A 115,343-nucleotide genomic window follows, 5' to 3' on the forward strand; every position below is an offset into this window, starting at 1 on the left:
GGACGAACCTCTGGTATGTCAGTTGTACCGCCAGGTGCATGGCTGATTGGCTACGTTCGGGAGGGATAACCGCTGAAAGCATCTAAGCGGGAAGCCTGTTTCGAGATGAGATTTCCTGGTGGCCTTTGGGTCACGTGAGGATCCCTATAGATGATGGGGTTGATAGGCCAGGTATGGACGCGGGGAATGCCCGTGGAGTTGACTGGTACTAATAGTCCGAAGGCTTACACTTTTATAACTGAGTTTTTGTTTGCGTCCACTGTATGGTTTTGAGATAACAACCCTTTGGGTTTGTTATTGCTGCCCCGTGTGTGGGGTGGTGCATCGTAGGTTTACGGTGGTTATAGCGAGAGGGAAACACCCGGTTCCATCCCGAACCCGGAAGTTAAGGCTCTTTGCGCCGATGGTACTGCACTGGTGACGGTGTGGGAGAGTAGGTCACCGCCGGTTTTTTGATTGGGATACAGGAAGAGCCTGAGTTTTATAGCTCGGGCTCTTTTTGTTTGTGGCTCGGAGCTATCGCTCCGAGCCCTTTTTTGTTTTAAAGCGACGGCCAAGAGTGAAGCTGTGTGCCTGAAAACGCACCGGTAAGACCAGGCAGCCCCTACGCAAGGTACCTCAAGCCAGATAAACTAGAACCTAGCATTAAAAACAGGGCAAAAAGAGCCCAACCCCCACCACAAACACCATAGAGGAGCTCACTTGGCTGAATACTCACGTAACCACTCAGATAAAAACCGCGGTGGCTACAAGAAGAACAACGACCGTAACTCCTCACGCCCCTACCGCAGCGACCGCTCCGACCGTAACGACAGCGGCTACACCAAGCGCGACGGCGACCGCCCCTACGGCGACAAGAAGAAGCCCTTCGATAAGAACCGCGGCGGTGGCAAGCGCTTCGACGAGCGTAAAAACAACGGTAACGGCCGCGGCGAACGCTCCTTCGACCGTAAGGGTAATGGCCCCCGCAAGAACTTCGACCGCGACCAGAATAAGCGCGGCTTCCAGGGGGAGCTCAAAGACCGTAACTTTACTGCTGAGGCAAAGAACCCCAGCGGTGACTACCGTCCGTCAAAGAATGCACCCGAGATCGACACCGACGTCACCGGCAAGGAACTCGAAAACTGGACCCTGCGTGCCCTGCGCCAGCTAGAAGCCCAGAACGCAGATACCGTAGCTAAGCACCTGGTCATGGTCGGCCGTTACCTCGACATCGACCCCGACTTCGCCCTAGAACACGCTGTTGCTGCCTCAAAGCGCGCAGGCCGAATCGGCGTCGTCCGCGAGGTCGTCGGTATCGCAGCCTACGCTGCAGAGGACTTTGAACTGGCCCTGCGTGAACTGCGCACCCACCGCCGTATCTCGGGCTCCAACGAGCACCTAGCGCTGCTCGTAGACTGCGAGCGTGCCCTGGGGCGTATCGAAAAGGCCCTGACCCTGGCTGAAGAAGCGAAGAACGAAGAGGTACCTGCCGCCGTCCGCTCTGAGGTCGCTATCGTTGTCTCCGGTATCTACAGCGACCAGGGCGAGCTGAAGAAGGCTCTGAAGGCCCTTGAGATTCCCGAGCTGAACCCCAAGCGCGGCTTTGACTACTCACCCCGTCTCTTCAACACCTATGCAGAACTCCTTGAGCAGGATGGCCGTGCAAAAGAAGCAGCCCGCTGGGCCCGCCTTGCCCTGATGACCGAGGCCGCTCTAGGCCAGGGTGACTTCGTCGAACCTGAAATCTTCGATATCTTCACTGAGCAGGACCTGCTTGAACCCGAAGAACCCTCCGTTGACCTTGAAGCTGCTGAAGCCCAGGCACCGGCTGCTGAAGCTGTAGAGGCCGACGCGGAAGCAGACGCTGCTGAAGCCACCGAAACCGAGGCTGCCGATGTAGTAGTCGCCGAAGAGTCTGAAGCCAGCGAAGACGGCGCTCTTTTTGAGGTCGGCGAAACCCTGACGACCACTGAAACCGTAGTTAGCGAAGACCAGGCAGAGGAAGAAGCCCTCTTCGAGCTGTCTGCTGAAGCTGCTGAGGAGGACCGCGACTAATGCTGCTGGCAGCCCACGACGCTATTCTCTCTGACCTTGATGGTGTAGTGTATGCCGGACCCTTCGCTATTGAAGGTGCCCCTGAGGCTCTGAACAGGGCACAGGATGCCGGGGTACCGGTAGCCTTCGTGACCAACAATGCCTCGCGCAGCGTCCAGGCCGTTGCTGATCACCTGGTGGAACTCGGCGTCAACACCGATGCCGACCATGTGATTAGCTCAGCCCAGGCTGCTGCTGAGCTGCTGAAGGCCCAGCTCCCTGCGGGGGCTAAGGTGCTGATTACCGGGGCGCAGGCTCTCGCCGATTGCGTAGCGGCTGCCGGGCTAACCCCCGTCAATAGCCAGGCTGATGAGCCGGTAGCTGTGGCCCAGGGCTTCAATCCCAAGATCGTGTGGGAAGATCTCGCTGAAGCCGCCTACACACTGGCCGATGAGAAGGTGCTGTGGGTTGCCTCGAACACCGATTTCACTATCCCGAAGGAACGTGGCATCGCCCCCGGTAACGGCACCCTGGTGGGGGCTGTAGCGACGGCTACCGGGCGCACCCCGCAGGTAGCTGGTAAGCCGGAGTCACCTATTTTTGTCACCGCCGCCCAGAAACTGAACTCTCAGCGTCCTGTGGTGGTGGGCGACCGCCTGGATACCGATATCCAGGGCGGTAACCGGGCAGCGATGGCGACGGCCGTGGTCATGACCGGGGTGGAGACCTACCAGAGCATTCTGGCGGCTATTCCGGTGGAGCGTCCCACCTATATTCTGGAAGACCTCGCCGGTTTCTTCGAGGACTACCCCCAGATCCAGGTGCAGGCAACAGCAACCGGTATGGGCGCTCGGGGCGCAGGCTGGTCCGCTGAGGCAACCGATACCGAACTCACCATCACCGGTGAGGGTAGCGAGATTGATAGTTGGCGTGTGGCCTGCGCAGCCTGGTGGGCTGCCCACCCCGATGCGTCCGCCCCGGTGTCTCCTAGCCAGGTGCACCGTGGCTAAGGGCGCGGACGAAACCGCCCAGAGTCTCGAAGAAAAGGCAGGTTCGGGGCTACCGACTGAAGAAGCCGAGGCTCTCGACCCCGAGTTCGAGGCGGCGCTGACAGCTGCCCTGGCCCTGGATGCCACCGAACGCATCGAGAGGCTGGGCCAGCTGGCGTCTGCCCTCAAAGAAGACCTAGATTCAAGCCGCTAGAGCCGAGTGCGGAGCGGGAAGGAAGAACATGCGACTGGACCAGTACATGGTGCAGGCAAAGATTGCCCGCTCCCGCACGCTGGCGGCCAAGATGGTTGAGGGCGGGCACATCAGCGTGAACGGCCGTACCGTGACGAAGCCAGCCCAAAAGCTGAAGGAGGGGGACCGCGTCCGCGTCCGCCGTAGCGAGCTGACCGAGTATGTGAGCCGCGCCGGGCATAAGCTGGCCGGGGCGCTGGACGCCTTCCCCGAGATCACCGTTGCCGGTAAATTCTGCCTGGACGCAGGTGCCTCTACCGGCGGTTTTACCGACGTGCTCCTGCGTCGGGGTGCCAGCCAGGTTGCGGCGGTTGATGTGGGGCACGATCAGCTGGTCGAGCAGATCCGGAATCACCCGTCCGTTGACGTTTATGAGGGCATGAACGTGCGGCACATGGGCCCCGACGATATCGGCGGGCAGGTAGCCCTTACGGTCTCAGACCTGAGCTTTATCTCCCTAACCAAGGTCGTTGAGCCGCTGGCCCGGGCAACGGCCGCAGGTGGGGACCTGCTGCTCATGGTCAAACCCCAGTTTGAGGTGGGCCCGGCCCGCATCGGCAAGGGCGGGGTGGTAACTGACCCTGAGGTGAGAGCGGACGCCGTGGCGTCCGTCCGCGCAGCAGCGCAGGACGCCGGCCTGCTCGTGCTGGGGGAGAAGGAAAGCCCCCTGCCGGGGCAGGACGGCAACGTAGAATTCTTCCTCTGGTGCCGCAAGCCTGACGAAGCAACCCCCGCTTCATAGGGCACCCAAAGTCGAATAAATATTCGAAAAAATCCGGTGTGTTGGGCCCAGAAAAACAGCAAAACTGCCTACGGTCAGCTAGCCTAAAAGTGTGAACGAAACACCTGACACCGCCCTCACACCCCAGCAGACCAAGACACCGGGGGAGCGCAATATTCTTGTCTTCGCCCATACCGGCCGTCTTGAGGCCCGCAACGCTGCTCGTGCTACCTGCACGCAGCTGCACCGGGCTGGCCTGGTGCCCGTGATGAACCGCGCTGACCTGGAAGCCCTGACCGAAAAGTGGGAGAACCCCGTGCCCGTGGCGGTGGCCCACGAGTCTGTGGCGCTCAAAGACATCGAGCTGGGTATGGTGCTGGGCGGTGACGGGTCGATTCTGCGCGCTGCCGAGATGATTCGCCACACCCAGATACCCCTCATCGGCGTCAACCTTGGCCACGTAGGGTTTCTTGCAGAGGCCGAAGAATTCGACCTAACCGAAACCGTTGAGCGAGTGGTCTCGGGCGACTACACGGTCGAAGAGCGCATGGCGATCGACGTGAAGGTCTGGGACGGCAGCCAGAAAATTCTTGAAACCTGGGCCCTTAACGAGGCCAGCGTTGAAAAGGGCAACCGCGAAAAAATGATCGAGGTGGTCATTGAGGTAGACCGGCGCCCGCTCTCGTCCTTTGGCTGTGACGGCGTGGTGTTGGCAACCCCGACCGGATCAACCGCCTACGCCTTTTCTGGCGGTGGCCCGATTGTCTGGCCCAGCGTTGAGGCTATGCTGATGGTGCCCCTCTCGGCCCACGCTCTTTTTGCCCGCCCCCTGGTGACCGCACCGACCTCGATGATGGCGGTAGAGCTGATCTCCACCAACGGGGCAGAAGGTGTGCTCTGGTGCGATGGACGGCGTACCCGCGACCTGCCTCCCGGGGCCCGCGTCGAGGTGACCCGCTCGTCCAAGCCCGTCCGCCTGGCCCGTATGCACCCGGCCCCCTTCTCAGAACGCCTGGTCAAGAAGTTCGAGCTACCCATTGCGGGCTGGCGCGGCCCGCACACCCCCGGGCCTGCGACCAGTGCCCTGACCGTCATCCGTAACGACTAACCTCGTCAAGAAAGTTTTCCCACGTGATTGAAGAAATTCACCTGCGCGATTTGGGCGTCATTACCGATGCCCGCCTGCCTCTTGAACCCGGCTTCTCGGTGCTGACCGGTGAGACGGGGGCCGGTAAAACCATGGTCGTGACGGCTCTGGGCATGCTGTTGGGCGCTCGCTCCGATGCCTCTAGCGTGCGCAACGGCGCTAAAAACGCCCTGGCTGAGGCCGTTATCCGCCTGCCTCAGGGGCACCGCGCCCTAGCCCTGGCCGAGGACGCCGGTGGTTCGGTTGAAGAACTCGACGGCGGTTCTGCCGAGCTGCTTCTGGCCCGCACCGTCAGCGCCGCAGGTCGCTCTCGCGCCCACGTGGGTGGTGTCTCTGCCCCTATCGGCACGTTGGCAGATATCGGCCATACCCTGGTTGCGGTCCACGGCCAGTCCGACCAGCTGCGTCTCAAGGACGCCGCCGAACAGCGTCACGCTTTGGACTCCTACGCCGGAAAAAAACTTGAAAAGCTTTTAGCGGCCTACACCGTCAACTACGAGCGCTACCGTCAGGCCGCCGGGGAACTTCGCGACGTCCGTGAAAATACCCGCGCCCGCGCACTGGAAGCCCAGACCCTGCAAGGGGCTCTAGCAGAAATCGATTCGGTGCAGCCTGCTGAGGGCGAAGATGAGGCCCTGCGGGCAGAAAGCCAAAAACTGGCCAACGTTGAGTCCCTGCGTCTAGCTGCGGCGACGGCGTCCGCCGCTCTGTCGGGCACCGAATACGGGGACGCGGACGAGCCCAACGTGCTGGGGCTGCTCGATGCCGCCCGCACCGCCCTGGCCGCAGAAGCAGATGCGGACGCCGACCTGGCAGCTCTCGCTGGACGGCTGAACGAGGCCCTGATTCATGTGACCGACATTGCCGAAGAAATCTCGGCTTATACCTCTGGGCTAGATACCGAGGGGCCAGAACGCCTTGCTGAGGTCGAGCACCGCCGGGCCCAGCTCAAGAGCCTGACCCGCAAGTACGGGGCTGATATTGCCGAGGTGCTGGCCTGGGCAGAAGAATCTCGGGCCCGCCTGGAAACCCTCTCAGATGACCCGGCCCGCCAGGAGGCCCTGGAAGCCGAGCTGCGCCAGCTGCGCGAGACCCTGGGGGAGCAGGCTGCGGAGCTCACCGACCTGCGCACCAAGGCAGCCCGCAAACTGGCAGCGGCGGTCAGCGAAGAACTCTCAGCCCTGGCCATGCCGAACGCTTCGCTGGTGGTTGAGGTAGAAGAAACCGAAAAGTTCCACCGCTACGGTAAGGACGCGGTGACCTTCATGCTGGCTCCCCACGCCCAGGCCGTCCCCCGCCCCCTAGGCAAGGGTGCCTCGGGTGGTGAGCTTTCCCGCGTGATGCTGGCCCTCGAAGTGGTGCTCTCAGAAGTAGACCCCGTGCCCACCTTCATCTTTGACGAGGTGGACTCCGGCGTCGGCGGTAAGGCAGCCATTGAAATCGGTCGCCGCCTGGCTATGCTCGCTAAGAACGTGCAGGTACTGGTGGTCACCCACCTGCCCCAGGTAGCTGCCTTTGCCGACCAGCATATCCTGGTACGCAAAAACGATGACGGCTCCCTCTCACGTGTGCAGGTTCTCACACCCGAGGAACGAGTCGTAGAGCTTGCCCGCATGCTCTCTGGCCACGACCAGTCAGCAGCAGCCCAGGAACACGCCCGAGAACTCCTGGCCGACGCCGGTCAGATCTAGCCCCCGGGCAGGTGCCCTACCTGCTCAGCAGAAGCCGGGGCAGGCGTCCGCCCACCGGGCCCTGCCCCGCAGTGTTTACACGCGCGAAACAGAAACGGTGATAGGCTGGAATTCCGTGGTAGATACAAACGCATCAAACAACGGTAAAGTCACCCGCCAGATTTTCGTCACCGGCGGCGTAGCATCATCTCTCGGCAAAGGCCTCTCAGCCTCATCTCTCGGCCGACTTCTTCGCTCCCGCGGTCTCTCAGTGACCATGCAGAAGCTCGACCCCTATCTCAACGTCGACCCCGGCACCATGAACCCCTTCCAGCACGGTGAAGTATTCGTCACCGACGACGGGGCAGAAACCGACCTCGACATCGGCCACTACGAACGCTTCCTCGACGAGAACCTCTCCCAGGCAGCAAACGTCACCACCGGCCAGGTCTACTCCCACGTCATCGCCAAGGAACGCCGCGGTGAATACCTGGGCGATACCGTACAGGTCATTCCCCATATCACCGACGAAATCAAGCGCCGTATGCGCCTGCCTGCCGAAGGCGAGAACGCCCCCGACATCATCATCACCGAAATCGGTGGCACCGTGGGCGACATCGAATCCCTGCCCTTCCTCGAAGCAGCCCGCCAGGTCCGCCGCGATGTAGGCCGCCGGAATGTCTTCTTCCTGCACGTGTCTCTGGTACCCTTCATCGGGCCGTCCGGCGAGCTGAAGACCAAGCCCACCCAGCACTCCGTTGCCGCCCTGCGCGGCCTGGGTATTATTCCCGACGGCCTGATCCTGCGCTGTGAACGCGAAGTGCCCGAGTCACACAAGATCAAGATCGGTCATGCCTGTGACGTAGAGCCCGAGGCCGTTATCTCCTGCGCTGACGCCCCCAGCATCTACGACATCCCCAAGACCCTGCACAGCCAGAACCTCGACGCCTACATCCTGGACTACCTGGGCATCGACGCTAACCCCGTTGACTTCACCCAGTGGGATAAGCTGCTGAGCGCCGTCCACACCCCCAAGACCGAGGTCAACGTTGCTCTGGTCGGTAAGTACATCGACCTGCCCGATGCCTACCTGTCGGTCACAGAGGCCCTGCGCGCCGGCGGCTTTGCCAACGACGCTAAGGTCAACATCAAGTGGGTTGCCGCCGACCTCTGCGCGAGCCGCGAGGACGCCGCCCACCAGCTGCGCGGCATGGACGCCATTCTCGTACCTGGCGGCTTCGGCATCCGCGGCCTTGACGGCAAGATTGGCGCCCTGCGCCACGCCCGCGAAAACAAGATTCCCACCCTGGGGATCTGCCTAGGGTTGCAGTCTATGGTGCTCGAATACGCCCGCAACGTGCTTGGCATCAAGGACGCCTCATCGACCGAGTTCGACCCCGAGACCGCATCCCCGCTGATCGCCACCATCGAAGAGCAGAAGGCCTTTGTGGACGGCGCGGGCGACCTGGGCGGCACTATGCGCCTGGGCCTTTACCCGGCAACCCTGGCAGCAGGTTCACTGGCTGAAAGCGTGTACGGGGCAACCGAGGTAGCAGAACGTCACCGCCACCGCTACGAGGTCAACAACGACTACCGTCAGCAGCTGGAAGAAGCCGGTCTGGTGATCTCCGGTACCTCACCCGACTCGTCCCTGGTGGAGTTCGTCGAGCTGCCCGTGAGCGAGCACCCCTACTACATCGCCACCCAGGCCCACCCGGAATACCGCTCCCGCCCAACCCGCCCCCACCCCCTCTTTGCGGGGCTGATCAAGGCGGCACTTGAGACCCGCAAGAACGGCTAGTACTGTTCTAAGGTATGCAACAGAATCTCTCGTATGAGGTGGGGGACGCCCCCCGCCTCGACGCCCCGGCGCTCGCCGCGACCCAAGATACAATCGCTGACATCGCCAACCCCCGCTACGTCACCAGCCGCACCACCAAATTTGAGGGCTACGTCTGGGACGTTATCCGCGAGGGCATAGCACTGGAAGAAGGCGCTGAACCCTTCGAACGAGATTTTCTGTTGCATCCCGGGGCGGTAGCCGTCCTCGCTCTCAACGAGAAGAACGAGGTGCTGCTCATCAACCAGTACCGCCACCCAGTGCGCGCCAACCTCTGGGAAATCCCAGCTGGCCTGCTCGATATTGACGGGGAAGACCCCGTCCATGCAGCTGCCCGCGAACTGGCAGAAGAAACCGACCTCCAAGCCGCTCGGTGGGATACCCTCATGGAGTTCTACAACTCACCCGGCGGCATGGGAGAGACCTGCCGAATCTACCTGGCCCGCGATCTCAGCGAAATTCCTGCCGAAGACCGCGAAGAGCGAGTCCACGAAGAAGCAGAAATCGTACAGCGCTGGGTGCCCCTCGACGAGGCAGTGCGCGCAGTGTTGGCAGGGCGTATCCACAACGCAGCCTCCACCAACGCGATCCTCGCCGCCGACGCAGCTGCCCGCCGTAACTTCGAAACCCTCTACCCGGCGTCCGCCCCCTTCACCGCTCACCCTGCCCTGCGTGAAGCCAACTACCGGGGAGAAATCCGCCCCGCCGAAGGGCTCTAAGGTGGCCCCCAGCGCCCCGGCTGCACCCACCCCGCTCGACAGGGCCATCGAGGCCTACCTCAACCACCTGGCCATCGAACGGGGCCTTGCCGCCAACACCCAGGCAGCCTACCGCCGCGACCTCACCCGCTACAGCACCTACCTGGCAGGCCAGGGCGTGATCGACCCGGGTACGATTACCAAAAAACACGTGCGCGACTTCGCTGCCCACTGCTCTGCCCCGGGCAAGGATGGGGGAGCAGGCCTCGCAGCGAAATCGGCCGCCCGCATCATCAGCGGCGTTCGCGGGGCCCATTCCTTCTGGTACCGCGAAGGCACCACGCCCACAGACCCCGCGGCGACCGTCCGTCCGCCCACTCCCGCCGCCCGTCTGCCCAAGGCCCTGCCCCTGGCCGACATCACCCGCCTGCTTGAAAGCCCCGACCCCGCCACCCCCGCGGGGCTGCGCGATAGGGCCCTGCTCGAATTCCTCTACTCCACGGGTGCCCGCATCAGCGAAGCCATCACGGTTGATATCGATGACCTGGTCATCGACCGGAACCCCACGGAAGAAAACCCCCAGTTGCCCGCCGTCGTAAGACTCTTCGGTAAAGGCAACAAGGAGAGGGTAGTGCCCGTTGGCTCCTACGCTGCCCGGGCTATCGACGACTACCTGGTGCGCGGACGCCCGGCGCTCGCCTCCCGCGGCAGGGGAAGCGCTGCCCTCTTTCTCAATGCAAGGGGCGGGCGTATCACCCGGCAGGGGGCCTACCTCATCCTTAAAAACCACGCTGAACGGGCGAAAATTCGGGCTGAGATTTCTCCGCATACCCTGCGCCACTCCTTCGCAACCCACCTACTTGAGGGCGGGGCCGACATTCGCGTGGTGCAGGAACTTCTGGGGCATGCTTCGGTGACAACAACCCAGGTCTATACCAAAGTCACCGCCGATACCCTGCGCGAGGTCTTTGCAGCTAGCCACCCCCGCGCCCGCTAGATATACGAGAGACAACGATGAATACTACCCCGCAGACAGACCAAGCCCGCTTAGATACCACTACCTTCGATGTGCTGGTCATCGGCGCTGGCCCGGTGGGAGAGAACCTTGCCGACTACGCCACCCAGGGCGGGCTGAACGTTGCCCTGATTGAGCACGAACTTCTGGGCGGGGAGTGCTCCTACTACGCCTGTATGCCGTCAAAGGCCCTACTGCGCCCCTTGCAGGTAGCTCAGCTTGCCCAGCACCTGCCCGGCCTCACCGGAACCACTGTGAATGCAGATGACCTGCTGAAACGGCGTGATGCCTGGGTCTCTCGCTACCGAGATGAGGGGCAGGTACGCTGGGCTGAATCGGCCGGTATCACCGTGGTGCGCGGCCACGGAGAACTGACAGGTGATAAAACCGTCACGGTAACCTCCGCTGACGGAGCCACCCGGATTCTCAAGGCCCGCCGGGCCGTTGTGCTGGCAACGGGATCGCAGGCCCGCGTGCCTCATCTCTATGCGGGGTTAGAGGCATGGGATAACAGGGACGCTACCGGCGTAGTTGAGATACCGCGGCGACTTACCATCGTTGGTGGCGGTGTAGTTGCGGTAGAAGCTGCCACCTGGATGGCCGCCCTGGGTAGCGAAGTGACCCTGCTGGTACGCGGGCAGCACCTCTTGGGCAGGCTAGGTGCAGAGGTCGAGGGGCTCAGCGATATGATTGCTGCGGCCCTGACCGACTTGGGCATTACTCTCCGCTACAGTGCCCGGGTTACGGACGCCCGCCGCGAGGCCCCCAGCGCCACAGGGCTCGGTAGGGTACACGGTGGGGAAGTTACCCTCACCCTAGATGACGGGCAGACCCTGGTCAGCGATGAACTGCTGCTAGCGACCGGGCGCACCCCTGCCCTAGAAGCGGTAGGGTTCCACACTATTGGTCTCAGCCCGGAGGCGGCCCTGGCCGGTGAGGGGCCCGACTGGCTCCACCTGATTGGGGACGCCGCTGGGCAGGTACTACTCACACACCAGGGTAAATACCGGGCACGGGTTCTAGGGGCCGCCCTCGCCGGGCAGGAAGAGTACGCCCCTGAACAAGAAGCTCCAGTACCCCAGGTGATCTTTAGCCAGCCCCAGGTAGCCCAGGTCGGACTCACCGCTCCTCAGGCCGCCCAGCAGGGCCATAGCGTGGTCACCAGCCGGGCCGCCATGAACGAGGCTGCAGGTACCTCCTTGCTGTCTGACCTCAACCGGGGCTTTGCTGAACTGACCGTTGATGCTGACACCGGCGTCCTACTGGGTGCCGTCTTTGTGGGGGAGGAAGCTGCCGAGCTCCTGCACGCAGCTACGATTGCCGTCACCGCCCAGCTACCCGTTAAGCTGCTGCGGCACGCGGTACCTGCCTATCCAACGTCCTCAGAAATCTGGCTGCGTTTGCTCGAAAAACTCCCCAGGGAGCTGCGCTAGTACTGCCAGATAGGTAAATAGCACAAAGTCGGATGGCTGAGAAACAAGACGCTTCTCAGCCAGCCGACTCAGCGAGTCGCTGCTAAGGGTGGAGACTTAGCTCAGGTGGCGCTCGTCCACACCGTTGTAGGCAGAGAGCGGGCGGATCAGTGAATTCGCTGCGCGCTGCTCCAGGATGTGGGCGGTCCAGCCGGTGATGCGGGAAGCCACGAAGATGGGGGTGAAAGTGGGGGTATCAAAGCCCATCAGGTGGTAGGTGGGGCCAGCAGGGTAATCCAGGTTGGGCTTGATTCCCTTAGCCTCGTCCATTGCTTCAGCCAGACCCTGGTAGAGACCGATGATGTCGTGGCGGCCGTAGTATTCGACCATGTCGAAGAAGGACTTCTGCATGGTGGGCACACGGGAATCGCCATTCTTGTAGACCCGGTGACCGAAGCCCATAATCTTCTTCTTCTCTGCTAGGGCGGCCTCCATCCATGCCTTTGCACGAGCCTTAGCGTCTGCCTGGGACTCACCCTCAATCACACCGATTTCATCGAAGGTGTGCTGCACGGCCTCGTTGGCGCCACCGTGCAGGGGTCCCTTGAGGGCACCGATAGCGCCGGTGACGGCTGAGTGCAGGTCTGAGAGGGAGGAGGTAATGACGCGGGCAGTGAAGGTAGAGGCGTTGAAGGAGTGCTCGGCGTACATGACCATGGAGACGTTGAAGGCGGTCTTGACCTCGGGGGCCGGAACTTCGCCGAAGGCCATGTAGAGGAAGTTGTCGCAGTAGTCCAGGTCTTCGCGCGGGGCAATGATGCTCTGGCCCCGGCGGCGACGCTGGTCGTAGCAGACGACAGCCGGCATGACCGCGAACAGTTCCTTGGCCTTGAGCAGTTCGGTCTCGGGGGAGAGATCCTCGCTCTTGGGGTCGGCTGCGCCCAGGAAGGAGGTCGCTGTGCGGCAGACATCCATGGGGTGGCAGTCGGTGGGCAGGGCGTCGATCACTGCCTTGAGGGCGTCGGGCAGAGCCCGGTGGGCTCGCTCGAAAGCGGTGAACTCTGCCAGCTCTTCGTCGGTGGGTAGCTCCCCGTTCCAGAGCAGCAGGGCTACCTTCTCAAAAGGAACGGTCGCCAGTTCCTGTACCGGGTAGCCCCGGTAGAGCAGGGAGTTGGTTTCTGCGTTGACCTTTGAGATGGCGGTATAGTCAGCAACTACACCGGCCAGACCTTTTTTGACCTCGTTGTCGCTCATGTCTGTTTCTCCTTGTGCGTTTAGGCTTCGAACTTACCGGGAACCTCGAAGTTGAAGATGCCGGTGTCGAACTGGTTGTAGGCCTCGTAGTCGACCAGGTCGTAGAGGCGGGAGCGGGTGAACATCTGGTCCACGTAGGCCTCCTGGGTACCGTCACGCTCGATGGTTTCCAGGACGCGTTCCATGGCTCCCAGCGAGGAGCGCAGCAGGGTGACAGGGTAGATAATCATTGAGATACCCGCTTCAGCCAACTGTTCCTTGGTGTAAAGCTCGCTCTTGCCGAACTCGGTCATGTTGGCAAGAACCGGCACGTCCACAGCGTCGCAGACAGCCTTGAACTCGTCGAGATTCTTCATGGCCTCGGGGAAAATCGCATCGGCGCCGGCATCGACCAGAGCCTTGATACGGTTGATGGTTTCCTCAAGGGAAGAAGTGCCGCGCAGGTCGGTGCGGGCCATAATCAGGAAGTTCTCGTCCCGGCGGGCCTCGGCTGCTGCCTTGATTCGCTTGGTCGCGGTTTCAAGGTCAACCATGTTCTTGTTGTCGAGGTGGCCGCAGCGCTTGGGGTTGAACTGGTCCTCAATGTGGCAGCCTGCCAGGCCGTATTCTTCGAACTCCTGGATGGTGCGGGCCACGTTCATGGGCTCACCAAAGCCGGTGTCGGCGTCCACGATAGCGGGCAGATTGGTGATGCGGGCAATCTGCCCTGCGCGCTGGGCTACCTCGGAGAGGGTGGTGAGGCCGACGTCCGGAAATCCCAGCTCGTTGGCCAGCACTGCACCCGAGATGTAGATACCGTCAAAGCCCTTTTCTTCAATCAGGCGGGCTGAGATGGGGGTGTAGGTGCCGGGGAACTGGCGAATCTGGCCGCTGGCCAGCATCTCGCGCAGATCCTTGCGCTTTTGGGCGGCAGTTTTTGAGGCGTACAGCATTAGAAGATACCCTTCTTGCCGGTTTCAAGGTCGATGGAGGCGGTGATGTTGAGGGCGTCCAGCTCACCTGCACCCAGATTAGCCAGGTTTTCAGCGGCCTCGATGAAGCGATCCTGTTCGGCCTCTGCAACCTTGCCCTCGGCCAGCTTGCGGAACTTGCCGATGTAGTCCTCGCGGGCGAAAGGACGGGCGCCGAGCGGGTGGGCGTCCGCCACAGCGATTTCTTCGCTGAAGGTCTCGCCGTTAGCCAGCTTGATTTCAACGCGGCCACCGAAGGCCTTTTCTGCGGGGTCGTTGGAGTGGTAGCGGCGGGTCCACTCGGCATCCTCAGCGGTGGTGACTTTGTGCCAGAGGGCTACGGTGTCTTCGCGCTGGGCACGCTCGGGGGCGTAGGAGCCGACGTGGTCCCACTCGCCGTCCTGCAGCATAACGGTGAAGATGTAGGGGATGGAGTGGTCCAGGGTCTCGCGGGTGGCGGTGGGGTCGTACTTCTGGGGGTCGTTGGCGCCAGAGCCGATGACGTAGTGGGTGTGGTGGGAGGTGTGCAGAACAATCGACTCGATGTTCTCGGGGTTGGCGAACTCTGGGTGCTCGCGGTGCAGCTTGCGGGCCAGGTCAATCCATGCCTGGGCCTGGTACTCAGCGGAGTGTTCCTTGGTGTAGGTGTCGAGGATCGCTCGCTTGGGCTCGCCAATTTCGGGCAGGGGCACTTCGTAGTGGGCGTCGGGGCCGTCCAGCATCCAGGCGATGACGCCGTCCTCACCCTCGTAGATCGGCACGGGGGAGGTCTGGCCGCGCATAGCGCGGTCAACCGCTTCAACTGCCATCTTGCCTGCAAAGGCGGGGGCGTGGGCCTTCCAGGTGGAGATTTCGCCCTTGCGGGACTGACGGGTGGCGGTGGTGGTGTGCAGGCCCTGACCGATGGCCTGGAAGATGGTTTCGGTGTCCAGGCCCAGTAGGGTTCCGATACCGGCGGAAGCGGACGGGCCGATGTGGGCTACGTGGTCAATCTTATGCTTGTGCAGGCAGATGGCCTTGACCAGGTCGACCTGGACTTCGTAGCCGGTAGCGATACCGCGAATCAGGTCACGGCCGGTGGAGCCCACGTGCTGGGCCACTGCCAGAATCGGGGGAATGTTGTCGCCGGGGTGGGAGTATTCTGCGGCCAGGAAGGTGTCGTGGTAGTCGAGCTCGCGCACTGCCACGCCGTTGGCCCAGGCTGCCCATTCGGGGGAGACCTTGGTGCTGGTGGGGACGCCGAAGATGGCTGCGCCCTTGCCGTTGGGGGAGTGGGCGTGGGTCAGGGCCTGGTCACGGGCGGAGATGATGGGGCCGCGGTTGAGAGAAGCGATAGCGACAGAGGCGTTGTCGATGATGCGGTTGATAACCATCTCTTCGACCTCGGGGAGTACCTCAACGGGGTCGGTAGCTACCTGGGCGAGCTTGTAGGCGAGCTGGTCTTCGCGGGGCAGGTTTTCTTCGGACTTATAAACTCGAACGGAGTGCAGCTTGGTCACTGATGTTTCCTTTCAGGTTGTTCCTCCCGGCAGCGGCGCCGGTGAGGGGTTTCTTAGGCTGTTGGTTCTGGATGGTTGAAAAGACTGTGCTGGCTCTGGGAGGCTGCGGCCTCTTCGATGGCGTAGAGCGCATTGGCTAGGTGCAGGCGGGTAGCGGCTTCAGCAAGCTGCGGGTCGCCGGAGGCGATGCAGCGGGCAATCTGGGCGTGCTCTTCAGCCGCCTGCTCTAGCCGGACGGGGTTGGCTTTAGAAAGCTTGCGGATGCGGGTGAGCTGGGTGCGCAAGGACGTCTGTGCTTGGTGCAGGTAGCGGTTGTTGGCTGCTGCGTCGATCGCGGTGTCGAGCTCATCTACCAGGGAGTAGTACTCCGCCAGCGAGGCTTCTCCGCGGTGCAGGGCAAATGATGCCTCTTCAAAGGCCTGTGCCAGCTCTTTGAAGACCTTGGAATCGCCTCGACGTGCCGCAAGTGCTGCCGCTGTGCTGTCGAGCGAGGTGCGTAGCTCAAAGAGGGCGTACACATTCGCTAGAGAAATCGGTGCAACGATGACGCCGCGGCCCGGCGCCGGTTCGGCAAGACCCTCAGCGAGGAGACGGGATATAGCTTCGCGGACGGGAGTACGAGAGACCCCCAATCGCTCTGACTGTTCTACCTCTGCAATCACAGAACCGGGAGCGAGCATTCCCTCCATGATGTCGCTGCGCAGGCTCTGATAGGCCAGTTCACCAGCTCTCATTCGCTCTCTCCTTTCACAGTTTTGTGATGTGTTGCACTGAAATTGGCGGTTGTGACCACTCTAAAACACCGACCCGAGTTTTGTATACAAAAGGGGGAAATTTTTCGGACTATGCGTGAAATAATGTGTCATTTTCATCAGTTTCACAAATTTCTGTATACAAAACCTTGCCAAATGTGACCCCTCGCACTAGGTTGGAGTCACTCCCTCATGACAACCCACCACCGGCGTCCGTAAAGGAGCACCCCACATGGCAACATACGCTGACACCTACACCCGCAGCATCGAAAACCAGGAAGAGTTCTGGCTAGAGCAGGCACAGGCCATTAGCTGGTCAACCGAACCAACCCGCGCCCTCGATAGCGATGCTGCCCCGCTGTACCGCTGGTTCCCCGACGGCACCCTCAACACCTGCTACAACGCCGTTGACCGCCACGTAGAAGCCGGCCACGGCGATCGCACCGCCATCACCTACGACTCAGCCATGCTCGGCACCCGCCAGAACATCACCTACTCAGAACTCAAAGGCGAGGTAGAAAAAATTGCCGGGGCGCTCGCGTCCGCCGGGGTCGAAAAAGGCGACCGCGTACTCATCTATATGCCCATGATTCCCCAGGCTGCTATGGCCATGCTGGCGGTTGCCCGCCTGGGCGCCGTGCATTCGGTGGTCTTTGGTGGCTTTGCCCCCAACGAACTGGCTAGCCGTATCAACGACTGCTCGCCCACCGTCGTCCTGACCGCTTCTGGCGGTGTGGAACCCAAGCGCCGTATCGAGTACATTCCCGCCGTCGAAAAGGCTATTGAGCTATCGCAGACCAAGCCTGCGACCGTGCTGGTCTTCGAGCGTGAGGGCTTTGAGAACTCGGTATCTGATGCGGTGCGCCGAGCTGAAGAGAACTCCACCGGCGTGACCTGGCTCGATTGGGGTCAGGCCGTAGAGGCAGCCCAGCCGCACGCACCTGTCGACGTGAAGGCCACCGACCCCCTCTACATTCTGTACACCTCTGGCACGACTGGCTCTCCCAAGGGTGTAGTGCGCGATAACGGTGGTCACGCCGTGGCTCTGACCTGGACCATGAAAAATATTTACAATGTGGGCCTCGGTGAAGTGATGTGGTGTGCCTCGGATGTGGGCTGGGTTGTAGGCCACTCCTACATTGTCTACGGTCCCCTGCTGGCCGGGGCAACCACTGTTCTGTACGAAGGTAAGCCTGTTGGAACTCCGGACGCCGGCGCCTTCTGGCGGGTTATCCAGGAATCCGGTGCCAAGTCCCTCTTCACCGCTCCCACCGCCCTGCGAGCCATCCGCAAGGCTGACCCCGAAGCTGAGCTACTCGGCGGCTACGATATTTCCTCCCTACAGCTGCTCTTCGTTGCCGGTGAGCGCCTGGACCCCGAAACCTACCACTGGGCCACCGAGAAACTGGGCGTGCCCGTCATTGATAACTGGTGGCAGACCGAAACCGGCTGGGCCATTGCGGCTAATCCCCGGGGGCTGGAAGCTCTGCCTCTGAAGCCTGGCTCCCCCTCTGTTCCTTCACCCGGTTACAACCTGCAGGTGCTCGACCCCTTCGGTGAGCCCGTTGGCCCCGGCGAAGAGGGCAACCTTGCCATCAAACTACCCATGCCCCCGGGTACCCTGCCCACCCTCTGGGGCAACGACGACCGCTACATTTCCTCCTACCTCGATGCCTTCCCCGGCTACTACACCACCGGCGACTCAGGCTACATTGATGAAGACGGCTACGTCTTCGTCATGGGGCGCACGGACGACGTCATCAACGTATCGGGTCACCGCCTCTCAACCGGTGCTATGGAACAGGTACTCGCCGGCCACCCGGCTGTCGCTGAGTGCGCAGTGATCGGTGTGGCTGACCAGCTCAAAGGTCAGCGGCCCGCCGGCTATGTGGTACTCAAAGCCGGTGCCGACATCACCGAAGAGCAGCTGGCTGCCGAACTCATCGCCAGCGTGCGCAATGACATCGGTGCGGTGGCCGACTTCAAGGACGTCAAGATTGTGGACGGTCTGCCCAAGACCCGCTCCGGCAAGATCCTGCGCAAGACCATGCGCCAGATTGCCGACGGCGAGCAGTACACCGTGCCCTCCACTATTGAAGATATGAGCGTGCTGGACGATATCGCTAAGGTGCTGCGTAGCTAACTCATAAGGGGCTTCGCAGGCTCACAGCGAGCGTGAGCCTGCGGAGCCTCCTATGAATAAGCCTCTTGGTTAGCCTGGTAGGGGTTAGAGGCGCGATCTGGGTAGGGCTGGTTGCCCGTGCCATACTGGTAGCCATGACAACCCTTCTCACCGCTGCGCCTGCCCTGCTCGGGCTGGGGCTCATGATGGGCTTTAGCCCCTCGCTCTACAGCATCACCTTTCTGGCGCTCATCAACGACCCCAGCAAAATGCATATTGTCCGCTGGATTAGTGGCGGAATTGTCATGGGGGCTACCGTCCTCGTCCTGCTCTTCCGCTTCGTTGACCCAGAGAACCTAATACAGCTGGTTCACAGCGATGCGAGCAAAGTCCTCGTGCGAAAAAGCATTGATGCCGGTGCCGCCCTGCTGCTTGCACTATCGGCAGTCCTGCTCTGGACGCGCAGAAACCGCCCCAAGAGGGCACATAAGGTTAAAAACTTACACCTCTCACCCCGGAAAGCTGTGCTAGAAGGCTTTTTGAATTCGGCTATCGGATTGAGCTCGATGGCAACGATGTATATGGTGGGTCGCCTGCTCACAACGGTGAGCCACAACGCGGTTGAATGGGTGCTGGCCTATCTCATCTTTACAGTCGGTATGGTTGGGCCCTACCTGCTACTCGAAGCAAGCTGGGACCGCTTCCCGGGCTTTGCTCACGCTGTCACAGGTGTGCTTGCAAGGATTAAGAATGCCAACCTAACCGCTCTCTATAGCCTGATGTTGCTAGTAGGGGCAGTCTTCTTTGGGGTGCTGGCTGTTCGTTAGCTGGGGAAGATTTGATTTGTGTCGGTTCGTGCCCTATATTTGTATCTGTTGCTGAAACAAATACAAAAAGGATGTTCTGTGGATACAAAATTCTCGGTCGCCGTACACACCCTGGTCATGCTCTCGGAAGCCGACGATAAACTCACCTCTGAGGCCATAGCAACCAGCGCGGGCACCAACGCCAGCTACATTCGCAAAATCATCTCCCTGCTCAAAAAAGCAGACCTGCTTGACCGCATCCCCGGTAGCTTTGACTACCAGCTCGGTAAGCCGAAAACCGAAATGACCCTGCTCGATATCTACCGGGCCGTTAACCCCAACATCCACATTGATACCCACCAAAACGCCAACCCGGAATGCCCGGTAGGGGGCCATATCAATGCGGTGCTCGACCCCATCGCCGCCCGTGCCGAACAGGCCATGACCGACCAGCTAGCAGGAATCACCCTGGATACAGTCATCGAAGATATCAGGGCCAGCTACCTAGCAGCCCACCCCGACGCTCAAATTTAACATCGCCTCCACTATCACCCACCCGAAAGAGAAAACCATGAAAGCCTTTACCCTCACCTCCTACGCCAACGGCGGTGCCACTCAGTGGGCGGACGTCCCCGCCCCCGTCGCCGGGCCCGGCCAGGTGGTTATTGGCGTCCGCGCCGCAGGCCTCAACCCGCTTGATGCCATGATTGCCCGCGGTGATTTCAAGCAGCTCCTGCCCTACAAGCTCCCCCTCATCCTGGGGCAGGAAGTCGCCGGGGACGTCCTCGCCGTCGGTAGCGGCGTCACCGACTACTCGGTAGGGGATAAGGTCTTTACCCGCCTGCCTATCGACGTTACCGGCGGATTTGCCGAACAGGTCGCTGTAGACGCTGCCCAGATTGCGCCCCTGCCTGCCAACCTGACCTACGCTGAAGCCGCTGGCCTGCCCCTGGTCCTACTCACCGCTATTCAGGCCTTCACCGAAAAGGCCCCCATCAAGCCCGGTGATAAGGTCTTCATCCAGGGCGGTACCGGCGGGTTGGGCTCTATCGCTATCCAGGTCGCCAAGCGCCTGGGCGCAACCGTTGCCACCACCGTCAGCACCAAGAACGTCGAGCTGGCTAAGACCCTGGGGGCTGACGTGGTTATCGACTACCGCACCCAGAACTACGAGGAGCACATCTCGGGCTACGACATCGTGCTCGATACCTTGGGCAAGGGGGAAACCACTCGTTCCATGAAGGTGCTGGCACCCGGCGGCATCCTGGTGACCGTGGTCGGGGCGCCCGATACCGACTTCGCCGCCCAGCTCGGTAAGAAGGCCCTGACCCCGGTCATGTGGTTCCTCAGCCGAAAAGAGCGGGCTGCTGCCAAGAAGCTCGGCGTGACCTACAAGTTCCTCTTCATGCGGGCTGAGGCAGACCAGCTCAAGAACTACACACCCGCCATCGAATCTGGCGCTATTAAGCCCCTGGTCGCCCAGACCCTACCCTTTGACCGCCTGGAAGAAGCCCTCGACCTACTCGCAGCAGGCAAGGGTGGCCCCGGCAAAATCGTCGTTGAAACGAATTAGAGGTAATCGAATTTTGAGTGAAACCACCGAACTCTCGAGAGTTCGGTGGTTTCACTTAATAATCTTACTTCAACAATTGAATTTAGCTTTTCTTTCTATTTTTTAGAGAAAGGGGAAGCTTTCCTTTTGCTGAACCGATAATTTGTTTAGCTTGCTCTTTTTTGTTGGTCTTGGACTCATCTTCATCGAGGATAAACTCTTCGGGCACCTTGCCATCGGGCCATGCTAGTGGGAGTCCCTTTAGGTGCTTCTGAAGCTGGCCTGATTGGGATTTAAGGGACGCGTAGGTTAGGCTTCCGGAAATTATCCCGCCAGCCAGGGGGACAGCCTTTGCTACACCTTTTGCAAAGCTGTCTTTGGTAACCTTAACCCCGATAAATCTCAGTGTCTTTTTGATTGGGCCGTAATAAAAGGTTTTCGTTAGAGCCTTTTTAGCGATATTTCGTTGAACAGCAGGGCGAGCTATATCGTTCGCAAATTTCATGAGATTATTTGCCGCACCCCCTACTCCAAGCATTACTCCAAGAAACATCGCAAATTTTGCAACTGTTTCATCATCTTTTTCGTTCAAATCAGAGATGAACGACTGCCATCCATACAAATATGCTAATTTCTGCATCACGCGGAATGCATGTACATAGTATTGCGTAACATCAGCGGGAATGGTTGCAATCATTCCAAACCCGCCAGGAAGGCCGGCAGCAAAAGAGATTGCTGAGGATTTACGAGTCTCAAATTCGATAGCAGATTTTGCAAGTTTATCGATAAGACGCGAGTCTATACCGGCCTGAGCGGGAGTAGAATTGATTACCTCATCAATTTTGTCTTCAGGAATGAATGCCTTTTCAAGTTCACTCCTAATGAACGCCTCTCTGTCAATTTTGACACCCTTAAGGCGAGTGATGGTAGTGATAAATTTTCTACCTATTTCTTCTGCCTCGTCGTCAGTAACTTCGTCTGTAACGGGTTGAAGGGCCTCAGACGGGGGTAACGCTGAATCTAGATTTAGTTCAGTGCTTTTAGAGTCTTCATCTACTGTTGGCTTAGCGGCAGGAACTGTGGAATCCATGGGCAACCTTTACTTATAAAATCAAGAGATTTGGAGTTCTGATGAGTTGTTAACGATTGTAGTGGCATGTAGTCACCGCACAGAAGGTTTTGAGATTCCAAATCTGGTAAATCTGTAACTTCAGTGACTGCTGAGGTCGCTCATACTGATAACTCACTCAAGGTGTTCCCTAACAACGATCATTGGTTTAATCCTTTGGAGCTGTGGTAACAGCTACCTGGCATAACCTCCTGGTTCCTAGCGTTTGGAAGAAGCCCTCGACCTGCTCGCAGCAGGCAAGGCGGCCCCGGCAAAATCGTCGTTGAAATGAACTAGAAGGTGATGACTTGCACCCACCAGCTAAACTGGTAGGTAAAAGTCTTGAACCCAACCAAAGGTGAAACACAGTGACTGAAACCGGCGCTGAGCAGCTCGGCCCCACCGGCCGCCCCCTGCGCATCTACCCCGACCCCGCCCCCCTCTCCACTCACGGGCCCGCCCGCATCATCTCCATGGTCAACCAAAAGGGCGGCGTCGGAAAAACCACCTCCACCATCAACCTCGGTGCCGCGCTCGCAGAAGCCGGACGCCGCGTCCTACTCGTCGACTTCGATCCTCAGGGCGCGCTGTCCGCCGGTTTCGGCGCCAACCCCCACGAACTCGACCTCACCGTCTACAACGTCATGATGGACCGCAAGGTCGATATCCGCGAGGTTATCCAGAGCACCGAATTCGAGAACATCGACCTGCTCCCCGCCAACATCGACCTCTCCGCAGCCGAAGTGCAGCTGGTCAACGAGGTCGCCCGCGAGCAGGTTCTCGCCAGCGCCCTGCGCAAGGTCGAAAACGACTACGACGTTATCCTGATTGACTGCCAGCCCTCCCTGGGCCTACTCACCGTCAACGCCCTGACCGCCAGCCACGGCGTCATCATCCCGCTCATCTGCGAGTTCTTCGCCCTGCGCGCGGTAGCCCTGCTGGTGGACTCCATCGAAAAGGTGCAGGACCGCCTGAACCCCAAGCTCGAAATCGACGGCGTGCTCGCCACCATGTTCGACTCCCGCACCCTGCACTCAAAAGAGGTACTGGCCCGTATCGTTGACGCCTTTGGAGACAAGGTCTTCGACACCGTCATTAAGCGCACCGTTAAGTTCCCCGATGCCTCCGTATCGGCAGAACCTATCCTGTCGTACGCCTCGAACCACCCCGGTGCCGAGGCCTACCGCCAGCTAGCCCGCGAGCTGATCTCCCGCGGCGGCGCCCCCTAAACGCACCTGCCCCTATGCTCTAGGCTACTTTTGCCCGTCTGCCCTTGAAGAACCTCGGGGCAGGCGGGCACAATGGTTAAAACACAGAAAAAGAACGGCTCATGAGAAGCCGCCGAATCCTGGCTCAAAGACCCACAGGAGACTCGCTGCCGTGACGGTACCGAACACACTTACCCAGAGCGCCCCTGCGCCCTTTACGCTCACCCTAAGCAACTTCGAAGGACCCTTCGACCTGCTGCTCACCCTGATTTCCCGCCGTAAACTCGATATCACCGATATCGCCCTGGCCGAAGTCACCGACGAATTTCTCACCTACATCCGCCCCCTGCTTGAAGACGGCAGCGATGCCGCCCTCAACACCGCAAGCGACTTTCTCGTCACCGCTTCCACCCTGCTCGAACTCAAAACAGCGCGACTGCTCCCGCGCAGCGACAAAGCTCTAGCCGCCAACCCCGACCTGCTTGAAGCCCGCGACCTGCTCTTTGCCCGCCTGCTTCAGTACCGGGCCTACCGCGAGGTTGCAAGCGTGCTCGAAGAGCGATTCACCGCAGAAAACCAGCGCTTTTCCCGCACCGTCGCCCTCGAACCGGCCTTCACCAAGGTACTACCCGAGCTGGTCTTCGACCTGACCCCGCAGGCCTTTGCTGAGATTGCCGCCCGCGCCCTGCGCCTGCACGAAGACCCCGACATCGAGCCGGAACCCGAGCACATCGACACCGGCCACATCTACACCCCGGCCACCACCATCGCAGCCGAAGAAGCGACGCTGTTGGCCAAGCTGGGGGAGAGCGGCGGGCAGTTGAGTTTCGCCGAGGCCTGTGCGGACGCCTCCAGCCGCGAAGTCGTGGCCGTCCGCTTTCTTGCGGTGCTAGAACTCTATAAAGAGGGCAAACTCGCCGTAGAACAGGGCCAGGCTCTGGGCCCCATCACCCTGCGCCTTGAAAGCCCAGCAACCGCCCACCGGGAAGGAGAGACAGAATGAGCGGGAACCCCGACTACACCGACGATGACCTCAAGATTCTGCTCTCCGGCAGCTGGGACGCTGAACCGGAGCAGGAGCCCGAACCTGAGCCAGCACCGCAGCCCGAGCCAGTACCAGAAGAAACCTCCCCGGTGGCACCCCAACCCGCTGCTAAGCCAACGAAAGCCGCTCCGCAGGTGGCGGCGTCCGCCCACGAACTCAACCGAGTTGAGCTCCAACCCGGCGGCGTGAAAGCCGCTATCGAGGCGATTTTGGCGGTAGCCGATGTGCCGGTGAGCGTTCGTGAGTTCGCGGCGGCCCTGATCGTCTCAGAACGAGCCATCGAAACCGCCCTCGACGAGCTGATGCGCGACTACGACGGCTACGACGATGCCACCGGCACCCACGAGCCCCGCGGCTTTGAACTCCGCCAAGTGGCAGGTGGCTGGCGGCTCTACTCCCGGGCTGATTTTTCACCCTGGGTCAGCCGGTTCGTGGTGGGCGCCCAGACCGTCAAACTCACCAAGGCAGCCCTCGAAACCCTGGCCGTTATTGCCTATCAGCAACCGGCCACCAGGGCCTATATTGCCCAGGTGCGCGGGGTTTCGGCAGACGCGGCGGTGCGCAACCTCCTACAGCGCGGCCTCATCACTGAGACCGTGCCCGATGAAACCGGGGCCACCCAGTACATCACCACCGACACCCTGCTTGAAAAGCTGGGGCTGAACTCCCTTGACGAGCTTCCCGCCCTGGCCCCCTACCTACCCGACCCCCACGAGGTGGGCAGCAGCACCACCACCCTAGACTTGGATGACCCCAGCTAGCGCTAGCTAGCTGCGGCATCACCAGAAACTACGACACAGAGGAAAGAGATAAAAGAAATGGCATACGGAAACAACTCATCACGAGGTAACTCAAACCGCGGCGGCCGCCCCGGTGCAGGCAAAGCAGGAGCCGGACGCGGCGGCAAGGGTTTTGCCGGCGCTGGCAAGGGCGGAGCCGGTAAGGGCGGTTCAGGCCGCTCAGGTTTCGCCGGTAACAAGGGTGCTAAGCCCGGTACCCCCGGCGGCCCCCGCAAGGCAGGCACCGGCAAGGGACCTAAGTTCCGCTCAGGCCAGCCCTTCGCTAAGGAAATGGGCGAGTTCCGCCCCGCTAACCGCGGCTCCAAGAACTTTGGCCCCCACCGTCCGCGCCGCCCCAAGAATGCGCCCGTTGACCACTACCCCTTCTACGACCATGAGGGCGTCCGCCTGCAGAAGGTCATGGCGTCCGCAGGTGTGGCCTCCCGCCGCGTCTGCGAAGAAATGATTGAAGAGGGCCGCGTGACCGTCAACGACGTCCTTGTAACCGAACTTGGCGTACGCGTTAACCCCGACCAGGTCACTATCCAGGTTGACGGCATGACTATTCAGACCAACGACAAGCTGGTCTACATGGTGCTCAACAAGCCCGCCGGTGTCGTCTCAGCCATGGGCGACCCCGACGGCCGCCCCAACATCTCCAACTTCCTGCGCTCCTCCATGACCGAACGGGTCTTCCACGTGGGCCGCCTGGATGTTGAAACCGAAGGTCTGCTCCTGCTGACCAACGACGGTGAGCTGGCCAACCGCCTGACTCACCCCTCCTACGAGGTGCCCAAGACCTACCTGGTGCAGGTACCCGGCCCCATGGAACCCGGTATCGGTGCAGCCATGAAGAAGGGCCTGCGCCTGGAGGACGGCGTCACTCGCGTTGACGAGTTTAAGCTGGTCGACTCAACCCCCGGCCATGTGCTCGTTGAGGTCACCATCCACTCCGGCAAGAACCGCATCATCCGCCGCATGTTCGAGCACGTCGGCTACCCCGTCGAGAAGCTCGTGCGTGTTGAGATGGGCCCCATCCACATCGGCTCCCAGAAGCAGGGCACCGTACGCAACCTGTCCAAGGTCGAAATCGGTAAGCTGCTGGCCTCGGTAGGCATGTAATGAGCGGTTCACCCACCGTCTTCGACTCCCACCTGCACGGCCCCGTCCTGGTGATTGGCGCGGGCCTGCTGGGTGCCTCCATCGGGCTGGGCCTGAGCCACCGCGGCTACACGGTCTACATCTCCGATATCTCACCCACCACCGAATCCGTCGCCGAAGACATCGGCGCCGGAACCTCCCTGCGAGCCCTAGCCACCGAGTGGCAAAGGAAAACAGGGCAGGAAGCCCCCGACCAGCTGGAACTTACCCCTCAGCTGGTCGTCGTGGCGGCACCCCCGGACGTCACCGCCGACCTGGTGGCGCGCGCGCTCGCTGACTACCCGGCGTCCTTTGTCATCGACATAGCCTCGGTGAAGTCGGGTATCTTGAGCGCGGTGCAGGAAGCAGGGGCTGATGTGAGCCGCTACCTGGGCACCCACCCCATGGCCGGGCGTGAAAAATCCGGCCCCGTGGCTGCCCGCGGTGAGCTCTTCTCAGCCCGCCCCTGGGTGCTCTGCGACCACGAGACGGTGCGCCCCGAACTGGTGAAGGTAGCCCAGCAGCTGGCAACCGAACTGGGCTCAACCATCACCCATATGGATGTGGAAGAGCACGACCGCACCGTCGCCCTGATTTCCCATGTGCCCCAGGTAATGAGCTCTCTGCTGGCCTCTCGTCTGCAGGATACCCCCCTCTATGCGCTCGGCCTGGCCGGGCAGGGCCTGCGTGATACTACCCGTATCGCAGCCTCAGACCCCGGGCTGTGGGTGCAGATCCTTTCGGCCAATGCCGAGCCCGTGGTGCAGACCCTTTACGGGGTGCGTGAGGACCTAGAGCGCCTCATCAGCACCCTGGAAGCCCCCACCGCTGCCGGGGCTAGGCTCGATATCGCCCAGCTGATGAGCGAGGGTAACTCGGGCGTGGCCCGCATACCCGGCAAGCACGGCGGTTCACCGTCCGCTTTTGCCCAGCTCACCGTGCTGGTGGACGACACCCCCGGCACCCTAGCCCGCCTGCTCGTTGAAATCGGTGAACTGGGAGTCAACCTGGAGGACCTGCGCCTAGAGCATTCCCCCGGTGCCCAGGTGGGCATGGCTGAACTATCGGTGAACCCCAACGAACACGAAAAACTGATCGAAGACCTCACCAGCCGCGGCTGGAAGGTCGTCAAGTAAGGAAGAAAACTATGTCTGACAAGCTCGTGATCGCCATTGACGGCCCTTCAGGTTCTGGCAAGTCCTCGGTATCTAAAGCTGTAGCCCGCCACTACGGGCTCGAATACCTGGACACCGGCGCCATGTACCGCGCCCTGACCTGGTACTGCCTCGATACCCGGGTCGATACCGAGGACGCCGCAGCCCTGGTTGCTGCCGCCCGCAGCTTCCCCTACGTGCAGGGCACCAGCCCCCACGAAGAAATCATCGAGGTCGGGGGAGTAGACGTGCGCGAGGCTATCCGCGAACCCCGCATCTCAGAGGCTGTTTCTGCTGTTGCCTCGAACATGGACGTGCGCCAGATCCTAATCGACCTGCAGCGGGACTTCATCGCCCGTTCTAAGACCGGCATGGTGGCAGAAGGTCGCGACATCACCACCGTCGTTGCCCCCGACGCCGACGCCCGCGTCCTACTCACCGCCAGCGAAGAAGTGCGCCTTGCCCGCCGCGGCCTGCAGCTGGGCGGCACCCAGAACTCCGAGCAGCTCGCAGCCCAGGTCTCAGCCCGCGACGCCAAAGACTCCAAGGTCACCAGCTTCACCGAAGCCGCCGAAGGCGTAGCTCTCGTTGATTCATCAGAGCTCAACTTCGAAGAAACCATCGCAGCGGTCATCGAAGCCGTCGAAGGTCAACTCAAGCGCTAACGACCGGGCGGCGTGCAGGCGTCCGCCCCACCGTCAACTAAACTTATCTACCAACGCACCGGCACCCGCCGGAAACCACCACAGGAGGTATCGCCCATGAGCGACGAACTCACCCCCCACGACGACTACGAGGTCAAGTTCCTCGGTGGCGGCGACGATGACGTATCGGACCGCCTAGCCGACATCGATGACGAAACCGCCAACCAGCGCGCAGAAGCCCTGCTGGCCGGCCTCGAAGACTACGACCTGGACGAAGAAGACCGTGCCCTGCTCGGTTCCTGGGGCTTCGACATCGACGAGGACGACAACCAGGAAGCTGACCCCGTCGTCGCCATCGTCGGCCGCCCCAACGTCGGTAAGTCCACCATCATTAACCGAATCCTTGGCCGCCGCGAAGCCGTGGTTGAAGACAAGCCCGGCGTGACCCGTGACCGTGTCTCCTACAAGGCCGAACACAACGGCAAGGACTTCACCCTGGTCGATACCGGCGGTTGGGAAGCCGACGCCAAGGGTATCGACGCGCAGGTCGCGGCTCAGGCAGAAATCGCTGTTGCCCACGCCGACGTCGTCCTGCTCGTGGTAGATGCCATGGTCGGTATTTCAGCCACCGACGAAGCGATTGTGCGTATGCTCCGCCGTGTCGACAAGCCGATTCTGCTGGTTGCCAACAAGGTCGATACCGAGCACCAGGAAGCAGAAATCCACGCCCTGTGGTCCCTCGGCATGGGCCAGCCCCACCCCGTCTCCGGCGTTCACGGCCGCGGTCTGGCCGACATGCTCGACGCCATGATGGAGGTGCTGCCCGAGCACTCCCAGTACGCCGAGCCCGAGGCCCTGGGTGGCCCCCGCCGTATCGCCCTGATCGGTCGCCCCAACGTGGGCAAGTCCTCCCTGCTCAACAAGCTGGCTGGTGAAGAGCGCGCCGTGGTCAACGACCTGGCTGGCACCACCCGCGACCCCGTGGACGAAATCGTCGAACTGGGCGGCCGCCCCTGGCGCTTCGTTGATACCGCAGGTATCCGCCGCCGCCAGCACATGGCCAAGGGCGCAGACTTCTACGCCTCCCTGCGCACCCAGACCGCTATTGAGCGTGCTGAGGTTGCCGTGGTGCTCCTGGACGTTTCAGAACCCCTGAGCGAGCAGGACGTCCGCATCGTGCAGATGGCTGTTGACTCCGGCCGCGCCATGGTCCTGGCCTTCAACAAGTGGGACACCCTTGATGAAGACCGTCGCGAAATGCTCGAACGCGAGATTGAGCGCGACCTGGCCCATGTGAAGTGGGCACCTCGCGTCAACATCTCAGCCAAGACCGGCTGGCACAAGGACAAGCTGGTTCCCGCCCTGGAACACTCCCTGGAATCTTGGGACTCCCGCATCCCCACTGGCCGTCTGAACGCCTTCCTCGGCGAAATCGTGGCAGCCCACCCCCACCCCCTGCGTGGCGGTAAGCAGCCCCGTATCCTCTTCGGTACCCAGGTTTCCTCCCGCCCGCCCAAGTTCGTTCTCTTCACCACCGGCTTCCTGGACCCCGGCTACCGCCGCTTCATCGCTCGCCGTCTGCGTGAAACCTTCGACTTCACCGGCACCCCCATCGACATCACCATGCGCGTGCGTGAGCGCCGCAGCCTGGGGGAGCGCCAGAGCGGTAAGTCAGGTAAGGGCGGACGCCGCTAACACCGGCCTGATTGAAGTGTGACCTAAAACGCTCCAAAAAAGCTCCAAAAACCCGGTTTTCGATTTTGCACTCTCTCAAAGAGGTGTGTATAGTTATACGAGTGCTCAAGGGAACAGTAAAGTTCACGAGAGACAATCGGGTTGTGGCGCAGCTTGGTAGCGCACTTGACTGGGGGTCAAGGGGTCGCAGGTTCAAATCCTGTCAACCCGACAGATAAAGCTCCGGCCACTAGGGTAAAACCTAGTGGCCGGAGTTTTTTTGTTACCTAAAGAGTGGGGCTAGCTGGTGAAGCTGCCCTGTGGATATCGCTTACCGGGCGTCATCGTCGCGTCACGGCTCCACCGTTTTCGGGGAGGTGCGGACGCCCGCGCCCCGGGTTTTCCTGGAAAATACGGGGTAGGTGCGGTTACAGGGTTATCCACAGGCTGCCCCTGCCTGTACTGGTCAGCCCTGGTTTTTCTAGCCTAGTGGCATGACTCAGCTAGAAGAACTCAACCAGAAACTGCTCACCTGCCAGCAGCTCACCGCCCGTTACCCTAACCGTTACCAGCTTGAGGCCGCAATAGCGCGGGGGCTCTACCGGCGGGTAGCACGCGGTTTTTACCTGCACCGCACCGACTGGGATAGTCTCACGCCGGAAGAAGTCTATCTTGCCCGGGTACTGGCCCTGGCGGCGTCCTACCCCGGAATTATCTTCTCCCACCAGACAGCCGCCCTGCTCCACGGGTTGCCCCTAGAAAACCTGCCCGAGACTGTACATGTCTACTGCTACCACCGTACCCGCGCCAAAGACTACACCGTGCACCACGGGGAGCTGCACCTGCCTACCGATACCACCGTGCTCGCCCCGGGCATCCGCATCACCAGCCTGGAGAGAACCCTCACCGATTTGGCAGAGAAGCCGAGCACACAGCGCTACCGCATCAAACTATAAAGAACCGCCTGCCCCGAAGTAGCCGGAGCAGGCGGTCGTACTGCTATCTAGTAGCACTCACAGGCAGGTGTAAGGCAACGGCTACTTGTTGTGAGCGTAGCGGTAGATAAACGCGGCCATGGCATCGCGCTTAATAGGCTCGTAGGGGCGGAAGGTGCCGTCGCCCCACCCCGTGGTGATACCGCGAGAACGCAGCCACATAATTTCACGGTAGAAAATGGTGCTCTCGGGAACATCCACAAACTGTGACCCCTTAGGTGCTACATAGTAGGGCTTACCCGCGTAGCGGTAGAAGAAGGCCGCCATGGCATCGCGCTTAATGGGTTCGAAGGGGCGGAAGGTGCCGTCGCCCCAGCCAGTGGTAATACCCTCAGCCTTGAGCCACTCAATTTCCTTGTAGAAGGGGTGGGTCTGGTCTACGTCCTTGAAAGAGGGGGTCTCGGGGGCCTCGAAGGTGGGGGAGCCCGCTAGACGGTAGAAGAAAGCGGCTGTAGCTCCGCGGTCAATATGGTCGTAGGGGCGGAAGGTGCCGTCTGCCCAGCCGGTTGTGATGCGCTGCTGAGCCAGCCACATAATTTCACGGTAGAAAATATCGGCTTCGGTAACATCAACAAAAGAAATCGGCTCGGGAGTCAGGTTCATACCGACCAGCAGGGGGTCGTGGTCTGATGAACGGAACTCGTTAGCCTCGTAGAAATCGGTGATGTTGCTGTTGTAGCGGCTGTATTCGAGCGCCACGGACTCAACAGAGTTGATGTTCCAGACCTGGGCGCTCTCTACCTTCTCAGCCAGGGCAGGGGAAGCCAGAATATGATCGAGCGAGCCAACGCGACCGCCGTACAGGTAGGTATGGCCAGCGTCGTACTTCTCACCCAGGTTGGTGTAACCGGCAGAGTAGAGTACCTGCATGGGGTCCTCCTGGGTGTAGGAGTTGAAGTCACCCAGCAGCATGATGTTCTGGGTGCCGTGCCGTTCACCCTGGGTCGCAGCGAAGTTCACCAGAGCCTGGGCCTGGGCGACGCGAGAAGCGTTGGAGCTACCCTGGCCGTCATTCTGGTCAGCATCGGCGCCGCTACCGGAGCCCTTGGACTTGAAGTGGTTAACAACAGCTACAAAGACATCGTCACCGCTGGTTGCTGCTGAACCTGCGGGTACAAAAGCTTGGGCTAGGGGCTGGCGGGCATTAGAGAAAGCTGCATCATCGAGAATTGCGGACTCACCGACCGGTTTGACCTCAGCGGGCTGGTAGATGAAGGCGGTGCGAATGACGTCCTCGCTGGCAGGCAGAGCACTGGGGGAAGCAACAGCCGCCCACTTTTCGTAACCGGCGTCCTTATTGAGCTCTTCAACCAGCTTGTTGAGGGCGATATCGCGGTTATCGTGACCGGTGGCTAGTGTGTTCTCGATTTCTTCTAGGGAGAGCACAGAAGTATCAATCTTGTTGATAGCCTGAACAATCTTTGACTGCTGGCGTTCGAAGCTAGCTAGGGTAGCTGCCCCTCGTACCGCGCAGCTGCCGCTGACGGTGATGGGGTTTTTCTCGCGGTCGGTGTAGAACTTGCAGCCTGCGACGGTGTCGCCCACGGTGGTGAAGTAGTTGAGGACGTTGAAGCTAGAGATGCTGTGCTCGCTTGCTACCTCAGGGGCCGCTGTGCGGGTGTTGGACCAGGACGCCGGCAACGCAGCGGGGTCAGTTGCGCCGTTGACCGGAGCGGTGGGCTGCAGACGCCAGGCGTTGAAAGAGTAGCCCAGAACAACCGGGTTGTTGAAGCTGACGGCAGCTCCGACGCGCAGCGGGTTGCTGGTGGAGACATAGGGCAGCGGGGTGCCGGTGCCTGCTCGGCTGTAATCCACGGTTGCACCGTCATCGAGCAGAAGAACCTTAGCCGCATTATCTGCTTCGTAGGCGAGGGCTGCTGTGCCGGGGGCTACAACGTCGGTTGCGGTGCGCAGGGCCTGGGTGCCGTTGACAAGGCCAACTTCACCGTAGCGGTTGGTGTTGTAGTTATCGGTGACGGTGATATCGCCGGTGGGCTGTAGGAGCATGCCTTCGAGGGCTTCACGGGCCTCTTCACCCTCAGGTAGCTGGCCGGTCACCGGGGCGACAGGGGCAAAGGGGACAGCAAGGACGGTGAGGTCAGCCGCGCGGGACACCGTAATCTGGGTTTGCCCATTATATTCAGAAACTGCGCCGGTTACTTCAACGAGGTCGCCCTGAGAAACCTGCGCTACGGTGGAGGGGGAGTAAACGAAGATGCCGTCAGAAGCACCCGGAGTGCGGTTCTCTGCACCTGTTCCCTCGGTCTGAATAAAGTAGCCGCGTAGGCCGCCCTCGGCATAGACGGCTGTGACGACACCGCGGGTAGTGACGCTTTGACCGGCGAGCGGGCTGGTAGCTCCGGTGCCCTGGATGGTAGCAATCGAGGTGAGCTCGGCAGCTTGGGCCGGAAGGGCCGTGAGTAGGGGAGTCAGTGTGGCGGTGGAGGCAAGAAGAGCAAGCGCCGTACGGTGGTGTGATAGGCGTCGGAAATCAGGCATGAGAATCCTTGGGGAATGTTAACAGTAGATGTGTGGTGATGTGACTCATGGAGCCACCTCACACCATTCTAGGGTCTTGCCTGTACAAAATTTAAAGCCGCGATTCAAAAATTAAGTAGCGGGACGGTTAATTTTTGCCACTTTGTCGGTGGGCATGTGTGGGTCTGTGGGTTTTGCTTAAGCGGTGTGGTTATTGGGGTGGAAACTGTTGCCGGTGTAAGCAAGTCCACGGTGTTAGGGTGGGGGTGTTTTTAAGTGGGGTAACACATGTTGAGTGGAAGGGTGAGTTGCTTTTGACTAGGCCTGATGTGAAAATGAACCCTCCGATGCAGGTATGCATCTTAGACAGGCTCACTTAGGTCTTTTTTGACCTTTACAGATACCCTCGCGCGGGGTTGGTTTTTGTAAGTTTTGTGTGTGAATTGGTGGTAATTTAGGAGGTAGAAAAGTGCAAACAGCACACAAAACCAATCGCGGAACGTACCTCCGCAGCGAAGGAACCCATACTCATGTGGCAGCAGGTCTATGACCCACTGAACAACCAGGCGCTCTCAGCCCTCGTGGCGGCAGTGCCGATCCTCGTCTTCCTCCTAGGGCTCACCGTCCTGAAAATGAAGGGCCTGCACGCAGCCCTCGTCTCCCTGGCTTCGGCCGTGGCACTGGCCGTCCTCGTCTTCGGCATGCCCTTTGCCTCCTCCCTCTCAGCCATCGGCTACGGCTTCCTCTCTGGCATGTGGCCCATCGGCTGGATTGTGCTCATGGCCGTCTGGCTCTACCGCATCACCGTCCGCGCCGGTAACTTCGAAGTGATCCGCGGTTCGGTCTCAGCGATTTCTGCTGACCAGCGCATCCAGGTTCTTCTGATTGCCTTCTGTTTCGGCGGCTTCCTTGAAGGTGCCGCGGGCTTCGGTATTCCGATTGCTATCTGTGCTGCCCTGCTGGTAACCCTCGGTTTTGAACCCGTCAAGGCATGTCTTCTGGCCCTGGTCTCCAACGTTGCCTCCGGTGCCTACGGCGCTATCGGCATCCCCGTCCTCACCGGCTCCACTGTCTCCGGTGTGCCCCAGGCTGAACTGAACTCCATGATGGTCTGGGTGCTGCAGATTATCACCATCTTCATCCCCGTTCTGCTGGTCATGATGCTGGACGGCATCCGCGGCCTCAAAGAAACCGGCCTGGTCGCCCTGGGTCTGGGCGTGGTTGTCTCCGCTGCCCAGGCAGGCGTTCTGCTGGCTATCGGCCCCGAACTCGTAGACATCATCCCCTTCCTGCTTGGCCTGATTCTGCTGGCCGTCACCATGATGAAGTGGCAGCCCGCCCACATCTACCGCGAACCCGGCGCTCCCTCCCTCGAAGAACTTAAGAAGAGCCCCAGCGCCTTCACCTTCTCCGGCGTCGTCAAGGCTTGGAGCCCCTTCATCATTCTGTCCATCATGATTCTGCTCTGGTCGACTCCCCTCATTAAGGCCCTGGTTAAGGCTGAGACCGAAACCAGTGCAGCGGGTGCCCTTAACTGGACCACCATCCCCGTCCAGATGCCCGCCCTGCACGGCCAGATTTCCCAGGTCGCTCCCATCGTGGCAGAAGAAACCGCCATGAAGGCAGTCTGGAACTGGACCCTCTTCGGCGCATCAGGTACCGCTATCCTCTTCGCTGCCCTGATTACCATCGCCATCTCTAACATCAGCTGGAAGGCAGCCTTCGAAGAACTCGGCGGCGCCTGGAAGCAGCTCTGGCAGCCCATTCTGCTCATCTGCCTGGTCATGGCTGTTGCTAACGTGATGAACTTCGGTGGTATGTCCTCCGCCCTGGCTCTGGCCCTGGCAGCTGTCGGTTCCATCTTCCCGCTCTTCTCGCCCATCATCGGCTGGATCGGCGTCTTCGTCACCGGCTCCGTGGTCAACAACAACACCCTCTTCGCCGGCCTGCAGGCTACCACCGCAAGCCAGATTGGCGCCAACTCCGGCCTGCTGGTTGCAGCTAACACCGCCGGTGGTGTGATGGCTAAGGTTGTTTCACCCCAGTCCATCGCGATTGCGGCGGCGTCGGTGAACATGTCTGGCCAGGAATCAAAGATCACCAACGCAGCCATCAAGTACTCGCTGGCCCTGCTGGTTATCCTCTGTGTCTGGGTCTTCGTACTCTCGCTGATCATGCCCGCCTAAGGCTGACGACAGCACCCGGCGCTGATATATCAGGACGCCCGCCCCACCACCCTGCCACCGGGCAGGGGAGCTGGGGCGGGCGTCCTTTTCTTGCTCCAGCAAAGTGAAGGCCAACTCGCCTGACTAGCTGGTCTAAATACCCGCTGAAAGAAAGTAAACTGTTGGTATGAGCATCACACCCGTAAAAAACCTATTGAATGACCAGCTGCCCAGCTTCATCAAGCAGGGCTACCTCTTTATGTCGCACCAGCGCCGCAAGGCCGGGGTCTCCGCAGAGTCGCACTGCCCCATCACCTTCTCCGCTCTGGGTGGCACCGCAACCCTGATTCGTGGCGAAGAAGCCGTGGATTTCTTCTACGACGAGTCCAAGATTAGCCGCGGAGGCGCCATGCCCGCAGCAATCCAGGGGCCCCTCTTCGGTGAAGGCGCCGTTCACACCCTCGACGGTGAAGCCCACAAGGTTCGTAAGGCTAAGATGGCTGAAATGGCCTACGCCGACGAGCGCGTTGAGGCTTTCAAGGGCTTCGTTGAAGAAGAAATGAAGGCCCTTATTGAACGGTGGAAGACCAACCCCGGTAACATCTACGACGATGTTGCTGTAGCCTACGGCCGCGCCGCCTTCCGCTGGGCCGGGGTGCCCGCGTCCGACCGCGAGCTCAACAAGCGTGCTACCCAGATGAGCCATCTGCTCGACACCTTCGGTGAGCTCAAGCAGAACGTACTCTCCTGGATTGACCGCAAGAAGCTGGACGCCTGGGCCGAAGAGCTCATCGAAAAGGTCCGCTCCGGCGAACTGACCGTCGAACCCGACTCGGTAGTACGTCACATGGCTGACCTGCGCGACGAAAAGGGCGAGCTGGTCACTGCCAAGCTGGCCGGTATCGAGCTGCAGAACCTTACCCGCCCCACCGTGGCTGTCTCCCGCTTCGCCGCTTTCGCAGCCGTCGCTATGGTCGAGAACCCCGAGTGGGCTGCTAAGGTCAAGAAGGCAGTGGAGGACGCCGATGGCCGCCTGGTCAACATCCCTGAAGCCGTTGCATTCGCCCAGGAAACCCGCCGCAAGTACCCCTTCGTTCCCATGCTCCCCGCCATGGTCAAAGAAGATACAGAACTTTCGGGCTGCCCGATTCAGAAGGGCCAGCGCGTGCTGCTGGACATTCTGGGCACCAACACCTCACCCCAGCTCTGGAAGAACGCCACCAGCTTCGACCCCCAGCGCTTCCTCGACCAGCCCGACTACGAAGCTATCAAGGGCTTCATCCCCCAGGGCGGCGGCGATGTGCTCACCGGTCACCGTTGCCCCGGCGAGAAAATCGCGGTGGCTGCGCTGTCTTCTACCATCGCAGCGCTCTCAGCAGATAATGTCACCATCTCTGAAGATACCGAGGACACCACCTTCAGCATGACCCAGCTGCTGACCCGCCCCAAGACCGGCGTGCGCGTCACCGTCAGCTAGGGCAGGCGTCCGCTCCTCTCGGAAGATAGCAAACTGGCTAGGTCCCGGCTCCCCACCCGTACGGTGGCAAGAGCCCGGGGCCGAGCTTTTTTAAGGACGCCCCCGCCAGCCTTGCGCTGTTCACTGCGGGTTTGCCGCCACAGGGCAAGAAAATCGTCGAGGGCACTCTGCACGAGCTGGTAGGTATCGGGGTCGAGCTCCTGGGCCTTGGCGCGCATGAGCTGAATGAAGGGAACGATATTTTGGCTAATAGCTAGCAGGCTGGTGTAGCCCTCGTCCATGGCCAAGCTGAAACAGATATCAACTACCTGTTGAACCTCTTCGGGGGAATGGCGCTCCAGCCAGGCTCTGGTCACCATTTCAACCCGGTCGCTGGCGGGCGTGGGGTGCTCGGCCAGCATAAAGTGCCCCCGAGTATCGGTATGCCAGTTAAAAACAGAATGTTGAACCAGGCCGAAGAAGCTGCTGGCCACCACCTGCGGGCTGCCCTGCTTGAACATCAGACGGCCCACGATGCTGTCGACCGGGATGTACTCCACCGTTTTATCCAGGGTGCGCCGGTAGCCGGGGTGGTCGAGAAAGTCAGGTACAAAGCCGGGGGAGTCAAAGGTAATCAGTTCGTCAATACGATTCTGGGCCTGCTCGCTCTGCATGCTGGCTGCGTGTACCGCCAGATGCCCGCCCTTAGAATGGCCGGTGACATACAGGGGCGTCTTCGGCGCCCGGGCCAGAGCGCGCGAGAGGTAATCAACCGCCAGCGCCTGAGCCGGAATCTGCTGCCGGGCAGCCAGATGAAAATCCTCTTTCCAGCCGGTCAGCGTATCGTCGGTGCCGCGAAAAATAACCTGTTTGAGCACCCCGGGGAGCACTAAGGTGAGAGCCGCAAACTGAACCTGCTCGGCGTCGTCCTGCCGTACCTCATAGCGGTAGAACTTGAGCCCGGCAAAGCGGGCGGACGCCGCCACCAGCTTAAGCAGCTGCAGCCGCTGGGCGGTAGCCAAGAACCAGTTGGCGCGCAGCTCGCTGTCGCTGTAGAACTCCTGGTAAATCTGCGCCGCACCTAGCCCATAGGTAAGCCCGGCATGGTGCTCTGCAATCACATCAAGGGGAAGGTAGGCCAGCTCATTGAGCAGACAGAGGTCAACGTGGGTGAGCGGACGCTCCTGCGGAGTATCGTGCAGGTGCTTCTGAGCGTAAGCGAGCAGGTTCATAGGCTCTCTACAGTTGGTTCAAATCTATCTTGCCCATGCTCAGCAGCTTGGCGCAGGCGTCCGTATCTGTCATGAGCTGGCCGATGTTCTGAGGGAGAACCTGCCACGAGACCCCGTAGGCATCAACGCACCAGCCGCAGCGCTCGGCGTCCGCAACCTGCGAAAGTACCGACCAAGCCCCATCGATCCCTACCTGATTCTGATAGAGCAGGGCCATAGAAACACCCGGGTCAAAGGTGAAGTCGTGGAAGGTGCCCGCATCAATAGCGGTGAAGGTTCCGCCGCCCATCGTAAAGGTGGTCATCTGCACCGCCTCGGGATCGAGATAGGAGCCCTCACCGTGGCGGGTCAGGCTCAGGCGCTCGCCGCCGAGTAGCTCCATCCAGGTGTTGGTGGCTTCTTCGCACTTGCCGTGAGCTACGTTGCCAAACATGAAGCAGGGCGTGAAGAAAGGTAGGTCGCTGGGTGTTTCTTCAAGGAAGAGCTGCCAGGTGAAGCCGTAGCGGTCGCGCACCCAGGCAAAAAGCGGTGCGAAGGGGTAGGCCTGCAGGGGCATGAGCTCCCCGCCCTCACCGATAGCGGTATGGGCGTGGCGCAGGGCTTGCTCAGCCTGCTCTAGGCTACCGAACCGGTCGGGGCTAAACCGCAGGAAGCCCGAAATGGACGGATTGGGGGAGTAGGTGGCGTCCGCTCCCAGCAGGAGTAGGTCGGCGCCGTCGATGTTGAGGGTGCCCATGTCGGGAGCCGGGGCGGACGCGGTCAGCGGCAGGGCTTGTGCATAGTAGGTGGCAGCCTCGGCGGCATCACCGTTAATCCAGACGCAGGCGGTGGGAGCTGAGATGGGACGGAAAGTGGAAGTCATAGCTCCTATCTTCGCACAGGGATGTGAATAGATGCCTGCGGAGATGAAGCGCCAGTGACTCATCATAAATAGGTTATAAAAATATAACTTAATTGCCCTGTTGACCTTGTCTTGTTTTGATCTACCTCATTATTATGTTTAGGCACCCAAACTTATTTGTAAGGTAGCCCTAAGTAATATGTAAGGGGCTGCCGGTGCTCTCCCTACACACCACCTCATCAAGGACGACTGACGTGAAGCCACTACTCGCTACAACCGCTCTCACTACGGCGCTCATCATGGGCGGAGCTGCAGCTCCCACCGCCAGTGCCACACCCACTGCTACTGACCTACCCGCCACCCTTGCTAGCGTTGATAGCCTGCCAGCCTCGGAAGAAAACCGCCTGGTAGCAGGTAGCGCCAACTGGAACTACGTCAATAGCTGGCGGAGCTATCTGGGGGCTAGCTCAGAAAAATTCCTCGACGGTGCAGGTCTAGTAGCCGGTACTAAAGACATCGAATGGCAAGCAAAACCCGGCCAAACCTTTGACCCCGAGAACCCCGGCAAACTCCATTTCACCGGCCACGTGCACTGGAGCAAATACGACGGCTACCTCGATGTACATTTCAAAAACCTGACTATTGATTTCGCCACAAAACAACTTCTTGTCGATGCCTCAACCGCTAACACCATGGCAGGCACAGGCCCCGCAAACGCAACCCAAGAAGCCATCGCAGACCTCCCCGATTTAGCCTGGGAAGTTCGCGGCAATACTCTGCTGGTCTACTCACATACCCCGGTGATTACCCAGCTCTCAGAACGCATCGTCGGCTTCTACTCCGGCGATAAAGGTGCACCTTTTGTCGCCACCTTTGAAATCTATACCGGTGACCCCCCAGGCACCTGAGCGTCCTCTCCCTATCTTCTGGAAGCTGTTTCCCGACCGCTACGAGGACCCCTTCTACCGCCCGCCCCTGATTGATCCTGATGAAGAAACCTTCGAAGTTAATGTTCCTGACCCCACCTTGCGAAGCTGCATCTTCTCAACCCTGGGTATCCCCGAAGAAACGGCTATCGTCAACAAGGTACTGCAGCAGCTCCAGACGGTACCCTGCATCGGCTACAACGTACCTGAAGACCAAAAAATCAAAGATCTGACCGGCCTTGAGCATGCCCGTAATCTCAGCTGGCTGCGCATTCCCTACCACGCGGTAGAAGACCTTTCCCCTCTGTCCGGTCTTACCAAGCTGCACAGCATCGATATTTCGCATAATCAGGTAAGGTCTTTGGCCCCTTTAGCCAAGGTGACCTCTTTACAAAGCATCACCGCTGACAACAACAAAATCAGGACTATTGACTCTCTCACAGAGCTAACTGATTTGCAGACTCTCTCGGTGAATAATAACCGTCTCACCAGTCTGAAAGGCCTGCCTTACCATATCTACACCGTGCGGGCAGACAACAACCGCGTGAGCGATATGAGCGGAACCTCTTTCTCAACTACTCCTTATCTGCGCATGCTGTCCCTGCGCCATAACCGAATTACGTCGGTCGGCCCCCTCACTACCCTAGAAACCATTGAAAGCGTTGATCTTCGCAACAACTTCATTAGCGATCCCTGCCCTATGAAAGTCTGGGAAGAAAATACCAGCCTGACCAGCCTGCGGCTCCAGTACAACCTCTTTGACGACTGGAGCTGCCTGAGCGGAATTAGTCGAACCGATGTGGCAGACCCCGCCTGGGGTGAAATCAATGAGACTAACCCCGAAAAGCTAGAAGACCTTCTTGCCCAGGACGCAGCCGAGGACGCCCTAGACGCTGAAGAGCCTCTACCCGAAGAGTCTCCAAATCCCAGCGACGAGATTGACGAAACACCCATTGCTCAACCGGTTCCTGACCCCGTAACAACACCAGAGCCAGCTCCCGAAACGACCGAAACCCCTGCGCCCGAAGCAACCCAGGAGCCCAGCCCTGAGGTGGCGCGCGACCCTGAGCCATCAGCCTCAGCTACTCTTGCTGCTCCGGCACCTGCCCCTAGCACTTCGGCTAGCTCTAGGTCTGAACAGCAGGCTGCCCTGCCTCGACCCTCCTCCGGGGGCACAGGGGCTACGGCGAATACCACTGCCGCACCTCAGATTGTAGGTTCTGCAGAACAAGCTACAAGCAGTGCAAAGACACAGGCGCTCCAAGAACAATCAAAGCCTTCAACAGGTCAGCTTGCCTCAACCGGCGTCGCCCCGGGCCTGGTAGCTGTAGGCCTGTGTGCCCTGCTACTGGTGATTGGAGGCGGAACCACCGTCGTACGTTCTCGTCGCTCCTCATAAAATTCAGCTTGATAAGCTATGAGCCCCGTAGCCTATGTGCGGGGCTCATAGGTTCTAGCTGGACACGGGGTGAAGCCTACGCAGGTTAGCTCTCGGCAGCTCCTATACAGATAAAGAAGCAGTTCAGTAGACTTTAAGAACGGTCACCAGAACTATCTCAGCTTGACCTACTGCACCAACTAGAGGGCCTGATACATGAATACACTGCTTCAACGTACAGAAAATGTACGCACCTCAACGCTTCAGCGCATAGGTCTAGAAAATCTGAGTGAATTTGAGCAGTTCTTCACGCCCATTGCGGTAGCGGAAATTATGGCAGACCTGGTAGACGTCTCACCATTAGCAGAGAAAAAAGAAATCAGAATTCTTGATCCCGGTGCAGGTATTGGCGTATTGGCCATTGCAGCAGGTCAACGTATCCGAGAAGCTTTACCCCAGATGCCTATCCACGTTGTAGCTATCGAAAAAGACCCTTCGCTGTTAGCAACTCTTGAAGCCGCTCTTGCTGATGCTGAGGCTCACCTGGGAGATTTCACCTACACCGTCCAGCAGCAAGATTTTGTGTATTGGGCGTACCAGGATCTTATGAGCTCGGGAGACCCACAGGAGCAGGACTTTGACGTGGTCATCATGAATCCCCCTTATGCGAAGATAGCTGCGTCAAGCGCTGAAGCAAAGCATCTGAGAGTGCATGATGTAAATGTTCCTAACTTGTATGCTGCATTTGTTGCCCTTGGCGCACAGATGCTTTCACCTGATGGGCAGCTTATCGCTATTACTCCCCGCTCATGGATGAACGGTCCCTATTTTCAACAGTATCGAGAGCTTCTGCATCGTACCTGTTCACTTACCCATATCCATACCTTTAAATCCCGGAAAGAAGTATTTAAAGACACCGGAGTACTTCAAGAATCGGTCATCACTAAGTTTGAGAATAAGCTGCCAACCGAACACGTGCTGATTAGCAGCTCAGTAGCGCAAGGGCAGGAAACCAAGACCCGAACCGTTGCTAGAGAAGCAGTTGAGTCGCAGGGAGTAATCTTCGTTCCTGCCCATCAAGAAGATGAAGAGATTATCGCTTGGATGGCACGGGCTACTCATCACCTCAGCGATATTGGACTGCAAGTGTCAACTGGAAAAGTTGTTGACTTTAGGAATAAAGATAAACTTCAACTCAAGCCGAATAAACTAACCGTTCCCTTGGTGTATCCAGCGCATTTTACAGCAGGAAATCTGCAGCACCCGAAAGCAGATCTGAAGAAACCTCAGTATTACCAAACAACAGCAGAAGATAAAAACACTGTTGCTCCTGGTACTTTCGTGCTGGTTAAACGTTTTAGCGCTAAAGAAGAAAAACGTAGAGTTACAGCAGCGATCTGGTCGTCGAAAGAGATGGCTGCTTTTGATAATAAGACAAATTACTTTCACAGTCAGGGGGAGGGGCTTTCGCAAGATTTAGCTCTAGGGCTAACGCTATGGCTGAACTCAAGCTACGTCGACAGATACTTCCGTATTTTCTCTGGCCATACACAGGTGAATGCTACCGATTTGCGGATGATGCCCTACCCCTCGACACAGCAACTAAGAGATATAGCGCGCACCGGGCTTGACCCCGATGCAGCTGTATACGAAGTGCTAGGCGACAAGGACAAAGTGCATGCCGCAGCTTAATGACGCACAAAAACTTCTCACTACGCTAGGGTTTGATAGGCAGCGCACTAACGTAATGGCCGCAAGAACCCTTCTAGCTTTAGCCCAGCTTAATTTTGAGCAAGACTGGGCCGAAGCAAGCAACCCTCGCATGGGTGTCCGCTCGATTATGGACTGGATGCGGCAGGAGCTAGATTTTCAGGTTGCTGAAAATACGCGAGAAACTATTAGACGATTTGTGCTGAAGCAGTTCGTTGAAGCGGGGTTTTGTCTACATAATGATGATGACCCTGAAAGACCCACAAATTCATCAAAAAATGTTTACCGTCTTTCTGATGAAGCGCTCGCAGTCGTCCGCTCCTATCAGGGCGATAGCGGTGGAAAAATAATAGAAAAATATCTAAAGTCCAAGGTCGTTCTTACCGATAAGTACGCTAAAGCTAGAGAGCGGTCGAGATTTAGCATAACTCTGCCGCAAGGGGAAAAGGTCTCGTTAAAGCGAGGCGGGCAAAACCAGCTGATTGAAAAGATCATCACAGACTTTTGCCCTCAGTTCATTCCTGACGCTCAGGTTCTCTATATCGGCGATGCTGACAGTAAGGAAGGCACATACGACAGGGAACGACTTCGTGAGCTAGGTATCGAACTCCCGGAACAGGGAAAAATGCCGGATCTTATCGTGTATCAGCCCGATAAACATTGGCTGTTTCTTATAGAGGCATGCTCAACGCACGGCCCTGTCGACCATTGGCGTTATTCAGAGCTCGAATCTCTATTTTCACCGACTTCTGCGGGGCTGGTATATGTTTCTTGTTTCCCAGACCGCACAACGCTTCGGAGGTTTATTGCTGATTTGGCGTGGGAGACCGAAGCCTGGATTGCTGAAGAGCCAACTCACATGATGCATTTGAACGGTTCACGATTCATGGGTCCTTATAACTGATGTTCTAGAAGCTTGCTTGGCCATTGAATCTGGCTCCCCGCATACGGAGTTTCAGTTTCGCCGCGTGCCGTCCTCGTTCCACAGGCCTGAGATGCCGCGGCGGTGGGAGGTCACCAGGTGGGTATCGAGCACGCCGATGGCTTCCATCATGGCGTAGGCACTGGTGGGCCCGATGAACTTAAAGCCCAGCTTCTTCAAGGTTTTAGAGAGAAGCAGGGAGTTCTCATCCTGGGTGGGAATATCGGAGAGGACGGCCGGGATCGGGGTGCGCTCGGGCATGAAAGACCAGATGAGGGCGGGTAAACCTGCCTCAACCTGCTGGCCTGCCGCAAGCGTCCGCGCCGCTAGGCCGATGGCGGCTCCGCCGGGAGCCGTCACGCAGCCGACCGACCGCAGGGCGACTGTTGCCTGGGCGTTGCCGATAGCTGCGCGAATCTTGCCGCGGTGGCGAATAATGCGGGCGTCCGCAGCTAGCCGCTCCACGTCGTCCTCGGTGAAAGCCGCGACCTTCTCAACCTCAAAGCCCTCAAAGAGTTCGCGGAAGGCCTCGCGCTTGGTCAAGATAGTGCGCCAGGAGAGCCCGGCCTGAAAACCCTCGAGGCAGAGGCGCTCAAAGACGCCCTGCTCGTCGGTGACGGGCACACCCCACTCGGTATCGTAGTAGGCCTGCATATCACCATCGTCTGCGGCCCAGACCGGGCGCACTAGCCCGTCGGCACCTACCCGGGTATCGGTCATTAGAAGAGCCGCCCTTCAATCTCGGCGCTGGGCTCTTCGAGGGCCAGCAGAAACTCTTTACGCTCCAGCCCGCCCGCGTAGCCGGTGAGCTTGCCGTCTGAGGCTACCACCCGGTGGCAGGGGATAAAAATGGAGACCTTATTGCGACCCACAGCCTGGCCAACCGCCTGAGCCGGGGCACCCGGTCCCACAATCTTGGAAATAGCCCCGTAGGTGGTGGTGTAGCCGTAGGGAATCTCGCGCAGGGCGGCCCACACCGCCAGCTGAAAATCGGTGCCGTCAGGAGCGATCGGCAGCTCAAAAACGGTCCGTTTCCCGGCAAAGTATTCCAGCAGCTGGGCCTGGGCATCGGTCAGCACCTCACAGTCGCTCACCTCAACGCGATGCCCCAGGTCCTCCTGCTTGGGGAAGTGGGCTTGGCCGGTAAACCAGGCACCGGTGAGGGCCTGCCCGTCGGAGGCCAAGATCATTTCACCCAGCGGGGTAAGGGTATGGGCGTGGTAGGTCATGTATTTAGTCTAGTTTGGCGGCATACAAATAGCCCTGCACCTCACCGGTAGGTGACGATGCAGGGCTATTGTTTCAGCGCAAGACAGCTAGCCGAGCGCTAGAGTCTCGTTGAGCCGGGTGCTTAGTCCTGTTCGACGTCCTCATCGACCCAGTCCAGGGTCTTAGAGACAGCCTTCTTCCACAGGCGGTACTGGCGTTCGACCTCGTCCTTGTCCATCTGGGGTTCCCAGCGCTTGTCTTCGGACCAGTTGTCGATGACGTCCTGCTCACCGTCCCAGAAACCGACGGCGATACCGGCGGCGTAGGCGGCGCCCAGGGCGGTGGTTTCAATGACCTTGGGGCGGATGACGGGTACGCCCAGCAGGTCAGCCTGGAACTGCATGAGGAACTCGTTGGCAGTCATACCGCCGTCAACGCGTAGTTCCTCCAGGGAAACCTTGGTGCCAGCTGCCTCGGCGTCGGCGTTCATGGCGTCCAGCACTTCGCGGGTCTGGAAGGCGGTTGCTTCAAGAGCAGCGCGGACGATATGGGCGCGGTTGACGTAGCGGGTCAGACCAACGATGACGCCGCGGGCATCTGACTTCCAGTGGGGAGCGAAGAGGCCGGAGAAAGCGGGGACGACGTAGGCGCCACCGGAGTTCTCAACGCTGGTCGCCAGTTCTTCTGACTCGGCGGCGTTGTCGATCATCTTGAGGTTGTCGCGCAGCCACTGAATCAGGGAGCCTGAGACAGCAACGGAACCTTCGAGGGCGTAGACGGGGTCAGCGTCGCCCAGCTTGTAGGCCACGGTGGTGAGCAGGCCGTTTTCTGAGATGACGGGCTTGTTGCCGGTGTTCATGAGCATGAAGTTACCGGTGCCGTAGGTGTTCTTGGCCATGCCCTTTTCGAAGCAGGCCTGGCCGAAGGTGGCTGCCTGCTGGTCGCCCAGAATACCTGAGATGGGGGTGCCGTTGAGCAGGCCCTTGGAGCGGCCGTAGCCGTAGATTTCGGAGGAGGACTTGATTTCGGGCAGCATGCTCATGGGAATACCCATGTCGGCTGCGATGGATTCGTCCCATTCCAGGGTCTTGATGTTCATCAGCAGGGTGCGAGAAGCGTTGGTGACGTCGGTGACGTGCACGCCTCCCTCTACACCGCCGGTCAGGTTCCAGAGGACCCAGGTGTCGGTGTTACCGAAGAGCAGGTCGCCTGCTTCTGCCTTCTCGCGGGCACCTTCGACGTTGTCGAGGATCCACTTGATCTTGGGGCCTGAGAAGTAGGTGGCCAGGTTGAGGCCGACGATGTCGTGGTACTTGCCGGGGCCTTCTTCGCCGCCGAGCTCGTCACAGATTTTCTGGGTGCGGGTGTCCTGCCAGACGATGGCGTTGTAGACGGGCTTACCGGTGTTCTTGTCCCAGACGACGGCGGTTTCACGCTGGTTGGTGATGCCGACGGCTGCGATTTCGTGGTGGTTGACCTCTGCCTTGGTGAGGGCTTCACCCACGGACTGACGCACGTTTTCCCAGATTTCCATGGGGTCGTGCTCAACCCAGCCGGCCTTGGGGAAGATCTGCTCGTGTTCGTGCTGGCCGACGCTCTTGATTTCACCGGACTTGGTGAAGAGAATGGCGCGGGAGCTGGTGGTGCCCTGGTCGATGGAGAGGACGTACTTCTTACGCTCGGGGAGCTGTGACATGGTTTTTCTCTTTTCGTGTGCGCGCCGTCTTTGGCGCGGTAAGGGGTTGTCTTTAGTTTAAGGCGCGGACGCCGGTGGCCGGCTTAGACCAGCAGGGCGGGGACGAGGATTGCGGCTGCGGAGGCACCGATGAGGGGGCCAACAACGGGAACCCAGGCGTAAGCCCAGTCGGAGGAGCCCTTGCCCTTGATGGGCATGAGAGCGTGGGCGATGCGGGGGCCGAGGTCGCGGGCGGGGTTGATGGCGTAACCGGTGGGGGTGCCCAGGGAGAGACCGATAGCGACAACGATGAAGGCTACAGCCAGGGGGCCGAGGCCCGAGGGGGTGCTGCCGGAAGCCAATACGAAGCCCACCAGGACGAAGGTACCGAAGGCTTCGGTCAGGGTGTTCCAGCCGTAGGAGCGAATGGCGGGGCCGGTGGAGAAGATACCCTTGGTGGTTCCGGGCTCAGCCTCGTCAAAGTGCTTCTTGTACACCAGATAGGCACCCCAGGCACCCAGGAAGGCGCCAATCATCTGGGCTGCTACGTAAACGAAGAAGTTACCAACGGTGGGGGCGATACCGGGGGCAAAGTCACCACCGGAAATCAAAAGACCCAGGGTAACAGCGGGGTTGAGGTGAGCACCTGAAGGGGCAGACATATAAACGGCCGCGAAAACCGCAAAACCCCAGCCAAAGGCGATGGTCAGCCAGTCGGTGTTCTTAGCGGCTGACTTGGGCAGGGTAACTGCGGCACACACGCCAGCACCCAGCAGAATCAGAATGCCGGTACCGATAACTTCAGAAACAAAAGCGCCGAGCAGGGTCGCATTGCCGTCTGCTGAGATAAGGGCGCTTGCCTGGACGCTAGCTTCAGCGCCAGCTACCAGTAGTGAGCTCATCGTTGACCTCGTATTTTCTGTGCGGGCCGGGTGCCCGAAACGGGCACCCGGCGGTTCTTAGTGATTAATGATGTTTTAGTGGAGAGTAGTGACAGGACGGCGGGGCGCCACGTGGGTTGCCCCGAGAACCTCAGCCGCGGCGTCCGCGTCCTTGGTATGGGTTTCAGCTGCGGCGATAGCCTCAACCCGCTCGGCGTAAATCGCCTTTTCGCGGGCCACGGTGGCCTCGTCCCAGCCAAGTTCAGCGGCCATAATCTCAAGGATCTCGTCGGCAGCGGACAGGCCGCGGTCGGTAGCCTCAAGATCCAGGCGGACGCGGCGCACCAGCACGTCCTCAAGGTGCAGAGCACCTTCGGCACGCACGGCCATGGCCACATCGGCCCGCAGGAACTGGGGGGCCTGCGCCAGGGGAGTACCCAGGGAAGGGTCTTCCTTGATGAGGGCGATAATATCGGCCAGCTCAGCGCCGTAGCGCTCCAGCAGGTGCTCCACGCGGGCAGCATCCCAGCCGTTCTCAGCGGCCAGCGCATCGGCACGGGCAGCTAGAGCCTCAAAACCTTCAGCACCGACCAGCTTGATGTTCTCGGTAACAGAGGGCAGATCCTTGGCACGGTCGCCCAGGGCGAAGTCCACGGCGTCCTCGGCCATCACGCGGTAGGTGGTCAGCTTACCACCGGCAATAGCGCTCATACCCGGGGCAATCTCCATGACGGTGTGCTCACGCGAAACCTTGGTGGAGGCGGCATTCTCGCCCTTCTTAGCGACCGGCTGCAGCAGGGGGCGCAAGCCAGCGTAGGAGCTAATAATATCGGCCTCGGTCAGCTCATCGGCAATCAGCTTATTGGCCTGGTCGAGCACGTAGCGAATGTCAGCCTTGGTGGCGACGGGGCGCTCGCGGTCCTCGGTGTAGGGGGTATCGGTGGTACCGATGATCCAGTAGCGCTGCCAGGGGATGATGAAGAGCACGGACTTTTCGGTCTTGGTGAAGATACCGCTGGTTGCCTTGATACGGTCGCGGGGCACGGTGATGTGCACGCCCTTAGAAGCCAGCACCTTCAGACCCTGGTCCTTGGTTGCCATGGACTCTGACTCTTCGGTCCACACGCCGGTTGCGTTGATGATGTGGGCGGCCTTGACGGTCTTCTCGTCGCCGGTTTCAAGGTCTACGATCTGGGCGCCGGTGACTCGACCGGCGGCGTCCTTGTTAATAGCGGTGACCTGGGTGCGGGAAGCTGCCAGAGCGCCGTAGCCTGCAGCGGTGCGGACGAGGTCGATGACCAGGCGGGCGTCGTCCACGCGGGCATCGTAGAACTGAATAGCGCCGGTGAAGGCTGAATCTTTGATACCGGGGAAGACCTTCTTGGTGCCTTCCTTGGTGAAGTGGCGCTGGGCGGGCACGGTGCGGTGGCCGCCGGCACCGGCGAAGGCCATGGTGTCGTACATGCCGATACCCACAGCGGAGTAGGCGCGCTCAATCACGGGCATTTTGAGGGGCCAGAGGAAGGGCTGGGCCTTGACCAGGTGGGGGGCGGTGCGCTCTAGGAGCAGGCCGCGCTCCTTGAGGGCTTCGGCTACCAGCTTGAAGTCCAGGTTGTAGAGGTAGCGCAGGCCGCCGTGCACGAGCTTGGAGGACCAGGCGCTGGTGCCTGCTGCCCAGTCGCCTGCCTCGACAATGGCGGTGCGCAGGCCGCGGGTGGCGGCGTCCAGGGCAATGCCAGCGCCGGTGACACCGCCGCCGATGATGAGGACGTCTACGCCCGCTTCATCGGTCATGGCGGCTAGGGCCTGGGTGCGGGTTTCTGCTGAGAGGTGGGACTGGGTGGTGAAGGTGGCAGTCATGGGGATCTTCCTTGCGACGGGTTGCCTGTTATTGTCTTTGACACTATTTCAATCACTGGGTGTAGGTTAGGCCAGCTGGGTGAACGAAGTTTCATCTATGATGGAGGGGTGGTGAACAAAAGTCAGAATCAGGTGGTTGAAGCAGCCCACCTTTACTACGGGGAACATCAGACCATGGCAGCGATTGCCAGCCGCCTGGGGGTGTCTCGGCCAACGGTATCCCGCCTGCTCAAAACGGCTCGTGAAACCGGGGTTGTGACCATCCAGATCAACGAGAAGGCCTATAGATCTGATCCCCTGGAAAAGCGGCTTGCCGATCTTTATCGGGTGCGGGCTACTGTGGTTCGGGCCCCTGAACACGCGACCGAGCAGGCCCGCATGCGCCGGGTGGCTATCGCCACGGCTAACCTGGTGGACTCTCTCATGGTGCCAGGCACCACCCTGGGCGTTGCCTGGGGTTCCACGGTGACCGAGGTAGCCCAGTTTCTACCCAAGCGGCCCCTGACCGGGGTGACGGTGGTACAGCTCAACGGGGCGGGCAATGCCGTGCAGACGGGTATTCCCTATTCGGGTGCGATTCTGGGGCAGGTGTCATCCGCCTACGGGGCGCAGATGGTGCACTTCCCGGTGCCTGCCTTCTTTGATTTTGCTGATACGAAGGCCGCTATGTGGCGGGAGCGGTCGATTCGTGGTGTGCTGGCGGTGCAGCGGCAGGCTGATATTGCCCTGTTTGGCGTGGGTGCTTTTGGTGGCGAGGTGAAGTCGCACGTCTATAGCGGTGGCTATTTTGACGGTGAGCAGATGCGGGAGTTACAGGGGCAGGGCATTGTGGGGGATATGTGCACGGTGCTGTTGCGGGAGGACGGTACTTGGGCTGATTTGGCGGTGAATCAGCGGGCGACGGGCCCCACTCCTGCGGAGCTGGTAAAGATAGGACGACGCGTGTGCGCGGCTGCTGGCCGCCACCGCGCTGTTGCCCTGCGCGCCGCCCTAGCCACCGGCGCGATCACCGACCTGGTGGTAGAGGCAGACCTGGCAGAAAGGCTTCTCTAGGCTTTTCTTCTGGCGGCGGTGCCAGCTACCAACACTGGCCTCAGCTGCCCGCCTTTCTTTCGAACGTCCGAAAATCTTACAGACATTCGAAAGAAAAGTGGGCACTGGACGCTGAGGGTCGGGACCAAAAACAGCTACAGTAGAGACCGACCCTTAGACCTCAGCAGCCACTTCATACGCCAGAAAGGGCAACCATGCCAACCGCCAAACAGCGACTAGCCGCCTGGCTCGTCCACGCCTTCACTCTCACAGGCCTCGCCTGGGCAACCCTCGCCGGGATCGCCCTCATAGAAGGGGACTACACCGCTATGTGGCTGTGGCTGGGCATTGCCTTAGTCGTTGACGCTGTTGACGGAACCCTGGCCCGTAAGGCCCGGGTTAAGGACGTCATCCCCTGGTTTGACGGAGGAATCGTCGACATCGCCGTCGACTACCTCACCTGGACCTTCATCCCTGCCCTCTTCATGTACCTTGCCCTACCACTCGGCCCGCAGCCTGTGGCCTTGGCCCTCGTTATTCTGGTTCTGACCTCTTCCATGTTTTGCTACGCCAACGAACAGTGGAAATCCAGCGATTTCTACTTCGTTGGGTTCCCCGCAGCCTGGAATATCGTTGCTGCCGTGATGTTTATTATGGGCACCGGTGCCACCTTCAATATCATTGCTATCGTCCTCCTGGCCGTCTTGACCCTGACCCCCACCTATTACACCCATCCTTTCCGTGTGAAGAGGTTTATGGGTATTAACATCGCAGCTATCACTGTTTGGATTGCAGCAACGGCTGCCCTCATTGCCCTTGCCCCCGCAAAACCCTTCTGGTTGCTGGTGGCTTTTTGGATCAGCGGGGGCTGGTTCGTTGTCACCTGTGCCTGGCGGACCTTCTTCGGTGCAGAGCAGCCCAGAAAACTGGCTGACTAGGATAAGCACCCACCGCAGTTATCGGTGAAAAGGGGGGAGCGCCTGCCTGAGCTACTCGGGCCCGCACCCGTTTTTCGCGTATATATCGGAAAACTTCAAATCCTACCGCGCAGGTGATAATGCAGGCCACAATGACATTGGCATAGAAAGGGTAGTGTTGGCCAGCGGACCAGAAATAGGCATAGGGGGCCAGGAAGGTAATAAGCGCAAGGACGAGGGCGGCAAGGCGTACCAGGACCTTTTGGGCGGTAAACATGGCAATGACACCCCAGGCATAGGGGAGGGCCCCGCCGACGTCTAGGCCCCACAGTATCCATATGTTGCCCTGGAAACCTGGCAGGAAGGCCACCGGAATTGCCCGGCATGCCGAATAGAGCATGATCAGGGCGTAGGCCCACACTATCGGTGAATGGGCTAGCCGGAATGGTAGGGAGCGGGGAACCATGGGGATTCCCTTGCTCTGCAGCTCAAGGAGTTCTGACCTGGCTATACGTTTGGGGTCGATGCCTTCAAGGTGCCGCAGGGTACATTCTTGGAGGGGGCTGGAGGGGGCTAGGAGGATCCGCAGGAGTCGCTGGGGGCTGACGGCGATGGGCTGGACGCTGGAGCTTGTAGGTAGACGGTGTTTCCAGCTCTCAGGTGGGCTGACTTCTGGGCCCGCTACTTGGCAGGAGTCACCAAGAATAGCCTGGATACGGGGTAGGTCATTTACATCTACAAGACCGAGCCAGAGGCAAATCCGCCGTTCTATGGAATAGCGAAGGGCAGGTCCCAGGTTTTCCATTGCCGCGGTGGGGGCTTGGCTACCCAAATAACTCAGAGATTCAACCTCAAGTACATGGGAAGAGAGTAAGCGCCCTAGGCATGGAGTGTCAGCTACTTCAGCCAGTACGGTGGGGTCAAGGGAAAAATCTTGGGCGATGGGGGTCTCTGCAACTGAAAAAAGGGTGAACATGTGTTTTACTGCCTTCTTTTTGGGTCCAGATGCGGGGGAGTGGCCACCGCTGTTTGCAGGGCGTCCTTCACCGCCCTAATAGCGGGTTGGCCTGTGCTTTCGGTGCGGGTAGCCACATAAATTTCGCGGTAGGGGGCACCTGGCAGCGGAATAGCCTTCACCCCGTGTGCCCGGCTCAACTCGTTGCCGGCAGCGGGCAGGGCAAAGGACGGCATAATGGCCGCTGCCCCGCCCGCTGCCAGCTGCAAATGCGTGTTCAAATCATCGATTACATAGCGCACCTGCGGCTCAAACCCCGCAGCCCGGCACTGATTGATACCCCAGGTGCGTGACGTATTATGCTCACCCTCAAAAACCCAGGGCAGGCGGGCTGCATCGTCCAAGCTCTCAACCTCGGAATCGGTGGCAACTACTAGGTTGAGGGCGTCCTCGGTCAAGAGTTCAGAGGTGAGCTCGGGGTACTCGGGAATGTAGTGGTGGGGGTAGGATTCTGCAATCACAAGGTCAAACTCCCGGCTTCGGGTCAGTGAGAGACCGGTTTCGGGGTCAATCTGCACCACGTGTAGCTGCACCTGCGGGGCATGCTCTGTCAGATGGGCCAGGGCGCCCGGCAACAGAGCCTTGGCTGCCGATTGGAAAATCGCCAGTCGTACCTGCCCGGCAGGTACCCCCTCCAGCAGGGTGATGCGGGTGCGGGCGGCGTCCAGCTCCTTCAAAATATTGCGGGTGCTCTCCACCAGAATCAGAGCCTCGGTGGTCAGCTCCACCCGGCGCCCCACCTTACGCAGCAGGGGAGTGCCCACCTCTTTTTCCAGGGTGGTTATCTGCTGGGATATAGCGGAGGACGTCAGGTGTAGGGCTTTAGCTGTAGCGGCGAGCGTGCCTCGCTCGTGGATCTCAAGCAGCATGGCCAGGCGGCGCAAATCGTACATGGGGCACTCCTTAGGAAGGGGTGAATAGCGTCACGAATACAGATTAGCAGAACTAAACGTACTGCCTAAATAATATTCATTTTTTCTAATAGTGTAACTTACACCTAAAGATGGTGAAATGGATAACAAGCAACAAATTCACCCCGCCCTTGTGCGGGCTAGCAGGAGGTACCACCCTTGGCACAGCCTTTTAGCGATACCCACCACCAGCAGCTAGCTGACCAGGCCGTCCAGCTCGTCGCCGACTGGGTCAAAGCAGCCCAGAACATCCCCGCCGACCCCGCAGCAGAGAAGCTGGCAGGCGTCCTGAAGGACCCCAACGGCCTTGAATTTACCGTCGGCTTTGTCGACGGTGTGGTACGCCCCGAAGACCAGGCCGTTGCCGGTAAGAACCTGGGCCGCATTGCCCCCATCGTGCCCTCCTTCCTTCCCTGGTACATGAAGAGCGCCGTAGGTTTGGGTGGCAAGCTGGCCGCTAAGGCCTCCTGGCCCACCGTGCCGATCGCCCGCACCGTCCTGCGCCAGATGGTCGGCCACCTGATTGTCGATGCCCGCGACGAAAAGCTGGGCCCCGCCATCAAGCACCTCACCTCAACCGGCAACAAGCTCAACATCAACCTGCTCGGTGAAGCAGTGCTTGGCGACCGCGAAGCAGAGCGCCGCCTGACCGAAACCAAGCGCCTGCTGGCCCGCGACGACGTCGACTATGTCTCCATCAAGGTGTCCTCCGTTTCTGGCCCCCACTCCCACTGGGCCTTCGAAGAGGTCGTGGACGAAGCCGTCCGCCGCCTCACCCCCCTCTACGAGCTGGCCGCCAACTCTCCCGCCCAGAAGTTCATCAACCTGGACATGGAAGAGTACAAGGACCTCGATATGACCATCGAGGTCTTCACCAAGATCCTTGACCAGCCCCACCTGAAGAACCTTGAAGCCGGTATCGTGCTCCAGGCCTACCTGCCCGACACCCTGGCTGCGATGCAGCGCCTGCAGGAATGGGCAGCTAAGCGTGTTGAGGCCGGCGGTGCCCGTATTAAGGTCCGCCTGGTTAAGGGTGCCAACCTTTCTATGGAGAAGGTTGAAGCCGCTGTACACGGTTGGCCCCTGACCACCTGCGACTCCAAGCAGGACTCAGATACCAACTACAAGCGCATCCTCAACTACGCCCTGCAACCCGAGCACACCAAGAACATCCGCCTGGGTGTTGCCGGTCACAACCTCTTCGACGTCGCCTTCGCCCTGCTGCTGGCCGAAGATCGCGGTGTTGAAAAGGACATCGAGTTCGAAATGCTCATCGGTATGGCCTCCCAGCAGGCTGAGGTCATTCGCCAGCGCGTAGGCCACCTGCTGCTCTACACCCCCGTAGTACGCCCCGAAGAGTTCGACGTTGCAATCTCCTACCTGGTTCGCCGCCTGGAGGAAAACGCCTCAAGCGAGAACTTCATGAGTGCCGTTTTCGACCTCGATTCTTCACCGGCCCTCTTTGACCGCGAGAAGAACCGCTTCCTGCGCTCCCTGAACGAGGTCACCGACGAGGTACAGCCCCCGCAGCGTACCCAGAACCGTCTGGAAGAAACCGAAGAGAACGTATTCAAGCCCGCCGACGGCACCTTCGAAAACACCCCCGATACCGACCCCGCCCTGGCAGGTAACCGCGAGTGGGGCCGCGCTATCCTGGAGCGTTCAAAGACCACCCAGATCGGTATCGAAACCCTGGCCGCCAATGAGCTGGGTTCTGCCGAGGACGCCGAAACCCTAGTTGCCGAGACTGTGGCAGCTGGCGAGGCCTGGGGTGCCCGCCCCGCCTCAGAGCGTGCCGAGATTCTGCGTAAGGTAGCTGTAGCCCTGGCAGTACGCCGCGGCGACTTCATGGAAATCATGGCCCACGAGGCTGGCAAGACCCTGGACCAGGGCGACGTTGAAGTCTCAGAAGCCGTTGACTTCGCCTACTACTACGCCATGCTGGCAGAGCGCCTCGACTCGGTAGACGGCGCCCAGCATCACCCGGTCAAGCTAACCCTGGTCATCCCGCCGTGGAACTTCCCCACCGCGATCCCCGTCGGTGGTGTTATCTCAGCCCTGGCAGCGGGTTCAGCGGTTATCTTCAAGCCCGCCTCCAACACCGCCCGCATTGGTGCCCTCATTGCTGAGGTGCTGTGGGAAGCTGGTGTACCCCGCGAGGCCCTGCGCCTGGTCAAGGTCACCGACCGCGACGCCGGTTCAAAGATGATTGCCCACCCCGCCGTTGACCGCCTGATTCTGACCGGTGGCTATGAGACCGCCGAGATGTTCCGATCCTGGCGTAAGGATCTGCCCCTCTTCGGTGAGACCTCCGGCAAGAACTCCATCATCGTCACCCCCAATGCCGACCTCGACCTGGCGGTCAAGGACGTCGTCTACTCAGCCTTCGGCCACGCAGGCCAGAAGTGCTCGGCTGCATCCACCGTGATTCTGGTCGGCTCGGTAGGGGAGTCCAAGCGCTTCTACAACCAGCTGGTTGACGCCGTGAAGTCCCTGCACGTTGCCCACCCCCAGGACATCGAGTCAGAAATGGGTCCCGTCATCGAGAAGCCCGAGGGCAAGCTCAAGCGAGGTTTGACCACCCTGGGTGAGGGTGAAACCTGGATTATCAAGCCCGAACAGCTCGATGAGACCGGCCGCCTCTGGTCACCCGGCGTTCGCGCAGGCGTCAAGCCCGGCAGCGAATACCACCTGACCGAGTACTTCGGCCCCATCCTGGGCGTCATGAAGGCCGCTACCCTCGAAGAGGCTATCGAACTGCAGAACGCCACCGACTACGGTCTGACCGCTGGCTTGCACTCCCTTGACTCCGGCGAGCTGGAACTCTGGCTCTCCAAGGTCCAGGCAGGTAACCTCTACGTCAACCGCGGCATCACCGGCGCTATCGTGCAGCGTCAGCCCTTCGGTGGCTGGAAGAAGTCAACCGTAGGTTCCGGCACCAAGGCCGGTGGCCCCAACTACCTGGTTGCCCTCTCCGACTGGGAGACCGCAGAGTCCACCGCCACCACCGCCCCCTCACACGCGGGCGTCCGCTCCATCCTGGCTGCCCTGCGCGAACCCACCGCCACCAACGACGGTTCCCTCGACATGCTGGCCCGCGCGGCAAGCTCCGATGCCGAGGCCTGGGCCACCGAGTTCGGTGTGGGCCACGACCCCAGCCAGCTGGGCGTTGAGCGCAACATCCTGCGCTACCTGCCCACCACCGTTCAGGTGCGTCTGGACGAGGACGGCGACCGCGACCGCGCCCTGCGCGTCTTGCTGGCAGGTGTAGCAGCCGGTGCCACCATCGAGTTCTCCACCGGCCAGAGCATCCCGGTAGCTGTTGCCGGCGCCCTGCGCGGTGCGGGTGTCACCTTGGTTGAGCAGAGCGACGCCGCCTACCGTGCTTCGCTGGCCAAGATTGCAAAGACCCCCTCAAAGCAGCTTGAGGGAACCACCTTCGAAGGTGCCCGCATCCGCTACATCGGTAGCGACGCCACCAGCATCTACGAGGCACTCGACGGCCGCCCCGACATCGCGGTCTACTTCCAGCCTGTTACCGAAGCCGGCCGCATCGAGATGCTGCCCTTCGTCCGCGAGCAGGCAGTCTCCATCACCGCCCACCGCTTCGGCAACCCCTACAAGTTCTCTGAGGGTGTTATCTAAGAGGTCTAGGTAAGGACGCCCCACCCCGCTTCCCCTCCGCAGGGAAGTGGGGTGGGGCGTCCTTTTTATTTAAGAGAAAACCCGGCCGTTTCGGTGGCGCCCGCCACCAGCACCTGTACCCTGTGTCATATAATCGTTAGGTGAGAGCTCCTTCTCCCTCGTCGGAGCTCACCTCGTCGAGTTTCACGCACCTCGATCGGCACTCCCACAAAAGTCCCACGAAAGAAAAGGACACCTCCGATGAGCAACGTTCCTGCAGAACTCAAGTACACCAAAGAACACGAGTGGGTCAGCGAACTCACCGCTGATGGCACCGTCCGCATCGGTGTTACCGACCACGCACAGGGCGAACTGGGCGACGTCGTCTACGTTGACCTGCCCGAGGTAGGCGAATCCATCGACGCAGAAGCAACCTTCGGCGAAATTGAATCCACCAAGAGCGTCTCAGACCTCTTTGCCCCCATCGCCGGTGAAGTTGTTGCCGTCAACGAAGACCTGGCAGATGCCCCCGAAACCGTGAACTCAGACCCCTACGGCGCGGGCTGGCTCATCGAGGTTCGCCCCAACGACGCCGCAGACATTGAAGGCCTGCTTTCAGCTGCCGACTACGAGGCAGAAATTGCCTAAAACCCGGCAGTAGCACCATGCTATGAGCCCGTGCAAGGGCCGTCTTTTCCGCAGGGAAAGGCGGCCCTTTTGCTCTGGGTAAAAAACAGGAAAATTTGGTGGGAGAACACGGCGCGAACCGGGCAGAATAGAGGCGAAATGGCTAAGATTAAACGAACGGTTCACTGTTTACCATTTCGTGACCTTGAACCGCTTACACCACACCACACATAACATTTAGAACACAGGCACAGTACGGGCGTAGGCCCCGCCGCCCGAAGACATAAGGACGAGACCGTATGGCCCAGCATGAAGCACACCCGCCCACAAGCACCATCGCCATGGTAGCCCTGGGTGTATCCCAGTCCCATAACCCCACCGCCGAAGAACGCGACCTGCTGGCAACCCTGCCCGCCGGGTCGGCCGTCCTCATTGGTCTGGACGGCCAGTTCAAGGGCGCGCGCTTCCTCCTGAACCCCGAAACCGACGAAGATGGCGCTGACCTGCCCATCATCGCAGGCCGTAGCCCCCAGTCAGACATCTACCTGGACGACGTCACCGTCTCCCGCCGCCACGCCCTCTTCATCCCCAACGCGGGCAGCTTCATCCTGACCGATGCTGACTCCCTGAACGGCACCTACGTGAACAAAGACCGCGTGGACGAGGCCTACCTGCGCAACGGCGACGAAATCTACATCGGCAAGTTCCACTTCGCCTTCTACCAGGGCCAGGGGCAGTAACCATGGCTCAGGCTCACTCTGCTGAAACTGCTGGGGCAAAAAATAAGACCATCGGTCAGGTGCTCAGCGCCCTTGAAGGGGAATTTGAGGGCATTAGCGCCTCGAAGATTCGCTTTCTTGAAGATAAGGGTCTGGTGAGCCCGCAGCGTACCAATACCGGCTACCGCAAGTACTCCGAAGAAGATATTGAGCGCCTGCGTTTTGTGCTGCAGCTGCAGCGCGACCAGTACCTGCCGCTCAAGGTGATCCGCCAGCGCCTGGCTGACATCGACGCGGGGCTAGCACCCGCCCCCGGTAGCGAACCTGCCGAGGGGCAGGGGAGCGGGGCGGACGCGTCCGCGCAGCCGGGTGCCGAAGAGCTGCCGAGCGCCCGCCCGGCAGCCGAGGCAGAACCGGCCCGCACCTACACCCTGCGTGAGCTGGGCCAGGCAGCCGGGGTCGATATGCCCCTGCTACGTGAGCTCATGAACTACGGTCTGCTGGCAGACAACAAAGAAGAGTACGACCAGTACGACCTGGCTGTTACGAGGGTGAGCGACCAGCTCACCGCTCACGGTCTGCACCCGCGCCACCTGCGAGCCTTCCGGGCCGCTGCCGACCGCGAAGTCGACCTGGTTGAAACCGCGGTGGGCCCCCTGGCCCTGCGTAAGGACGAAGAGTCCCAGGCCCGTGCGGCCGAACTCGCCGGTGATATTGCCCAGCTGCTGCTCCGCCTGCACATGGCCCTGGTAGCCGGGAGTATGCCCAGCTTCGACTAACCCCACCTAACCTTGCGCGAGGGGCACCGGGTGAACGTGGTCTGTCTTAATGACCAGAACCACGTTAAAACGCCGGTGCCCCTGCCGACCGATTAACCGACAAAAGGGTGGCCGGGCAGGTAGGATAAGAGAGTCCATGATTAGTTCAAGGGAAGGAACCTCAAGCCGTGACACAGTACAACGGTGAACCTAGCGCTCCCGCCGCGCTGCGAGGCGTACCTGCCCCCATGGATCAGCCCCTGCTGGGCTTTGAAGATGTCATGCCCCGCACCTCACCGGTAGGTGAGCAGGGCGTCCTCTTTGACGACCCTGTTTCTCTGGTTGATGAGAACCTGGGCTACCGCGGCCCCACCGCCTGCAAGGCAGCGGGCATTACTTACCGCCAGCTCGACTACTGGGCTCGCACCCACCTGGTGGAGCCCACCGTCCGCTCAGCCCAGGGTTCTGGCTCCCAGCGTCTTTACTCTTTCCGCGATGTGCTCGTACTCAAAATCGTTAAGAGCCTGCTTGATACCGGCGTATCTCTCCAGCAGATTCGCACCTCGGTCGACCACCTGCGCTCCCGCGGCGTTGAGGATCTTGCCGGAATCACCCTCATGTCTGACGGTGCATCGGTCTACGAATGTACCTCGGCATCTGAGGTAATTGACCTGGTGCAGGCAGGCCAGGGTGTCTTCGGTATCGCCATCGGTCGCGTCTGGCGCGAACTGGAAGTATCGCTGAGCGAACTGCCCGGCGAAAGCACCGCCCAGGAAATCCAAGCAGAGACCGAGATCCACGACGAACTTTCGGCCCGCCGAGCCCGCAAAGCCGGCGCCTAAAGAACATAGAAAACTACCCCGCCTCGCAGATGCGAAGGAGGGGTAGTTTTTTGCTGCGCTAACGGGGAGGGCACGGGCTCACGGCGAAGCTGTTGGCTGGGGCTGGCGTGAATCGCGCCTGAGCGAAGCGAAGCTGCGAGAGGGTCAACAGCAAGCGTGAGCTCCGTGCCCTCTATACGTCTTATTCCGTAGCTACATCGAGCAGGCCCGCCAGTAGTGCGGTGAAGGCGCTGGCGAGTTCCTGGGCTTCTTCCTCGGGCCAGTAGTGCACGGGGTAGGCGGACCCCTGAATGCGCTGGAGCAGGTGCGTCTCGGGCAGGATAGTCTCAGCGACCAGGTCGCCGAAGAGTACCTTCATTTCCTCGATGCGATAGTCGTGTTCGGGGTCGCCTGCACGCACCTTATTGATCACGATAGAGGCAGACTCCACGGCATAGGGGGTATTGGCTTCGAAGCGGGCAATGGCGCGCAGGGTGCGTTCGGAGCCCGCGACAGAGAAGAGGGAAGGCTCGGCGACAGACAGCACCCGGTCAGAAGCAGCCCACGCCATCTCGGTGAGACGGCCCAGGGTGGGCGGGCAGTCGATGAGAATCAGGTCAAAGCTCTCACGGACAGGCTCAAGGAGGTCTGCCAGGCGGGGGAGCAGGGTGGCTGAGTCGAGCTGTTCTAGGGAGGTGAGACGGGCGGACGCGCGCCCAACCCAGGTGCCTGCGTCCAGTCCGGTGCGGGAGGCGTTGCCCAGGCTGCCGAGGGCGGCCCACGAAGCGGGGGCGAGCTCGTCCGCCAGGGAAAAATCGGAAGGGGCGAGCAGAATGGTACCCATGTCGGTGCCTTCGGCGGTGTTCACGCCGAGGCCGGTTGAGGCGTCCCCGTGGGGGTCGAGGTCGATGACGAGGGTGCGCAGGCTGCTTGCCTGAGCAGCGGACGCCAGCCCCAGCACGACCGATGTTTTGCCTACGCCGCCTTTTAGACTGCTGATACTTACCACGCTGCTCATTGCCACGAAAGCCTCTCAAATTCGGCGGATACACACTGACCTTCTATGCTACCGAAGAGGTGTGCCAGCTACCGCCACGCGGCGTAGAAAGTCAGGCAAGCTCACAGCGAGCAACAAGGCACTGTGTAGTCATGCTCACAATAAAATCTTTTCATTACGTCCCGCATCACAAAAAATGAGACAAAACCAGGTGCTTTAGGAAGTCTAAAGATATATTTGAGGTGTTCACACACGAACTGTGGCTTAGCCTCACCGCACCCCGCTGTGCTGGGTGGGGCGGAACGGAAGAAAATGTTTTCAAAGATTCTGGTCGCTAACCGCGGCGAAATCGCAATCCGCGCTTACCGTGCGGCCTACGAGCTCGGCGCTAAGACCGTCGGCGTCTTCCCCTACGAAGACCGCCACTCCATTCACCGTCAGCAGGCCGACGAGGCCTACCCGATTGGTGAAGAGGGCCATCCCGTCCGTGCCTACCTCGATGTTGAGGAGATTATTCGCGTCGCCAAAGAAGCCGGCGCTGATGCTATCTACCCGGGCTACGGCTTCCTCTCTGAGAACCCTGAGCTGGCCCGTGCCGCTGCGGACGCCGGTATCACCTTCATCGGCCCCCCGCCGGAGGTTCTGGAACTGGCCGGTAACAAGGTTGAGGCGCTGAAGGCTGCCCGCCGTGCCGGTATCCCGGTGCTCAAGTCCACTGAGCCCAGTGCAGATGTTGAGAAGCTGCTGGCTGAGGCTGAAGAAATTGGCTTCCCCATCTTCGTCAAGGCTGTTGCCGGTGGTGGCGGCCGCGGTATGCGCCGCGTTGAGAAGCGTGAAGACCTGCGCCCCGCTATGGAAGCGGCTATGCGCGAGGCCGACACCGCCTTCGGTGACCCCACTGTCTTCCTTGAGCAGGCAGTGCTGCGCCCCCGCCACATTGAGGTGCAGATCCTGGCCGACGGTGAGGGCAACATCGTTCACCTTTTTGAGCGTGACTGCTCCCTGCAGCGCCGCCACCAGAAGGTCGTTGAGATCGCCCCCGCCCCCAACCTTGATGAAGAGATCCGTCAGGCCCTCTTCCGCGACGCGGTCAAGTTCGCCAAGGAACTGGGCTACGTGAATGCCGGTACCGTGGAGTTCCTGGTTGATACCGCCGGTGAACGCGCTGGCCAGCACGTCTTTATCGAGATGAACCCCCGTATCCAGGTTGAGCACACCGTGACCGAAGAGGTCACCGACGTTGACCTGGTACAGTCCCAGATGCGCATTGCTGCCGGTGAGACCCTGGAGGACCTGGGCATCCGCCAGGAAGATTTGCGCGTGCGCGGCTTTGCCCTGCAGTCCCGCATCACCACCGAAGACCCAGCGAACGGCTTCCGCCCCGACGTTGGCAAGGTTACTTACTACCGCTCAGCCGGTGGCTCTGGCATCCGTCTGGACGGCGGTACCGTCTACACCGGTGCCCAGATTTCACCCCACTTCGACTCCATGCTGGTCAAGCTCACCTGCCGTGGCCGCACCTTTGAGGACGCCGTCCGCCGCGCTTCTCGCGCCCTGGCCGAGTTCCGTATTCGCGGCGTCGCCACCAACATCCCCTTCATCAAGGCGGTGCTCGAAGACCCCACCTTCCGCGCTGGTGACGTCTCCACCCCCTTCATCGATGAGCACCCCGAGCTGCTGACCAAGAAGCCCTCAGCCGACCGCGGCACCAAGGCCCTGCAGTACCTGGCAAACGTTACCGTGAATAAGCCCCACGGCGAGCGTATCGAGGGGCTTGACCCCCGCTGGAAGCTACCTGCCTTCCCCGGCGACAAGACCGAAGAGCCCTACCGCTCACCCTTCGACGCTTCCACCCACGAACCCCCGGCAGGCTGGCGTCAGCGCCTGCTCGAACTGGGCCCCGAAGGGTTCGCCAAGGCTGTACGCGACACCAAGGAAGTGCTAATCACCGACACCACCTTCCGTGACGCCCACCAGTCCCTGCTGGCCACCCGCGTCCGCACACGCGACCTGCTGGCCGCCGCGCCCGCAGTAGCCCACGTAACCCCCGAGCTCTTCTCCGTAGAAGCCTGGGGCGGTGCAACCTACGACGTCGCCCTGCGCTTTCTCTCCGAGGACCCCTGGGAGCGCCTGGCCCACCTGCGTGCGGCCATGCCCAACCTGCCCATCCAGATGCTGCTGCGCGGACGCAACACCGTGGGCTACACCCCGTACCCCACCGAGGTCACCGACGCATTCGTCAAGGAAGCAGCCGAGACCGGCGTCGATATCTTCCGTATCTTCGACTCCCTCAACGACGTCTCCCAGATGACCCCGGCTATCAAGGCCGTGCGTGCCACCGGCACCGCAGTTGCCGAGGTCGCTATCTGCTACACCGGCGACATGCTGGACCCTGCCGAGCAGACCTACACCCTGGACTACTACCTGAACCTGGCTGACCAGGTGGTAGAAGCCGGCGCCCACATCCTTGCCATCAAGGACATGGCCGGCCTGCTGCGTCCGGAAGCCGCCCGCCGCCTGGTTACCGCCCTGCGCGAGCGCTTCGACCTGCCGGTTCACCTGCACACCCACGACACCGCAGGTGGTCAGGTCGGCACCCTGCTTGCCGCTGTTGAGGCTGGCGTGGATGTTGTTGACGTGGCTTCAGCCTCCATGGCGGGTACCACCTCCCAGCCGTCCTTCTCAGCCCTGGTTGGAGCCCTCCAGTACACCGACCGCGCTCCCTCCATCACCTTGGAAGCTGCCTGCGCGCTGGAACCCTACTGGGAGGCCGTCCGCACCATCTACAAGCCCTTCGAGATGGGCCTGTCATCGCCTACCGGTCGTGTTTACACCCACGAAATCCCCGGTGGCCAGCTCTCCAACCTGCGCGCTCAGGCAACCGCCCTGGGTCTGGGGGAGCGCTTCGAGGACATCGAGGACATGTACGCAGCTGCGGACCGCATGCTGGGGCATATCGTCAAGGTAACCCCCTCATCGAAGGTGGTTGGCGACCTCGCCCTGCAGCTGGTTGGTATGGGCGTCTCACCCGAGGACTTCGAGAAGGACCCGCAGAAGTTCGATATCCCCGACTCGGTAATTGGCTTCCTCAACGGCGAGCTGGGTACCCCGCCCGCCGGCTGGCCCGAGCCCTTCCGTACCCGTGCCCTGGAAGGCCGTAAGCTCTCCAAGCCCTCGGTCAACGACCTGTCAGCCGAAGATCTGGAAGCCCTGAACGGGGACTCAGCCACCCGCCGTGCCACCCTCAACCGCCTCCTCTTTGCCGGGCCCACCCGCGACTTCGAGAAGGCTCGCGAGGAATTCGGCGACCTGTCGATTCTGCACACCCGCGACTTCCTCTACGGCATGATGTTCAAGCGCGAACACGTGATTTCGCTGGGTAAGGGCGTGCGCCTGATTGCAACCCTGCAGGCTATCTCAGAACCCGACGAAAAGGGCATGCGCGAGGTGATCTGCACCCTGAACGGCCAGCAGCGCACCGTCAACGTCCGCGACACCTCCGTGGAGTCCAACGTGAAGGAAGCTGAGAAGGCAGACGCTTCTAACCCCGGCCACATCGCAGCCCCCTTCGCCGGTGGCGTGTCTATCTCGGTCAAGCCCGGCGACGAAATCTCAGCCGGCGACCAGGTAGCCACCATCGAGGCCATGAAGATGGAAGCCTCCATCACCTCAGCGGTCTCAGGCACCGTCGAGCGCGTTGTCTACAACGAGGTCTCCCAGGTAGCTGGTGGTGACCTGCTGATCGTGGTCAACGTCAAGTAACCCCGTATCAGAAATACCTAAGGGGCGGACGCCCGCACTCAGCTCGCGTAAGCTGGGGCGGGCGTCCGCTCTTTTGCTCCCAGTAGGGACCAGAAAAGTGCCGATTGTATGTGCTGCGCAGAAGGATTTAGGGAGGAATCTGGTCCCTACCTGTAGGCTAGGAAGCATGAACGTAACTCACCTGATGATTATTGGTTTTGGCGCAATCCTGCTGCTAGCTGGGGTTCTTGCTCCGCAGGGCGGCTGGAATATCTATGTGATGATTCTGGGCTTCCTGCACATCGTGGTCGGTAACGTGCTGGTTTTCCGCCAGATGCAGAAGAACTTCCGCGATAACGCAGAAGCTGCAGCACAGGCATCTTCAAACGAAGGCACTACTGAGCGGAATCCTGAGAGCTAAACTTTCTCGAAGAAAGCTTGACCGATATACCCGCCTTCCTCGGCGACCCCGGGAGGTACTAAGAAGACTGAGCTGGATCGGGTCTTCAGATACTCAACAAAAAGGTCGTCTCGGGCCATATTCTTATGGACAGTAGCAAAACGCGCAGGGTCGTTAACAAAAGCAATAAAGAATAGACCTGCCGCAAGTCTGCCCTGAGCATCGTTTCCGTCAACGTAGTTATACCCCCGTCGGAGCATAGCAATGCCCTGGTTATGATCAGGGTGTACCCGGGCTATATGCGAGCGTTCGTCAATCAGTAAGTTTCCCTTCTCATCCCTGGCAGAAAAATCGGGAGGCGTGAACTCATCACCGCCTGAGAGGGGAGCGCCGTTGCGCTTGTCCCTACCGGTCACCCGCTCCTGCTCTTGGAGTTGAACCCCGTCCCACACCTCAATATTCATTGAGACCTTACGGGCAATGAGATAGCTACCACCGGCTGCAACCCCCTGATTAATCCAGACATGTTCTGCGAGCCTGTCAGTCTCTTCCGCCTTGATATTAGAAGTGCCGTCTTTCTGCCCAAAGAGGTTACGAGGTGTGGCTTGGGCAGATGTAGTTGAAGACGTGCGACCAAAGCCTAGCTGGGACCATCTAAGCGTGGCGATTCCAACGGCAATGCGGGTGAGGTTTCTGATGGCGTGTACAGCAACCTGAGGGTCGTAGGCACAGGCCTGAATGAAAAGGTCCCCTCCTGACTGCGATGTATCAATGAAATCATTGACCATTTTGGGTAGAGGCTCAAACTCTTGCGGTAGTTGCCCTGCCAAGCCAAAGCGGTCTGTGCCGTCCTCTTGAGTAAAGAGGCTCCTACCGAAACCAAATGTGATAGTCAGACCGGAGGCTCCTAGGTCAGCGGCCTCTCCCGTATCTGGCGGGGGTAGGGCTGGCCCACCTCCAAAAGCTCCGGCAGCGGTGACATCAAGCCCCAGGGTTAGCCTACTTGCGGCGTAAGTCCAGTCTTGGAGCAGAAGAATCAGATCGTCCCGGGTGGTGTCTTCTGCCATATCAAATGCCGCGCAGTGCATGCGATCTTGGGCTGCTGTAGTAATACCTGCCTGGTGAGCCCCATAAAAATCGTAGGTAACATCGGCTTGCTCTGAGATAGACTCGCTGCCTTTCCCAGCTGCATAACCGGCAGCTAAACCTCCGAGTAAGGTAACACCAGACCCAGCCCCCGTCAGAGCAAGGACAGCACGGCGTGACAGCCCCGAGGTGCTACGGGAGTGTGATGGAGTAGATTTCATGGTCGCTTTCCTTAGTGCTGACGGGGTTGGGTGAGAAACTAGTCGACGAGGGTGGCTGTGAGCTGGGAGAGGGGCTCACGTACTGCATCGAGCTTGGTGGTAAGCTCCTTGCGCTGCTCCTCGCTGACCTCGTTGTAGGGGGTGAACCCTTCATCATAGGAGCCGTACTGATTTAGTTCAGCCTGCAAATCATTGAAGGCAGCATCGATGGTTTCAACAAGCTGGGCGTTCTCTTCTGACTCAGCTGAGGCAATAGGAGCGACCAGATCAAAAGCAATGCGGGAGCCCTCAAGGTTAGCCTGGAAGTCCCAGAGGTCACGGTGGCTCCACCAGTTCTCTTCACCGGTTACCTTACCGACTGCAATTTCTTCAAGCAGGGCAGCCGCACCGTTCGATACAGAGGTGATATTGAGCTGCTGGTCTTCAGCAAAGGTGGGGGAATGAATTTCATCGTAGAGGGCCTGAACATCGTTGATGAGGGTTTGTCCGATTCGCTGCCGGTCTTCCTTGCTTGAAGCGCTCCACCCATCGTGTGCTGAGCTACCGTCAGGCTGGAGAGCATCGGCTGCGGGCACCCAGAGGTCTTTTTCAATGCGGTGGAAACCGAGCCACTCGGTGAAGGTGGGGTCATCTTGTTCAAGAAGTTCTGCCTCCGCTAGGTAGTCAATCTCGCGGTAATCAATGCGGGGGTCGAGAATACCGAGAGCTTCGGCAATAGGTTCAATGCGTTCGTAGTGGATACGTGTTGTTGCATAGAGCTCACGAGCTTTTTCGTCATCACCGTTCATATAGGCGGTGGCGAATTCCTCAACCTGCGGTAGGAGTTCGCCTACCTCATTCTTGGCGAAGTTGACGTAGTTATCCACCGCCTGCTCATAGAGTTCTTTCTGCTCACCGGTGAGTTCAACGGGTTCACCGGTGACGGTGAAGGCTGCCGTTCCCACATTTTCACCTCGCATGCCCGGCTTGCATGCTGTGTAGTATTCACCCGGCTGCAGGGATACGGTGAGGTCTGCTGTTTGGCCCGGAGCTATATTTTCTTTTTCAGAAACGATTCGCAACCCGTCTGAGCCGAGAAGGTAAAACTCGGTGGTCTTTTCGCCGTCATTGGTGATACTAAACTGCGCCGTTCCTGACGTAGTGCTGTTGGTTGAGACAAGGCAGTCAGAGGTGGTAGATGAAACTGTAATCGTATTCCCGTCGGCCTGCTGGGCTTGTTTATCGACGCAGGCGGTGAGGGTTAGCGCGAGGCTGGTGGTGATGAGGGTGCTGAGGACGGGGCGATGTGTTGTCATGGTGTGCCTTTCTGAGACTGTAGGTAAGGGGAGCCGGACGCAGACCGGCAGCTAGGACGGTTAGCTCCGGGAGAGGTCCGCGGGGGTAGCCCGACGCTGGTGCTTCATCCAGAGTGGGAAAACTATGGTGAGATAGAGGGCCCAGGTTATGACCTCAAGCCAGGACATGAGGGGTGTGAACCCTACCGTTCCTTTGAGGATGGATGCCACGGCACCTGAGGGGTCTATATAGTTTTGGAGGTCGAAAGCCCAGCCGAAAGGAAAAGACGCTCCCCAAAATGGGGTGGTGGTGAATCCAACGAGTACTTCACCCGTCCTGAAATTTGTTGGGGTGATGGGGGCACCTGAGAACGGGCCCGGTAGGAATCTTGCTTCCTGTAGATCATGGATTCCGTAGGCAAGAATTCCGGCACTCATCACGATGAGCAGAGCACCTGTAACTGCGAAAAAACGGCTGAGGTTGAAATTCATCATGCCCCTGTTGATGGCAACACCGAGGGCAACAGCCAGAAGTATGCCAACAATTGCGCCTGCTAGTGCTTGGGGAGCCGTCGACCAGGCCCACAGCATGAGAGTAGTTTCGAGACCTTCTCTGCCGACAGTGACAGCTGCCAGCCAGAACATAGCCCAGCCACTACCGGTTGCTAGCGCAGCTCTGGCGGATGTTTCAAGTTCTTGTTTGAGGGAAGGCCCTATTTTAGCCATCCAGAACACCATCGTGGTCACCATAAGGACGGCAAGAAGGGAAAGGCCGCCGCCCAAGAGCTCTTGGCCCTCAAAACTGAGACCATAACGACCGTAGGTTAGTATGGCTCCGGCGATGAGAGATACCGTTGTCGCGATGCCAACGCCCCACCAGATTTTAGGGCGGGCGTCGCTGCGACCCACTTTGGTCACGCAGGCCAAAAGTATGCCGATAACTAGTGAGGCCTCAAGGCCTTCTCGTAGGCCGATGAGAAAGGTCGCCAGGAACATCGGGCATTCTCCTAGTCAGGTTTAGCACAAGTATTAATTAGGTAAGACTAATCTTAGTTAAAGATAAGCGCTGCCTTTGATTTCTGCAAAAGGTTGGAGCTACCCCTATCTTCATAAAGGGAATATTGAACTGCCACCACCGGTTATAGTCGATAATGTGCCTCAGTTCTTCTGAACGTATGCACCTGACGAAAGGCAAACTGTGACTGATTCGCGCCACTACGACCTCATCATTATCGGATCTGGCTCCGGTAACTCCCTGCCCAACGAGGACTACGAGGGCAAGAAGATTGCCATCATCGACGGCGGCCGCTTCGGCGGTACCTGCCTCAACGTGGGCTGTATTCCCACCAAGATGTACGTCTACCCGGCATCTACCGTTGCCCGCGCCAAGGACGCTGCCCGTCTGGGCGTAGAGCTAGAGCACAAGCACACTGCCTGGCGGCAGATTCGTGACCGAATCTTCGGCCGTATCGACGCTATTAGTGAGGGCGGGCTGGCCTGGCGGAAGTCCCTTGAGAACGTGGACGTCTACGAGGAATACGCTAAGCTGACCGGCCCCCGGAGCGTGGTTACGGCGTCCGGCCTTGAGCTGACCGCTGACCAGCTGGTGCTGGCTACCGGATCCCGTGTTACCCTGCCCCAGGTCCCCGGTATCGACCTGCCCCAGGTGCACACCTCAGATACCGTCATGCGTATTGATGAGCTACCCGAGCGCGTGGTGGTCATCGGCGGCGGCTTCATCGCAGCCGAGTTTGCTCACGTCTTCTCGGGTCTGGGCGCTCAGGTGACCCAGGCTGTGCGCTCAGACCGCCTGCTCCGCAGCCACGACGACACCATTGCCGAGATCTTTACCCGTGAGGCCGCCCGCCAGTGGGACCTGCGCACCAACCACGCCCTGAAGGCTATCGAGGCTGCCGACGACGGGTCTGTGACGGTGGTATTTGAGGACGCCGGTGAGCGGGTTGCCGTGCCCGCTGACCTGGTGCTGGTGGCAACGGGCCGCACCCCCAACTCCGATACCCTCGATGCCGCCACCTACTTTGATGTGGATGAGCGGGGCCTGGTGCAGGTGGATGAGTACCAGCGGGTGCTCTCCGGCGGCCAGCCGGTCAAGGGCGTCTGGGCCCTGGGCGATGTGAGCTCCCCCTACCAGCTCAAGCACGTGGCGAACGCCGAGATGCGCACCGTGCAGTGGAATATCGTGCACCCCGACCAGCTACGCGCCACCGACCACCGTTATGTGCCCGCTGCCGTGTTCACGCACCCGCCCATTGCCGCTGTGGGTCTGACCGAAAGCCATGCACGGGAGCAAGCTGCGGCTGAAGGATTTGAGATTACCGTCAAGGAGCAGAAGTTCGGCGACGTAGCCTACGGCTGGGCTATGGACGATAGTGAAGGCGTCTGCAAGCTCATTGCCCGCAAGGACACCGGTGAGCTGCTGGGTGCCCATCTTATCGGTGAGGAGTCACCCACCCTGATTCAGCCCCTGATTCAGGCCATGAGCTTTGGCTTGAGCGCCCGCGATATGGCCCGCGGCCAGTACTGGATCCACCCAGCCCTGACCGAGGTCGTGGAGAACGCCCTGCTGGGGCTTGAGCTCGACTAGCCTTCGACCCGACTAACGCACGACCCCCGCTCCTGATAACAGGAACGGGGGTCGTGTACTTTACTGGGAGTCTTTTTCTGCCTCGGTGACCTCTACCCAGTCACTAGCGGCCTTCTCAACCTGCTCGTCGGCATCTGAGTTGCTGGCGGCGTCCTTGTCCTTCGCTCCGGGTAGGGGAGCGACCTGCTGGATCTTATCTGCCAGCTCGTGTAGCTTCTGCCCCTGGGTCTCGGTGAACTCCTGAATCTTCTCAGCCTGCACAGCCTTGAACTGGTCCCATTTCTCGGTCTGCTCGGCACGCAGCTCCTGAACACGCTCAGCGGTATGCGCGGCGGTCTCGGTCACGGTGGACTTGGTGCGGTTGTACATGTCTTCAACATAGGAGTTGAAGTCAGCCAGCACCTGCTTGCGGCGCACCTTCATAGAGGGGGTCAGATGCCCCTCGGCCTCGGTGAAGTCCTTATCAAGAATGCGGAACTCGCGGATAGACTCGGCCCTCGACACAAAGGCGTTGGCGTCGTCGATGAACTTCTGGATAGCCTCACGGACGCGGGGGTTGGTGGAGGCCTCCTTGAGGGAGAGGGTGCGGGGCAGCCCGATGCGCTCGAGCTCATCGGGCAGGACGTCTGGGTCCAGGGTAATGAGTGCCGAGATGAAGGGCTTCTCGTCGCCCACCAGCATGGCCTGGGAGACGAAGGGGGACTGGCGCAGGCGGTCTTCGGCGGGTACCGGCATGACGTTCTTACCGCCGGCGGTCACAATGATTTCCTTCTTGCGGCCGGTAATAAAGATTTTGCCGTCATCGTCGATACGGGCCAGGTCGCCGGTGCGGAACCAGCCGTCCTCGGTGAAGGCCGCAGCGTTCTCTTCGGGGTTGTTGAGGTAGCCAGAGATCAGGCCGATGCCCTTGAACTCGAGTTCGCCGTCCTCAGCGATACGGGCAGAGCCACCGGGAATCAGGGTACCCACGTTGCCGATATCAAAGTTGCGGATGCGGCCAACGGCCAGGGGAGCGGTGGTCTCGGTCAGGCCGTAGCCCTCAACGACCTCGATGCCCACAGCGTGGTAGAAGTGGCCGTAGTGGGGGGCCAGGCGTCCGCCGCCGGATACCGCAAAGCGTACCTTGCCGCCCATGGCGTCGCGCAGCTTGGAGTAGACCAGTTTGTCATAGAACCTGTGCTGCAGGGTAAGGGCACGGGTCATCTTGCCCGCAATCTTGGCCTGGGACCACTTGATAGCGACGTCCACTGAGCGCTGGAAGAGCTTGGCGTTGACCTTACCGCCCTTCTCGGCTTTCTTGATAGCCCCCTCGTAGACCTTTTCAAAGACTCGCGGTACAACCAGCAACATGGTGGGCTGGAAGGAGGCCAGGTCGGTGGAGAGGTTCTTGATGTTGGGGGCGTGGCCTACCGTCAGGCCCGCATCGAAGGCCAGCAACTGAATCAGGCGACCCAGCACGTGGGCCAGGGGCAGGAAGAGCAGAGTTGAGTTGGTCTCGTTGGCAATCTCAGGGATGGTGAGCTTGGTATTGGCAGAGAGACGGACGAAGTTACCGTGGGTAATCGGGCAGGCCTTGGGGCGGCCGGTTGTGCCGGAGGTATAGACGATGGTTGCCACGGTATCGAGGTTGGCGAGGGAACGGCGTTCTTCCACGTCCTCGTCAGAGATAGAAGACCCACCGGAGACCAGGGTGGGGAGAATCGAATCGTCGATGACCCAGACGTCCTTCAAAGCATCAAGGGAGAGCTCATCATCGGTAAGCTCACGGGCCTGGCTAATGACGTCTGCCAGTTTGCTGTTCTCAACGAAGACTGCCTTAGCGCCGGAGTGGGAGAGGGCCCAGGCGGCCTGGGCGGGGGAGGACGTCTCATAGACCGGCACAGAAATAGCGCCCGCATACCAGATGGCGAAGTCAATTAGGGTCCACTCGTAGCGGGTGCGGCTCATAATGCCAACGACGTCACCCGCCCCAATACCTGCGGCCATAAGACCCTTGGCTAGATCAATGACCTGGCGGCGGAAGTCCTTTGCTGTAACGGGCACCCAGTTGCCGGTCGACTTCTGTACCCGGTAGACCAGAGGGTTACGGCTGTCCTGAGCGCGGCGTTCCACCATGTCGGTGATGTTGACTGCCGGATCAACAGTAACAATCTGGGGGGAGTGAATTTCTTTCACGGTGTTACCTTGTCTCTAACGGGCCCCGGCGGCGGGGGAGGGCTAAGGTGCGCTGGCGGCGATGCCGGGCACGCGGTTCTTCCTGGCCATTTTACAGCCCGCCCCCGGCTAAAACCCCACTTTTTGCGGGTGTGACGCTCTGAGGGGAATAGCTTCACCTCGTTGGGGAGGGCTTTGTAACTCCTGTTTCTGAGCTGGTCGCCCTCGGGCATACAATATGTAGTGGAAAGCCGCTCGCTGACTGCTCTAGCTACGAGCCCCGTAGATAAGTCCTGCATCAAGGAGAGACACCATGTATATGCAACTGCGCACCGTGCTCAAGCCCTTCTTGCAGCGGGCCTATCACCATGAGGTTGTGGGGGCTGAAAATATCCCGGCATCAAGCGGCGCTATTTTGGCAAGTAACCACGTGTCTTTTATTGACTCTATTTTCTTGCCTCTTGCGGCACCGCGTCAGGTGTTCTTCTTGGCTAAATCAGATTATTTCACTACGCCCGGAGTTAAGGGGCGCCTGATGAAGTGGTTTTTCACCTCGGTGGGTCAGCTACCTATTGACCGCTCCGGTGGCGCTAAATCAGCTGAATCTCTGGCTGCTGCCGTTGCCGCCCTACGAGAGGGAAAGCTGGTGGGGATCTACCCCGAGGGGACCCGTAGCCCCGATGGACGTCTGTACCGCGCCAAAATTGGTGTGGCCCGCCTAGCTCTAGAGGCCGGCGTCCCCATTATCCCCGTTGCCCAGTTTGGTAACGAGGATGTGCAGGTTCCTGGCTCCAACCGCCTGCGCCTGCGGAAGGACGGCAAGCCGATTCGGGTGAAGACCGTCATCGGCGAACCCATTGACGTGGCCCCCTATCTGGGGCGGGACGACGAATGGGCCGCCCAGCGGGAACTGGCAGACCTGGTGATTGATCGGATTAGCCAGATGACCGGACGCCCCATCACCCCGGTCTATGCGGCCGATGTAAAGAAGCTCATGACGGCTGAAAATATCAGCGCGGACGAGGCTACTGCGCGGCTTCTTGAAGCCCGCTCCTAGTGGGGCGCACCTACCCGGGCACGGGCGCCCGCTCAGACCTATGGCGGGGTCTTGCTCCAGCTAGGAGCTGTATGTCACATCGTGGACATAGCTTTTGAACCCTCCCTACGAACCCCAATACTTTTGAATAAGAGACAAGAGCCTAACCCCTCAGCTAGGCTCTAGCGACCACATACAAAGGAGTCACCCCGTGACCAATCCCGGCGCCGTACCCACCCCCAACGACTTCCCCGAGCTCGAAGAATGGCGCTCACTCAACATCGACCAGCACCCCCAGTGGGCTGACCACCCCGACTTCACGGCTGTAATTAACGAACTCAACAGCGTCCCCCCGCTGGTTTTCGCCGGTGAAGTTGACCAGATGCGTGCCGACCTAGCACGCGTTGCAGAAGGTGAAGCCTTCCTGCTCCAGGGCGGCGACTGCGCAGAAACCTTCGCAGGCGCTACCGCCGATAAGATTTCAGGCCGCGTGCGTACCCTGCTGCAGATGGCGGTTGTGCTGACCTACGGTGCGTCTATGCCCGTGGTCAAGATGGGCCGTATGGCCGGTCAGTTCTCCAAGCCCCGCTCATCGAACGATGAGACCCGCGACGGCGTGACCCTGCCCTCCTTCCGCGGTGAAATGGTTAACGGTTTTGACTTCACCGAAGAGTCCCGCGTGCACGACCCCAATCGCATGCTCCAGGGTTACCACACCAGTGCAAGCACCCTTAACCTGATTCGTGCCTTCACCAAGGGCGGTTTTGCTGACCTGCGTTCGGTCCACTCCTGGAACAAGGGCTTTACCTCGAACCCCGCCCATGCCCGCTACGAGTCCATCGCCGGCGAAATCGACCGCGCTATCAAGTTCATGGAAGCCTGCGGCACCGACTTCGGCCCCCTGAAGACCACCGATGTCTACACCGGTCACGAGGCCCTGCTTCTGGACTTCGAACGCGCTATGACCCGTGTTGACTCCCGCACCCACCTGCCCTACGACACCTCCGCCCACTTCCTCTGGATTGGTGAGCGTACCCGCGGTCTGGATGATGCCCACGTCAACTTCCTCTCCAAGGTTCGTAACCCCATCGGCGTGAAGCTTGGCCCCACCACGACCGCCGACGATGCCATGGCCCTGATTGATAAGCTGGACCCCAACCGCGAGCCCGGCCGCCTGACCTTCATTACCCGTATGGGTGCCGGCAAGATTCGTGAAAACCTGCCCGCCATCGTTGAGGGTGTGCAGAAGGAAGGCGCCAAGGTCGTGTGGGTTACCGACCCCATGCACGGCAACACCATCTCTGTACCGTCCGGTTACAAGACCCGCCGCTTCGACGACGTCATGAACGAGGTTCAGGGCTTCTTCGAGGTGCACGAGGCTCTCGGTACCTTCCCCGGCGGTATCCACATAGAGATGACCGGCGACGACGTCGCTGAATGCCTGGGCGGTTCTGACCCCATCGAAGAAGCAGCTTTCGCTGACCGTTACGAGACCCTCTGTGACCCCCGACTGAACCACCAGCAGTCCCTGGAAATCGCTTTCCAGGTTGCTGAGTACCTGGCCCGCCGCTAAGGCTAAGGCCTTTAGGGCACAGAGCAAGCCGCCATCGCCTTCTCTTGAACACAGGTTTCAAGAATAGGGCCACGGCGGCTTTTCTATGCCCGGGTTTTCCCCTCGGGTTCTGTACTGGCGTGAGGGCCGCCTGCGCTAGAGAATAAGGCTTGCCAGCCACCAGCCCACAAGACCTGCTGCGACAAAGCCCAACAGAACCAGGGCAAGAATCAGGACCAAAGAAACCGGGGAGAGGGGCGGGCGCCACCTCTCAGCCGGGGTCCGGCGCTGGGCTTCGGTCCACTGGGCAGGGTTGGCGGGGCGCACCGGCGCTGGTTTCGGCGCGGACGCCGGTGCTGCGTCCGCGCGTACACTGCGGTGGGCGGTAGCCCGCTGCCGGTTATACTCTGCAGAAATTGATGGCTGTTCTACTACCGCCGGGTCTTGGGCGGCGTTGTGCTCAGACAGCTGGGCATCGAGGACGGCCTGGGTTTCGGTCTTGGGCCCAACCCCGGGGAAGTCGGTGGGGGCGTAGATCTCAACGGGGGCGTCCGCGGCTGAACGCACTGCCTGCTCGTGATCGCTGAGCGGGCCAGAAGAACCTGCATCGAGTAGGTCATCGGCGGCTCCAAAACCGGTGATAGCGGTCTGCTCGTGGCGCACCCGCCCCGACTGCTCAGCGATATCGGCGACATCTTCCCATAGCGTTGTTGCTGGCTGATCCGCCTGACCTAGCCGGTAGTCCTTCTCCTGCTCGCTGGCGCGGGCCTCAATATCGCGCAGGGCCCGGTAGAGCTCGGTGGCGTCTTGGGGGCGGTCGCGGGGGCTGCGTCGGGTGCACCAGCTCACCACACCCGCGATATCGGAAGAGATACCCTCGGCCAGGTGAGCGAGGGAGGGAATATCGGTGTTCATGTTGTGGTAGAGCACCTGCTGGTCGTTATCGGCCCCGGCAAACGGCATACGGCCGGTGAGCAGGCGATACATCATCACGCCCAGGGCAAAAATATCGGCAGGTGGGCCCACTGGTGAGGCAACGTCGAGGATTTCGGGAGCTACGAAGGAGGGGGTGCCCATGAGTTGGCCGGTGGCGCTTTGATCGGCCCTTCGCGTTAGGCCAAAGTCGGAGAGCTTAACGCCCCCTGTATCGGCCTCTAAGAGAATATTGGCGGGCTTGATATCGCGGTGAATCAGATGGTGGGCATGCACCTCTGATAGGCCCTCAACCGCAGGAATCATGATATCGAGCATCTCGCCCACCGAGAGCACCGGTCGTAGCTGCGTCAGCTGCGCCAGGGTACACCCGTGCACGTACTCTAAGACCAAGAACATGACCTGCTGACCGTGAACTACCTCGGTGCCCTCGTCGATGACACCTACAACGTTCTCATGCTGAATCTTCTTGAGCGCCGAGCCCTCTCGGAAAAACTTCTGTTGCTGAGCTGGGTCGGTAGAGAGGTGGGGGAGTAGCACCTTGAGCGCCACCGGGTTATCTGACCACAGATCAACCGCATGGTACACCTCGGCCATACCACCGCGCGCAATCAGGTGGCCCACCTCAAAATGGCCCTTGAAAATAACCCCGGTCAGCCAGGGAATAGCAGAGAAGTCATCAGTCATCCTCACTATTGTACGGGCGGCCCCTGGGAAGAGACCGAAAACGAAACTCGCTGTGCCCCTACCGATGCTACCTACCGATTCCCCGGTTTCTGGGGCACAATGGATAGGTGACTGATGAAAAAACTACACCTGAAGTAATTGCTCTGGTTGGCGATTGGCTGACCATCCCCGATATCGCAGAAGCCCTTGACCTCAAGGTCACCCGCGTCCACAACCTGCTGGCTGACGGAACCCTTTTGGCCGTGCGCGACCCCGAAACCGGCATCCGCAAGGTCCCCGCCCTCTTCATGCGCGAAGACCGCGTGCTTGAACCCCTCAAAGGCACCCTGAGCGTGCTGGCCGATGCCGGTTTCACTGCAGAAGAAGCTATCGTTTGGCTCTACACTGCTGACGACACCCTGCCCGGCCGTCCTATCGACGCCCTGATTGACGGTCGCAAGACCGAAATCCGCCGCCGCGCCTCGGCCCTGGCCTGGTAAGGCTTTTAAAGATTTAGATAGAGAACAGCAGGCTCACACTCCGGTGTGAGCCTGCTGTTCTATTACCTGATAAATACTGGCGCTGCCCTAGAAGGAGCGGTGCAGAGCCTTGGCCGCAATGGCCCGTAGGGCCTGCTGTACGGACGCTTCGAGATCGAGGGCTTCAAGGGCAGCTAGGGCCTCGTCCCCCTTGGCCTGAATCATCTCTTCAACGGCCTGGAGGGCACCGGAGTCTCTCATGAGGCGCTGAAGCTCTTCGATGGTCTCTGCCCCCAGGGTAGGGGAACCCAGGGAGCCTTCGAGGAAGGCCCGCTGGTCGGCGTTACTCTTCATGGCCGTAAAGGCCGTGAGGACGGTGCGCTTGCCCTCGCGCAGGTCATCGCCAGCGGGCTTGCCGGTGGTTTCGGGCTCGCCGAAGACCCCCAGTACGTCATCGCGCAGCTGGAAGCCCTCGCCCAGGGGCAGGGCAAAGGCCCGGTAGCCGGCAACCAGTTCGGAGGTCTCCCCGTGTTTCAGGTTAAGACCCAGGGCCCCGCCCAGGGCAATGGGGTGTTCGCAGGAGTATTTAGCGGCCTTGTAGCGAATCACGTTCTTGGCCCGCTCAAGGGCAACTTCTGGCTCTTCTTCGGGCACGACTTCGCCCACAATGTCGAGGTACTGGCCGGCCATCACTTCGGTGCGCATCAGGTCAAAGATAAAGCGGGCCTCGCTGGCGGCGGTGAGTTCAGGAATGGACGAGAATACCATTTCTGACCAGGACAGGCACAGGTCGCCGGCCAAGATTGCGCTTGAGACCCCGAAGGCGGAGGGGCTGGTCTTATAGCCCAGCTCCCGGTGCATGGCCTCAAACCGGCGGTGCACGCTGGGGGCACCCCGTCGGGTATCGGAGGCATCGATAATGTCATCGTGGATCAGGGCAGCGGTCTGGAAGAGCTCAATCGCCACACCCGCCCGAACGATGGACTCGGTCACTCCAGCTCCACCAGCTCCGCGGTAGCCCCAGTAGGTCAAGAGCGCTCGAAGACGTTTACCGCCGGTGGAAAGGGCGCGGACGGACTCCAACAGGGGCAGGGTCTCAACCGAGACGGTCGCCATAAGTTCTTGCTGGGTATCAAAAAAGCGGCCCATTTCGGCTTCGAGAGCCTCAAGGTAGGCTGCGGACTCGTCGGGGCCGGTAGCGGGGGCTGGCTGGGGGGTCATGACGTCCTTGGGTCTGGGGATAGCTCTGCACACCAGTCTAGTAGATAGGGGCCTGCACCTAGTCAAAACTGCCCTGCTCATCTAGGATGGATTAGAACATAGTTTCGATTGATGGGGGTGGGGCAGATGGACCAGCAGGCTACTCAGGGTGTGCGTGCGGATGCACCTGCCCGCATCATCATGCACCTTGATATGGATGCCTTCTTCGTCAATGTTGAACTTCTTGCACAGCCCCAGCTGCGCGGGCGTCCGCTCATCGTTGCCCGCAACTCGCCGCGCTCGGTCGTCCTCTCCGCCTCGTATGAAGCCCGCCGCTACGGAGTACGCTCAGCCATGCCGTTGGCCCGCGCCCGCCAGCTCTGCCCCGCTGCCCTGCTGCTGGAGCCGTCCGCCCACTACCGCAGTTACTCCGCCCAGGTGATGGCTATCTTAGGTACGATTACCGACCGCCTAGAGCAGGTTAGCGTTGATGAAGCCTTCCTTGACCTCACCGGTGCCGTCCGAGCCCAAGGGAGCCCCGTCGATATCGCGCAACAGGCCCGCGACCGCATTAAAACCGAGCTGGGTCTGCCGAGCTCCGTAGGGATTTCATCGAGTAAATTCGTTGCCAAGATGGCGTCCGCCGGTTCTAAGCCCAACGGTCTCTGGGTGGTCCCACCTCAGCGGGTTCAAGAATTCCTGGACCCCCTACCGGTCGGTAAGCTCTGGGGCGTCGGGGCTAAAAGCGCCGCCTTCCTCGAAGGACTTGGAATCCATACCGTCGCCCAGTTACGAGAATACGACCTGCCCTGGCTTCAGGGGCGCTGCGGCCAGGCGGCAGGTCTGCACCTCTATGAACTTGCCCGCGGTATTGACCGCCGTGAGGTCACCCCAGAGCGCATCGAAAAATCAATCGGTGCCGAGCACACCTTTACCACCGACCAAACGAGCGCCGAGGCTATTACCGCAGAAATCTACAGCCTGTGTCTCGCCGTTGCTCGAAGACTGCGAGCTGCCGGGCGCCAAACCCGCACCCTCAGCCTCAAAATTCGCTACTCAGATTTCGAAACCCTTACCCGCTCCTGCCCCCTGCCCCTTGCAACCGTATCGGGCCGTATCATGTTTGACGCCGTTATTGCCCACCTCAAACAGTTAGAAGTATTGCAGCCCGATGGCTCATCACACCGGCCGATACGGCTGCTGGGTGTCCGCGCAGAAAAACTTGAAGGGCGGGAAACCGGCGTGCAGATGCAACTCTTCGCCCCAGCTTCACCCGGTGCTACAGGCGGCACGACCTTGCCGACCCAAGATACCCTTGCCGAAGAATGGGAAGGAGCCGAAAATGCCATGGACACCATCAATGCCCGCTTCGGTACCCACGGTCTTCTCCCTGCAAGCCTCATCACCTCCGAGGGGCGAAAACGATAGGTAAATTCGAGGTCATTTTCAGGGTGTATCTAGGCTGCACCCAAAAGCTACCGGTAAGATGAGTAGACAACCTAACGCGCGCTCGCGTCCGGTGCTGCTCGCCCCACCTGCGCGTTTAGGCTCACCGCACAAGCTAAGGAGACACCATGGCGCTTTCAGAACGGGAACAGGAACTTCTTGCCCAGCTCGAAAAGCAGCTCAACGAAGACCCCGCCTTTGCGTCAACCATGACCGGCTCCCAGCCCCTTGTGGCTCCGGCTGTCTCGTCATCACCCCGCAACCTGGTGATTGGCGCCCTCGTTGCTGTGGTGGGTCTGGGCATCATCATCGCTGGAGTCTCTACTAAGCTCATCCTGTTGGGCGTACTGGGTTTTGTCGTAGCAGCTGCTGGCGTGTATTTCGCTACGACTGCGCCCAAGGGAAAAGGCACTAAAGCTGCCGGTGGGGCATCTGCCCGCCCGACCCCTTCAAAAAACAAGGGAAATTCTCGCTTTATGCAGAACCTCGAAAACAAGTGGGATGAGCGCCAAGGCGGCTCTCGCTTCTAGCCCTCCATAGATTAACGTTTAACCGCCCGGCCTGCACCGGGCGGTTTTTGTATGCCTTCAAAGTTATATATGGGAGGTGCGGATTGGCTGCCCGATGGGCGCTTCATGAAGCAGAAAATTTTGTAACCATCTCATTCCATGTGAAAACACTCAAAAACCCGGTAAAAATTCCGTATTTGGTACATTCGGTGGGGCGTAGTGGAGTAAAGTGGAGGGGATAGAACAACACTGATGTAGTTTCCCCGCTTGCTAGGGGGAGCACAGGCGACAGGTAGAGGCGGTGGTGCCGTGTTTCTTGGAACTCACACCCCGCGTCTGGACGCCAAGGGGCGCCTGATTCTTCCCGCGAAATTTCGTGAGCAGCTGGAAGCAGGTCTGGTGCTCACCCGCGGGCAGGAACGCTGCCTCTACGTCTTCACCATGACCGAGTTCGAGCGTATTCACGAACAGTTGCGCACGGCTCCGCTGTCGTCGAAGCAGGCGCGAGACTACATTCGAGTTTTTCTATCGGGGGCCTCTGATGAGGTACCCGATAAGCAGGGGCGAATCACCATACCTCAAAACCTCAGAGACTACGCCGGGCTGGAAAAAGACCTCACGGTCATCGGCGCAGGCTCACGGGCAGAAATATGGAGCACCGAAGCCTGGGAGGCCTACCTGAAAGAACAGGAAGAAGCCTTCTCAGGCACCGACGATGAGATCCTGCCAGGGCTCATGCTCTAACCCACCCAACTGACAGCGGACCACAAAACCACCAACGCGAGGAGCACCCCTTGACTCAGGTAGAGAACCTCTCACCCGGCAAGGACGCCAAAGACAGGCACGTGCCGGTCATGCTTGACCGCTGCCTCGACCTCCTCGCGCCCGCAATTTCCCGCCCCGGCGCCGTCGTGATTGACGGGACCCTGGGTATGGGTGGTCACTCTGAAGCCATGCTCGAGCGCTTCGAAGACCTCACCCTCATCGGCATTGACCGAGACCTCATGGCTCACAAGCTCGCAGGCGAGCGCCTGGCCCGCTTCGGCGACCGCTTCATTCCCGTACACGCTGTTTACGACGAAATTCCTCGCGCTATGGCAGAAGCCGGTGTAACCCAGGTTGACGGTGTGCTCTTTGACCTGGGTGTCTCATCTATGCAGCTCGATGAGCGTGAGCGCGGCTTCGCCTATTCCTACGATGCCCCGCTCGATATGCGCATGGATAACACCGAAGAACTCACAGCCGCTATCGTGGTGAACACCTATGATGAGGCTGAGCTACGCCGCATTATCCGCCAGTGGGGCGAAGAGAAATTTGCCGCCCGCATTGCTTCCCGTATCGTAGCGGCTCGCGCCGAGCGTCCTTTTGAAACTACCGGTCAGCTGGTCAAAGTAATTCAGCAGGCTGTTCCCGTAGCCGCCCAGCGCAAGGGTGGGCACCCCGCCAAGCGTACCTTCCAGGCCCTACGCATCGAGGTCAACCACGAACTCGATGCGCTGGAACGCGCCATCCCTGCAGCAATCGACGCTCTCAACATGGGCGGACGCTGCGTGGCCATGAGCTACCACAGCCTCGAAGACAAAATCGTTAAACGAGCATTCACCGCTCGGGCAACCTCCAGTGCCCCCAAGGGTTTTCCTGTCGAACTCGAAGAACATAAACCCGAACTCAAAATCATCACCCGCGGTGCTGAACCACCCACCGAGCAGGAGATTGAAGAGAACTCGCGGGCGGCGTCCGCAAAACTGAGGGCAGCAGAAAAAATCAAGACACCAAAGGCAACACGATGAGCGCGGAACCCCGTTTCCCCACCTCAACCGACGAGGGCGGGCAGCTGAACAAGCCCCGCCTGTCTGTGGTGCGCGATGAACCCCAAGAAGCAGCCCCCGCCCGCCGTCCTCTCTCACGCTCCCGGGCCCTGCGCGCTACCTCCAACCGCTGGCGTGTCTTCGTGGCCCTGGGCGCCATGCTCGTTGCCCTGCTTACAGTGCTGGTGCTGAGCATCGTCATGGCCTCCCGCCAGTACGATCTGGTTGAGCTACGAGCTCAAGAGCAGGCCCTCATCCAGCAGAATGAGGCCCTGGCCCAGGAAATCGAATTCCACCAGGCCCCCCAGGACCTGGCTATCCGCGCAAGCCAGCTAGGGCTGGTAGCTGCCTCTAGTCAGGCCACCCTTGACCTGCAAACCGGTGAAATTACCGGCACCCCCTTAGCCGCCGTCGAAGGTGAAGCAGCAAGCAAGAACCTGATTGCGCCCCCGGCCCTGGCTGATACACAGGCTTATGAAGAAGCCAGCGCCCGGGCCGAGGAACAGCGCAAGAAGGAAGAAGCCGAAGCCAAGGCCTCAGCAGAAGCATCAGCCAGCGCGGCCGCTTCAGCAAGTGCCCAGGCCTCAGCTCCTGCCAGCGCCTCACCCGCGGCCCAGACCTCAGCCCAGCCGTCCACTGCGGCGAGCGCAGGCGGTCAATAGCAAGCGCGTGATACGGTGCCTGCCTCAGTGGTGGGCACCTGTTCGCGTTCTGAGCCAGCAGGTAACCTCGGGCTAGGCAACCGGAGGTAAGAGTGAATCACAGCAGAAGAGAAATAGGGGACGATGAGCGGCACTGAGCAGAACGAACCCGTCCAGGGCATCAAACGCACCGTAGGGAGGCGTGGCTTTATCGCGGGTACCCTGGGTATCGGTGGCCTGGGCGTCGTGGGCCTGCGCCTTGCCTGGTTGCAGGGTCTTGATTCGAACGGTCTAGCCGATGCTGCGAAAGCCCAGCGTACCCGTAAGCAGACCATTCCGGCCCTGCGTGGAGAGATTCTCGATATTAACGGCAACGTGCTAGCGCGTAGCGTGCAGCGCTACAATATCACCGTTGATCAGTCTGCCGTGGCTAACTTTAAGCGCTACACCGAGGAAAGCCGTGACCCGGTCGAAGTGACTCCCACCGAGCTAGTGTATGAGCTGGCCGATATTCTTGAAATGAGTGACGCCGATGTGAAGGCGGCGCTCGATGGCGACCTCAAATACAAGATTGTGAAGGAGAACGTTACTCCTGCGATCTATAACAAGGTAGATGCCCTGGGCGCTCCCTATATTTACGGTGAGATTCTGTCTGATCGTAAGTACCCCAATGGCCAGGTAGGTGGCTCGGTGGTGGGCCGCTTTAGCATTATTGAAGAAGCCGTGGACGGTACCAGCGGCGAGACCCGCCAGGTGAATAACTCGGTGGGTATTGAACGCACCATGGGGGAGTACCTGGCCGGTATTGATGGCGAACGCATCTACGAAATTTCAGCCGACGGCATCCGCATCCCTATCGGGGATGAACAAAACACCCCCGCCCAGGACGGCAAGAGTGTGCGCCTGACCATTAACCAGGATGTACAGTACTTTGCCCAGCAGGTGGTCAAGGCCCGCACTGAGGAGCTGAAAGCCGAGTGGGGAACGGCTATTGTGATGGACGTGCGCGACGGCTCTATCCTGGCCCTAGCGGATTCTTCGACGATGGACCCCGGCGCTGAGCGCTTTGAGCTAGCCGATATGAACCCCCGCGCTATCACCCAGGTTTTTGAGCCTGGCTCTCCCGAGAAGATTTTGACCATTGCTGCCGTCTTTGAAGAGGGTATCGCTGAACCTGAGACCGTTTACGATGTGCCTGCTGAGCTCGAAATTGACCAGCAGACCATTACTGATCCTTTCGTGCACCCCGCCCAGAAGCGCACTGTTGCCGGTATTATTGCTGACTCGATGAACACCGGTACCGTCATGATGGGTAGCAAGCTCACCAAGGAGCAGCGATACAACTGGCTTAAGAAGTTTGGCATGGGGGAGTTCACCGGTATTGAGCTAACCGGCGAATCCCAGGGCCTGGTCAGTGACTGGCGGGACTGGGATATCCGCCAGCAGTACACGGTTCTCTTTGGCCAGGGCGTTGCCCAGTCGGCCCTGCAGACCTCAATGATTTTCCAGGCTATGGCCAATAAGGGGGTTATGCTCAAGCCCCGAATTATTGATGCTGTGATTGATACGGACGGCACCGAGGAAGTCCGCGAGGTCGCTGAAGGTACCCGCATGGTGAGTGAAGAAACCGCCCGGAAGACCCTCCAGGTCATGGAAGCTGTCGTGTACCAGGGTCGTGGTGCGAAAGGTGCCCAGATTAACGGTTACCGGGTTGCCGGTAAGACCGGTACCGCAGAAAACGTGGGTGAGGGTTCTAGTACCTATGACGGTTGGGCTACCTCATTTGTGGGGGTCGCTCCCACCGAGAACCCCCGCTTCCTGGTCTCGGTAACCATGCACCGTCCGCAGACCACGGCATCGGCTGTTGGCCTGGCCAACGCTACGGCCCAGTTCGCGGAGATTATGGAGAAAACCCTGCACATCTACAATGTGCCGCGTTCCACCACTGAGCCGCAAGAGACCCCTAAGTTCGCTGAGGGCCACGACGAAAACGGCTAAAGTAGACCCTACTAGCACCCGCGCCGAAACGCGCACCTTAATATAGACCGCCCATTGGAGGGAAAGCCCGTGACACAAAACCGAGCACTTGATGGCAGCGCCCAGACGTTGCGCCCCCGTCAGGTTACCGAGCGCACCGGCGCTGAGGTCGCCGACTGGCTGACCGAGGTGGGGTTAGGAGCGCAGCTAGTGCAGGCGTCCGTCCGCCCTATCACGGGTATCACTATGGACTCCCGTGAAGTGCAGCCCGGCGATCTGTACGTTGCCCTGGGTGGAGCCAAGGCCCACGGTGCGTCCTTTCTTCCTGCTGCAATCGAGTTGGGGGCGTCCGCCCTGCTGACCGACGCAGCGGGCCTTGAGATTGTGCGTGAGCTAGGCCTTCCTGAGGGCCTGGGCGTAGTCACCACCGACCAGGTGCGAGCTGCTGTCGGCCCGCTCTCTGCCCGTATCTATGCTTCTCAGCCCAGTAGCGGGGGAGCGCCCCGCCTCTTTGCGGTGACCGGCACCAACGGCAAGACCACCACCACCTACATGACCAACTCGATCATGCAGGCCCTGGGCCACACGACCGGCCTGATAGGTACCATCGAGATTCTTGCCGGTGGCCAGGCTATTCCCTCTAAGCTCACCACTCCCGAGTCCCCCCACGTGCACTCCCTTATCGCTCTGATGCGTGAGCAGGGTATTACCAGCGCAGCGATGGAGGTGTCATCCCATGCCCTGGATTACCGCCGCGTCGATGGTATCCGCTACGACATTGCGGGCTTTACCAACCTCACCCAGGACCACCTGGACCTGCACGGCACCATGGAGAGCTATTTTGACTCCAAGGCCGAGCTCTTCACCCCGGCCCGCACCCGCCGCGCCGTCATTACCGCCGACGACCGCTGGGGCCTTGCTATGGCAGAGCGTGCGGTTCAGGCCCTGGGGGCCCGTGCTGTGGTCCGCCTCTTTACCAACTTCGGTGCCGGCTACGAGTCGGGGACGGACGCTCTCACCTCCCTTGCTGCCCAAGACTGGGCTCTGGTGCAGGTAGAGCGCTCCGGTATCGGCCACTCCTTTACCCTGCGCCGTGGTGACGGTTTTGAACTGCCCAGCGCCACCTTACTCCCTGCCGATTTCAACGTCTCGAACGCTGCCTTAGCTGCCGTAATGGTCTTTGAGAGCGCCCGCGACGGGCTAGAGCGCGACCGTATTACCGAAGTGCTAGCCCGTACCGAGACCCTGACTCCCGTTGTCCCCGGCCGCATGCAGCTGATTTCCACCGAACCCACTGCCTTGGTGGACTTTGCCCACAACCCCGATGCCCTCAAGCGTGCCCTTGAAGCAATCGAGCCGGCAGATGCGGACGGCAAGGTCATTATCGTTTTCGGTGCAACCGGTGAACGAGACCAGACCAAACGCCCCCTCATGGGCGAAATAGCGGCCACCTACGCCGATATCGTGGTGGTCACCGACGACGACCCCCACGGCGAAGACCCCGCCCCCATCCGAGAGGCTGTTGAGGCCGGTGCTCTTGCGGCTCTTGAAGCCGGTGCCCGCGCCCACCGGGTGCTTAACATCGAGCCCCGTGCCACTGCCATTGACGAAGCTATCGCCCTGGCCGGCCCCAAGGACTCGATTCTGGTCGCTGGACGCGGCCACGAGGTAGCCCAGGACGTTGCCGGTACCGATATCGACCTTGACGACCGGGTAGAGACCGCCCGCGCCCTGCAAGCTGCTGGTTTCAGCGTGCTCCCGGCCTACCAGAACCACCAGAAGTAACCTAAAGGTAAACCTATGATTGAACTTTCAGCGCTTGAGATTGAAGAAGCTGTAGCGGGCACCCTCCTGGGGGTAGCCCCTGCCGCTGCTCCTGCTCTGACCTGTACTTCTGCCACGACAGATTCCCGCGAGGTCGGCTCCGGCTGCCTTTTTATCGCCAAGCCTGGCGAGGTGACGGACGGCCATCACTTCCTGCCTGCCGCCTTTGAGCAGGGGGCCTCTCTAGCTCTTGTTGAACGTGAGGTTCAGGACGCCTCGGGTAAGCCCTACCCCTCAATTCTGGTAGACGACGTTGTGCTGGCTATGGGCCGTCTGGCCGCCTACATCGTGGCCCGCCTGCGTGAGCGCGGCGACGTGACGGTCGTGGGCATTACCGGTTCTGCGGGTAAGACCACCACCAAGGACCTGCTGGCAGCTATCTTCGGTGCAGAGGGCAAGACCGTAGCCCCCATCGGCTCCTTCAACGGTGAAGTCGGCGTACCGCTGACCGTCTTCCGGGCCGAAGAAGACACCAAGTATCTGGTCATTGAGATGGGCGCTGACCGGGTAGGTAACATCAAGTACCTGACCGACATGATTTCCCCGGACTACGGGGTTGTGCTCAAGGTGGGCACCGCCCACGCCGGTGAGTTCGGTGGTGTCGATAACATCGAAGCGACCAAGGGCGAGATGGCCGAGGGCGTCCGCCTGGGCCTGGGCCTGAACATCGACGACTACCGGGTGAGGCGCATGCTGAACCGGGCGTCCACCCCCGTCACCTACTTCGGCGTTGAGGGGCGCGAAGCGGAACTAACCCACACCGCTAACCCCGGTGTGGCAGAAAACCGCATGACGGCGTCCAATCTCACCACCACCGATGAAGGCAAGCCTGCCTTTACACTGACCTTCCCCGATGGGCAGGCCTATGAGATTAGCTCCCAGCTCATCGGCGAACACCACGTTTACAACCTGTTGGCGGCAGCTACCGTTGCCTATCAGGTCGGAATCGACCCGGTTCGCATCGCCCAGCAGCTCAACACCGCTGGGGCAGCCTCCAAATGGCGTATGCAGCGTACCGACCGGGCCGACGGAGTGACCGTCATTAACGATGCCTACAACGCTAATCCCGAGTCTATGACCGCTGCCCTGCAAACCCTTGCCCAGCTGGGCCGTCTGCCCTCCACCAATCGCACCTGGGCCGTACTCGGTGCCATGCTGGAACTCGGCGACCAGACCCTGACCGAACACGACCGCATCGGCCAGCTGGCAGTACGTCTCAACATTTCTAAGCTCATCGCTGTAGGCGACATCGCCAAGCCCATCTACAACACCGCCCACCTGGAAGGCTCCTGGGGTAATGAGGCAACCTGGGTTGCCACCACCGAGGAAGCCTTCGAACTCCTGCGCGGTGCCCTAGAGCCGGGTGATATCGTCCTCTTCAAGTCCTCAAACGGGGCTGGCCTGGGCCTTCTCGGTCAAAAAGTTGCTGACTATGAGGGCAAACTCACCCGAGACGAAGGCGATAGTGGGCAATCACAGCCCTGGTTAAGCGCCGGTGACTTCGTCCAGGCACTAAACTCAGACAGTGGCGCCCAGCCAGATGCTGCCGCCAAGACCACAGATAACTCATAACCGGGAAGGCACAGACACCGCATGATTTCCATCCTGTTGGCTGCCGCTTTCGGCTTGATCATCTCGATCACCGGAACCCCGCTCTACACCAAATGGTTGGTGAAGCAGCAGTTCGGCCAGTTCATTCGCGAAGACGGCCCCACCTCACACCAGACCAAGCGGGGCACCCCCACCATGGGCGGCGTCATGATGATGGCAGCAACCGTCCTCGGATTCTTCCTGGCACTGGGTCTCTCAGCCCTGCTCACTGGCACCACCCTGGCCCCGTCGGCCTCGGTACTGCTGGCAATGTTCCTCATGCTGGGTATGGCTGGCGTTGGCTTTATCGATGACTTCCAGAAGATTTGGAAGAAGCAGAGTGAGGGCCTGACTCCCAAGGGCAAGATTGTGCTCCAGGGGCTCATCGGTACCCTCTTTGCAGTTGGTGCCCTCCTGATTAAGGACGAGCGGGGCTGGTCACCTGCCTCCTTCAACCTTTCCTTCACCCGCGATATCTCCTGGCTGGATTTGGCCTTTGCCGGGCCTGTGGTGGGTATTATCCTCTTCATCATCTGGGCCAACCTGATTGCTACGGCCACCACTAACGCCGTGAACCTGACCGATGGGCTGGACGGTCTGGCAACCGGTGCAGCCATTATGGTTTTCAGCGGCTACCTACTGATTTCTATGTGGCAGCAGCAGCACCTGTGCGCCCCCGGCTCCCTGGATAACGTCTGCTACGAGGTGCCCGATTCGGGGCAGATGGCGATGCTGGCTGCTTCCCTCATTGGCGCCCTGATTGGCTTCCTCTGGTGGAACACCTCACCGGCCACCATCTTCATGGGCGATACCGGTTCCCTGGGCCTGGGCGGTGCGCTAGCTGCTTTCGCTATCATCACCCGCACCCAGATGCTTCTGCCGATTATCGCAGGCCTCTTCGTCATGATCGCTATCTCCGTCATCCTGCAGGTGGGCTACTTTAAGATGAGCGGCGGTAAGCGCATCTTCCGTATGGCTCCCCTGCAGCACCACTTTGAGCTCAAAGGCTGGACCGAAGTCAACGTTGTCATCCGCTTCTGGATTCTGGCTGGCCTGTTCGTGGCAGTGGCCCTGGGTATCTTCTACGGCGACTGGCTTCTGAGCAACGGAGGTGTCTTCTAATGAAGGCAAGTAACGCAAATCCCGTCTATGGTTACGAGCGCCTGGAAGCGCTGACCAGCTGGGAATCTGACTGGGCTGGCCTGCGCGTGGTCGTTGCCGGCCTGGGTATCTCTGGCTTCTCAGCCGCTGACACTCTCATTGAACTGGGCGCCCGCGTAGTTGTGGTGGACGGTAACGATAACGAGGTCACCCGCGGTAAGGCAGATACCCTCAAGATTGTGGGTGCAGCCGGTTCGGTGCTGGGCACCGGAGCCATGGACGCCCTGCCCCTGGTCGAGGGGCAGCCCGCTGACCTTGTGGTCACCTCACCCGGCCTTGCTCCCACCATCGGTATTCTGGCCGATGCAGTATCCCAGAAGATTCAGATTTGGGGCGATGTAGAGCTGGCCTGGCGTCTGCGTCAGCGCGAAGGACGCAAGGTCGCCCCCTGGCTGGCTATTACCGGTACCAACGGCAAGACCACCACCGTGGGTATGACCGAATCTATCCTGCAGACCGCAGGCTACAAGGCCATTGCGGTGGGCAACGTCGGCACCCCCATCCTCGATGCCCTGCGCGACCCCGTGGACTACGACTTCTTTGCCGTGGAGCTCTCCAGCTTCCAGCTGCACTGGACCTACTCCATGTCGCCCCTGGCCTCTGTTGTGCTCAACGTGGCAGAAGATCACGTGGACTGGCACGCCGGCTACGAGAACTACCTGGCCGATAAAGCCCGCATCTACGAGAACACTCAGGTAGCCTGCATCTTCAACGCTAACTACCCTGAAATCGTGCAGATGGTCGAAGAGGCAGACGTCGTCGAGGGCGCCCGCGCCATCGGTTTTTGGGCCGATACTCCCGGTCTTTCGATGCTGGGTGTGATTGACGGCCTGCTCGTTGACCGGGCCTTCCTTGACGACCGCCGCAACCAGGCCCTGGAAGTGGCTGAGGTAGCAGATACCGGTCAGCTGCCGACCAAGCACACCGTGGAGAATGCCCTGGTTGCCGCTGCCCTGACTCGGGCAGCCGGTATTGAACCTGAACAGGTCAAGGCAGGCCTGCAGAACTACGAACCCGGTGCCCACCGCATCCAGCTGGTGGCCAATACCCACGGGGTTCTCTGGGTCAACGACTCTAAGGCCACCAACCCCCATGCAGCGAATGCTTCGTTGGCCTCCTTCAACCCCGTGATCTGGGTGGCCGGTGGCCTCTCGAAGGGCGTGACCTACGACGAGCTGGTCGCTGAGCACAAGGATCGCTTGAAGGCAGTGGTCATGATCGGTACCGACACCGCAGCCCTGGTATCAGCCCTGGCTGAGCAGGCCCCTGACGTGCCGGTCTACAAGATCAGTGAGAGCTCCCTGCTGGCCGATGTCAGCGACGGACGGGCCGTCATGAAACTGGCGGTTGCCAAGGCCCACGAGATTTCGGAACAGAATGACACCGTGCTCATGGCCCCGGCTGCAGCTTCAATGGACCAGTTCACCTCGTACGCAGAGCGCGGCAACGCCTTCATCGACGCGGTAGCCGACCTGGTCAACCAGATCAATTCCTAGAACCTATCGGTGCGGAGGGCGGGCAATCAGTAGCTACTGGTTCCCACCCTCCCTCACCTTTAACCGCACCTACGGTGGGGCGTCCTCACCCGAGAGAAGAGAAGCGAAAAGACTATGAGCCTGGCAGCAGAACCCCGGTCACAGCAGCGTCCTGGCTTGATCCGGCGTGTGTGGGAGAGGTCCCGGAGCACCTGGGAGAACGCCCAGGTACGTTTGGGGTCTATGGTGTTGACCGACGTACCGATTGTGCTGGTAGTGACCGCCACCGTGCTCACCCTCTTTGGTGTGATGATGGTGCTCTCTGCCTCAAGCGTGGAGCAGATTTCATCGGGCGCAGGTGCCTTCAGCCAGGCCCGCTCCCAGGGTATGTTCGCGGTACTGGGTCTCGTTTCAATGGTGCTCGTGGGTTATCTGGTGCCGGTCACCTGGTACCGACGGCCCTGGGCAGTGCACTCTCTGCTGGGAATCGCAGCCCTGCTGCTCATCGCCGTAATTTTTGTGGGTACCACCGTCAACGGTAACCGTAACTGGATCAACATCGCAGGTTTCTCGATCCAGCCTTCAGAGTTCGCCAAGCCCATCATGATTCTCTGGCTGGCCTCGGTCTACTCCCGTCAGGGGCGCATCGACCGCGGGACCCTGGCCCAGACTGCCTACAAGGGGCTCGTTCCTGCCTTCTTAGGCTTTGGCCTGATTGTCACCCTGATCCTGGCAGGCCACGACGTGGGTACCGTACTCATCTACGCCCTCTTCTTCAGCGCAATCTTCCTGGCAGCCCGCCCCTCCCGCGGGCTAGTGATGATTAGCGCGGGCCTGGGCACCTTGGCCGCCATCATGATGGTAGCCATCAGCCCCAACCGCATCGAGCGTCTCTTCAACACCTTTGCCTTCTGGCGCGACTGCGTTGAGGCCACCTGCGACCAGGCCAACTCTGGCCTGGCAGCGCTCGCTACCGGCGGCTTCTGGGGAGTGGGCCTGGGGCAGTCCCGGCAGAAGTACAACTACCTTCCCGAGGCCCACAACGACTATATTTTCGCGGTGGTCGGTGAAGAACTGGGCCTGATCGGTGCTATTGCCGTGCTACTACTCTACGCAGCCCTGATCTACTGCGCTATGCGTATCCTACTGCGCTCCTCTGACCTCTTTATTCGCTACGCCACCATTGGCATCATCACCTGGATCGCCGGCCAGGCCCTGCTCAACATCGCTATGGTGGTAGGGCTTATGCCCGTCATCGGTGTGCCCCTGCCCTTTATTTCTGCCGGTGGTTCCGCCCTGGTCTCGTCACTGACCGGCATCGGTATCCTCATCGCCTTTGCCCGACAGACCCCCCTCAACCCGATTGTGGGGGAGCGTACCGGCATCGCCAACAGCAAGATGCAAAAGGACGCCGCCCGCCGCCTTGCTCTGGCCCGTATCGCTGAGCGGGAGCAGGCCGTCATCGCCGCAGACCCCGACGGCACAGGCTGGACTCTCGATAAGCTCACCACCCGCCTGGGCGCCCTCGTCGACGGGCGCACCCCGGCCCGCCCGGCGGCGTCCGCTCCTCAACGCGCCCAGGGGAGTGCGCGCACCGTGAGGCCCTCGGCAGCTACGGCGCGTCCGTCCGCCCAGACCGTCCGCCGGTCAAGCCCCCTGTCAGCTGAAGCCAGTGCCGAGGCCGCTATGGCCCGACGCTCTAGCTCGGCCAGCGGCGCCCGCCCCTCTGCCAGCGTGCAGCAGGCTCACACCCGCACCACTGCGGCTCAGCCCCAGCACCCTGCCCGCCCGGCTGCGCCCAGCACTGCAGCCAAGCCGCAGACCACCGAGCCACAAGCCCCCACCCCCAAGGAGCAAAAACTGCCCGCTGGCCTGCGCACCATCCGCAAGGCCCGCAAGCTCCCCGAGGAGCACTAAGGGGGTAAGGTGGCTCACGACCAGGGGCCTCAAGGTGTGCCTGTGGCCCAATCCGCGTAAACTAAGGGTCGAAACAGAACACTAAGGGAGTGAAACCTGATGACCCACGCACCCACCGTCGTGCTGGCAGGCGGCGGCACAGCCGGGCATATCAACCCCATGCTGGCTATCGCCCGAGCCCTCCAGGAGCGCGAGCCTGACGTCACCATCATGACCGTCGGCACCGAAAACAGCATGGAGGCCCGGCTCGTACCGGCAGCGGGCTACGACATCAGCTTTATCCCTAAAGTGCCCTTCCCCCGCCGACCCAACCTGGACGCCATCAAGTTCCCTGGCCGGTTCCGGGCCTCGCTCAAGCAGGCCGAGAAGATTCTGACCGATACCGGGGCGGGCGTCCTGGTGGGCGTGGGCGGTTACGTGTGCACCCCCATGTACCTGGCAGCCCGCAAGCTCGGTGTGCCCGTAGTGATTCACGAGGCCAACGCCAAGCCCGGCCTCGCCAACAAGGTGGGCGCGAAGAAGGCTGCCCTGGTAGCTACCGCCTTCCCCGATACCCCCATCGCCGGTGCTCGCACCGTGGGTATGCCAATGCGCCAGAACATCGCCGACCTCGACCGCGCTTCTGAACAGGGTGCTGCCCGGGAGCGCCTGGGTCTTGACCCGGCCCTGCCCACCCTGGTGGTCACCGGCGGGTCCCTGGGAGCCTTGAGCCTCAACCGGGCAGTTGCCGAAATCATCGACGAGATTGGCCCGGCAGGCTACCAGCTGCTGCACATCACCGGTCGTGACAAGGCGGTTAAGGACGAGTCCGGCCAGCTCCGCACAGCCCCCGGCTACCAGCAGGTTGAGTTCATTACCTCCATGGAAGATGTCTACGCCGCTGCTGACCTCATGATTGTGCGCTCTGGTGCGGCAACCGTCAGCGAGGTCGCTGCCGTGGGCCTACCGGCTATCTTTGTTCCCCTACCCATCGGTAACGGCGAGCAGGCTCTCAACGCCCGCTCTCTGGTGGCGGCCGGGGCAGCCCTGCTGGTGGACGACTCAGATTTCACCGCTAGCTGGTTCCGTCAGAATGTACCGGCCCTGCTAGCAGACACCGATAAACTTACCGACATGGCAGAAAAGTCCTACCGGCACGGCATCCGCGATGCTGCGCAGGTTATGGCAGACGAAGTACTGAAGGCGGCCCGCGTATGAGCACCTCACTAATGGATCTTTCAATTGACCTTCCCGCTCCTCTCAACCCTCCCTTCCCCGAGCGTCCGGCCCTGGCCGACCTGGGCCGGGTGCATTTTGTGGGTATTGGTGGGGCCGGTATGTCGGCTATCGCCCGGCTCATGCTGCGCGCTGGCATGACCGTGAGCGGGTCTGACCAGGCTGAAAGCGCCGCTGTTGATAGCCTGCGAGAGCTGGGTGCCCGGGTATCGGTGCCCCAGGCTGCCGAGAATATCGAGGGCATCGATACCGTGGTGATTTCAACCGCGATTCGCGAAGATAACCCCGAACTCGCTGCTGCCCGGGCCCGCGGCCTGCGCGTGATGCACCGCTCTGAAGCTCTGGCGGCGACCATGCGCGACTCCAAGGTGATCGCGGTTGCCGGTACCCACGGCAAGACCACCACCTCATCCATGATTTCGGTGATGCTAGACGGCCTGGGGCTGGACCCCTCTTTTGCGGTCGGCTCTACCATCGCCGGCTATAACACCAACGCCCACCTGGGGGCGTCCGGGCCGGAGTCCTGGTTCGTGGCTGAAGCCGATGAATCCGACGGCTCTTTTGTGCGCTACCGCCCCGAGATTGCGGTTATTACCAACGCTGAGCCCGACCACCTGGACTTCTACGGCACCAACGAGCGGGTCTTCGAGGCCTTCAACCGCTTTATCGCCTCTATGGCGCCCGGCGGTGTCTTCGTGACCTGCTCTGACGACGCCGGCGCAGCCGCCCTCGCTGCTCAGGCCGCGGACGCCGGTGTGCAGGTTGTCACCTACGGTGAGGGGGAGGGCGCCATGGTTCGCCTGACCGGTATCACCTCTGAAGGAACCGACTGCTCTTCAAACCTGGTGTGGGACTTCACCGTAGGTGGCCAGCAGTTCGCGGGGCAGATTACCCTGACCCTGCCGGTGCCCGGCATTCATAACCAGCTCAACGCTACGGCTTCCTTTGTCTGTGCCCTGCTAGCAGGTGCCAGCCCCGAAGAGGCTGTGAAGGCGCTGGCCCACTTCTCGGGTACTGACCGCCGCTTTACCCTGCGCGGTGAAGCTGCCGGGGTTAAGGTCTTTGATGACTACGCCCATCACCCCACCGAGGTGCACCGTGCCCTGGAAACCGGCCGTACGGTCGCTGCCGGGCATAACCTCTACGTGATTTTCCAGCCCCACCTCTTCTCCCGCACCAAGGAGTTCGCTACCAAGTTCGCTGAGTCGCTGTCTCAGGCTGACCGCAGCTATGTACTCGATATCTACCCCGCCCGCGAGAAGCCCATGGAGGGCGTAACCAGCCATCTCATCACCGAGGCCGGTTTCTCCGAGGTGCACTACGCTGAGAGTACCGACCAGGCGATTGACGCTGTTGTAGCCGCCGCCCTGCCCGGCGATATCATCATGACGGTTGGTGCCGGTGACGTGACCGCCCTGGGGCGGGTGCTGGTAGAGAAGCTTTCTGCCCGTGAAGGTGCTGCACTCTAGTGGCCGATGAAAAGAAGCCCCGTATTCGCCTGAATTCCGCTAAGGTGAGCCAGCTACCAGAGGCTGGCGATAACCTGGTGGATATCTCTGAAAACAGTCGTTTCGCCCAGTGGCGCCAGGCCCAGGAAGAGGAGCGTCAGAGCGGCCAGAGCGAGCCTCAGAGTCTGCCTTCTGCTCCCGTGCAGCTGCGCCCCAAGCGCCGGGCAGCCGGTAGCTGGAAGAAATGGGCCTACGGGGTAGGCGCCCTGGTGCTCGCTACCCTGATTTTTGTGGGGGTTGTTTTCTTCTCGCCCCTGCTGGCTACCCGGACGATTACGGTAGAAGGCGCTTCTTTGCTGGATGAGGCTACCGTACAGCAGCAGCTGAGCCAGCTCCAGGGGGTGCCCATGACCCGCATTAGCGAGTCTGAGGTTGCTTCTCTGATCGGCAACGAGAACGTGCTCTACGGGGTGACCCTGCAGGCGAATCCGCCCCACGAGCTGGTGGTGCAGTTGCATGAGCGGGTCCCCGTGGCCGTGGTGGAGAACGAGGACAGCTTCGTGCTGGTTGATAACGAGGGAGTGCAACTGGGCACCGCAGCGTCGGTTGAGGACGCCGGCGTTCCGCTGGTTGCCGGAGGCCTGGATATTCTGGGATCGGCTGCTTTTAGTACCGTAACCGGTGTGCTGGCGGCCCTGCCGACCTCGATTTTGTTTCAGGTATCTGAGGCTAAGGCTGACTCTGCATCAACCATTACCCTAGAAATGGTGGACGGGACGCAGGTAGTCTGGGGAACCCCGGAAGACAGCGACCTTAAAGCTAAGGTTCTAGTCCAGCTTATGGACTCGGTGGGCAGCCAGCAGGCCGTAGAAACCTACGATGTCTCAAGCCCCCTCGTCCCCACCGTAAAATAGTTTCAACTTCTACCTGAAGTTCCTTCTTGACCTTGATATTTTCTGAGAAAAATAAGGTCATGGGTGAAACGAGGGCGACATTGCAAGGTGAAGTTGATACTCTTTCATTGATTGAAACAATAGGTTTACTCCAACCTCAACTTTCACTCTAAGGTTGAGTTGGTTTGAAACAAGGCACAAATTAGTAGGGAATCCATGGATACAGCAACTCCCCAGAACTACCTGGCAGTCATTAAGGTCGTCGGTATCGGCGGCGGTGGCGTCAACGCTGTCAACCGCATGATTGAGGTTGGTCTGCGTGGCGTTGAATTCATTGCGATCAACACCGACGCCCAGGCTCTGCTCATGTCTGATGCAGACGTCAAGCTCGACGTAGGTCGCGAACTGACCCGCGGCCTGGGCGCAGGCGCTAACCCCGACGTTGGACGCCAGGCAGCAGAAGACCACGAACAGGAAATCGAAGAGGTACTTAAGGGTGCCGACATGGTCTTCGTGACCGCAGGTGAGGGTGGTGGCACCGGTACCGGTGGTGCTCCCGTCGTTGCCCGCATCGCTCGTTCTCTGGGCGCACTGACCATCGGTGTTGTTACCCGTCCCTTCACCTTCGAAGGTCGTCGCCGCTCCAACCAGGCAGAGACCGGCATCGCCGCACTGCGCGACGAGGTCGACACCCTGATCGTTATTCCCAACGACCGACTGCTCTCCATCTCAGACCGCAACGTCTCCATGCTCGACGCCTTCAAGTCAGCAGACCAGGTTCTGCTTTCCGGTGTCCAGGGCATCACCGACCTGATCACCACCCCCGGCCTGATCAACCTCGACTTCGCAGACGTCAAGTCCGTCATGCAGGGTGCAGGTTCAGCTCTCATGGGTATCGGCTCAGCCTCCGGTGAAGACCGTGCCGTCAAGGCAGCCGAACTGGCTATCGCCTCACCCCTGTTGGAAGCATCCATCGACGGTGCTCATGGCGTTCTGCTCTCCATCCAGGGTGGTTCAGACCTGGGCCTCTTCGAAATCAACGAAGCTGCTCGCCTGGTGCAGGAAGTTGCCCACCCCGACGCCAACATTATCTTCGGTGCCGTCATCGACGACGCTCTGGGTGACGAAGCCCGCGTGACCGTTATTGCCGCAGGCTTTGACTCGGTCAACCCCGAAACCAACTCCAACAACACCAACCCCGCCGCTAACCAGGCTGCTCGTACCCAGCAGAACTTCGGTGGCGCTTCAGCAGCTCCGGCTGCTACTTCAGGTTTCGGCGCAGCACCTGCCGCAGGCAACAACTGGAGCAAGGGCGGTAACGACGTTCCCACCAACGCAGGTTTTGATGTAGACCTTCCCCCGGTTGTTGAGGAATCCCAGTCAGTACGTCGCGACACCCTCGATGTGCCCGACTTCCTGAAGTAAGAACTTCAGACCCACACCCTAGACGGGCATGGCCCGTCTGAGCACTGAGAGGGGGTGAAAGCTAGTTCTAGCTTTCACCCCCTCTTCGTTTCCCCTCTCTCTACGAAAGGTAGACCAGGCCCTATGGCAGACCTCCTGTTCTCCCACGAGCTCATCACCCTGTCGCACGGTGACCGGGTCAAGGTGGCATTCACCTCTGTTGCAGCAGGAAACCTGGGCTTGCATGTAGGCGATGACCTTGAACAGACCCTAACCCACCGTCAGTCGCTTGAGAAGACCCTGCTCGGGACGGGCGCTACCTGTGGGTTTACCTACCTCAACCAGGTGCACGGTACCGATGTCTTCAATGCGGATGCGCCAGAGCCGAATAGCCTACCGGCTACCTCGGAGCTAACCCCTGAGGGCATTCGTGATAGCGCACCGGTTGCCGATGCAGCTATCTCATGTAACGGTAGACCTCTGGCTATCATGGTTGCCGACTGTATCCCCCTGGTCTTTGTGGGGGAGCACGCCCTGACGGGCCAACCAGTGCTGGGTGTGGCTCATGCTGGACGGCGGGGCCTGCTCGACGGTGTAATTCAACGTCAGGTTGAGGCCATGGCACAGAACGGTGCCGAGAACATTCAGGCCTGGATCGGGCCCTCCATCTGTGGACGTTGCTACGAGGTTCCTGAGAGCATGCGGCAGGAGTCGGCCCAGCTCATCCCACAGGTCTACGCCACTACTTCCTGGGGAACGCCCGGTCTGGATCTTCCGGCCGGAGCCCGCGCCGTCCTTGAATCCTTGCCTCAGGTAACACAGGTACATAGCAATCTTGCAGCCTGTACCTTTGAAGAGGAGCGTCTTTTCTCCCACCGCGGCCACACTCAGAAGCAGGAGCCAGCTGGCCGCATTGCTGGCCTGGTCTGGGTGGCGAACGGTGCTCCAGAAGATACAGCCTCCGCTCTGTGACCCCTCCCTATTTACCCCAAAAGCCCCTCAGGAAGGCATTATGACTCTGACCTACACTCCCGAACGTCGCGTAGAACTCAGCGAAGGCCTCTCTCAGGTGCAGGCCCGTATTCGCGATGCTGCTGAAGATCTAAGTGGTGCTCGAACAAAGGCGTCCGCCCTGCCCGAGCTGGTGGTAGTCACCAAGTTTTTTCCTGCCTCAGACGCAGCGGCCCTCTATGACGCAGGTATGCGTGCCGTAGGCGAAAACCGCGACCAGGAGGCTGCTGCTAAGGCCCGGGAGCTGGCTACCTATACAGGCGGTGAAGACCCGTTACGCTGGTCCTTCATTGGCCAGCTGCAGACTAACAAGGCTAAATCTGTGGTGCAGTACGCACAGGAGGTGCAGTCTGTAGACCGCCCCCAGCTAGCTGATGCCCTTTCTAAGGCCTACACCAATCGTCTGGCCCGCTACGAGAATGGTGAGGCGGACGCCCCGGCAGCACTGGCACACGGTGGTCTGCGCTGCCTTATCCAGGTAGGTCTCGATACCACCGTTGAAGCTACAGCCGGGCAAGCTGCCCTGGGCGCGCGCGGGGGAGTAGACCCCACCGAGATTTTAGCCCTCGCCGACCACATCAGCTCCCTGCCGGGCCTCACCCTGGGCGGGCTCATGGCGGTTGCCCCGCTGGGGCAGGACGCCGCAGCCGCCTTTGAGAGACTGCACGGCTACTCCCAGCAGCTGATGGAACACTACCCCGAGGCCACCACTATCTCAGCGGGCATGAGCCACGACCTGGCTGAGGCCATACGCTGGGGAGCTACCTCGGTGAGAATCGGGTCTTCAATTATGGGGGCTCGCCCGGCAATCTAAGACCAAACGCCCCAAGATTCACCGGGAATATCGATGTTTTCCTTGGGCTTGTCAGCAAGAAAGATAAGCAACTTTTTGGTACCGTAAAAGGTTGATAGGAACAGAGGATTAGCCGCCTCCAACCGGTGGGACGGCTATTCACAGGGAGGGAAAAATGGCTCGCACGCTACACCAGGCAATGGCCTACCTGGGTCTTGGCCAGGTTGAAGATGAAGCCCAGCGCACAGATCGGCCCCAGCGCCGCCCAGAAACAATCTATGAAGAAACCGTTTTTGAGGCAGATGATCAGTACGATGACTACACCGCTGAGCTAGATCCTGCCGAAGGTCGCGCTCACATCTCATCAACTGCTGACCGTGATATCCTGCTGGGAATTACCCCCGATGCTTCCCGTCGCCCGTCCGCTCCCGAAGTAGGTTCCGGAAGCGTTTCTGTAGCCGAAGCGGACGACCAGCTTTTGGAGTATGCCGAAAGCACTAGCGACTCCTGGGATATGCCCGTAACCAGCCAGCAGGCACCCAGCTCCACCTCACCCGTCCTTACCCCCTCCTTCTCCGAAGAAAGCAGCGAAGAATTGCGCCGTATCACCACTATTCACCCCCGCTCCTACAACGACGCCAAGATTATTGGTGAGTCTTTCCGCGAGAATATCCCCGTGATTATGAACGTCACCGACATGGGCGATACCGACGCCAAGCGTCTCATCGACTTCTCTGCCGGCCTAGCTTTTGCCCTGAACGGCCACATCGAGCGCGTGACCGACAAGGTCTTCCTGCTGACCCCCGCTAACCTTGAGGTTCTCGGTGCCGAGGGCACCGAGGTTCCGGTAGCTCTGGATAGCGACGACGTCACCCCCTTCAACCAGGCCTAAACCGCAGTGGGCTATCTCTTTGCACTGCTGGCCATCGCGGCCTACCTGCTGATTGTTGTGTTCATGATTCGCCTGGCGCTCGACTGGGTACAGATGTTTGCCCGCTACTGGCGGCCCAAGGGCCTCATGCTGGTAGTTGCTTCGTTTGTGTATGCCGTCACTGACCCGCCCATGAATGCTGCCCGTCGGTTGATCAAGCCGATTAACCTTGGCGGTATTTCTCTGGATCTGGGGTTCATGATTCTGCTCATGGTTCTTTGGTTCGCCTATTCTATGCTGACCAGTCTGGCGTATAACCTTTCAACATAGAGCCGGAGGTGCGGACGCTTACAGCGGGAGAGAGTGCTTGCAGCAGCTTCTCAACTCAGTGGGTGAGCTAGCTGGAGACTGTCCCCTCAAATGGTGACGTGACCAGTGGCTCACATATTACTGGGGCTAGAGTGTTGCGCAGTGCTCCTTTGCCAGGTAATTTTATGTTGTAGTAAATAGGGGACTACCCGAACTTTTAGCGCGCTGAAAGTTCGAGCTTCATGCGCCTGACTCCAGCACATACTGCGCACCGGGAACACTACGGGCCAAAGCATAAAGATTTTTAGAAAATAGAGGTGAATGATCGTGGCACTCACGCCTGAGGAAGTAATCAATAAGCGCTTCCAGCCGACTAAGTTCAAGGAAGGCTACAACCCTGAAGAGGTTGACGATTTCCTTGACGAGATTGTCATTGAACTGCGTCGTCTGAACGCCGAGAATGCTAGCCTCAAGCGCCAGCTTGAAGAGGCGGAGGCGAAGATTTCACTGGCTCCTGCCCAGCAGCAGGGCGGTGCCCTGGCCGAGGCTGAAATCGTCGTTGATTCTCAGCCCGCTGCGGCAACTCCTGCTCCGGCAGCAGCACCTACCGCCGCTGAGCCTACTCTGTCACCCTCTAGCGCCACCGGCCTGCTGGCTATGGCCCAGAAGGTTCACGATGACTACGTCTTCGAGGGCAAGCGCGAGCGTGAACGCCTGATTACCGAAGGCCGTGACGAAGCCGCCAAGCTTGTTTCTGAAGCTGAGCAGAAGTCGAACCAGGTGCTTGGCGATCTGGAAAAGACCAAGAGCGACCTCGAGGTTTCTGTTGCCAAGCTGCGTTCCTTCGAGAACCAGTACCGCACTTCCCTGCGCGATTACCTGAACAAGCAGCTGACCACCCTCGAAGAGACCCCCGCTCTTGAACCCAAGGCTGAGGGCGCTCCCGCCGCAGCGGCAGCGCAGTCCCAGGGCTTCGGCGCGTTTGGCCAGCGTAACGGGGTTTTCAGCAACAACTCCTAGGCTTTCCTAGTGTTTAGGCGGTAGCCTCCATATGCTCAGGCGGCTCCTCGGTAAGAGGGGCCGCCTGAGATGTTTAAGATACCGCCCTGCGGTACCGGCTGGGTGCTGAACGCGATAAGCTGGTGTGTGCAGTTTTTGATGTTTGAAGGCAGGGAGTGCGGTGGCTAATACCCAGCAGGAGGGCACTGTTTTGGTGCCGGTTCGTACGATTTCTGGGGTGGCTAAGGCCCTGCTAGCCCTGGCCCTCTTTGCCCTGGTATACGGGGCTGACCAGTGGGTCAAGCACCTGGTAGAGACCACCATGACCGTGGGGCAGACCATCACCGTGATCGACGGCTTGCTCTGGTGGCGTTACTACCTGAACCCGGGTGCTGCTTTCTCTATGGGCGAGGGGTCGACCTGGCTGTTCACCCTGATCTCAACGGTGGGTGCCCTGGTGGCGCTGACCCTGGTGGTACGGGCTAAGACCCTACCCTGGGTTATTCTGCTGGCAACCCTGGCAGGGGGCATCGTGGGCAACCTGCACGACCGCCTCTTCCGGGAGCCTGGCTTTGGCATCGGGCATGTGGTCGATTATATTTCCGTACCGAATTTTGCGATTTTTAATATTGCCGATGCCGCTATCTGCGTATCGATGGCGGCGATTGTTCTGCTGACTTTTCTGGGCTACCGCATGGACGGTCAGCGTGAAGTACGAGCCGATAAGGCCAAGAAGAACGAGGTGGGGGTCTAGTGTCTCAGAAGATTGAACTGACATTTGTGGTAGGAGCCGACCAGGCCGGTACTCGGCTTGATGCCCTGCTCGCTGAGCTGAGCGGCCAGTCGCGCACAACGGTGAGTAGCTGGGTTAAGGACGGCGAGGTTCAGCTTCTCGATGCCAAGGGCAGGGGAGTGAAGGCTAAGGCTTCGTCCAAACTGCTTGAGGGAATGACCGTGCAGGCTGCCGGTACCCCGCCGCGTGACCTCACTCAGATTGAGGCAGAGCAGGTTGATGGCTTTTCGATTGTCTACCAGGATGACGACATCGTGGTGGTCGATAAGCCCACCGGTGTTGCTGCCCACCCGTCCATGGGCTGGCACGGTCCGACGGTGGTAGGGGCTCTTAAGCACGCGGGTATTGACATCGCTACCAGCGGCGCAGCTGAGCGTCAGGGCATTGTGCATCGACTGGACGTAGGCACCTCCGGGCTGATGGTTGTCACCAAAAACGAGCGTGCTTATTCGGTCATGAAAAATGCCTTCAAGGACCGTACCGTCACCAAGGTCTACCACACCCTGGTGCAGGGCCTGCCTGACCCCCTTAAGGGCACTATCGACGCTCCGATTGGCCGCCACCCCGGCAGCGAGTGGAAGTTCGCGGTCAATGAGGACGGCAAGACGGCCATTACCCACTATGAAGTACTTGAAGCCTTTGGCCCGGCTTCCTTGGTTGAAGTACACCTTGAGACCGGCCGCACCCACCAGATTCGTGTGCATTTCTCGGCTCTGCGTCACCCCTGCACCGGTGACCTGACCTACGGGGCCGACCCCACTCTGAGCGCCCACCTGGGGCTGACCCGTCAGTGGCTGCACGCCCACCGTCTGGGCTTCACCCACCCCACCAGCGGTGAGCAGGTGGAATTTGAAAGCCCCTACACCCCTGACCTTCAGTACGCTCTCGACACCCTGCGTGACGGTAACTTCTAGAGCCCAACGCTAAGGACGCAACCCGCATGGCTAACACCGACTTCACCCACCTGCACGTGCACACCGAGTACTCCATGCTCGATGGTGCTGCCCGCCTGACTGACCTCTTTGAGCACTCCAAGCAGCTGGGCATGAACGCCCTGGCCACCACTGACCACGGTTTCCTCTTTGGTGCCTTCGACTTCTGGAACAAGGCAAATAACGCCGGGGTCAAACCCATCATCGGTGTTGAGGCCTACCTGACACCGGGTACCGCCCGTCAGGACCGCACCCGCGTTAAATTTGGTGAGGGCGGACGCGACGACGTCTCCGGTGGTGGTGCCTACACCCATATGACTATGTGGGCAGAGAACACGCAGGGCATGCACAACCTGTTTCGGGCGTCCTCTCTGGCCTCGCTGGAGGGGCACTTCTACAAGCCGCGTATGGACCGGGAGCTGCTCCAGACCTATGGTAAGGGTCTGATTGCCACTACCGGCTGCCCCTCGGGCGAGGTGCAGACCCGTCTGCGCCTGGGGCAGTACAAGGAGGCCATGCAGGCAGCCAGTGACTTCCGGGATATCTTCGGCAAAGAGAACTTCTACTGCGAGCTCATGGACCACGGGCTCGATATCGAGAAGAACGTCATGGCCGACCTGCTCAAGCTGGCGAAAGAACTGAACCTGCCCCTGGTTGCCACCAACGATCTGCACTACACCCACGCTGAGGACGCCAAGGCCCACGCCGCGCTGCTGTGCGTGCAGTCAGGCTCCACCCTGCAGGACCCCAAACGCTTTAAGTTCGACGCCGACAACTTCTATCTCAAGTCGCCGGCTGAGATGCGCGAGCTCTTCCGCGACTACCCTGAGGCCTGCAATAACACCATGGAAATTGCCGAGCGCTGCTCCGTGGAGTTCAACACCAAGGCCAACTACATGCCCAACTTCCCCGTGCCCGAGGGAGAAAACGAGGAGTCCTGGTTCGTCAAAGAGGTGGAGCGCGGCCTGCACTACCGCTTCCCCAAGGGTGTGCCCGATGAAGTGCGCAAACAGGCTGAGTACGAGGTGGGCATCATTTCGCAGATGGGCTTCCCCGGCTACTTCTTGGTGGTTGCTGACTTTATCAACTGGGCCAAGGAGAACGGCATCCGTGTGGGCCCGGGCCGTGGCTCGGGTGCAGGTTCCATGGTCGCCTACGCCATGCGTATTACCGACCTGAACCCGCTGGAACACGACCTGATCTTCGAACGCTTCCTCAACCCCGACCGCGTCTCCATGCCCGACTTCGACGTGGACTTCGATGATCGCCGCCGTTCTGAAGTGATTCACTATGTGACCGAGAAGTACGGCGAAGACAAGGTGGCAATGATCGTCACCTACGGCACCATCAAGGCTAAGCAGGCCCTCAAGGACTCCTCCCGCGTGCTGGGCTACCCCTTCTCCACCGGCGAGCGCCTGACCAAGGCCATGCCCGAGGACGTCATGGGCAAGAACATTGCCCTGGCCAACGTCTACAACCCCGAGGATAAGCGCTATAACGACGCCCAGGAGCTGCGAGACCTCATCGAGTCTGATGCCGATGCTTCGAAGGTCTTTGAGACCGCGAAGGGTATCGAGGGTCTGAAGCGCCAGTGGGGCGTGCACGCGGCGGGCGTCATCATGTCGAGCCACGACCTGATTGACGTTATCCCCATCATGCGCCGTGAGCAGGACGGCCAGGTTATCACCCAGTTCGATTACCCCACCTGTGAAGGGCTAGGGCTCATTAAGATGGACTTCTTGGGCCTGCGTAACCTGACCATCATTTCGGATGCGATTGAGAATATTAAGCTCAACCGCGGCGAAGACCTAGACCTGGAAACCCTAGAGCTGGATGATGCTGAGTCCTATAAGCTGCTGGCCCGCGGTGATACCCTGGGCGTTTTCCAGCTCGATGGTGGGCCCATGCGCCAGCTGCTCAAGCTCATGCAGCCTGACCACTTTGAGCACATTTCGGCGGTCTTGGCGCTCTACCGCCCCGGCCCCATGGGCGCGAACTCCCACACCAATTACGCCCTGCGTAAGAACGGTCTGCAGGAGGTCACCCCCATCCACCCGGAGCTCGAAGAGCCCCTGGCGGAGATCCTCGATACCACCTACGGCCTGATTGTGTATCAGGAGCAGGTTATGGCGATTGCCCAGAAGGTCGCTAACTATTCCCTGGGTGAGGCAGATATTTTGCGTCGTGCTATGGGTAAGAAGAAGAAGGAGGAACTGGATAAGCAGTATGCCACCTTCCACCAGGGCATGCTCGATAACGGCTACTCCGAAGGGGCGGTAAAGGCCCTCTGGGATATTCTGCTGCCCTTCTCTGACTACGCCTTTAACAAGGCTCATACGGCGGCCTACGGTCTGGTTTCCTACTGGACGGCCTATCTGAAGGCCCACTACCCCCAGGAGTACATGGCAGCGCTGCTGACCTCGGTGGGCGATGACAAGGACAAGCTCGCCCTCTACCTGAACGAGTGCCGCCACATGAAGATTACGGTGCTGCCGCCCGATGTGAACGAGTCTGCCCTAAACTTCACCCCTGTGGGCGATGATATCCGCTTTGGCATGGGCGCTATCCGTAACGTGGGTGCCAACGTAGTTTCTGCCATGGTCGATGCCCGCGAAGAAAAGGGCCGCTACGAGAACTTCAACGACTTCCTGGCCAAGGTGCCGATTGTCGTCTGTAACAAGCGCACCGTGGACTCCCTCATCAAGGCCGGTGCCTTTGACTCGCTGGGCCACGACCGGCGTCCGCTCTCCATGATTCACGAAGAGGCCATCGATGCGACCGTCTCGGTCAAGCGTCAGGAGGCTGCCGGCCAGTTCGACCTCTTTGGGGGTCTGGGGCTGGACGACGATAACCCGGCGAACGAGCTGGCGGTACAGATTCCGGACGTCCCCGAGTGGGAGAAGCGCGATAAGCTCAACTTTGAGCGCGAGATGCTGGGCCTCTACGTCTCTGACCACCCCCTGCGCGGTCTTGAAGATGCCCTGGACTCTCTGTCAGATTCCACGATTCAGGGTCTTGTGTCTGAAGATTCGGTCAAGCCCGATGGGGCGATCGTAACTATCGCGGGCATGATTACCAGCGTCTCCCGCCGTATCGCGAAGAACTCGGGTAACCCCTACGCCCGTATCGAGATGGAAGACCGCACCGGTTCTATCGAGGTCATGTTCTTTGGCCGCGCCTATGAGCCGATTGCCGGTGTGCTGGCCGAAGACCTGATTTGTACCATCAAGGGCCGCCTGCAGCGCCGTGATGACGGGTCAGTGACCCTGAGCGCCCAGGAGCTGAATATCCCCGAGATTTCAGCGGACGGCACCGGCGGCCCGGTCACTATCGCCATCCCCGAGTACAAGGCGACCGAGGAGACCCTGGGCCAGCTACGCGATATTTTGCGGAATCATAAGGGCGAATCCGAGGTGCGCATCGCGATGACCACCCGCACCAAGCGCCTGCTGATCCGGCTTGGCGCTGACCTGCGGGTCAACCCCAACCCGGCCCTCTTTGGTGACCTCAAGGTGCTGCTGGGCCCGGCCTGCCTGGATTTCTAGGAGGCTAAGACAGGCTGAACGTGCCGTCTGGCTCCGAGTGGGGGAGTAAGCCTCCTGCGCTCGGAACCGGGCGGCACTTTCTTTTTAAGGGTGTTTTTAGAGAGTCTGGGCGGCGTCGTAGCGCTCGCGGTTAGCCTGCACCTCTTCCAGATGGGTTTCTGCCCAGAGGCGGACGGCGGTGAGCGGCTCGACGGTGGTCAGCCCCAGGTCGGTGAGCTGGTAGTCCACGCGCGGGGGCACACTGGCGGTAATGTGGCGGGTCAGCAGCCCGTCGCGTTCCATGGAGCGCAGGGTTTCGGTCAGTACTTTGGGGGATACCCCCTGGATGGTGCCTTTGAGGTCCTTGAAGCGTACCGGCTCACCGTCTGCCAGTACGGTGACAATCAGGGGAGTCCACCGGTCGGTGAGGTGGCGCAGCACGGTGCGCGAGGGGCAGTTCTGGTCGAGGACGTTGGCGGGCAGCTGCTCTGCTGCCGGCTGGGAGGTGGGGCGGACGTCCGCGCTGACCTGGGGCGATGATGTCACGGTGGGCCTTTCTGAAAGTTTTTTAAAAACCCCTAATAGTTACCTTGAGGTAATTGGTTTCTAAAACATACTATAGAACTGTTCGATACAGAAAACCAACTCTTCAAGGAGAAAACCCATGAACATCTCAGTGATCGGCGCAGCAGGTATGGTCGGCTCAGCAATCGTTGCAGAAGCACAGAATCGCGGCCACCAGGTAACCAGCTACACCCGCAGCGGCTCAGCAGGTACCCTGCCCCTCGACCTGGCCACCACCGAGGCCCTGGTAGAGATCATCAACTCATCCGAGGCAACCGTCATCTCCGTTGCTAGCCGCGACGACTACTCCGCAGCTATCGCCGCCCACCGCGCCCTCATAGCGGCAGCCCCCACCGGCCGCTTCCTCATCGTCGGCGGCGCCGGTTCCCTCAACGCTAGCGAGGGTCTGCTGCTGGAGAGTCCCGACTTCCCCGAAGAATACCTGACCGAAGCCAAGACCTTTGCTGAGATTCTGGGCGACTACCGGGCAGCTACCGACCTCAAGTGGACCGTCCTGGCCCCCTCACCCATGATCGCCCCCGGCGCCCGCACCGGTGACTACCGCACCGAGCTGGACGTACCCGCCGGCATGTTCGTCTCAACCCAGGACTTTGCTGTAGCCGCCATCGACGAGCTGGAAAAGCCGGCCCACGTTGGCACCCGTTTCACTGTTGCCTCTGCTGACGAAGCTGCTGCCCAGGGGCAGTAAACAGACAGTGAGGGAAAGGTAGAACCTCTTTGGTGAAGCTGCCCTGTAAGGTCGCTGCCATTGGAAAAGTGCATGTGCCGTTGCTTTTTGCAGCGGCACATGCACTTTAACGGGGGTACTAAACTGGGGTCCATGCCCCTTTCTACCTCCCGTGCCCTCTACGAGGCGGCGTCCGCGTCCGCCCTGGCCCTGCCCGCAGCCGAGCTCTACCGCTTCACCTCCCGCAGCGACGCCGAAGCCGCCCGCGTGGGTGGCAGATGGTTCATGGTGTTAGCTGAGAAGGACGGCACCCAGCTGGTCAACCTCAAAGCCCACCCGGCCGACGTTGCAGCTATCATCGAAACCCACCCGGCGGCGCGTCCGGCCTGGCACATGAACAAAACCCACTGGTACAGTCTCGTGCCCCACCCAGATGTGACTGGCGAGCTGCTAGCCGAGCTTATCGCCGAGTCCTACCTCACCGTGGTCGAGTCCCTGCCTGCTCGTAAGCGTCCGCCCGGCTGGCAGGCCGTGGCAGAAAAACTCAAGGCGGCAGAATCTCACCAGCCGGAAAACCCACCGGCCTAACCCGCTGCGGCTTGACGGCCGCGTTAAAATCAAAGAGTGAGCACAACAGACAATACCCAGAACTCCACTGCACCTGCAGACTTCACCCTGCGCACTATCGACCTGCGCGGCAGCAACCACTCCTACGCAGAGTTGCGCCGTATCGTCCCGCGCCAGACCACAGAGTTCGTGGGCAATGCGCTCACTACCGTGCACGAAATCCTCGAGAACGTCCAGGACCGCGGCGCTGACTACCTGCGAGAACTCTCCGCCCGTTTCGACGGAGTAGAGCAGGGCGCCCTGCGCGTACCGCAGAGCGCTATCGACCGGGCGGTCGAGAACCTCGACCCGGGCGTCCGCAAGGGCCTAGAAATCGCCATCGAGCGCACCCGTGCTTTTGCAGCCGCCCAGCGCCCCGCCGACCAGACCATCGAAGTTGCCCCCGGGGCCGTCCTCACCAACCGCTGGATTCCCGTGCGCCGCGCCGGCGTGTACGTGCCCGGCGGCCTGGCCGTCTACCCCTCATCGGTCATCATGAACACTGTACCCGCCCAGGCGGCGGGCGTCGGCTCCATCGTGCTCTGCACCCCGCCCCAAAAAGAATTCGACGGCCTGCCCCACCCCACCATCCTGGGCGCAGCCGGACTGCTGGGCATCACCGAAGTCTGGGCCATCGGCGGCGCCGGTGCCCTGGGTGCTATGGCCTACGGGCTGGACGACGCCGGTGAGGTTCTTGAACCCGTCGACACCATCACCGGCCCCGGCAACATCTTTGTCGCCATGGCCAAGCGAGCCCTGCAGGGCGTTGTGGGTGTGGACGGCGAAGCTGGAACCACCGAAATCGCCGTCATCGCCGACGACACCGCCAACCCCGACTACGTTGCCGCCGACCTGATCTCCCAGGCCGAACACGACCCTAACGCCGGGTCCGTCCTTATCACCCACAGCCCAACCCTCGCCGCCGCCGTGCAGGACGCCATCAATCAACGAGCCGCTGAGACCAAGCACAGCGAACGCGTTGCCACTGCCCTGACCGGCCCCCAGTCCGGCGTGGTGCTCACCGACAGCCTCGAAGCCTCAATCGCGGTAGCCGACGCCTACGCAGCAGAGCACCTCGAAATCCATACTGAGAAGGCAGAAGAGGTGGCCGGGCGGGTGCGCAACGCCGGTGCGATTTTCATCGGCCCCTACTCGCCGGTGCCCCTGGGGGATTACGCGGCAGGGTCCAACCACGTCCTGCCCACCGGCGGTTCAGCTGCCTACGCATCGGGGCTCAACACCACCGTCTTTATGAAGGCTGTGCAGCTGATTAACTACAGTCAGAGCGCCCTGGCCGAGATCGGCGATGCCATTGTCGCGGTTGCCCATGACGAAGACCTACCCGCCCACGGTGAAGCCATCACCGCGCGTACCGGCTCGGCCGCCGCCAACAACAGCTAGAACCACGCTAGGAGGAACCACATGAATTGCCCCTTCTGCCGTAATTCCACCTCAAAGGTAGTTGACTCGCGAACCACCGATGACAATTCCGCAATTCGCCGCCGCCGCCAGTGCAGCAACTGCGGCAAACGGTTCACCACCGTCGAAACTACCGCTGTTTCGGTAATTAAGAGAAGCGGCGTGACCGAACCCTTTGACCGGGCCAAGATTGTCTCTGGCGTGCGTAAGGCCTGCCAGGGGCGCCCCGTGGGGGAGGACGACCTGGCTAAGCTAGCGCAGGAAGTTGAAGAGGCAATCCGTGCGAAGGGTATTGCTGAGATCGACGCCCATGAGGTAGGGCTGTCTATCCTTGAGCCCCTGTCGAAGCTGGATACCGTTGCCTACCTGCGTTTTGCCAGCGTCTATCAGGCTTTTGAGTCGCTCGATGACTTTGAGCGGGCTATCGCAGCGCTGCGCGAGGCGGGGGCGGACGAGGGGGAGCAGCCTACCCTCTTGTAGGTAGGAGGGCTTCGCAGGGGGTCTGAAATCTCCAGACCGCAGTGTGCCGAAAAACCACCGTCTGTCTAGCGTAAATAGTCAAAAATCTCTACGGTGTGTAACTCTGAATGTAGATGTGTCTCATAGCTAGAGATGGTTGCTAAAATTATCGGCGTTTCGTGTTGCGTACCCCACAGTTGTTAAAAACTGAACACTAATATGGGGTGTATGGCAGAACACAATCGCCCCGAACCATCAGTAGCAAGCTTCCGCTCCTCGCTCTTGCAGCACCTACGGTTTACCGCTGGTAAGGACCCGAAGCATGCCACCGCCTACGACTGGCGGATTGCCCTTTCGCATACCCTGCGAGATCTTGCCGTTGAACCCTGGTTCAACTCCACACGCCGCACGTGGGAAGAAGATCGCAAGCGCGTTTACTACCTTTCCATGGAGTTCCTCATTGGCAGGCTTATGGAGGATTTGGCTATCAACCTCGGCGTGCGCGACATCGCCGTTGAGGCTCTGGCCGAATTCGATATCGACTTCAACGCGGTTGCCGATGAAGAGCCGGACGCCGCGCTCGGCAACGGCGGCTTGGGCCGCCTTGCTGCCTGCTACCTTGAGTCCATGGCTACGGTGGGTTGCCCCGCCTACGGCTACGGCCTGCGCTATGAGCACGGCCTCTTTGAGCAGTCATTTGAGAATGGCCGTCAGCAGGAAAACCCCGAGAACTGGCTTGCCCACGGTAACCCCTGGGACTTCGACCGCCCCGAATCTGTCTACGGAGTAGGCTTTGGTGGCGAAATCTATGAAGAAAACGGTGTGCTGCGCTGGAATCCCGGTACTCACGTACAGGCCCAGGCCTTTGACACCCCCGTGGTAGGCTACGGAGCCACCTGGGCCAACACCCTGCGTCTGTGGGCAGCAACTCCCAACGCAGATCTCTTTGACCTCGGTCGCTTCAACGCCGGTGACTTTGCCGCCGCTGCTGAGCCCGAAGCCCTGGCCCGCAGTCTCAGCCGCGTGCTCTACCCCAACGACACCACCGACGGCGGTAAGCAGCTGCGCCTATCTCAGGAGTACTTCCTGACTTCAGCGTCCGTTCAAGATATCGTTCGCCGCCACCTGGTGGGGCATGACTCCCTCGAGAACCTTGACCGCCACGTTGCTATCCAGATGAACGATACCCACCCGGCAATTGCTGGGCCGGAGCTCATCCGTATCCTGGTCGATGAGCACGGCTTCGACTTTGACCGTGCCGCTGACCTGGCTACCCGGGTACTCGGCTACACCAACCACACCCTGCTCCCCGAAGCGCTGGAGCGCTGGACCGTAGGGCTCATGCGCCATGTGCTGCCCCGCCACCTGCAAATTATCGAACGCCTTGACCAGAAGTTCGTGGAGCTTCAGGCAGGCTCACCCCACCCTGCCCGCCTGATTTCAGGCGACCAGGTCAATATGGGTGACCTGGCCTTTACCACCAGCCACCGCGTCAACGGCGTGTCGGCCCTGCACACCGACCTGGTGCGTACCGAGCTGTTCCCCGTGCACGATGCCCTGCACCCTGATCGCATCGTCAACATCACGAATGGCATCACCCCTCGTCGCTGGCTCAAACTGGCTAACCCTGCCCTGGCGCAGCTCATCACCGAGACCATCGGTGAGGGCTGGGAGACCGACCTTGAGCGCCTGAAGGAGCTGGAACCCTACGCCGATGATCCTGCCTTCCTCAAGGCCTTTGGTGAAAGCAAGAAGGCAGCCAAGCAGCGCTTTGTGGACTGGATGCAGGAAGAACACGGCATTGAGCTGCCGGTGGACTCCCTTTTTGATTCGCAGGTCAAGCGCATGCACGAGTACAAGCGCCAGCTGCTGAACATACTGTGGACTATTGCCCACTACCAGCGCATCAAGCGTGACCCCAATGCCGGTTGGGTACCCCGCGTCAAAATCTTTGGTGGTAAGGCAGCTCCCAGCTACCACACCGCCAAGGACATCATTAAGCTCATCAACGATGTGGCTGAGGTCGTCAACAATGACCCCGAGACCAACCACCTGCTGCGCATCGTCTTCCCTCCCAACTACAACGTTTCGATGGCGGAGCGTCTGATTCCTGCCTCCGACCTGTCGGAGCAGATTTCGACCGCGGGTATGGAGGCATCCGGTACCGGCAACATGAAGTTCGCCCTCAACGGTGCCCTCACCATCGGTACCCTCGATGGTGCGAACGTTGAGATTCGTGAGCACGTGGGTGCAGAAAACTTCTTCCTCTTTGGCCTGACCACCGAGGAAGTTGCCCAGCGTCGTGCCCAGCCCGGCCACTCACGGGCCGCTATCGAAGCGAGCCAGGCTCTGCGCGACATCCTGCAGGCGGTAGCTGAGGGTACCTTTAGCCCCGATGAGCCCTACCGTTTCGGCCATATTGTCGACAACATGTGGAATGGTGACTGGTTCCTGGTTGCCTCTGACTTCGACGACTATGACCGTGCCCAGCAGGAGGTCGAAGAAGCCTACCGCGACACCGAACGCTGGCAGCGCATGGCAGTTCTGAACATCGCCCGTATGGGTTACTTCAGCTCTGACCGTTCAGTGCGTGAATACATGACCGAAGTGTGGGGTATTGACTCAGCCCTGTAGCTAAGACCCGATCTTCACTGGAGGCAAGAGAATCGTATGAGTATCACAGAAACAGAAGCCCGCGCACTAGCTGCGGGGAAGCACCGGGATCCTTTTCGGGCTCTTGGCCCCAGTGAAGATGGACGCCGGGTAGTCGCCCTCGTCCCCGGTGCCCAGCGTATCTGGGCTGTCAACGACACCGATCAGCGCGAGCTGCTTCGTGTCGTTGACGACCTACCGGTTTTCGAGGGGGAGTCTGTTCCCTACTACCGGCTGCGTATCGAGTGGCCCGGCGGCCAGCAGGTCGAGCGGGAAGACCCCTACCGTTTCGGCCCCGTCCTGGGCGATATGGACGAGTACCTGCTGGCTGAAGGCCGCCACGAGCAGCTGTGGCGTGCCCTGGGGGCTCACCTAATGGAGCACGAGAAGGTCCCCGGGGTGCACTTTGCGGTCTGGGCACCGAACGCCTCCCGGGTATCGGTGGTAGGTTCCTTCAATGACTGGAATGGCACCGCCCACCCCATGCGGTCCCGCGGCTCAACGGGCGTCTGGGAAATTTTTATCCCCGGGGTTGAGGAAGGAACGGTCTACAAGTACGAGATCGTCGATGCGAACGGCAGCGTCCTTCCCCTCAAAGCTGACCCTGTAGGGTTCGGGGCTGAGCTGCCGCCCGCTACGGCGTCGGTTGTGCGCGATATCGACGCGCATACCTGGCAGGACGCTCAGTGGTTAGCTACCCGGGAGCAGGCCGGTGCGCCGGATGCCCCCGTGAGCGTTTACGAGGTTCACCTCGGCTCCTGGCGGGCTGAGGGCTGGAGTGAGCTCATCGACTATGTCGATGATCTAGGGTTTACCCACATTGAGGTTTTGCCGATTACCGAGCACCCCTTCGACGGCTCCTGGGGCTACCAGCCTGTGGGGATGTACGCCCCCACGGTGCGGTACGGCCTGCCCCGCGATTTCCAGTCCTTTGTGGACGCCGCCCACCAGCGCGGCATCGGCGTCATCGCCGACTGGGTTCCCGGGCATTTCCCGGCGGACGCCCACGGCCTGGCTCGGTTCGACGGTACCGCCCTGTACGAACACCAGAACCCTCAAGAGGGGTACCACCCCGACTGGAACACCCTGATTTATAACTACGGCCGACCGGAAGTGGCTGGCCATCTGCGGTCTAATGCCCTGTACTGGCTGCAGGAATATCACCTCGACGGGCTGCGCGTGGACGCCGTAGCATCGATGATTCACCGCAACTACTCCCGTAAGGACGGCGAGTGGGTACCGAATAAGGACGGCGGCGTAGAGAACTATGAGGCTATTGACTTCCTGAAAACCACCAATGACGCCGTCAACCGTCACTGCGACGGGGCCGTCATGATCGCTGAAGAATCGACGACCTTCCCCGGGGTCACCCGCAGTACCGAACACAACGGGCTGGGCTTTGACTACAAGTGGAGCCTGGGCTGGATGAACGACTCACTCAAATATTTCGGTCTAGACCCGGTCTACCGTAAGTATCACTCCGACCTGCTGACCTTCGGGCTCACCTATATCTTCAGCGAACGGTTCATGCTGCCCATCAGCCACGATGAGGTCGTTCACGGTAAAGGTTCCCTCTACGGGCGTATGCCCGGCAGCCACGCTGAAAAACTGGGTAATCTCAAAGCCTTCTTGGCCTACATGTGGGCCTACCCCGGTAAAAAGCTCCTCTTCATGGGTCAAGAATTTGGCCAGCCCTCTGAGTGGGCCTACCAGGGGGAGCTGGACTGGGGCGTGCTCGATGACCCCGGGCACGCGGGCGTCCTGAACCTGGTTCGAGATCTCAACTCCCTCTACCGCTCCCAGCCCGCCCTGCACCGGCGGGACTGCGACGGGCGCGGATTCCAGTGGCTGCTCGTCGACGCAGTTGACGAGCAGGTCTACGCATGGCTTCGCAGGGGAGAGGACGGCGACCCCCACGTGGTGGTAGTCCTGAACCTAACCCCGGTAGAACGCGACGGCTACCGAGTTCCTTTCCCCCTGCCAGGGCGCTGGCTTGAAGCGCTCAACACAGACTCCGCTCATTACCACGGCGGCGACCGCGGGCACGCAGGTGCTATCGAAACAGAACCCGTCCCCATGGGTACCGAAGCACAATCTGCGCTCCTGAAACTTCCTCCCCTTTCAGTTATCTATTTTGTAGAGGACACCACCCATGAGTCAGCCTGATACCGCACAGGGCACGACACTACCCCCGCACCGCCTAGCCAGCCAGGCTATGGCCTTCGTTCTAGCCGGTGGCCGAGGATCCCGACTAGAGGAACTCACTGACCGCCGGTCTAAACCCGCGGTTCACTTCGGCGGTAAAGCCCGTATCATCGACTTCCCACTCTCGAATGCCTACAACTCGGGCATTCGCAAAATGGCGGTTGCAACCCAGTACAAGGCGCACTCGCTGATCCGCCACATGCAGCGCGGCTGGAGCTTCTTTAGAGCAGAGCGCAACGAATACCTCGATATTCTGCCTGCCAGCC

At 60.2% G+C, this 115,343-nt stretch carries 94 protein-coding genes, 1 tRNA gene and 2 rRNA genes (1 of these 97 running past the window's edge); 74 read left to right on the forward strand and 23 right to left on the reverse strand.

Annotated features, from left to right (window positions below; all coding sequences use genetic code 11):
• From L6758_RS00005 to L6758_RS00060, 12 genes are all read left to right on the forward strand, one after another.
• A 23S ribosomal RNA gene (locus L6758_RS00005) occupies positions 1-232 on the forward strand; the annotation flags it as partial.
• Positions 233-333: 101 nt separating this feature from the next.
• Positions 334-450: ribosomal RNA gene (gene rrf / locus L6758_RS00010) — 5S ribosomal RNA — on the forward strand.
• Between the two features lie 252 nt (positions 451-702).
• The gene (locus L6758_RS00015; protein ID WP_237204955.1) at positions 703-2,037 is read left to right on the forward strand and encodes a tetratricopeptide repeat protein; all 1,335 of its coding nucleotides are present in this window, start codon (positions 703-705) and stop codon (positions 2,035-2,037) included.
• Positions 2,037-3,026, forward strand: a complete 990-nt coding sequence (locus tag L6758_RS00020; protein ID WP_237204956.1) for an HAD-IIA family hydrolase — start codon at positions 2,037-2,039, stop codon at positions 3,024-3,026. Before L6758_RS00015 ends, L6758_RS00020 begins: the two co-directional genes overlap by 1 nt.
• The gene (locus L6758_RS00025; protein ID WP_237204957.1) at positions 3,019-3,219 is read left to right on the forward strand and encodes a hypothetical protein; all 201 of its coding nucleotides are present in this window, start codon (positions 3,019-3,021) and stop codon (positions 3,217-3,219) included. Before L6758_RS00020 ends, L6758_RS00025 begins: the two co-directional genes overlap by 8 nt.
• A 28-nt stretch (positions 3,220-3,247) precedes the next feature.
• Complete coding sequence (locus L6758_RS00030; protein WP_237204958.1) at positions 3,248-4,000, forward strand: TlyA family RNA methyltransferase; 753 nt, start codon at positions 3,248-3,250, stop codon at positions 3,998-4,000.
• Between the two features lie 91 nt (positions 4,001-4,091).
• Entirely contained in the window at positions 4,092-5,087 is a 996-nt protein-coding gene (locus L6758_RS00035) for an NAD kinase (protein WP_237185555.1), read from the forward strand.
• A gap of 23 nt (positions 5,088-5,110) precedes the next feature.
• The gene (gene recN / locus L6758_RS00040) at positions 5,111-6,817 is read left to right on the forward strand and encodes a DNA repair protein RecN (RefSeq protein WP_237204959.1); all 1,707 of its coding nucleotides are present in this window, start codon (positions 5,111-5,113) and stop codon (positions 6,815-6,817) included.
• Positions 6,818-6,914: 97 nt separating this feature from the next.
• A complete protein-coding gene (locus L6758_RS00045) occupies positions 6,915-8,597 on the forward strand; it encodes a CTP synthase (RefSeq protein ID WP_237204960.1) in 1,683 nt (560 codons plus the stop codon).
• Positions 8,598-8,611: 14 nt separating this feature from the next.
• The gene (locus L6758_RS00050) at positions 8,612-9,355 is read left to right on the forward strand and encodes an NUDIX domain-containing protein (RefSeq protein WP_237204961.1); all 744 of its coding nucleotides are present in this window, start codon (positions 8,612-8,614) and stop codon (positions 9,353-9,355) included.
• Between the two features lies 1 nt (position 9,356).
• Positions 9,357-10,331, forward strand: coding sequence for a site-specific tyrosine recombinase XerD (locus L6758_RS00055; protein WP_237204962.1), 975 nt, complete (start codon positions 9,357-9,359; stop codon positions 10,329-10,331).
• Positions 10,332-10,348: 17 nt separating this feature from the next.
• Positions 10,349-11,782 carry a dihydrolipoyl dehydrogenase family protein gene (locus L6758_RS00060; protein ID WP_237204963.1) on the forward strand — a complete coding sequence of 478 codons (1,434 nt, stop codon included), beginning with the start codon at positions 10,349-10,351 and terminating at the stop codon, positions 11,780-11,782.
• Between the two features lie 96 nt (positions 11,783-11,878).
• On the opposite strand, the gene L6758_RS00065 is transcribed toward L6758_RS00060, so the two are convergent.
• Genes L6758_RS00065 through L6758_RS00080 form a run of 4 tightly spaced genes read right to left on the reverse strand, consistent with a single transcriptional unit; the run spans position 11,879 to position 16,198 of the window.
• On the reverse strand, positions 11,879-13,015 hold the full coding sequence (locus L6758_RS00065) for a bifunctional 2-methylcitrate synthase/citrate synthase (protein WP_237204964.1): 1,137 nt from the start codon (positions 13,013-13,015) through the stop codon (positions 11,879-11,881).
• Positions 13,016-13,035: 20 nt separating this feature from the next.
• Complete coding sequence (gene prpB / locus L6758_RS00070; RefSeq protein ID WP_237204965.1) at positions 13,036-13,947, reverse strand: methylisocitrate lyase; 912 nt, start codon at positions 13,945-13,947, stop codon at positions 13,036-13,038.
• Entirely contained in the window at positions 13,947-15,464 is a 1,518-nt protein-coding gene (locus tag L6758_RS00075) for an MmgE/PrpD family protein (protein ID WP_237204966.1), read from the reverse strand. The genes prpB and L6758_RS00075 overlap by 1 nt, the downstream gene beginning before the upstream one ends.
• A gap of 53 nt (positions 15,465-15,517) precedes the next feature.
• Positions 15,518-16,198: a GntR family transcriptional regulator gene (locus tag L6758_RS00080; RefSeq protein WP_237204967.1), complete on the reverse strand. Its 681-nt coding sequence runs from the start codon at positions 16,196-16,198 to the stop codon at positions 15,518-15,520.
• 250 nt (positions 16,199-16,448) lie between these two features.
• Here L6758_RS00080 and L6758_RS00085 point away from each other — a divergent pair, with 250 nt between their 5' ends.
• The 4 genes from L6758_RS00085 (at position 16,449) to L6758_RS00100 (ending at position 20,717) form a co-directional block, all read left to right on the forward strand.
• A complete protein-coding gene (locus L6758_RS00085) occupies positions 16,449-18,359 on the forward strand; it encodes a propionyl-CoA synthetase (protein ID WP_237204968.1) in 1,911 nt (636 codons plus the stop codon).
• 134 nt (positions 18,360-18,493) lie between these two features.
• A complete protein-coding gene (locus L6758_RS00090; protein ID WP_237204969.1) occupies positions 18,494-19,165 on the forward strand; it encodes a hypothetical protein in 672 nt (223 codons plus the stop codon).
• A 78-nt stretch (positions 19,166-19,243) separates the two neighbouring features.
• Entirely contained in the window at positions 19,244-19,678 is a 435-nt protein-coding gene (locus L6758_RS00095; protein WP_237204970.1) for an Rrf2 family transcriptional regulator, read from the forward strand.
• Between the two features lie 37 nt (positions 19,679-19,715).
• A complete protein-coding gene (locus tag L6758_RS00100; protein ID WP_237204971.1) occupies positions 19,716-20,717 on the forward strand; it encodes an NADP-dependent oxidoreductase in 1,002 nt (333 codons plus the stop codon).
• 82 nt (positions 20,718-20,799) lie between these two features.
• Here L6758_RS00100 and L6758_RS00105 read toward each other — a convergent pair whose 3' ends face one another.
• On the reverse strand, positions 20,800-21,786 hold the full coding sequence (locus L6758_RS00105) for a hypothetical protein (RefSeq protein WP_237204972.1): 987 nt from the start codon (positions 21,784-21,786) through the stop codon (positions 20,800-20,802).
• 386 nt (positions 21,787-22,172) lie between these two features.
• On the opposite strand from L6758_RS00105, the gene L6758_RS00110 reads away from it, so the two are divergent.
• The 9 genes from L6758_RS00110 to L6758_RS00150 all read left to right on the forward strand — a co-directional run bounded on the left by L6758_RS00110 (position 22,173) and on the right by L6758_RS00150 (position 30,404).
• Positions 22,173-23,033: a ParA family protein gene (locus L6758_RS00110; protein WP_237185541.1), complete on the forward strand. Its 861-nt coding sequence runs from the start codon at positions 22,173-22,175 to the stop codon at positions 23,031-23,033.
• A gap of 151 nt (positions 23,034-23,184) precedes the next feature.
• On the forward strand, positions 23,185-24,015 hold the full coding sequence (locus L6758_RS00115) for a segregation and condensation protein A (protein ID WP_237218589.1): 831 nt from the start codon (positions 23,185-23,187) through the stop codon (positions 24,013-24,015).
• On the forward strand, positions 24,012-24,818 hold the full coding sequence (gene scpB / locus L6758_RS00120) for an SMC-Scp complex subunit ScpB (protein ID WP_237218590.1): 807 nt from the start codon (positions 24,012-24,014) through the stop codon (positions 24,816-24,818). The genes L6758_RS00115 and scpB overlap by 4 nt, the downstream gene beginning before the upstream one ends.
• A 57-nt stretch (positions 24,819-24,875) precedes the next feature.
• Positions 24,876-25,958, forward strand: coding sequence for a pseudouridine synthase (locus L6758_RS00125; RefSeq protein ID WP_237212185.1), 1,083 nt, complete (start codon positions 24,876-24,878; stop codon positions 25,956-25,958).
• Positions 25,958-27,112, forward strand: coding sequence for a prephenate dehydrogenase (locus L6758_RS00130; RefSeq protein WP_237218591.1), 1,155 nt, complete (start codon positions 25,958-25,960; stop codon positions 27,110-27,112). The genes L6758_RS00125 and L6758_RS00130 overlap by 1 nt, the downstream gene beginning before the upstream one ends.
• An 11-nt stretch (positions 27,113-27,123) precedes the next feature.
• Positions 27,124-27,795 carry a (d)CMP kinase gene (gene cmk / locus L6758_RS00135; RefSeq protein ID WP_237204977.1) on the forward strand — a complete coding sequence of 224 codons (672 nt, stop codon included), beginning with the start codon at positions 27,124-27,126 and terminating at the stop codon, positions 27,793-27,795.
• Between the two features lie 96 nt (positions 27,796-27,891).
• A complete protein-coding gene (gene der, locus L6758_RS00140; RefSeq protein ID WP_237204978.1) occupies positions 27,892-29,469 on the forward strand; it encodes a ribosome biogenesis GTPase Der in 1,578 nt (525 codons plus the stop codon).
• A gap of 137 nt (positions 29,470-29,606) precedes the next feature.
• Positions 29,607-29,680 (forward strand) — tRNA-Pro (locus L6758_RS00145).
• A 262-nt stretch (positions 29,681-29,942) separates the two neighbouring features.
• Positions 29,943-30,404, forward strand: coding sequence for a hypothetical protein (locus L6758_RS00150; RefSeq protein ID WP_237204979.1), 462 nt, complete (start codon positions 29,943-29,945; stop codon positions 30,402-30,404).
• Positions 30,405-30,485: 81 nt separating this feature from the next.
• Here L6758_RS00150 and L6758_RS00155 read toward each other — a convergent pair whose 3' ends face one another.
• Positions 30,486-32,942 (reverse strand): ExeM/NucH family extracellular endonuclease, encoded by a 2,457-nt coding sequence (locus L6758_RS00155; protein WP_237204980.1) that lies wholly within the window; start codon positions 32,940-32,942, stop codon positions 30,486-30,488.
• A 509-nt stretch (positions 32,943-33,451) separates the two neighbouring features.
• On the opposite strand from L6758_RS00155, the gene L6758_RS00160 reads away from it, so the two are divergent.
• A complete protein-coding gene (locus L6758_RS00160; protein ID WP_237204981.1) occupies positions 33,452-35,107 on the forward strand; it encodes an L-lactate permease in 1,656 nt (551 codons plus the stop codon).
• 166 nt (positions 35,108-35,273) lie between these two features.
• Positions 35,274-36,563: a cytochrome P450 gene (locus tag L6758_RS00165; protein ID WP_237204982.1), complete on the forward strand. Its 1,290-nt coding sequence runs from the start codon at positions 35,274-35,276 to the stop codon at positions 36,561-36,563.
• Here the strand turns inward: L6758_RS00165 and L6758_RS00170 are convergent.
• Both L6758_RS00170 and L6758_RS00175 read right to left on the reverse strand, forming a co-directional pair.
• Positions 36,560-37,774, reverse strand: a complete 1,215-nt coding sequence (locus tag L6758_RS00170; protein ID WP_237204983.1) for an Mbeg1-like protein — start codon at positions 37,772-37,774, stop codon at positions 36,560-36,562. The genes L6758_RS00165 and L6758_RS00170 overlap by 4 nt on opposite strands.
• A 7-nt stretch (positions 37,775-37,781) precedes the next feature.
• The gene (locus L6758_RS00175; protein WP_237204984.1) at positions 37,782-38,636 is read right to left on the reverse strand and encodes a VOC family protein; all 855 of its coding nucleotides are present in this window, start codon (positions 38,634-38,636) and stop codon (positions 37,782-37,784) included.
• A 233-nt stretch (positions 38,637-38,869) separates the two neighbouring features.
• Between L6758_RS00175 and L6758_RS00180 the strand changes: the two genes are divergently transcribed.
• The 4 genes from L6758_RS00180 to L6758_RS00195 all read left to right on the forward strand — a co-directional run bounded on the left by L6758_RS00180 (position 38,870) and on the right by L6758_RS00195 (position 43,533).
• Positions 38,870-39,523: an HtaA domain-containing protein gene (locus tag L6758_RS00180; RefSeq protein ID WP_237204985.1), complete on the forward strand. Its 654-nt coding sequence runs from the start codon at positions 38,870-38,872 to the stop codon at positions 39,521-39,523.
• Positions 39,504-40,940, forward strand: a complete 1,437-nt coding sequence (locus L6758_RS00185; protein WP_237204986.1) for a leucine-rich repeat domain-containing protein — start codon at positions 39,504-39,506, stop codon at positions 40,938-40,940. Before L6758_RS00180 ends, L6758_RS00185 begins: the two co-directional genes overlap by 20 nt.
• Before the next feature lie 195 nt (positions 40,941-41,135).
• Positions 41,136-42,611, forward strand: a complete 1,476-nt coding sequence (locus L6758_RS00190) for an Eco57I restriction-modification methylase domain-containing protein (protein ID WP_237204987.1) — start codon at positions 41,136-41,138, stop codon at positions 42,609-42,611.
• Positions 42,598-43,533 carry a BsuBI/PstI family type II restriction endonuclease gene (locus L6758_RS00195; protein WP_237204988.1) on the forward strand — a complete coding sequence of 312 codons (936 nt, stop codon included), beginning with the start codon at positions 42,598-42,600 and terminating at the stop codon, positions 43,531-43,533. Before L6758_RS00190 ends, L6758_RS00195 begins: the two co-directional genes overlap by 14 nt.
• A gap of 51 nt (positions 43,534-43,584) precedes the next feature.
• Here L6758_RS00195 and L6758_RS00200 read toward each other — a convergent pair whose 3' ends face one another.
• The 5 genes from L6758_RS00200 to L6758_RS00220 all read right to left on the reverse strand — a co-directional run bounded on the left by L6758_RS00200 (position 43,585) and on the right by L6758_RS00220 (position 49,176).
• Positions 43,585-44,271 carry a DNA-3-methyladenine glycosylase I gene (locus L6758_RS00200; RefSeq protein WP_237204989.1) on the reverse strand — a complete coding sequence of 229 codons (687 nt, stop codon included), beginning with the start codon at positions 44,269-44,271 and terminating at the stop codon, positions 43,585-43,587.
• On the reverse strand, positions 44,271-44,780 hold the full coding sequence (locus L6758_RS00205) for a methylated-DNA--[protein]-cysteine S-methyltransferase (RefSeq protein WP_237204990.1): 510 nt from the start codon (positions 44,778-44,780) through the stop codon (positions 44,271-44,273). The genes L6758_RS00200 and L6758_RS00205 overlap by 1 nt, the downstream gene beginning before the upstream one ends.
• Before the next feature lie 122 nt (positions 44,781-44,902).
• Positions 44,903-46,456, reverse strand: coding sequence for a glycerol kinase GlpK (gene glpK, locus L6758_RS00210; protein ID WP_237204991.1), 1,554 nt, complete (start codon positions 46,454-46,456; stop codon positions 44,903-44,905).
• A gap of 83 nt (positions 46,457-46,539) precedes the next feature.
• Positions 46,540-47,337 (reverse strand): MIP/aquaporin family protein, encoded by a 798-nt coding sequence (locus L6758_RS00215; RefSeq protein WP_237195255.1) that lies wholly within the window; start codon positions 47,335-47,337, stop codon positions 46,540-46,542.
• 75 nt (positions 47,338-47,412) lie between these two features.
• On the reverse strand, positions 47,413-49,176 hold the full coding sequence (locus L6758_RS00220) for a glycerol-3-phosphate dehydrogenase/oxidase (RefSeq protein ID WP_237204992.1): 1,764 nt from the start codon (positions 49,174-49,176) through the stop codon (positions 47,413-47,415).
• Between the two features lie 111 nt (positions 49,177-49,287).
• Here L6758_RS00220 and L6758_RS00225 point away from each other — a divergent pair, with 111 nt between their 5' ends.
• Positions 49,288-50,229: a sugar-binding transcriptional regulator gene (locus tag L6758_RS00225; RefSeq protein ID WP_237204993.1), complete on the forward strand. Its 942-nt coding sequence runs from the start codon at positions 49,288-49,290 to the stop codon at positions 50,227-50,229.
• Positions 50,230-50,423: 194 nt separating this feature from the next.
• A complete protein-coding gene (locus L6758_RS00230) occupies positions 50,424-51,146 on the forward strand; it encodes a CDP-alcohol phosphatidyltransferase family protein (RefSeq protein WP_237185460.1) in 723 nt (240 codons plus the stop codon).
• On the opposite strand, the gene L6758_RS00235 is transcribed toward L6758_RS00230, so the two are convergent.
• Both L6758_RS00235 and L6758_RS00240 read right to left on the reverse strand, forming a co-directional pair.
• Positions 51,088-52,101: a hypothetical protein gene (locus L6758_RS00235; protein WP_237204994.1), complete on the reverse strand. Its 1,014-nt coding sequence runs from the start codon at positions 52,099-52,101 to the stop codon at positions 51,088-51,090. The genes L6758_RS00230 and L6758_RS00235 overlap by 59 nt on opposite strands.
• 5 nt (positions 52,102-52,106) lie before the next feature.
• The gene (locus L6758_RS00240; protein WP_237204995.1) at positions 52,107-53,033 is read right to left on the reverse strand and encodes a LysR family transcriptional regulator; all 927 of its coding nucleotides are present in this window, start codon (positions 53,031-53,033) and stop codon (positions 52,107-52,109) included.
• A gap of 177 nt (positions 53,034-53,210) precedes the next feature.
• Here L6758_RS00240 and L6758_RS00245 point away from each other — a divergent pair, with 177 nt between their 5' ends.
• The 5 genes from L6758_RS00245 to L6758_RS00265 all read left to right on the forward strand — a co-directional run bounded on the left by L6758_RS00245 (position 53,211) and on the right by L6758_RS00265 (position 59,621).
• On the forward strand, positions 53,211-56,696 hold the full coding sequence (locus L6758_RS00245; RefSeq protein ID WP_237204996.1) for a proline dehydrogenase family protein: 3,486 nt from the start codon (positions 53,211-53,213) through the stop codon (positions 56,694-56,696).
• 240 nt (positions 56,697-56,936) lie between these two features.
• On the forward strand, positions 56,937-57,323 hold the full coding sequence (gene gcvH, locus L6758_RS00250) for a glycine cleavage system protein GcvH (protein ID WP_237204997.1): 387 nt from the start codon (positions 56,937-56,939) through the stop codon (positions 57,321-57,323).
• A 278-nt stretch (positions 57,324-57,601) separates the two neighbouring features.
• Entirely contained in the window at positions 57,602-58,042 is a 441-nt protein-coding gene (locus L6758_RS00255) for an FHA domain-containing protein (RefSeq protein ID WP_237185455.1), read from the forward strand.
• 2 nt (positions 58,043-58,044) lie between these two features.
• Positions 58,045-58,800 carry a transcriptional regulator FtsR gene (ftsR, locus tag L6758_RS00260; RefSeq protein ID WP_237185454.1) on the forward strand — a complete coding sequence of 252 codons (756 nt, stop codon included), beginning with the start codon at positions 58,045-58,047 and terminating at the stop codon, positions 58,798-58,800.
• Positions 58,801-59,027: 227 nt separating this feature from the next.
• A complete protein-coding gene (locus L6758_RS00265) occupies positions 59,028-59,621 on the forward strand; it encodes a MerR family transcriptional regulator (RefSeq protein WP_185174822.1) in 594 nt (197 codons plus the stop codon).
• Between the two features lie 181 nt (positions 59,622-59,802).
• Here the strand turns inward: L6758_RS00265 and L6758_RS00270 are convergent, their stop codons facing one another.
• On the reverse strand, positions 59,803-60,618 hold the full coding sequence (locus tag L6758_RS00270) for a ParA family protein (protein WP_237205081.1): 816 nt from the start codon (positions 60,616-60,618) through the stop codon (positions 59,803-59,805).
• Between the two features lie 291 nt (positions 60,619-60,909).
• On the opposite strand from L6758_RS00270, the gene L6758_RS00275 reads away from it, so the two are divergent.
• Together L6758_RS00275 and L6758_RS00280 are read left to right on the forward strand one after the other, a co-directional pair.
• Positions 60,910-64,359: a pyruvate carboxylase gene (locus L6758_RS00275; protein WP_237204998.1), complete on the forward strand. Its 3,450-nt coding sequence runs from the start codon at positions 60,910-60,912 to the stop codon at positions 64,357-64,359.
• A 166-nt stretch (positions 64,360-64,525) separates the two neighbouring features.
• Positions 64,526-64,759: a hypothetical protein gene (locus tag L6758_RS00280; RefSeq protein WP_237204999.1), complete on the forward strand. Its 234-nt coding sequence runs from the start codon at positions 64,526-64,528 to the stop codon at positions 64,757-64,759.
• Here the strand turns inward: L6758_RS00280 and L6758_RS00285 are convergent.
• Genes L6758_RS00285 through efeU form a run of 3 tightly spaced genes read right to left on the reverse strand, consistent with a single transcriptional unit; the run spans position 64,756 to position 68,315 of the window.
• Positions 64,756-66,045: a Dyp-type peroxidase gene (locus L6758_RS00285; RefSeq protein ID WP_237205000.1), complete on the reverse strand. Its 1,290-nt coding sequence runs from the start codon at positions 66,043-66,045 to the stop codon at positions 64,756-64,758. The genes L6758_RS00280 and L6758_RS00285 overlap by 4 nt on opposite strands.
• A gap of 38 nt (positions 66,046-66,083) precedes the next feature.
• On the reverse strand, positions 66,084-67,340 hold the full coding sequence (efeO, locus tag L6758_RS00290) for an iron uptake system protein EfeO (RefSeq protein ID WP_237205001.1): 1,257 nt from the start codon (positions 67,338-67,340) through the stop codon (positions 66,084-66,086).
• A gap of 60 nt (positions 67,341-67,400) precedes the next feature.
• Complete coding sequence (gene efeU, locus L6758_RS00295) at positions 67,401-68,315, reverse strand: iron uptake transporter permease EfeU (RefSeq protein ID WP_237195283.1); 915 nt, start codon at positions 68,313-68,315, stop codon at positions 67,401-67,403.
• 202 nt (positions 68,316-68,517) lie between these two features.
• Here efeU and L6758_RS00300 point away from each other — a divergent pair, with 202 nt between their 5' ends.
• Positions 68,518-69,924 carry a mycothione reductase gene (locus L6758_RS00300; protein WP_237205002.1) on the forward strand — a complete coding sequence of 469 codons (1,407 nt, stop codon included), beginning with the start codon at positions 68,518-68,520 and terminating at the stop codon, positions 69,922-69,924.
• Positions 69,925-69,984: 60 nt separating this feature from the next.
• Here the strand turns inward: L6758_RS00300 and L6758_RS00305 are convergent, their stop codons facing one another.
• A complete protein-coding gene (locus tag L6758_RS00305; RefSeq protein WP_237205003.1) occupies positions 69,985-72,099 on the reverse strand; it encodes an AMP-dependent synthetase/ligase in 2,115 nt (704 codons plus the stop codon).
• A 292-nt stretch (positions 72,100-72,391) separates the two neighbouring features.
• Between L6758_RS00305 and L6758_RS00310 the strand changes: the two genes are divergently transcribed.
• Both L6758_RS00310 and L6758_RS00315 read left to right on the forward strand, forming a co-directional pair.
• Positions 72,392-73,135, forward strand: a complete 744-nt coding sequence (locus tag L6758_RS00310) for a lysophospholipid acyltransferase family protein (protein WP_237205004.1) — start codon at positions 72,392-72,394, stop codon at positions 73,133-73,135.
• Between the two features lie 190 nt (positions 73,136-73,325).
• Positions 73,326-74,687, forward strand: a complete 1,362-nt coding sequence (locus L6758_RS00315; RefSeq protein ID WP_237205005.1) for a class II 3-deoxy-7-phosphoheptulonate synthase — start codon at positions 73,326-73,328, stop codon at positions 74,685-74,687.
• Between the two features lie 135 nt (positions 74,688-74,822).
• Here L6758_RS00315 and L6758_RS00320 read toward each other — a convergent pair whose 3' ends face one another.
• Positions 74,823-76,286: a serine/threonine protein kinase gene (locus L6758_RS00320; RefSeq protein WP_237205006.1), complete on the reverse strand. Its 1,464-nt coding sequence runs from the start codon at positions 76,284-76,286 to the stop codon at positions 74,823-74,825.
• A 107-nt stretch (positions 76,287-76,393) separates the two neighbouring features.
• Here L6758_RS00320 and L6758_RS00325 point away from each other — a divergent pair, with 107 nt between their 5' ends.
• Complete coding sequence (locus L6758_RS00325; protein ID WP_237205007.1) at positions 76,394-76,765, forward strand: Rv2175c family DNA-binding protein; 372 nt, start codon at positions 76,394-76,396, stop codon at positions 76,763-76,765.
• An 87-nt stretch (positions 76,766-76,852) separates the two neighbouring features.
• Here the strand turns inward: L6758_RS00325 and L6758_RS00330 are convergent, their stop codons facing one another.
• The gene (locus tag L6758_RS00330) at positions 76,853-77,965 is read right to left on the reverse strand and encodes a polyprenyl synthetase family protein (RefSeq protein ID WP_237205008.1); all 1,113 of its coding nucleotides are present in this window, start codon (positions 77,963-77,965) and stop codon (positions 76,853-76,855) included.
• A gap of 126 nt (positions 77,966-78,091) precedes the next feature.
• On the opposite strand from L6758_RS00330, the gene dinB reads away from it, so the two are divergent.
• The 23 genes from dinB (at position 78,092) to dnaE (ending at position 106,505) form a co-directional block, all read left to right on the forward strand.
• Positions 78,092-79,372 carry a DNA polymerase IV gene (gene dinB, locus L6758_RS00335; protein ID WP_237205009.1) on the forward strand — a complete coding sequence of 427 codons (1,281 nt, stop codon included), beginning with the start codon at positions 78,092-78,094 and terminating at the stop codon, positions 79,370-79,372.
• Positions 79,373-79,518: 146 nt separating this feature from the next.
• Entirely contained in the window at positions 79,519-79,920 is a 402-nt protein-coding gene (locus L6758_RS00340) for a DUF3040 domain-containing protein (protein ID WP_237205010.1), read from the forward strand.
• A 288-nt stretch (positions 79,921-80,208) separates the two neighbouring features.
• Entirely contained in the window at positions 80,209-80,643 is a 435-nt protein-coding gene (gene mraZ, locus L6758_RS00345; protein WP_135011380.1) for a division/cell wall cluster transcriptional repressor MraZ, read from the forward strand.
• 50 nt (positions 80,644-80,693) lie between these two features.
• Positions 80,694-81,689, forward strand: coding sequence for a 16S rRNA (cytosine(1402)-N(4))-methyltransferase RsmH (rsmH, locus tag L6758_RS00350; protein ID WP_272878319.1), 996 nt, complete (start codon positions 80,694-80,696; stop codon positions 81,687-81,689).
• Positions 81,686-82,369 carry a hypothetical protein gene (locus L6758_RS00355; protein ID WP_237205011.1) on the forward strand — a complete coding sequence of 228 codons (684 nt, stop codon included), beginning with the start codon at positions 81,686-81,688 and terminating at the stop codon, positions 82,367-82,369. The genes rsmH and L6758_RS00355 overlap by 4 nt, the downstream gene beginning before the upstream one ends.
• A gap of 123 nt (positions 82,370-82,492) precedes the next feature.
• A complete protein-coding gene (locus tag L6758_RS00360) occupies positions 82,493-84,346 on the forward strand; it encodes a peptidoglycan D,D-transpeptidase FtsI family protein (RefSeq protein ID WP_237205012.1) in 1,854 nt (617 codons plus the stop codon).
• 69 nt (positions 84,347-84,415) lie between these two features.
• The gene (locus L6758_RS00365; protein ID WP_237205013.1) at positions 84,416-86,110 is read left to right on the forward strand and encodes a Mur ligase family protein; all 1,695 of its coding nucleotides are present in this window, start codon (positions 84,416-84,418) and stop codon (positions 86,108-86,110) included.
• A 15-nt stretch (positions 86,111-86,125) separates the two neighbouring features.
• Complete coding sequence (locus tag L6758_RS00370; RefSeq protein ID WP_237205014.1) at positions 86,126-87,721, forward strand: UDP-N-acetylmuramoyl-tripeptide--D-alanyl-D-alanine ligase; 1,596 nt, start codon at positions 86,126-86,128, stop codon at positions 87,719-87,721.
• A 21-nt stretch (positions 87,722-87,742) separates the two neighbouring features.
• Positions 87,743-88,861 carry a phospho-N-acetylmuramoyl-pentapeptide-transferase gene (mraY, locus tag L6758_RS00375; RefSeq protein WP_237205015.1) on the forward strand — a complete coding sequence of 373 codons (1,119 nt, stop codon included), beginning with the start codon at positions 87,743-87,745 and terminating at the stop codon, positions 88,859-88,861.
• Entirely contained in the window at positions 88,861-90,396 is a 1,536-nt protein-coding gene (gene murD, locus L6758_RS00380; RefSeq protein WP_237205016.1) for a UDP-N-acetylmuramoyl-L-alanine--D-glutamate ligase, read from the forward strand. Before mraY ends, murD begins: the two co-directional genes overlap by 1 nt.
• Before the next feature lie 114 nt (positions 90,397-90,510).
• A complete protein-coding gene (locus tag L6758_RS00385) occupies positions 90,511-92,292 on the forward strand; it encodes an FtsW/RodA/SpoVE family cell cycle protein (RefSeq protein ID WP_237205017.1) in 1,782 nt (593 codons plus the stop codon).
• A gap of 99 nt (positions 92,293-92,391) precedes the next feature.
• Positions 92,392-93,489: an undecaprenyldiphospho-muramoylpentapeptide beta-N-acetylglucosaminyltransferase gene (gene murG, locus L6758_RS00390; protein WP_237205018.1), complete on the forward strand. Its 1,098-nt coding sequence runs from the start codon at positions 92,392-92,394 to the stop codon at positions 93,487-93,489.
• Positions 93,486-94,976 carry a UDP-N-acetylmuramate--L-alanine ligase gene (gene murC / locus L6758_RS00395; RefSeq protein ID WP_237205019.1) on the forward strand — a complete coding sequence of 497 codons (1,491 nt, stop codon included), beginning with the start codon at positions 93,486-93,488 and terminating at the stop codon, positions 94,974-94,976. The genes murG and murC overlap by 4 nt, the downstream gene beginning before the upstream one ends.
• Positions 94,976-95,869 (forward strand): cell division protein FtsQ/DivIB, encoded by an 894-nt coding sequence (locus L6758_RS00400; protein ID WP_237205020.1) that lies wholly within the window; start codon positions 94,976-94,978, stop codon positions 95,867-95,869. The genes murC and L6758_RS00400 overlap by 1 nt, the downstream gene beginning before the upstream one ends.
• 195 nt (positions 95,870-96,064) lie before the next feature.
• A complete protein-coding gene (gene ftsZ, locus L6758_RS00405) occupies positions 96,065-97,273 on the forward strand; it encodes a cell division protein FtsZ (RefSeq protein WP_237205021.1) in 1,209 nt (402 codons plus the stop codon).
• Positions 97,274-97,396: 123 nt separating this feature from the next.
• Positions 97,397-98,224 (forward strand): polyphenol oxidase family protein, encoded by an 828-nt coding sequence (locus L6758_RS00410; protein WP_237205022.1) that lies wholly within the window; start codon positions 97,397-97,399, stop codon positions 98,222-98,224.
• Positions 98,225-98,264: 40 nt separating this feature from the next.
• Positions 98,265-99,077 (forward strand): YggS family pyridoxal phosphate-dependent enzyme, encoded by an 813-nt coding sequence (locus L6758_RS00415; protein WP_237205023.1) that lies wholly within the window; start codon positions 98,265-98,267, stop codon positions 99,075-99,077.
• Between the two features lie 154 nt (positions 99,078-99,231).
• Entirely contained in the window at positions 99,232-99,948 is a 717-nt protein-coding gene (locus L6758_RS10965; RefSeq protein WP_272878574.1) for a cell division protein SepF, read from the forward strand.
• 6 nt (positions 99,949-99,954) lie between these two features.
• Entirely contained in the window at positions 99,955-100,257 is a 303-nt protein-coding gene (locus L6758_RS00425) for a YggT family protein (RefSeq protein ID WP_237205024.1), read from the forward strand.
• Between the two features lie 306 nt (positions 100,258-100,563).
• Positions 100,564-101,256: a DivIVA domain-containing protein gene (locus L6758_RS00430; RefSeq protein ID WP_237205025.1), complete on the forward strand. Its 693-nt coding sequence runs from the start codon at positions 100,564-100,566 to the stop codon at positions 101,254-101,256.
• A 160-nt stretch (positions 101,257-101,416) separates the two neighbouring features.
• Entirely contained in the window at positions 101,417-101,989 is a 573-nt protein-coding gene (gene lspA / locus L6758_RS00435) for a signal peptidase II (RefSeq protein ID WP_237205026.1), read from the forward strand.
• On the forward strand, positions 101,989-102,942 hold the full coding sequence (locus L6758_RS00440; RefSeq protein WP_237205027.1) for an RluA family pseudouridine synthase: 954 nt from the start codon (positions 101,989-101,991) through the stop codon (positions 102,940-102,942). The genes lspA and L6758_RS00440 overlap by 1 nt, the downstream gene beginning before the upstream one ends.
• A gap of 26 nt (positions 102,943-102,968) precedes the next feature.
• Positions 102,969-106,505 (forward strand): DNA polymerase III subunit alpha, encoded by a 3,537-nt coding sequence (gene dnaE / locus L6758_RS00445; protein WP_237205028.1) that lies wholly within the window; start codon positions 102,969-102,971, stop codon positions 106,503-106,505.
• Positions 106,506-106,601: 96 nt separating this feature from the next.
• Here the strand turns inward: dnaE and L6758_RS00450 are convergent, their stop codons facing one another.
• Positions 106,602-107,030, reverse strand: a complete 429-nt coding sequence (locus L6758_RS00450) for a winged helix-turn-helix transcriptional regulator (protein ID WP_237205029.1) — start codon at positions 107,028-107,030, stop codon at positions 106,602-106,604.
• A 118-nt stretch (positions 107,031-107,148) separates the two neighbouring features.
• Between L6758_RS00450 and L6758_RS00455 the strand changes: the two genes are divergently transcribed.
• The 7 genes from L6758_RS00455 to glgC form a co-directional block, all read left to right on the forward strand.
• On the forward strand, positions 107,149-107,757 hold the full coding sequence (locus L6758_RS00455) for an NAD(P)-dependent oxidoreductase (protein ID WP_237205030.1): 609 nt from the start codon (positions 107,149-107,151) through the stop codon (positions 107,755-107,757).
• A gap of 132 nt (positions 107,758-107,889) precedes the next feature.
• Positions 107,890-108,324 carry an MmcQ/YjbR family DNA-binding protein gene (locus tag L6758_RS00460; RefSeq protein WP_237205031.1) on the forward strand — a complete coding sequence of 145 codons (435 nt, stop codon included), beginning with the start codon at positions 107,890-107,892 and terminating at the stop codon, positions 108,322-108,324.
• Positions 108,325-108,360: 36 nt separating this feature from the next.
• Complete coding sequence (hisD, locus tag L6758_RS00465; protein WP_237205032.1) at positions 108,361-109,743, forward strand: histidinol dehydrogenase; 1,383 nt, start codon at positions 108,361-108,363, stop codon at positions 109,741-109,743.
• Positions 109,744-109,764: 21 nt separating this feature from the next.
• The gene (gene nrdR / locus L6758_RS00470; protein ID WP_135011358.1) at positions 109,765-110,241 is read left to right on the forward strand and encodes a transcriptional regulator NrdR; all 477 of its coding nucleotides are present in this window, start codon (positions 109,765-109,767) and stop codon (positions 110,239-110,241) included.
• A gap of 207 nt (positions 110,242-110,448) precedes the next feature.
• Positions 110,449-112,854 (forward strand): glycogen/starch/alpha-glucan phosphorylase, encoded by a 2,406-nt coding sequence (locus L6758_RS00475; protein ID WP_237205033.1) that lies wholly within the window; start codon positions 110,449-110,451, stop codon positions 112,852-112,854.
• Positions 112,855-112,890: 36 nt separating this feature from the next.
• Positions 112,891-115,038, forward strand: a complete 2,148-nt coding sequence (gene glgB, locus L6758_RS00480; RefSeq protein WP_237205034.1) for a 1,4-alpha-glucan branching protein GlgB — start codon at positions 112,891-112,893, stop codon at positions 115,036-115,038.
• Positions 115,025-115,343, forward strand: partial view of a glucose-1-phosphate adenylyltransferase gene (gene glgC, locus L6758_RS00485; RefSeq protein ID WP_237195348.1) — the 5' end (the start) only. It continues 980 nt past the right edge of the window; the window shows 319 of its 1,299 coding nt (coding positions 1-319); the start codon lies at positions 115,025-115,027; its stop codon lies beyond the right edge, outside the window. Before glgB ends, glgC begins: the two co-directional genes overlap by 14 nt.

The organism is Rothia nasimurium, from assembly GCF_928382285.1.
Taxonomy (GTDB): domain Bacteria; phylum Actinomycetota; class Actinomycetes; order Actinomycetales; family Micrococcaceae; genus Rothia; species Rothia nasimurium_E.

What these genes read in the sequence shown, in the direction of transcription:
- L6758_RS00020 (WP_237204956.1), top strand. Translation starts at nt 2,037, where the DNA reads ATGCTGCTGGCAGCCCACGACGCTATTCTCTCTGACCTTGATGGTGTA.
- L6758_RS00030 (WP_237204958.1), top strand. Translation starts at nt 3,248, where the DNA reads ATGCGACTGGACCAGTACATGGTGCAGGCAAAGATTGCCCGCTCCCGC.
- L6758_RS00050 (WP_237204961.1), top strand. Translation starts at nt 8,612, where the DNA reads ATGCAACAGAATCTCTCGTATGAGGTGGGGGACGCCCCCCGCCTCGAC.
- L6758_RS00060 (WP_237204963.1), top strand. Translation starts at nt 10,349, where the DNA reads ATGAATACTACCCCGCAGACAGACCAAGCCCGCTTAGATACCACTACC.
- L6758_RS00065 (WP_237204964.1), bottom strand. Translation starts at nt 13,015, where the DNA reads ATGAGCGACAACGAGGTCAAAAAAGGTCTGGCCGGTGTAGTTGCTGAC.
- prpB (WP_237204965.1), bottom strand. Translation starts at nt 13,947, where the DNA reads ATGCTGTACGCCTCAAAAACTGCCGCCCAAAAGCGCAAGGATCTGCGC.
- L6758_RS00080 (WP_237204967.1), bottom strand. Translation starts at nt 16,198, where the DNA reads ATGAGAGCTGGTGAACTGGCCTATCAGAGCCTGCGCAGCGACATCATG.
- L6758_RS00085 (WP_237204968.1), top strand. Translation starts at nt 16,449, where the DNA reads ATGGCAACATACGCTGACACCTACACCCGCAGCATCGAAAACCAGGAA.
- L6758_RS00090 (WP_237204969.1), top strand. Translation starts at nt 18,494, where the DNA reads ATGACAACCCTTCTCACCGCTGCGCCTGCCCTGCTCGGGCTGGGGCTC.
- L6758_RS00100 (WP_237204971.1), top strand. Translation starts at nt 19,716, where the DNA reads ATGAAAGCCTTTACCCTCACCTCCTACGCCAACGGCGGTGCCACTCAG.
- L6758_RS00105 (WP_237204972.1), bottom strand. Translation starts at nt 21,786, where the DNA reads ATGGATTCCACAGTTCCTGCCGCTAAGCCAACAGTAGATGAAGACTCT.
- scpB (WP_237218590.1), top strand. Translation starts at nt 24,012, where the DNA reads ATGAGCGGGAACCCCGACTACACCGACGATGACCTCAAGATTCTGCTC.
- L6758_RS00125 (WP_237212185.1), top strand. Translation starts at nt 24,876, where the DNA reads ATGGCATACGGAAACAACTCATCACGAGGTAACTCAAACCGCGGCGGC.
- L6758_RS00130 (WP_237218591.1), top strand. Translation starts at nt 25,958, where the DNA reads ATGAGCGGTTCACCCACCGTCTTCGACTCCCACCTGCACGGCCCCGTC.
- cmk (WP_237204977.1), top strand. Translation starts at nt 27,124, where the DNA reads ATGTCTGACAAGCTCGTGATCGCCATTGACGGCCCTTCAGGTTCTGGC.
- der (WP_237204978.1), top strand. Translation starts at nt 27,892, where the DNA reads ATGAGCGACGAACTCACCCCCCACGACGACTACGAGGTCAAGTTCCTC.
- L6758_RS00150 (WP_237204979.1), top strand. Translation starts at nt 29,943, where the DNA reads ATGACTCAGCTAGAAGAACTCAACCAGAAACTGCTCACCTGCCAGCAG.
- L6758_RS00155 (WP_237204980.1), bottom strand. Translation starts at nt 32,942, where the DNA reads ATGCCTGATTTCCGACGCCTATCACACCACCGTACGGCGCTTGCTCTT.
- L6758_RS00160 (WP_237204981.1), top strand. Translation starts at nt 33,452, where the DNA reads ATGTGGCAGCAGGTCTATGACCCACTGAACAACCAGGCGCTCTCAGCC.
- L6758_RS00165 (WP_237204982.1), top strand. Translation starts at nt 35,274, where the DNA reads ATGAGCATCACACCCGTAAAAAACCTATTGAATGACCAGCTGCCCAGC.
- L6758_RS00170 (WP_237204983.1), bottom strand. Translation starts at nt 37,774, where the DNA reads ATGAACCTGCTCGCTTACGCTCAGAAGCACCTGCACGATACTCCGCAG.
- L6758_RS00175 (WP_237204984.1), bottom strand. Translation starts at nt 38,636, where the DNA reads ATGACTTCCACTTTCCGTCCCATCTCAGCTCCCACCGCCTGCGTCTGG.
- L6758_RS00190 (WP_237204987.1), top strand. Translation starts at nt 41,136, where the DNA reads ATGAATACACTGCTTCAACGTACAGAAAATGTACGCACCTCAACGCTT.
- L6758_RS00195 (WP_237204988.1), top strand. Translation starts at nt 42,598, where the DNA reads ATGCCGCAGCTTAATGACGCACAAAAACTTCTCACTACGCTAGGGTTT.
- L6758_RS00200 (WP_237204989.1), bottom strand. Translation starts at nt 44,271, where the DNA reads ATGACCGATACCCGGGTAGGTGCCGACGGGCTAGTGCGCCCGGTCTGG.
- L6758_RS00205 (WP_237204990.1), bottom strand. Translation starts at nt 44,780, where the DNA reads ATGACCTACCACGCCCATACCCTTACCCCGCTGGGTGAAATGATCTTG.
- glpK (WP_237204991.1), bottom strand. Translation starts at nt 46,456, where the DNA reads ATGTCACAGCTCCCCGAGCGTAAGAAGTACGTCCTCTCCATCGACCAG.
- L6758_RS00215 (WP_237195255.1), bottom strand. Translation starts at nt 47,337, where the DNA reads ATGAGCTCACTACTGGTAGCTGGCGCTGAAGCTAGCGTCCAGGCAAGC.
- L6758_RS00220 (WP_237204992.1), bottom strand. Translation starts at nt 49,176, where the DNA reads ATGACTGCCACCTTCACCACCCAGTCCCACCTCTCAGCAGAAACCCGC.
- L6758_RS00230 (WP_237185460.1), top strand. Translation starts at nt 50,424, where the DNA reads ATGCCAACCGCCAAACAGCGACTAGCCGCCTGGCTCGTCCACGCCTTC.
- L6758_RS00235 (WP_237204994.1), bottom strand. Translation starts at nt 52,101, where the DNA reads ATGTTCACCCTTTTTTCAGTTGCAGAGACCCCCATCGCCCAAGATTTT.
- L6758_RS00240 (WP_237204995.1), bottom strand. Translation starts at nt 53,033, where the DNA reads ATGTACGATTTGCGCCGCCTGGCCATGCTGCTTGAGATCCACGAGCGA.
- gcvH (WP_237204997.1), top strand. Translation starts at nt 56,937, where the DNA reads ATGAGCAACGTTCCTGCAGAACTCAAGTACACCAAAGAACACGAGTGG.
- L6758_RS00255 (WP_237185455.1), top strand. Translation starts at nt 57,602, where the DNA reads ATGGCCCAGCATGAAGCACACCCGCCCACAAGCACCATCGCCATGGTA.
- ftsR (WP_237185454.1), top strand. Translation starts at nt 58,045, where the DNA reads ATGGCTCAGGCTCACTCTGCTGAAACTGCTGGGGCAAAAAATAAGACC.
- L6758_RS00265 (WP_185174822.1), top strand. Translation starts at nt 59,028, where the DNA reads ATGGATCAGCCCCTGCTGGGCTTTGAAGATGTCATGCCCCGCACCTCA.
- L6758_RS00270 (WP_237205081.1), bottom strand. Translation starts at nt 60,618, where the DNA reads ATGAGCAGCGTGGTAAGTATCAGCAGTCTAAAAGGCGGCGTAGGCAAA.
- L6758_RS00275 (WP_237204998.1), top strand. Translation starts at nt 60,910, where the DNA reads ATGTTTTCAAAGATTCTGGTCGCTAACCGCGGCGAAATCGCAATCCGC.
- L6758_RS00280 (WP_237204999.1), top strand. Translation starts at nt 64,526, where the DNA reads ATGAACGTAACTCACCTGATGATTATTGGTTTTGGCGCAATCCTGCTG.
- L6758_RS00285 (WP_237205000.1), bottom strand. Translation starts at nt 66,045, where the DNA reads ATGAAATCTACTCCATCACACTCCCGTAGCACCTCGGGGCTGTCACGC.
- efeO (WP_237205001.1), bottom strand. Translation starts at nt 67,340, where the DNA reads ATGACAACACATCGCCCCGTCCTCAGCACCCTCATCACCACCAGCCTC.
- efeU (WP_237195283.1), bottom strand. Translation starts at nt 68,315, where the DNA reads ATGTTCCTGGCGACCTTTCTCATCGGCCTACGAGAAGGCCTTGAGGCC.
- L6758_RS00310 (WP_237205004.1), top strand. Translation starts at nt 72,392, where the DNA reads ATGTATATGCAACTGCGCACCGTGCTCAAGCCCTTCTTGCAGCGGGCC.
- L6758_RS00320 (WP_237205006.1), bottom strand. Translation starts at nt 76,286, where the DNA reads ATGACTGATGACTTCTCTGCTATTCCCTGGCTGACCGGGGTTATTTTC.
- L6758_RS00330 (WP_237205008.1), bottom strand. Translation starts at nt 77,965, where the DNA reads ATGACCCCCCAGCCAGCCCCCGCTACCGGCCCCGACGAGTCCGCAGCC.
- dinB (WP_237205009.1), top strand. Translation starts at nt 78,092, where the DNA reads ATGGACCAGCAGGCTACTCAGGGTGTGCGTGCGGATGCACCTGCCCGC.
- L6758_RS00340 (WP_237205010.1), top strand. Translation starts at nt 79,519, where the DNA reads ATGGCGCTTTCAGAACGGGAACAGGAACTTCTTGCCCAGCTCGAAAAG.
- L6758_RS00355 (WP_237205011.1), top strand. Translation starts at nt 81,686, where the DNA reads ATGAGCGCGGAACCCCGTTTCCCCACCTCAACCGACGAGGGCGGGCAG.
- L6758_RS00360 (WP_237205012.1), top strand. Translation starts at nt 82,493, where the DNA reads ATGAGCGGCACTGAGCAGAACGAACCCGTCCAGGGCATCAAACGCACC.
- L6758_RS00370 (WP_237205014.1), top strand. Translation starts at nt 86,126, where the DNA reads ATGATTGAACTTTCAGCGCTTGAGATTGAAGAAGCTGTAGCGGGCACC.
- mraY (WP_237205015.1), top strand. Translation starts at nt 87,743, where the DNA reads ATGATTTCCATCCTGTTGGCTGCCGCTTTCGGCTTGATCATCTCGATC.
- murD (WP_237205016.1), top strand. Translation starts at nt 88,861, where the DNA reads ATGAAGGCAAGTAACGCAAATCCCGTCTATGGTTACGAGCGCCTGGAA.
- L6758_RS00385 (WP_237205017.1), top strand. Translation starts at nt 90,511, where the DNA reads ATGAGCCTGGCAGCAGAACCCCGGTCACAGCAGCGTCCTGGCTTGATC.
- murG (WP_237205018.1), top strand. Translation starts at nt 92,392, where the DNA reads ATGACCCACGCACCCACCGTCGTGCTGGCAGGCGGCGGCACAGCCGGG.
- murC (WP_237205019.1), top strand. Translation starts at nt 93,486, where the DNA reads ATGAGCACCTCACTAATGGATCTTTCAATTGACCTTCCCGCTCCTCTC.
- ftsZ (WP_237205021.1), top strand. Translation starts at nt 96,065, where the DNA reads ATGGATACAGCAACTCCCCAGAACTACCTGGCAGTCATTAAGGTCGTC.
- L6758_RS00410 (WP_237205022.1), top strand. Translation starts at nt 97,397, where the DNA reads ATGGCAGACCTCCTGTTCTCCCACGAGCTCATCACCCTGTCGCACGGT.
- L6758_RS00415 (WP_237205023.1), top strand. Translation starts at nt 98,265, where the DNA reads ATGACTCTGACCTACACTCCCGAACGTCGCGTAGAACTCAGCGAAGGC.
- L6758_RS10965 (WP_272878574.1), top strand. Translation starts at nt 99,232, where the DNA reads ATGGCTCGCACGCTACACCAGGCAATGGCCTACCTGGGTCTTGGCCAG.
- dnaE (WP_237205028.1), top strand. Translation starts at nt 102,969, where the DNA reads ATGGCTAACACCGACTTCACCCACCTGCACGTGCACACCGAGTACTCC.
- L6758_RS00455 (WP_237205030.1), top strand. Translation starts at nt 107,149, where the DNA reads ATGAACATCTCAGTGATCGGCGCAGCAGGTATGGTCGGCTCAGCAATC.
- L6758_RS00460 (WP_237205031.1), top strand. Translation starts at nt 107,890, where the DNA reads ATGCCCCTTTCTACCTCCCGTGCCCTCTACGAGGCGGCGTCCGCGTCC.
- nrdR (WP_135011358.1), top strand. Translation starts at nt 109,765, where the DNA reads ATGAATTGCCCCTTCTGCCGTAATTCCACCTCAAAGGTAGTTGACTCG.
- L6758_RS00475 (WP_237205033.1), top strand. Translation starts at nt 110,449, where the DNA reads ATGGCAGAACACAATCGCCCCGAACCATCAGTAGCAAGCTTCCGCTCC.
- glgB (WP_237205034.1), top strand. Translation starts at nt 112,891, where the DNA reads ATGAGTATCACAGAAACAGAAGCCCGCGCACTAGCTGCGGGGAAGCAC.